The following is a 110,970-nucleotide window of genomic DNA, read 5'->3' on the forward strand; positions in this document are numbered from 1 at the left end:
GACCACAGCGAGCGGCAGCAGGGCCAGTAGCGGCGCGGTCGCCGCCGAGATCAGGGCCGCAAGCGACGAATAGCGGAACAGGAAGGCGGCGAGCAGCCAGACGGCGCCCGCCATCAGGCCCAGCGGCCAGGCGGCGGCGAGCAGCAGGCCATAGAAGGTGGCCACGCCCTTGCCGCCCTTGAAGCCCAGCCAGACGGGGAACAGATGGCCCAGGAAGGCCGCGCCGCCGGCGACGGCGCCCGCGACCTCGCTGTCGAACAGGTGGCGGGCGATCAGCAGGGCCACGGCGCCCTTGCCGGCGTCCAGCAACAGGGTGGCCAGGGCCAGATCCTTGCGGCCGGTGCGCAGCACATTGGTCGCGCCGATATTGCCGGACCCGATGTTGCGCACGTCGCCGGCGCCGGCGGCGCGGGTGATCACCACGCCGAACGGAATCGAGCCGAGCAGATAGCCGCCCAGCGCGACCAGCGCCAAGGTCCCGATCGCGGGGCCCACCAGATCCTGCACGTTGATTCGCTCCCCGCGTGTCGTTGCGGCAAAATGCGTCGGCGCGCGACGCGGAGCAAGCGCGATCCGACCTCTTGACCCGACGATCGGCGCAGCGTCTGGTCCGCCCGCCTTGCCGGAGACTGTCATGACCCGAATCCCCGCCGCCGCCGCCGTGATCCTGCTGCTTTCTACGGCAGGTTGCGTCGGCGCGCCGCCTGTCCGTTCAACGCCTGTCGCAGGGCCGGCTTTGGCCGCCTATTTCGACTGCGTGCGGGACGGCGGCGTGGCGATCTCGGCGCACCGGGCGGTCTCGGCCATGGATCAGCCAGAAAACTCCATCGCCGCCATCGAGGCGACCGGACGGGCCATTCCCAATGCGATCCTGGAGCTGGACGTCGTTCTGACCAAGGACCGGCATCTGGTGCTGATGCATGACGAGACGATGGAGCGGACCACCACCGGGCGCGGGCGGGTCGCGGACCTGACCCTGGCGCAGGTGAAACAGGCGCGGCTGAAGGCGTCGAACGGCGCCCTGACCCGCGCCGCGCCGCCGACCCTGGGCGAGGCGCTGGACGCCGCCGGGCGCGTCGGGGGCATCGCCAGCATCGACCTGAAACCCGCCGACGGCGAGACGACCGTCGATCTGTCGCGGGCGGTGATCGATCAGGTGCGCCAGTCGCGGGCGTCAAACCGGGTGATCCTGATCACCTATAACGAGGCTGATGCGCGGGCGGTGGCGGCCATGGCGCCGGAGATGATGATATCGGCCGGACTGAGCGGCGTGGACGACCTGCAGGGGCTGAACGCCCCGCAGATCCTGGCCTGGACCGGCACGCGCGAGGAACGGCCGGCCCTGTGGCGCGCGCTGCGCGAGGCCGGGGTCGAAGTCCAGTTCGGCACCCTGGGCCGGGAAGGCGTGCGCCGCGACGACCTATACGCCGCCGACGGCGACGTGTCGGAATACCGCGACCTGGCGCGCCAGGGCGTGACCGTGATCGCCACCGACACGCCGCTGGCGGTCAAGTCGGTGCTGGGCGCCGAGCTGGCCAAGGCGGCGACGTGCGAGCGAGTGCGCTGAACAACATATCCGTCACCCTCGGGCTCGTCCCGAGGGCCTACGGTTGGGCTGTCGTCAGCCTCAACCCTGCTGCTCCGGCCCATGCCGCCAGACGGGCGGTGCGTTCCAGATAAGTGAGAGATCGTCCCAGTTCGGATTGTCGCGCTCGATCAGATTGATCTTCCAATCTCGCAGATAGCGTTTGATCGCCTTCTCGCGTCGGATCGCGCTGACAATCAGCTCGTGAGGTTCGAACCAGACCAGGCGTTTGAGGTCGTGATCCTTCGTAAAGCCGGGGATTGCGCCCACCTGATGTTCGCTGACGCGCCGGTACAGATCGCTGGTCACGCCGACATACAGAGTGCCGCGTATGCCGTTCGTCATGATGTAGACGGCGACCAAGCCTCGTTCCATGAGCGGAGTGTTGTCAGGCGTGGGCCCTCGGGACAAGCCCGAGGGTGACGGGGTTTTTTGAGTTCAGTGAACCTTGCGACCGCCGACCCAAGTTCCGATCACCTTGCCCTGGAGCCTGCGGCCGTCGAACGGGGAGTTCTTGGATTTGGAGTGCAGGGCGTCGGCGTCGATGATGACGGGGGCGCCGAGGTCGAACAGGACGAGGTCGGCGGGCGCGCCTTCCGCCAGCACCCCGGCGTCGAGGCCCAGCAGCGCCGCCGGTCCCTGGGTCAGGGGCCGCAGCACGTCCAGCAGGTCCAGCCCGTCCTCGTGGTGCAGGGTCAGGGCGGCGGGCAGCAGGGTTTCCAGGCCGATGGCGCCAGGCGCGGCCTCGGCGAAGGGGCGGCGCTTGTCCTCGGCGGGGGCGGGGGCGTGGGCCGAGGTGATGACGTCGATCAGTCCGTCGCGCACGGCCTCGATCAGGGCCTGGCGGTCGGCTTCGGAGCGCAGCGGCGGGTCCAGGCGGTAGAAGGTGCGATAGTCGCCTATGTCCACCTCGTTGAAGCACAGGTGGTTGATCGAGACGCTGACCGCGACCTCCAGCCCCTTGGCGCGGGCGCGCGCCAGGGTCTCCAGCGCGCCCTCGGTCGAGATCTGATCGACCAGGAACCGGGCGCCGGTCTGTTCGACCAGGGCCAGGTCGCGCTCCAGCCCGATCCGCTCGGCGATGGCCGGGCTGCCGGACAAACCCAGGCGGGTGGCCAGTTCGCCAGAGGCGGCGACGGCCCCCTCGGTCAGCCAGGGATCGGACGGGCGGCAGGCGATCAGGGCGTTGAAGGCGGCGGCGTAGCTCATCACCCTTTGCAGGGTGCGGCTGTTGACGATGACCTTGTCGCCGTCGGTGAAATACAGGGCGCCGGCTTCGTCCATCAGGCCGATCTCGGCCATCCGCTGGCCGTCCAGGGCCTTGGTCGCCGCGCCGGCCGCCCGGACATTGACCAGGTTCAGAGCGGCGCCGCGCCGCTGGATGAAGTCGATCATCGCCGGGTCGTCGACGGCGGGGTCGGTGTCGGGCTGGACGACGATGGTGGTCACACCCCCGGCCGCGGCGGCCAGGCTGGCGGACTTCAGCGTCTCCTTGGGCTCGGCGCCCGGTTCGCCGGTCTTGACCCGAATGTCGATCAGGCCGGGCGCGAGGCACAGGCCGTCCGCGTCGATCACCTGATCGGCGGCGAGATCCGGCACCGCGCCGTGGATGACGCGGACGATGCGGCCGTGCTCGATCAGGACGCCGCCGGGACCGTCATAGTCGGTGGCGGGGTCGAGCAGGCGGGCGTTGACGATTGCGATCGTGCTCATTCCCGTCACCCTCGGGCTTGTCCCGAGGGCCCACGGCGGAGGCGGCTCGGCTGTTGGATGGCGGAGACTGAGCGGCGGGCGCTCGTGTGGCGGACAGGTGGGCCCTCGGGACAAGCCCGAGGGTGACGGATGTTTTTGCGGTCCATCACTTGTCCCCCCAACGGGCGGAGAGGGAGGCCAGCACGGCCATGCGGGCGGCGACGCCCATCTCGACCTGATCCTGGATCAGGGAGACGTCCAGATCGTCGGCCACGTCGGAATCGATCTCGACGCCCCGGTTCATCGGCCCAGGGTGCATGACCCGGGCCCCCGGCTTGGCCCAGGCCAGCTTCTCGCGGTCCAGGCCCCAGAAGCGGAAATATTCGCGGGTCGAGGGCACCAGGGCGCCGGCCATCCGCTCCAGCTGAAGTCGTAGCATCATGACCACGTCGCAGCCGGCCAGCCCCTCGCGCATGTCGTGGAAGACCTCGCAGCCCCAGCGGTCGGCGTCGCCGGGCACCAGGGTCGGCGGGCCGATCAGGCGCACCCGCGCGCCCATCATCTGCAGCAGGGCGACGTTGGAGCGGGCCACGCGGCTGTGGGTGATGTCGCCGCAGATGGCGACGGTCAGGCTGGTCACGTCGCCGAAGGCGCGACGCATCGACAGCAGGTCCAGCAGGGCCTGGGTTGGGTGTTCGTGGCGGCCGTCACCGGCGTTGACGACGGCGCAGCCGACCTTCTGGCTCAGCAATTCCGCCGCGCCCGAGGCCGAGTGGCGGATGACCAGAATGTCCGGCTTCATGGCGTTCAGCGTGACCGCCGTGTCGATCAGGGTCTCGCCCTTCTTCACCGACGACGATCCGACCGGCATGGTCACCACATCGGCGCCCAACCGCTTGGCCGCGATCTCGAACGAGGAACTGGTGCGGGTCGAGTTCTCGAAGAACAGGTTCACGACCGTGCGCCCGTGCAGCAGGTCCAGCGCCTTGGACGACTGACGATTGAAGTCGACGAAGGCGTCGCCGAGATCCAGCAACTGCGGCGTCACGAACGGATTGAGGTCCGACGCGGCCAAGAAGTGGGGTTTCGGGAACGGGACCAGCCGATCGCGGATGGTCTGGTCGGTGACGTCTGAGGGCTGGGTCATCGAGACGCGGCTATAGGCGTGACTCGGCCTGAACGCGAGTCAGACGAAATGGAACAACGCCAGAAGGATGGGGATGACCACGGCGCTGCCCACGGTGGTCAGGGCGATGACACCGGCGATCAGGGGCGCGTCGCCGCCCATCTGACGCGCCAGGATATAGGAGGCGGCCGAGCCGGGCGCGGCCCCGCAGATCAGGGCGATGCCCTGGGCCAGGCTGTCGCCGCCCAACGCCCAGGCGATGAACCACATCAGCGGCGGCATGACGCCCAGCTTGACCAGGGTCACGGCGGCGATGGTGGTGCGGCTTCGCTTGACCTCGGCAAACGAAAGCCCCGCCCCGGCGACGATCAGGCCCAGCGGCAGGGCGGCGGCGCCCAGCAGATCCAGCGCGTCCGACAGGCCTGGGATCAGGGGCACGCCCAAAAGGTTCAGCGCCAGTCCGATCAGGCAGGCCAGCAGGATGGGATTGGCGAGCATCGACTTCGCCAGCCCCAAGGCCGACGGTTCGCGCCGCAACGACCCCCATTTGGCCAGCACAGCGACACAGGCGATATTGGTGACGGGAATGATGAAGGCGATGGCGACGGCGGCAAGCGCGGTGCCCTCTGAGCCATAGACCGACTGGATCACCGGCACGAAGACGAAGCTGTTCCAGCGGATCACCCCCTGGAAGACGCTGGTGTAGGCCGGGCCGTCCAGGGTGATCAGGGGCTTGGCCGCCAGGGTCGCCGCCGCCACGATCAGCGTCGCCCCCACCGCCGCCGCGCCCGCGACCGTCGCCCCGCCGCCGGCCAGGTCCGCGTGCCAGATCGCGGGGATCAGGAAGCTGGGATAGAAGATGTTGATCGACAGCTTCTCGATCGGCCGCCAGGCCTCGTCGGGCAGGAAGCCGGATTTTCGGAGCCCATAACCCAGGGCGATCATCAGAAAGACCGGCAGGACGCCGGCGATCAGGGCCGTCAAACCCAGGTCGCCTGATCCCGCACCCGATCCAGCGCCCCTTGCAGAATCCAGGCGGCGGCGGTGCGGTCCACGACCTGGGCCCGGCGCTTGCGGTTCAGGTCCAGGTCCTCGATCAGAAACCGCTCGACCGCGCTGGTGGATAGCCGCTCGTCCCAGAAGGCGACGTTGATGGGCCGCAGCCGCTCCAGATTGCGGGCGAAGGCGCGGCACGACTGGGCGCGGGGGCCTTCGGTCCCGTCCATATTGGCGGGCAGGCCGATCACCAAGGCCGAGACCTTGCGATGGGCCATCAGCTTGAACAGCTGTTCGGCCTCCAGGGTGAACTTGGACTTGCGGATCAGTTCCAGCGGCGAAGCGATCAGACGCGTGGCGTCCGACACGGCGACGCCGATGGTCTTCTCGCCCAGATCCAGCCCCATCCACGGCGTGTCGGGCGGGCAGGCGGCGGGCAGGTCGAGGAGGTCGAGAACGGGCACGGCCTGCGGTTAGGACCGGCGCGGCCTGAAGTCAAAGGCGATGAGTTGAGGAAGCGGCGTCAGGGCCGACAATCGCGGCTGTAGGCTTCGTCGTAGGGCTTGTCGAAACAGGCCAGGAAGCCGTCGAGGACATCAAGGTTGAGCGGCCAGCTCAGTTCGCGGCCATATCGAGCTTTGAACTCCGCCGCACCCTCTTCGAACCCTTCGGGAGGCGGAATGGCCGAAAGACGGTCGCGGGCGGCTTGCAACGCGGCGCGGTCCTTGAGCAGGAAGGCCACCGTTCCGATCGCATAGTCCGCCTTACCGTCGCCGATGGGATCAGGACTGACCCCCGCCAGCAGCAGCCGCACGGCGTGATCCGTCTGGCCCAAGGCGGCTCGGACTTGGCCCTCGTGCCAATAGTTGGTGTGAAGCTGGTCGCTGGTCATGTCTCTCCAGCGCGCCTTGCGATAGGCGGCCAGAAGCTCAACGGCAGTGTCGCGGCATTCGCGCCTGTTCCCGAGCGGACGCCAGCCTCCCTCCATGTCCTGATCGAAAGCTTGAGGCGACAGGGCCAGCATCGCCTCCCTGTCATAGGTGCAGGGCGTGGGCGCGGGGGCAGACTGCAGGACGGCGGCTGCGATAGCGGCGAGGAACATGGCGTGCCCTGTAGTTGCGCGAAACCAAAGCAAGACGTGTGACTGTGGCGTCAATGCGGCCGGACGTTTGGCGCTCGCCGCCCATGCCGCATCTCGTCCTGCTGAGGCGCAGAACCTGTCGGCGGAGCGACATGGCAGGCCCGGAATTTATTTGTCCATCATGCCGATGTACGGCGCGGCAAGGCTTTAAGGCGCATTTTGCGTGCCCAACCCATCGGCCTTCCTGGCGCAGCTATAGTGTCCGGTCGTAAACGCGGGAGGGTGCGATGAGGTGGATTTGGCAGGTTTGGCGCGTTTGGCGCTTTGTCACCCTGTTTTCACGCCAAGGCGCCCGGCGCGACCTGGGTACAGGCGAACACCGCCTCGTTCTTGTGCATCCGCGCCTGTGCCGCTAATCCCGCCCACTAGACCCCTTTATCGACGTGCATTGGAGGGCCGCATGGCCATCGACGCTGCGACGGTGCGCAAGGTTGCGCATCTCGCCCGCATCAAGACCCCCGAGGATCGGCTGGAGCCGCTGGCCCAGGAGCTGAACGGCATCCTGCAGTGGATCGAACAGCTGAACGAGGTCGATGTCGACGGCGTCGAGCCCATGACCTCGAACGTCGCCCAGCCCCTGCGCCTGCGCGAAGACGTGGTCACCGACGGCGGCAAGATCGACGCCGTCCTGTCCAACGCCCCGAAGTCGGCTGACGGCTTCTTCGTTGTGCCCAAGGTGGTGGAGTGACGCTCTCTCTTTCCCCGTCACCCTCGGACTTGTTCCGAGGGCCCACGGCGGGTTCGAACGGCGGCGTCTGCCGTCAAGGCGCGGCGGATGCGGCGCAATGGACCCTCGGGACAAGCCCGAGGGTGACGGATTTTGGGTTTGGCGCGAATGTCTGATCTTACGAAACTGAGCCTCAAGGCGGCTGTGGACGGCCTGAAGTCGAAGGACTTCTCGTCCCAGGAAATCACCCAGGCCTTCCTGACCAAGATCGAGGCCGCCAATCCGACCCTGAACGCCTATGTTGAGGTGACGGCGGACAAGGCCATGGACATGGCCCGCGCCTCGGACGCCCGCATCGCCGCGGGCGAGGGCGGGGTGCTGGAAGGCGCGCCGCTGGGCATCAAGGACCTGTTCTGCACCGAGGGCGTCCAGACCACGGCCGGCTCCAACATGCTGCGCGGCTTCGTGCCGCCGTATGAATCGACCGTCACCGCCAATCTGTGGCGCGACGGGGCGGTCATGCTGGGCAAGCTGAACATGGACGAATTCGCCATGGGCTCGTCCAACGAGACCTCGGCCTTCGGTCCGGTCAAGAACCCGTGGAAGTCGACCGGCTCCAACGCCGATCTGACGCCGGGCGGGTCTTCGGGCGGTTCGGCATCGGCCGTCGCCGCTGACCTGTGCCTGGCCGCCACCGCGTCCGACACGGGCGGCTCGATCCGCCAGCCCGCCGCCTTCACCGGCACGGTCGGGATCAAGCCCACCTATGGCCGCGCCAGCCGGTTCGGCATGGTGGCCTTCGCCAGTTCGCTGGACCAGGCCGGACCGATCACCAAGACGGTCGAGGATGCGGCCCTGTTGCTGCAATCCATGTGCTCGTTCGACGCCAAGGATTCGACCAGCCTGGACGTCCCGACGCCCGACTGGACCGCTTCTGTCGGCAAGTCGGTCAAGGGCCTGCGCATCGGCGTGCCGCGCGAATATGTCGTGGACGGCATGCCCGCCGAGATCCAGGCCCTGTGGGACCAGGGCGTGGCCTGGCTGAAGGACGCCGGTTGCGAGATCGTCGAGATCAGCCTGCCGCACACCAAATACGCCCTGCCGACCTATTATATCGTGGCCCCAGCTGAGGCCTCGTCCAACCTGGCCCGTTATGACGGAATGCGGTTCGGGCACCGGGCGGATCAGTTCAGCTCGCTGGACGACCTTTACGCCACCTCGCGCGCCGAGGGCTTCGGCAAGGAGGTCCAGCGTCGCCTGACCATCGGCGCCTATGTGCTGTCGGCCGGCTTCTACGACGCCTATTATGTCCGTGCACTGAAAGTCCGTCGCCGCATCGCCGAGGACTTCGACAATGTCTGGGGCCAGGTGGACGCCATCCTGACGCCGTCGACGCCGTCGGCTGCGTTTGCGCTGGGCGACAAGCAGATTGACCCGCTGACCATGTATCTGAACGACGTCTTCACGGTGACGACCAATCTGGCCGGCCTGCCGGGCATCTCGGTGCCGGCAGGCGTGGATGCCGGCGGGTTGCCGCTGGGCCTCCAGATCATCGGCAAGGCGCTGGACGAGGCCACGGTCTTCCAGGTCGGCGCGGCGCTGGAACGCGCTGCGGGCTTCACGGCCAAGCCGGGCAAGTGGTGGTAGTTTAAAGACCCCTCTCCCAGAGGGAGAGGGAGGGGCCCGCGCCGCAGGCGTGGGAGGGTGAGGGGTTACGGTCTGGAAGGGGTGGCGAAGGTGGCTAGGCGTCCAAACCGTAACCCCTCACCCTTTCGCCTTGCCGATCGCTTCGCTCTCGGAGGCTCAAGCCCTCTCCCTCTGGGAGAGGGGTGACGATGCAGGAGCGGGCGGGATTTGCGCGTGGACTTCGGCGACGCGAGACCCATGCTGAGAAGCTGCTGTGGAAGTCGCTGCGGGGCGGACGGCTGGACGGGTTGAAGTTTCGCCGACAGCATTCGGTCGGACGCTATTTCGCTGATTTCGCCTGTGAGTCCGCGCGTCTTATCGTCGAACTGGACGGCGGGGTTCACGATCAGGACGACACCCACCTGAACGACCATGTTCGGCAGCAGGAGATCGAAGCCTTGGGCTGGTTCGTGCTGCGGTTTCGCAATGAGCAGGTCACGGTCGCGCTGGATACTGTTCTGAATGCGATATGCGCCCAGGCGCGAACGGCAGGCGCCGTAGGCCCTCACCCTCCCGTCGCCTGAAAGCCACGGGAGGATGAGGATGGATTTACTCGGCCGGGAGCGCCTTCAGGTCGGTGTCGATGGCGGTGATCTTGGCGTCGGTGATGTTGCCCTGGGAGTAGGGGGCGATCTGGCGCAGTGTCATGGCCTTGAACTGTCCGTAAGCGGGGTGTCTGTCGAGGCCGGGCAGGTGCTTGTCCAGGACCGCCTTGGTCGCGGGGTTTGCGACCAGGGCTTCGATGGTGCTGTCGATGGTCGGATGGGCGGCGTGATTCTCGTGCTCTGGCGCGGGCGAAGTCGTCGGACTCGGGGCAGGCGCGGTCTGGGCCGAGGCGGCGCCGGCCAGCAACAGGGAGGCCGCAGCGGCGGCGGCGAACAGGGTCTTGGTCATCGAAATCTCCGTTGAGAGGCGGAAGTTGATCGCCTTTCGCGACATCATCAAGACAGCCCCCTTTCTCGCCGCCGAGGACGGCGCTAGGACGAAGCCATGACCGACACTGTTTCGAACGCGAAAACGATCAAGGGCCGCACCGGCGATTGGGAAATCGTCATGGGGCTGGAGATACACGCCCAGGTGGCCTCCAAGGCTAAGCTCTTCTCCGGCGCCGCCGTCGGCTTCGGCGCGGGACCGAACGAACAGGTCTCGCTAGTGGACGCCGGCTTCCCCGGCATGCTGCCGACGCTGAACAAGCACTGCGTCGAACAGGCGGTGAAGACCGGCTTGGGCCTGCGCGCCCAGATCAACAAGCGCAGCCAGTTCGACCGCAAGAACTACTTCTATCCCGACCTGCCGACCGGCTATCAAATCAGCCAGCTCTATTATCCGATCGTCGGCGAAGGCGTGGTCGAGGTGGAGGCCGAGGACGGCAGCTTCTTCAACGTCGGCATCGAGCGGCTGCACCTGGAGCAGGATGCGGGCAAGCTGATCCACGACCTGTCGCCGACCGAAAGCTATGTCGATCTGAACCGGGCCGGCACGGCGCTGATGGAGATCGTCTCGCGCCCCGACCTGCGCACGCCGGAAGAGGCGGTCGCCTACGTCAAGAAGATCCGGACCATCCTGATCTATCTGGGCACCTGCGACGGCGACATGGAGAAGGGCAACCTCCGCGCCGACGTCAACGTCTCGGTCTGCCGCGCAGGGAACTACAAGAAGTTCAAGGCGAGCGGCGACTTCAGCTTCCTGGGCACGCGCTGCGAGATCAAGAACGTCAACAGCTTCCGCTTCATTTCTCAGGCGATCCAGTATGAGGCGCGCCGCCAGATCGAGATTCTGGAGGACGGCGGCTCTATCACTCAGGAGACGCGCCTGTACGACCCGACGGCCGGCGAGACGCGCTCGATGCGGTCCAAGGAAGAGGCGCAGGACTATCGCTATTTCCCGGATCCGGACCTGCTGCCGCTGGATCTGGAAGAGGCTTGGATCGCGGAGATCAAGGCGTCCCTGCCTGAGCTCCCGGACGAGAAGCGCAAGCGCCTGATGAGCGAGTATGGCCTGTCCCAGTACGACGCCATCGTGCTGATCTCCGAACAGGCCAAGGCCGATTATTTCGAGGCCGCCGCGAAAGGCCGCGACGCTAAGCTGGTGTCCAACTGGGTCACCAACGAGATCTCGGCGCGTCTGACGGCTGACCACAAGGACTTCAGCGAGAACACGCTGCCGGCGGCGTATGTGGCGCAACTGGTCGAGCTGATCGAGACCAACGTCATCTCGTCCAAGATCGCCAAGGAGGTCTTCGATCACGTCTGGAACGGCGAGGGCTCGCCGGCCGAGGTGGTCGAGAAGCACGGTCTGAAACAGGTCACCGACACCGGCGCCATCGAGAAGGCGGTCGATGAGATCATCGCCGCCAACCCGGACAAGGCGGCGGCCGTGGCCGACAAGCCCCAGGCCATCGGCTGGTTCGTCGGTCAGGTCATGAAGGCCACGGGCGGCAAGGCCAATCCGGCGGCGGTCAACGACATCCTGAAGGCCAAGCTGGGTCTTTGATGCTTGGGGGCTGCGGCCCCCAAACCCCCAGCTGGTCGCTAACGCTCGCGACGCGGTCGCTCGCTGCTTGAGCGACGCGTTCAACTGAAAAGGCCCCGCAGATCGCTCTGCGGGGCCTTTTCAGTTCCGGGCTCAGGCCGACGGCGGCGTGGGCGGGGTCGGCGGTTCGGGGGGAGCCGGCGGTGCGGGCGGGACCGGCGCATCCGGATCGGTGGGCTCCGTGGGCTCGGGGGGCGGCGGCGGCGCAGGTTCCTCGACGGGCGGGGGAGCCGGCGGCGCGGGCGGTGTTGGGGCGTTCGGATCCCACGTCGGCGGGGGAGCGGGATTTTGCGGCGTCTGCTGGTCGACCGGCGGGGGCGGCGGGGGAGGCGCGGTCGGGGCTTGCTGAGCCGTCGCGGCGCCGGCCAGCAACAGCGAGGAGGCCAGGGCGGTCAAGGCGATCTTCATGGGGAAATATCCTTTACGAGAAATGGCGTCTTGAAGGCGTTCGGGCGTCGTCGGGGAGGGCGACGACGAGCAGGCTCGGACCCTAACGAGGCCGTTTTTCGTCCCCGGTTCGTGGAGTAGTTCAGGGGCCTGGATGCTTGAGGACGTCTTTGGAACATCTGGCGAAACACGTGCGCACCGGGTCGTGGATACATGCCGATGCAGTCGTGCATGAGGTCGCGGCGCAGCCTTCCAAGGTCACGGCAGGGCCATGGTTGGGCGTTCGGAGACGCGCGAAAGACCGAAAAAAGCCCGACGGCCGGGGGCCGTCGGGCTGAAGCTTCGAAATCGTCAGGCGGTCACCAGCGCCAAGCGTCACGGATGACGTCGACAATATAGCCGTCGTATTCGTCGATCAGATAGATGGTGTTGTCGACGGAAACCCAGCGCGTGCCCTCGGGCGGATAGCCCAGGCCATAGGTGCGCCAGTCGTTCAACTGATAGCGCCAGAAGGTGTCGGGCAGATACTGGCCGACCGACCAGGTGCGGTTCCAATACGAGCGCGGGACGCTGTAATAGCCCCAGCCCGGCGCGAAATAGAAGCCGGCGCGGACGCCGCTGTAGCCTCTGAAGCGGTTGTCGTTCCTCCACCAATCCGAGCGGTGGTTGCGATAGAATTCACGCCGCCACTGGTCGCCGTTGAAGCGCTGGCGGAACTCGCGGTGCTGGCGATCGCGGTCGCGGCCGTTGTTCCAGCCCGAGCCGGGGCGGTCAGGACGTTGACCGCCGGCGTTGGGACGGTCGGGCCGGTTCCATTCGCTGCCGGGACGATCCGGGCGTTGGCCGCCAGTGCTGGGGCGATCAGGACGGTTCCATCCGCCGTCAGGACGGCCGGGGCGTTGGCCGCCCGTATTGGGGCGGTCAGGCCGGTTCCAGCCACCCTCTGGCCGGTCGGGGCGTTGACCGCCGGTGTTGGGACGGTCGGGGCGGTCAGGCCGGTTCCAGCCACCCTCTGGCCGGTCGGGGCGTTGACCGCCGGTGTTGGGACGGTCGGGGCGGTCGGGACGGTCCGGGCGTTGGCCGCCCGTGTTCGGACGGTCCGGCCTGTTCCAGCCGCCTTCGGGCCGTTCGGGACGTTGGCCGCCAGTGTTCGGACGATCAGGACGGGTCCAGCCGCTGGGGCGGTCGCCGCCGGTCTGGGGCCGATCCGGCCGTGCGCCGGTTGTCGGGCGCTCCGCTTGGCCCGTGCTGGTCTCGGGACGGCTCGGGCGAGACGGACGCGGCCGCTCGGATTGTTCCGGGGCCGAAGCTATAGGACGCGACGGACGGTTCTCGCGTGAAATCTGGGGACGCTGCGGACGGTCGGCGTCGCGGCTCGGACGTTCACGACGGGGCTGGTCTTGCTGTTCCTGGGCCAAGGCCTGGACGGGCGCCGCGAGCGGGCCGAAGACGGCGGCGATGGCGGTGAAAGCCATCAGGAGGCGTTTCATGGTCTTTGGTTCCTGCACGCCGGTTCTCCGGCGGCTTGAGGTGATGATCGACCGTTGGCGATGAACCCAGGCTGAACATCGTTCGCAATCAAGGCTCTGCCTGAAAAACAGAACCCCGCAGACAAGGCCTGCGGGGTCCGAGACGTCGATCTTTCGCGCGGTCTAATAGACGCCAGACAGGACGCTGGCGATCAGGCCGCTGGCGACGGCGATCAACAGGATGTCGTTGCCAGCGTGGACGTAACGATAGCCGCGGGGGGCTTGGCGAAGGCCGTAAACGTAAGGGTCGCGCACATAGTAGCTGCGATACTGGTGGGGCAGGTAGCCGCCCGTGCGCCAGCGATAGCCGCTGTAGCGTGGCTCGACGCGGTAGTAGCCGTAGCTGGGCGCGTACCAGTAGCCCGCTCGCGGACCATTGTAGCCGCGGAAGTCGGAGCGCCCGCGCCACCAGTTGCTGTTGTTGCGGTCCCAGCGGTCGTTGCGGAAGTCGCGGCGGTCGTCACGGCGTTCGTCGCGATAGTCACGACGGTCGTCGCGGCGGTCCTGACGATAGTCCTGGCGATTGTCGTAACGGCCGTTGCGCCAGTCGCGGTTGTCGTCGCGGCGTTCCTGACGGAAATCGCGGCGGTCGTCGCGACGATCCTGGCGATATTCGCGGCGGTCGCGATCCTGCGCCTGGACGAGCATCGGCACGGCCGTGGTCGACAGGGCGATGGCGACGACGGCGGCCTTGGTGAGGCGGTTCATCTTCGTGCTCCATTCTGGGCCGCCGACGGAGATGCCGAACCGACCCGTTAATGACGTTCAAGGTCGGATTGTGCGCCTGAACGCCCGCTGAACGATCGCGTCAGGTTTGCACGGCCGCGTCGCGGCGGGCGTCTGCGCGGTGCGGGTAGTCGTAAACGAAAGATTTCCGAGAGATTTCCGAAGCCTGAATCCCGCCGGAAGTATTCATTCCTGCTTTACTGAAAAGTCCGCACGGCCCATTCGCCCGTTAACTTTAACTTCAAACCACGGGTATTTGATGGCGTCTCAGAGGCGGGCCCAGAATGGCGCCCGATCAGGAGATACGGTGATGACCGCGCAAGAATTGGCGCACGACCTGCAGGCCCCGCAAGACGGTCTGCCGCTGCCGACCCCGGACATGTCCGGCGACGACCTGTTCAAACTGGGCATGATGTATTCGGCCGGATCGGGCGGGTGCCCGATGGACCGTGTGTCCGCCCACATGATCTTCAACCTGGCGGCCATGAAGGGCTCGATCGAGGCGCGCGTTTATCGCCGCGAGATGAGCATGGAGATGGAGCGCGAGGAGATCGCCGAGGCCCAGAAGGCCGCGCGACGCTACATCGACCAGGGCGTGGTTCAGCTGGTCGCCTGAAGCAACCCGTTCAGAACTGCGCGAAACCGCTGCCGTTCGATCCGTTGATCGAATAGCTGAAGCCGATGGGCAGGGCGGCGCGCACCTGGGTGAAGAAGGCCGCCAGTTCGCCCAGGGTCGAACGCGGCACGAAGATGATGTCGCCCCGGCGCAGGGGAACGACCTCGCCGCGACGCGGACGCAGGTCAACGACGCGCATCATGCGCGACCCGCCCGGACCGCGACGGATCAGAGCCACGCTGTCCTGGCGTGACGTGGGCGCGAAGCCGCCGGCCTGGATGACCGCCTGATAGGCGTCCAGATCGCCGATCATTTCGAAGACGCCCGGCGTGCGAACCTCGCCGTCGACCCAGACACGGATCGGGCCGGCCTGGCGCAAGGTCACCTCGACCGTCGGCCGCACCAGTTGCGGCGCATAGGCGGCCGAGACGACCTGCTGCAGCTGGGGCAGGGTGCGATCCGCCGCCATGACCGATCCGATCAGGGGCAGGGCGATCCGGCCGTCGGGGCCGATCCTTACCGTGCGGGTCAGTTCCGAGGCCGTGGGCGTGGCCACCTCGATCTCGTCGCCGGGATAGAGCAGATATTCCGGCTCCTGATCCGTCCAGTCGGCGAAGGGAATATCGGGGAAGTCGCCGTTCATCGGGCGTTCGACGCGCTGCGGGCCGCTGGCGCACGCCGCCAATGAGGCGGCGAGGGAGGCTGAACCCAGGGTCAGCAGGAACAGGCGGCGATCTGACAGCATGAGAATCGGTCGGCCTCGACGAGGAGATTTGAGGCAACCTCGCCGGTTATGGGTAATCATCGGTTAACGCCGGTGGGCGAAGGGTGGCGAGAACAAGCCTTTCAAGGGATTCGGCCCGCTCTATGCGTTCCACGGCACACGTCACGGCAAGACCACGCTACGGCGTGCTGGACGTCATCGGCCTGCTGTTCCGCGAGCTGTTGCTGATGATCGTGGTCTTCGTCGTGATCCTGGCGCTGGGCGTCGCGGCGGCCATGACGCTGAAGAAGAGCTATACCGCCACCGGATCGGTCTTCGCCGGGGTGGGGCAGGAATACGTCTATCAGCCGCGCGTCGGCACGGCCGAGCGGGGCCAGGCGCCGCAGGGCGACGAGGTCGCCAACTCCGAAGCCGCCATCCTGGGATCGGGGGCGGTGCGTCAGAAGGTGGTGGAGGCCCTGGGGCCCGCCGCCATCCTGGGCGAGGCGCCCAAGGGCGGTCCGGAAAAGGCCGAGGCCGCCGCGCGGCGTGTAATCGGAACAAGCCTGGACATCGCCACCGCGCCGGGCAGCGCCGTGATCCGCCTCAGCTACAAGGCCGGCGATCCCGAGCAGGCGGCGCGGGTGCTTAACACCATCATCGAACAGTATCTGGTCTATCGCCGCGAGGTGTTTCAGGACAAGACGCCGGCCATCGCCAGCCAGCGCGTCGCCTTCGAGGACGAGCTGGGCAACGCCGACCGCGCCTATGAAAACTTCCTGATGTCCAACGACATCGGTGATTTCGCGGCGGCCAAGGCGACGCTGGCGGCGACCTATCAGACGATCTTCACCGACCGGATGTCGACGCAGAGCCTGTTGAACCAGACCAGCCAACGGCTGAACACCCTGGTCGCGCAGCAGGCGGGCACGCCGGCGGAAGTGGCCCTGCAGCAGGATCTGAACATTTCGGCCCAGGATCAGGTGCTGCAACTGCGCACAGAGCGCGAGCAACTGCTGTCGCGCTATCAGCCCGACGCCCAGCCGGTGAAGGATATCGAGGCCCGGATCAACCAGCTTCAGGCCTATGTCGCGACCGGTACGGCCGTGGGCGCCAAGGAGGTCCGCACCGGGCCGAACCCCGTCTGGACCGAGCTGGAGACGACGCGGATCAATACGCGGGCCGAGCGGGACTCGCTGGCGGCGCGGCTGGCGGTCCTGGATCGGCAACTGAACGATATTCGCGCCCGCCAGACGCGGCTCACCGCGCTAGAGTCCGAGAACTCGACCCTGGCCGGCAATCGCGAGGTGCTGAGCGCCTCGATCCGCGAGTTCCAGCAGCGCGAGACCCAGAGCCGCGCTGACAACGCCCTGGTCGCCGCCGGCGCCGACAATGTCACCGTGATCGAACGCGCCCAGCCGCCCTCAACAGGCAAGAGCCTGAAGATTCCGCTGCTGGCGGCGGTCTTTTTGTTCGCGGGCTTCACGGCCCTGTGCGTCGGTCTGTTGCGGGTGTTCACGCGGCGGGGCTTCACGACGCCGGCCTCGATGAGCCGGACGCTGGACATGCCGGTTCTGGCCGTCGCGCCCGCCAAGGCGGCGTAGCGAAAGCCGTGCTAGGCTGAGGGCTTAGGGAGCGCCTTGGCGATTCGATGGTCGATCTGACTTCAGAAATGGCGGGCCTTTGGGCGGCGCTGGGACCGGCGCCGGCGCATCGCGCGCGCGTGATCCAATTTGCCGCTGCGGCGACCGGCGAGGGCGTCTCGACCGTGGCGCGCGAGTTTGCGCGTCTGGCGGCCGTGCGGGCGAGAAAGCCCGTCTGGCTGATCGACGGCGACCTGGCCCAGCAGGGACAGCTGGAGACCGTGTCGGCCGAGCCGGATCGGTTCGGGCAGGTCGGCAAGGCGGCGCAGGCCTCGCCTGACGGATCCAGCTTCTACGCCGTGACGCCGCGCGTGACGGGGCGCGACGGCAAGCCGGTGCCGGATTCGCGACTGCTGACGGCGCGGTCGTGCCTGGGCGGCCGGCTGTGGGTCACGCATTTCCATATGGAGGCGCTGCGGTCCGGGCACCGGGTCGAGGCGATCGGAGAGCCCCGCTACTGGGACGCGCTGCGGCCCCATGCGGACACCATCGTCATCGACGCCCCGGCCGCCGACCGCAACGACATGGCGATCATCCTGGCGCCCTTCGTGGACATGACGGTGCTGGTGGTCGCGGCCGAGAGCACGGCGGCCAGCGCCCCGGTCATCCTGCGCGACGAGATCGAGGCCGTGGGGGGGCGGATCGCCGGGGTGGTGATGAACCGCTCGACCTACAAGCCGCCGGGCTTTTTGCAGCGGCTGACGGGCTGACCGTGTACGATTCCGCAAGTTCACGCAGGAAATTAGTGGGTTGAGCTGAAAGCTGACCCACCTGCGGCGCCTTTGCACGCGTCGCGCATTGTGGGGCCATGACCACGTCAATCGCCTTCGTAGGAGCCGGGCCGACAACCCTCTATGCTCTGCACGCCCTCCTCGCGCAGGGCGCCGTTTCAGCGCGCATCACCGTCTTTGAGGCGAACAAGGTCGCCGGGTGCGGCAGCCCCTACAGCCCGGACTGGAACGATCGGGCGATGCTGTCCAACATCGCCAGTATCGAAATCCCTCCTCTGTACGACACTCTGGCGGACTGGCTTGGCGCACGGACGAGCGCCGAGCTTGAGGCGCTGGATATCGACCGTACTTCGCTGGACGAGCGCACCTTTGTGCCCCGCATCGCCCTGGGCCAGTATTTCGAAAGCCAGTTCGCGATCATGGTGGAACAGGCTCGGGCCGCCGGGGTCATGATCGACGTCAAGACTGGCTGTCGCGTCGTCGACGCCGCGAACAGAAAGGCGGGCGTGGAGTTGTCGTTCATGTCCCCGCCCTCGCGGCGAACGACCAAGGCGGTGTTCGATCATGTCGTTCTGGCGACCGGTCATCAGTGGCCATCTCGCCAGCATGCCCAGCCCGGCTATTTTCTCAGCCCTTGGCCGGCCTCGGTCCTCGCGGACCTTCCAGCGACGACCGTCGGCATCCGTGGCTCGTCGCTGACAGCCATCGACACGGCGGTGGCGCTGGCCACGTCGCATGGAGCGTTCGTCCAATGCGACGGACGGCTGGTTTATGAGGCGATGCCGGGGACGGACGGCTTTCACATCACCATGATGTCGCGCAAGGGCCTTCTGCCGGAGGCCGATTTCTTCTTCCCCCTGCCGCATCCGCCCCTAGAGCATTGCACCCCCGAGGCGGTCTCGGCCGCTGTGAGCAGGGGCCCGGCGGGGCTGCTTGATGCGGTCTTCGATCTGTTTCGAAGGGAATTGATCCAGATCGATCCCGGCTACGCCGCCGAGACAGGACTGCACGAGGCCACGCTTGAGACGTTCGCCGAGGCGTATTTCGCCCGGCGCGCAGCGGTCGACCCCTTCGTTTGGGCCGCCGCCAACCTGAAGGAGGCGCGGGCGAACCACGCGGCGCAAGTGACCGTGCCATGGCGCGACGCCATCCTTCGCATGCACGAGATCGTCGCCGTCATTGTCCCTCATCTGGACACGGGCGAGTTCGACCGTTTCAGCCGCGTGTTCAAGCCAATCTTCGTCGACATCTATGCCGGCGTGCCGCATGAATCGATCGAGCGAATGCTGGCCTTGCACGCGGCGGACAAGCTTGAGGTTCTGGCGGTCGGCGACGACTATGCGGTCGATACGCGTTGTCCTGAGGGCGGGGCGCGCGTGACGATCGATGGGGCGAACCGGCACTTCCCCATCTTCATCGAGGCGACGGGACAGCCCGCCCTAAGCGGCATCCAGTTCCCGTTCTTGTCGCTGCTGGAACAGGGAATCGTCCGAGACGAGGTCGCCAACGATGCTCCCGATGTCGTCCGCGGAATCGCCGTCGATGATCTGTTCCGCCCGGTCAATGCGCCGCTGCCCATGGACCGACTGTTCTGTCTCAGCCTGCCCTTCCTGATGGGGCGCCATCCCTTCGCGCAAGGCATCACCAGTTCGCACGAGATGGGCGGGATCGTCGGTCGGCGACTGGCGTTGATCATGAATACCGCAAAGCCTGTGATCGATCTCGCCGAAACGGCGGCCTGAAGCGAGGACTGATGAAACTGTTTGCGATCTACATCGGGGGCGAACATCCGGCCGCGAACATCGAGGTGCACGACATGCGTTTCGTCGCCGCCCCCTCTATCGAGGCGACGTATGAGACCTTGCTCGCCCAGTGGTGGGGTCGTGAGGGCACGCTGCACATCGACTGCTGGTCGGAGATTTCGCAAGCGGACGGCTATGAGATCAGTCTCCTGCCCGAGCGCTACGAGGGCAAGGACAAGCTCTATTACGTGAACCTCGGCGGCTATGACGGCGTGGCCTTCGCCGAGCAGCACCGGAATGTCTTCGTCGTCGCTGACAGCCTGCATGGGGCCAAGGCGCGCGCCATCAAACAGGCGACGGGATGGACCGACGCGCATCGTGACGAAATGTACGAAGCAGAGCAGGCCTTCGCGCTGGACGACGCCGCTCAGGCTGAACGGTTACATATTCACCTGAAGCCGAGCCTGATGACCGGCGATCCAAACTTCACCTGCCATTACACCCCGATACGCTGAATCCCGAGGTCAGGCTTCAGGGCAGCCGAGCATCGCCGCGCCATAGAGTTTCGGCTCGAATCCCTTGGTCCAGAAGACCTTGCCCAGGCCTCTGGCGCAGCGGTCGTAGGTGTGGGCGCGGTCGGGGCGACGCAGGAGGGCGGACGCCAGCGACAAGGCGCCCCAGACTCCGGTCTGGGCCCCGCCGACCAGCATCCATTTGACGACGCCGGGCCAGTCGCGGCGGTCGGCGGCCATCTGGGTCGGGCTCTGGCCGTAGGCGAAGGCGCGGGTGAGGGCGTAGTTCAGGGTGGCGCGGTGGGGCGGGGCGAACTCGTCCGCCCAGGCCTCGGCGGCCCAGCCGAACCGGCCGCCGCGCGCCGACAGGGCGGTGAACAGCCGGTCGTCCTCGCCCCCAGTCTCGTTCATGGCGACATCGAAGGGCGCGTCGCCGGGCAGGGCGGTCGCGCGCACCATCAGACTGTTGCCGCAGCCGTGGATTTCGTCGGTCAGGCCGGTCTCGCGTGGGCCGTCGCGGCCGAAGAACCGTTCCAGATAGGCGGTGGTCCAGCCGGTGTTTTCCGGCACACGACCGCGAATGGGACCGAAGACGACATCGGCGCCGGTCTGGCTTTGCGCGTCCAGCAGGGCGGCGAGCCAGCCGGGCGAGGCGGCCTCGTCGTCGTCGAGGAAGGCGATCAGGGGCGCGTCGGTCGCGGACAGGCCGACGTTGCGTGCGGTCGCCACGCCGGGCATGGGGGCGTGGACGTAGGTCAGGGGAACGGGCGCCTCGCCGCGCAGGCGCGCGATCAGGACGTCGGCGGACCCTTCCGGGTCGTTGTCGGCGATGACGACGGCGGCGACGCGGTCCAGCGATCCGGTCTGCGCGAAGACGGATCGCAGGGCGCGCTCCAGGCTGTCGGGGCGGCGCAGTGTCGGGATGATGACGGCGACGTCGCGCATGGTCAGACGGCGTCCGCATAGACGGCGGCGCGGTAGAGCCTGAGCGCGAAAGCGCGGGCCTTGACCGGCAGGACCGTCGATAGGGCGGCCTGTTTCATCAGGCGGCGCGCCAGGTGCAGGGCGGGCAGGCGTTTCAGGGCGCGCGCGGCCTTGTAGCTGGGATAGGTCTGGATGATGGCGGGGTGCAGGGCGACGACGCGGGCGAAGTTGCCGGCGCCCTGGTCGAACTTGCGCGCCAGGTCCTCGACAGTGTCCAGACCCATATGGGTGGCGGGATTGTCGATGTGGACGACGGGAAACCGGCGCGAGACGCGCATGGCCCACTCCACATCCTCCCAGCCCCAGCCGCTGAAACCGGGATCGAACGATTCGGCGGCGAAGACGTCGCGGCGCACCAGCAGGTTGGAGGTGTAGACGTATTTCTCGGGGGACAGGGCGCGCCGGGACGCCGGCAGACATTCCGAGGCGCCGGACAGGGCGCGGTGGACGGCGAACCGGGCGTCGGTCGGGGCCTGATCGAGAGAGAAGCCGCCGAAGGCCACGGCCGGGGCGTCCTGGGCGAACAGGCGCAGCCAGGTCTGAAGGAAGACCGGAGTGTCGGGCCGCATGTCGCTGTCGAGGAACAGATAGGCCTCGCCTCGGGCGGCGGTGGTCAGGCGGTTTCGACCCCTGGCCCGACCCTCGTTGGCGGCCAGGCTGATCAGGCGCACGGGCAGTTCCAGGGCGTCGAGGGTCGCCTGAAGCCGTGCCGTCAGTTCCGCGTCGGCGGTGCCGTCGTCCAGCAGGATCAGTTCGACCGCACCGGCCAGGGCTGCGGCCTCGGTGTTCAGTTGGCGTAACAGGGCCTGGGGATCGTCGCGCAGGAAGGGGATCAGGACCGAGATCGTCGGTTTGGCCTGCGACCAGGCGGCGTTGTCGTGGATATGGGCGCTCATGCCGGCACGCTCCGACGCGCGCGGATCAGGCGCAGCAGCACGTCGCGGACCCCGGCGGCGTTCAGCGTCAGGGCCACGACGGCATAGACGAGACCGCCCACGCCGGCATCCAGCACCAGCTCCAAGAATCCGCCGATGGGCGGCAGCAGCCAGACGACCCCGGCCATTACAGCGGACGCGATGCCACAGCGGATCAACGCCTCCCAGGGCATGGGCAGGGCGATGGCGCGGCGGCTGAGCAGCAGGCAGGCGATCAGGCCGATGGCGAAGCTGGCGGCGGTGGAGACGGCCGCGCCGAGGACGCCCAGCCGCGGGATCAGAATCAGGTTCAAGCCGACGTTGCACAGCGCCGGAATGGCCATGGTGACCAGCAGCAGGCCGGTCTTCTTGCCCAGGGTGAAGCCGAAGCCGAAATAATAGGCGATCATGCCGGAGAGGAAGGACGAGGCCGCGATCCAGGGCGTGACCAGGGCGGCGGCGGCGCGCAGATCCTGGCCGATCATCAGCTCCGCCATCGGCCGCGCGACCATCGACAGGCCGACGGCGGCGGGCAGGCCGATCAGGATCAGGGTCGATCCCTGCTCCAGCGCCGTGCGGCGCAGGGCGTCGCGCCCGCCGCGCTCCAGCGCCATGACCATCGCCGGCGCCCCGGCTGCGCCCAGCCAGATGAATATGACGTCCAGGGTCCGGTTCGCCAGGCTGTAGCTGGCGTGATAGGCGCCGACCGCGCCTGCATCCATGAAGGCGGCCAGCAGGAACCGATCCGTCGAGGCCAGCACCACGGCCAGCGTCAGCGACGCCGCGATCGGATAGCCGTAGGCGGCATAGGCCTTGAGCCGCGCCCGATCGACCGTTCCGCCGGTGGCCTGACGCAGTTCGCCGGGCAAGATGAAGGGCAGGGCGAACAGGGGGGCGATGGCCAGGCCCAGCAGGGGCGAGGCCGCGCCGGCCCCGGCGACGGCGAACCCTGCGCCGACCAGAAAGCCGAGGATTGAGACGCCGATATCGACGCGGGCGGCTTTCGACACCTCGCCTGCCGCCCGGTACCGCTCCTGCGCCAGCTTGGCCAGATTGCGCACCGGCGCGCCGGCCAGGCCGAAGGCGACGGCGATCTTGAGCGCAGGCGTCAGCGGCGCCAGCCACACGACCAGGGCGGCGATGGGCGTGAAGACGGCGATGATGGCGAAGGAGGTGCGGTACAGGCTGGCGAAATGGGCGGCCAGGCCCTGGGGCGTGCGTTCGGCCGCCCAGAAGCGGGCCATCGACGCCTCCAGCCAGCTGAAGGTCACGGTGTGCGCCAGGGTCGTGACCGAAAAGGCCAGGGCGTAGTGGCCGAAGTCGTCGGGGCTGAGCAGGCGCGTGAAGACGAAGATGGTCAGGAACCCGACCATCCCCTGGACGATCTGGGCCGGCAGATAGCCCCAGACGCCGCGCCAGAACATGCGCTGTTCGCTCAACGCACGGCCGCCCGGTCGCCCAGCAGGACGGGGATGGTGACGGCGATGACCCACAGGTCCAGCCAGAAGGACTGGCGTTCGATATATTCGATGTCCAGCTGGACGCGCTCGCGCACCTGGGCTTCGGTGTCTACCGGCCCGCGTGATCCCTTGATGGCGGCCCAGCCGGTCATGCCGGGCTTGATGCGGTGGCGGTGGGCGTATTCGGCGACCAGCAGGGCGGATTCGGTCTCGCCGGTCTTCATGCCGATGGCGTGGGGGCGGGGACCGACCAGGGACATCTCGCCCGACAGGACGTTGAAGATCTGGGGCAGCTCATCCAGGCTGGTGGCGCGGATGAAACGGCCCACGCGGGTGACGCGGTCGTCGCCGGGGCAGACCTGGCGGCTGGCGGTGGCGTCGGCGGCGTCATGACGCATAGAGCGGAACTTCCACACCACGATGGTCTCGTGATTGAAGCCGTGGCGACGCTGGCGGAAGAGGATCGGACCAGGGCTGTCAAGCCGCACCGCCAGGGCGACCAGGGCCATGACGGGGGCGGCGACCACCAGGGCGACCGCGCCGATCAGCAGGTCCTGCATCCGCTTGTTGAAGGCCCGCCTGTCGGGATCGGCCGGCCCGTCCAGCGACGCCAGAGGCGCATTCGCCAGCCGGTTCAGCACCCCGTCACGACCCAGTTCCGAATCGACCAGCACCGTCAGCGGATTGGGCAGGGCGTTCAGACGTTGCGTCAGGTCTCGCACCCGCTGGCCCGCATTGGGATCGATGGCCAGCACGATCCGGTCCACATAGGGCGTCATGCGGTGGGTCAGCAGGGCGTTGGCGTCGCCCAGAACCGGCACGCCGGCGACGCTGTCGGGCGAACGGGCCAGCCGGTCGTCGAACACGCCCAGCACATTCATGTCGCGCCGCTCCAGCGCCCGCTCGATCAGAATCCGGGCCTTCCGTGTTGCCCCGACGATGACGATATTGGGCGACAGGGCGCCGAGACGTCGCCAGCGGGCGATCACCGTCAGCCACAGCCCATGCAGCACGATCAGGGCCGCCGTCGTCGTCAGGGCCCAGGGCGCGACGATGTCCAGAGCCGGTCGATCCAGCAGCCACCCCAGGATCAAGGCGACGCCGGCCGAGACCACGCCGACCCCCGCAACCCCGGCCAGATGCAGGGTCCAGGGCGTGTCGCGACCGAATCGATAAAGCTGTAGCGCCCGCATCGACACGAGGACCAGCACTGCGCCTCCGATGACGGGCGCGGCGTCGCCGACGGTGATGTCGGCCAAGCCCCTGGGCTGGATCGCCAGGATCGCGCCCAAGGCCAGACCGACGACGACCAGCACATCGACGAGCCTGAAATAGTGGGCCGACAGCCGCACGGTCGACCGCTGGCGCGCATTCAGCCACACCTCAGGGCGGAACGGCCCACGCGAGGCGCGGCCCTTGGGCGGCGCGTCGGCGGCGAGACTGGCGGGGCGGTCGAGCAAAAGGCGATCCACAGGCGAAGAACGGCCGCGATACTGGCGGTATCGCCTCTATGTCGCGTTAACGTGGAAGCTTTCTCCAGAACCGGATTGCGCGACGCATCAGCCTCCGCTATCGACGCCGTCGCAGGAGACGTGGCCGAGTGGCTGAAGGCAACGGTTTGCTAAATCGTCGTACCCCGTAAGGGGTACCGAGGGTTCGAATCCCTCCGTCTCCGCCATCCCCCTAAAAAATCAATATTTTCAATGGCATAATGCGGACGGCGGGCCGTTTGTGTGACGCTTTGTGTGACACGCTCAGTTGATTTCTATCGTTCCGCCGTCGCTATCAAACGCCAGGTGCAGCGAAGAACCTGAAGCGAGCCGTGGGGATATGCACGCCGCTCTCCACAAGCGCGACGTGCGCGCAACGCAAGATTGCCAAAGGCAAGAACCGTGTTAGGTCTAAGCGTTGCTGACCGTTTGCGGTGGGCTGGCGGGGAGAACGCTTTTGCGAGTGTCGCGATATTTTAAGTTGGGGCGGACGCAGCCCACGTTGGATTTTGTGGACGTCGACTACAGCGGCGACACCGGACTATTTATCAGTCCAAAGGCCTTGGCTGGACTTCCGTCTGATTGGGGAGACGCTTGCGTCTCGCTTGTGCAGAGTTTTTTCGGAACCGTGCTGAGCCACATCAAAGCTGGCCGCCACGGAGAAGCCGAACGGCTTTTGAAGGCTCTGCGGGAACCTAACGAAACCCACCTTGGCCTGTCGGTGGGGAAGTCGAAAGGACGAGCTTTGGGGGACAGCTCCGCGCACGATGTGTGGAGAGCGCTGAGTAACAGCCAAGCAGCGACAAGTGGCCTCATCCGGGACTTGGAAGACACTGTCCTCCTCATTCCGGGGATTGGTGTCGATGTCATATCCGACATGACGACCAACATTATTCGTGGTCCGCTGATCGAGTACACGCAGCAGATGGCCGCGCATTACAAGATCAAGCTAAGCCCTGGCATCCCCTCGGGTCCGCAGTGGAACCCGACGAAAAAGGACTGGTATGAGGACTTCGTCGATCTACCGATGACACCGGAGGGTAAGCTCCTCCTAGTCCCAAAAGCGATTGTGCGCCGCCACCTCGCCTACAGCCTGACCGAGTATTACAGGTTCCACGTCCTCACTCACCTTCAAGATGTGGAACTCCGGGCGAACTCGCAACTTGTCCAAATCACGAAAAAAACGAAGGAGCGCTACGTCACAAAGAAGGATGTTGAAGAGAAATACGGCAGATCGAAGAAAATGGTGTCAGACGTGACGATCCAGAATCCTTCGTTGCTGGAAGAATATAAGCGTAAGGCCAACGATCGACCTTATCTGCCACTTGATCATGGCGATATTGCCGCCACCGAGGGGACTGCAAAGCCTGATTGGGATGAGTTGCTCAAAGCGGTTTTGGCTATCCCTACAGGCCAAGCGGACGCCAAGGGTTATGAGACAGCTATCGAGGCGCTTTTTACCGCCTTGTTCTACCCAGACTTGACGAACCCGGTAGCTCAATCTCGCATTCATGATGGTCGGAAGATCATTGATATCGACTACACGAACATGGCGAAGGGCGGGTTCTTCAGCTGGTTGGCTAAGCACTATCCGTCCGGTCGGATCTTCGTTGAGTGCAAGAACTACGGCGGAAAGGTAGCCAATCCTGAAATGGATCAGCTTGCACGGCGGTTCTCTCCAAGCCGCGGGCAAGTTGGATTGTTGGTTTGCCGATCATTTTCCGACAAAGCCCGGTTTGCGGCGGGATGTCGCGACACGGCCAAGGACGGCGGCGGCTACATAATCGCGCTGGATGACGACGACCTGAAAGCACTAGTTCATGACAGGAAGACAAACGAAGAGTTCCAGGCTTGGACGCTGTTAAATCAGCGCTTCCGGGCTTTGACGGATTGATGGAGATACACTCCGATCCATCAAAGCCCTCGCTCCCTGTGATCTGCATAACCGCCCCGGATCGATAGGACAGCAGGACCGCCCTGCATGAAAGTCAGATAGCCGCGCTCAGGATGGCATAGGAACAGAAGGCTTAGCTCGCCTTCCCGGATTTTCTCGATGATCGAGGACTGCTCCATGATCTCGCATGCTTCGTCGAGATCGATCAGTTCGGCGTGATGGTCTTGCATATGTGTCCCCCGACACTGTGGCTCCGACGAATCGGAAGCGTTGTTGAGGGAGAGATATCTAGACCGGGATATTTGACTGTGCGGATGGTCAATCCGATTTCTGGATGATTATTTTCGTCTGGAATGGTGATGTCTTTTGTCTGGAAGGCATGACTTTAAATCCGGCTCGGAGCGTCCCCCTGGCCGGATTTCGATGCTGACGTGCTGCGGGGCCTCTTTCGTTTCTAGGCGGGCGTAGCGGGCTTGGTCGTAGGGGCCGAAGACTGACTTCCTGCTCCCCAGCCTCCGGGCCGGTGTGGTGACCTCCGGAGGGCTGTGCGTGTGATCGTGTAGTGTTGTTGGCGTTTGATCGTGGCGTCTTGTTCTCTTGGCGTCGTGGTGGCTGTCAGGTGATGTTTAGGATCGTTCCCCAATCGTAGGTCATGCCGGTTCGGGCGTAACCCTTGCCGCTGTAGGTCGCCGCGCCGCCCGAGTGGATGGGCTGCAAATCGAAGGTCGGCTCCCAAGCTGGGTTGCGACAGACGGCCTTGGGCGCGCGACGACAGGACGGATATCGCCGGAGGAATGGTGACGTGATCTCCGGCTTATCGTCCTGGCCCCAATAGGTCCGGAGGATCGCGCGAAGATGTTCTTCCTCGTTCCCCTTGAGGCTGATCCATCCGTGGATGTGAGGGTAGGGTGCGCCGGTTCGCGTTGTCGGCTCGTAGAACGCGACGAACAGAGGGAGATCATCCGGTCTCGGGTCTTTGCGACGTGGAAGGCCGCACAGCTCGCGCCCAATCCGGCGAGCGATGCGCGCAAGGTCGGGGCGAAAGCTGGTGTCCGGATCAAAGTGGCGTTCGGGATAGCAGCCAGCCGTCAGGGTGATGAAATGGGTCGCACCCATGTCTTCAGCCCACTCGGCTATCGCTTCGCCCATTTTGCGCAATGCGCCGGCCATCAGTGGACGGTCGCGGCCACCGTGTTGTCGGTGGCGTGGACGCTGGCGGAATCCAGCGCAGCGGCAACGTCCCGAGCGACCATGAGGGCCATCGGGAAGTCGGTGTCGTTGACGATGAGGTGGATGCGACGGCCAGCGGGCTTGAGCCGGATGGTGTGGCCGTGTTCGGCGGTCACGATCTTGAACGTCGAGATAGACCGACCTTCAAGCGACTCGGTGATGGCGTCAGCTAAGGCGACGGCCTCTTTGCCGGTGAGAACGGCGGCGTCGATGAACGGATTGTAGAGGAGGACGGCGTTTCCGACCTTCGCGAAGGTCGGCTTGATGACGAAGGGCGGCGGGGCAGGGCTCCAAGCCGTTTCTTCTTGGTAAACCGTCAGTTCGGCCCGGAGCAGTCGGTAGAGCAGCAAGCCCTTCGGCTCTCCGCGCATCATCGACAGGAAGTCCAGCATCCGGGCGCTGGCATCGTTGACCCGCACGTGGCGGGAGGTTTGGGTGGGGGCGGTAGGCAGGGCCTCGTCAGTTGCGATCATTCCCCATTTTACGCCATCAACTTGGACGAGTCGAGTCCATTGTTAACGCCGGGATGCCGGTTGCTACATTGATAGCAAGATAGCTCTGTCTCGAAAATAGAGACTGAGCGCCGGTAATGGTCTCGAAGGTCGAAGTGACGATATCCTGTCCCGATTACCGGGACAGGACTCGATCAGAGAGGGTGTCTCGGGCATTTTCATCTTGACACGACCCCCTTTCCCCGCGAGTATCTGAATGAGCGAAGCGAGTGAAGATACGAGCCATATAGATTCTTCAAAGACTCTAGATTCTATATAGATTCAAAGATTCTATAAAACTTCGTGGGAGCGGGGTAGCGTGTCAAGAACCGCTCCCGGCGCTCGAACGTAGCCTTCTCAAAACAAATGATCCCGGCGTTGCTTCAATGATCGTCAGGAAGCCCGGTTTCTGGGCCATGGAGGTGGGTCAAAGGCCGATCTGGAGCAGCGGTTGCTTAGCGCGCTCGAATCGGCTCTACGGCCTCCATCTGGAGGCGTGGGAGCAGTGACGCATGACGACGCCTCAAATCACCGAAGAACGCCTTCGCAACTATCTGGACGGCAATCAGCCTGCCCGCGAACGCCTCTGCATCGCCATCCTAAATATGGATCGACGCTTCTCTGACGTTCGTCCTAGGCACCCGAAGGGCGGCCCCGATGGGGGCCGCGACATTGAAGCGAAATATCGGGATACCGAGCTGACATACGGTGCGGCGGGCTTTGTAAATGGGGCCAACGATTCCGAAGCGCAGATCAAGCAGATCAAAGCCAAGTTCAAGGCCGACCTTCAGGCCGCTTTGCGTGAAGAGGTTAAGCCTACCGCGTTCGTTTTCTTCACCAACGTCGCTCTGACGGCGGGCGAGAAGGCGGCACTGGTGAAGGCAGCGACAAAGGCCGGGGTCACAGAATGCGATATCTTCGACCGGGAGCGGCTTAGGGTTGCTCTGGACGGCACGGACGGCTTGGGCGCTCGCGTCCAGTATCTCGACATTCCCATGTCGTCCGCAGAGCAAGCCAGCTTTTTTGCCCGCTGGGGCGACGACATTCAGTCGCTCGTTGCGTCACGTTTTCAGAGCGTGGAAAGCACTCTTTCGCGGCTGCTATTCCTTCAAGAAGCTAGGGCGACTCTTAAGACGATATCCGTCAGGTTCATTCTCGACCGAACTTACACTGGAAAAGAGATTGGGCACTTCCGGGCCTTCGTCAGCTTCTTCTTCCCGAAGATGCGCCATGGCCTGACGGAGGCGCTATTTGGCTCGACAGACAAGAGCCGCAGATTCAGTGCCCATCCCTACAGAGGTCGGCCAGAGCCGAGCGGGATCGCGCACGGCGTGTCAGATATGCGTTGGGAGTCCCGGCTCAAGATCAAGGGTGATCCCGAGGACGATGACGCCGAGGCGGACTACGTGAAATACGTTCCGCATGGGTCCGGAAGCGGCATTGGTGCGAAGGAGGTCAAACAGATAGTCGTTTCCTATCACCACACGGACACCTTCGATTTTCAGTTCCTGCCCCGATTGAGCTTGGAGGACATTCAAGGCGCTTGGGTGATGCCGAACCTCAATGCCACACTAGCAGAGAAGCTAGATGCGATTGAGATTTGGGCGGATGGCTATGTGCTCATGTCCCTCGAACGGAGTGATTTCAGTCTTGATCGCTCTCCGACAGAGTTTCCGGTGCCGGGGCATTTTTCGGACCAAGAGCTGGCTGATCCTTGGGTTCGCATTCGACCTTCCGGCTTCAGCTCCAATCTGACCATCGACTTCACGAGGCAAACCCCAAAGAGGGCCTATGTGACGAAGGAAATGGGGGGGCCGATCAAACGCTAAAGGGGAGCGCCATTCTGATCCGGAGTGGGGGGATCGCCGCCGCCATCGATCCTCAAAAGGAGGTGATGGGTCGATCTATACAGTCTATCCGATCATTCGACTAAGTCAACTGTCGCGCAATACCTTTTCACTGTTGCCGGTGATAGTTTGAAGTGACGGGCGGTGTCTTGAATGCTGGCCTTGTTGCTCTTGCGCCATTTGACCACAGAAGCCGCGTCAGCGGCCTTCGGGCGTCCGAGGCTATCCTTGCCCCGGTGCGTCTTCCCCGTGGCCTGTAGCGCCTTCCTAGCGGCATTCCGGCCCGCTTCGGTCCGTTCGGCTATGCGGTGACGCTCCATGTCTGCGACTTGGGCGAGGACGGCGAGTATCAGCTCGCCAACACCGCGACCGATGGGGCCTAGACCTCGCACGTCCACGGTTACGCCAGCTTCGATCAGGCGGCGCACTGTGGCCTGAACGTCCAAGGCGTCACGGCCTAGGCGGTCAACGGCATACACATACACGGTGTCCCCGGATCGCACCTTCGTCAGCAGCTCCGCAAAGCCGGGACGGGAGGCGGCGAGCATGGCCCCGCTCACCCCCACGTCGCTGAACTCTTGATCGAATGGACCGGGCATGGCGGCGCGTTGCGCTTCGATACTCTGGTCGCCGGTCGAGACCCGGAAGTAGGCTATGCGGTGCATGGCTGGCTCAGAAGATAGGGTGTCTATGCCCCTAGCTCATAACCCCGGCTCATAACCTCGTCAACGTATGTTTTGCGCTATGGCGCAGAACTTACAAGTTTTGAGCCCCTTCGAGGGCTTGCAACTAGCCGGTGCTTTGTTCACGTTGCGGCGAACGGAGGTGGGGCAATGAAGGAGTTTAGCTGGGGAACGGTGCTGGTCGCCGCGCCGGTCGCTCATTTCTTTCTCGCTTCAGTATATTTGTATTCCTACTGCCTGGGATTTGGTGGGAATATCGCTAGCTTTGTGTCAGCAGAAGATGTTTTTTCAACTTCGATTAGGTTTCTTGCGCCGATATACCTGTTGATTGCGGCGGCTTCAGTGCCAACCTTCCGTCAAGAGATCGGCGATTGGCTTTCTGGCACGAAGAAACCTCGACACTACGGCCCTTCTCGCCCCATAAAAGTTCCTCTGTTATTTAAAATAACGGCGTGGATTCTTGCTGTCGCGCCAGTGTGTTCGGCTTTTCTAAGTTACAGCGTGGGTGACCCCATTAACGTATACGAGATGCTGGTAGGCTTGGGTGGCCTCACGATGCTCGGAGCCTCGTTGAGAATAAGAGATGACAGAGCGATAAACGCGGCTTTTGGTTTTCTATTCGTGACCGCGATTGTTTTCATAATCGGCGTGAACACAGGTCAGCAGGGGCGACACGTTGAATATACGTCATACAAAGACAGCAATCCATCCTGCAAAAGCTATGCGGTGCTTCGAAAGATGTCCGATCATTATCTAACTATAGGCAGTGACGGTCGGCATCACATGATCGATGACGAGTGCGCTGTGCGTTTCGACATCCCGCAGGTGAAGCCCGGCATAGACCGCAAGACCCTTCCCAAGTTTGTTCAGGACTTCTTTTTTGCAGGATGAGGCTGGCTTATTAGGCAGAGCCATACGTCGCATTGATCGCGTCCGCGAACGGGTCACCGCCCTTCGATCCACCCTTCGTCACGTCCCGGCTCTTTGCCGCCATGCCGAGCTTGATCAGCACCGCGCCCAGCGCCTGCGTGTTGCGCCGGAAGTTCTCCTCGTCGAACTTTTCTCCAGCGATCAGGCAGGCGGTGTCGCGGTCGCATAGGAAGGCTAGGGTCGCGGCCTGTCGGATCATGACCGCCTCCGAAGGTTTTGGCTGGCGGGCGAGCTGATCCATCAAGTCCCCAGCGATCATACGGAACGACCGTGCTGCGACGGTGCGGCCATCCACCTTCTGTCCGGCGATTTCTAGGTTGAAGACGGCGGATAGGTCCACTGTTTCGATATTTCTATTTGTCTGATTCATCGTGCCGCCTCCTTTCCGGGCGGGTGTTGTGAGGGTCATGGCATCGGGTGGTCGGGCAAGAGCGGCGGGGAAGGGGGGAGCCGGTCCCAGAAGGAATGAAGCGGCTGACCATCCCCGCATCACTCATCAGCATCGGACGGCCTTCTGACGACGACCCGGCAACGACAGTTCACTCCCAAGGGCGGGTTCATGACCGGCCCCAATGGCGTCTGGAAAGCCTGTCCTACGTCTATGCCGTTCGGGTTCATCGCCGTGACCATCCGGTGATCATGGCGGACCCGCTCATCACCTCTGGTCTTCCAGTAGCGACGTGCATCCCTTGGGATCGTTCGGTTCGCTTTTCCCTGTTTGAAGGCCAGGTATTCCCCCACGTGCATGGCTCGTGTCGCTTCTTGGCGGGCGATGATCGATTGCCTGTAGTTGATCAGGGCGCGGTCGTGTCGCCGTTGAACGTCTGTCGTGCCTTCTTCTGTCAAACCCTTGGCGAAAGCGCTTCGCAGTGCTGATCGTTGGGCGGCATTGAGGTGTTTCATATGCCGCTGAACGATGAGCTTGGCGGTCGCCGGGGTGACGTATGTCTTCCCATCCTGAACGCTTCGATCTTTCGCGGTTAGGGCTTCGTGCAGGGCGCGGGCGAAGTGTGCTGCTGATCTGGCTTGATCCGGAGCGAAGGCGATTGACCGAATGATCAGTGCGGCCTTTGCGCGGGCCGTCATGTCGCTCTTCTGAAGCTCACGATGCGCCGTCGTGATGGCCTCGTATGAATACCGGGCCATCGGTTGAAGGATGTTGCGTTCGATATCCTCCCGGAGTTTGGCGATATCGGTGCTGAGGTTCACGCGGGACTTGTGGCGGCTCGCGAAGGCTTTCATTGCGATCACGATGCTGCCTAGCAGGGCGTAGAAAAGCCCGCTGCTGAATGCCACGGCGAGGCCAGAGTGGACCCCTGCGTCGATATTCATCGCGCTGGCTATGGCTTCTTCGTCGCCAGCTTCAATCGCGGAGATCAGGGCGTCTATATCGACGGCATCCATAGCCCCCCCGTAGGCTTGCACCAGAGCTTCAAGGAACTCCCCTTCGAAGATCGCGGCTTGATGGTCGAAATGGTCGAGGGCGATCATGGGCGCACCGCCGCCCATCCAGAACCGGCGTTCATGAAGGGCGTGATCATCTGGCGGATGTGGCGTGGCAGTTCGTCGAGCGAGGGCGCGCGAAAAATCCCGCTCGTCTCGCCGATGGCGTAGCTGACCATCAGTTCCGGGGAGAGCGACATGTCTGCCCGCTTGGAGAGATGGGCGGCGAGCAACGCTGTGGCGCGCTGGATCTCCATAGGGATGCCGATAACCGCCGCGCCTGTATCGATGTGGACGGCGACGCGAGGAAATGCCTGGGCTTGATCCGGGGAGGCTTTGCGCCCCTTCCACGGTTGGGCGGCCATGACGGTGCTGGCGTCGATCAGAGCGGCCTTGTCATCGGCGCGGTCGGGAAGACGTTCCGGATCGTCGGTAGCAGCCTGTTTGTCGGCGGCAACGCGGGCCGTCCATTCGCGGCCATGAAGGCTTGTCGCGAGGATGCTGTCTGCGGCCTGAAGAGTTATCAGGCTGTCGTGGGGGGATAGGTCGTCGTCGTAATATTCCATGCTGTGGGTTCCAGAGTCGGCAAAGGCGGACCGGGCTGCAATCCCGGCCCGCCTGCTTTGTTGGCGTCTCGCGTGTTGGGCGCGGTCGCCGTGTGGGGAAGCCCCCTCGTGCCTTTGCTGAGTTACGAGGGGGCTTCCGTCGTCACCGGGGAGAGAAGGGAGACCCGGTGACGTTTGGGTGCGGGTCAGACGTTCGTCAGGCCCTTAAGGCGAGCGGCGCATCGACCGGATTTCAGAACGATGCCGCTGTAATGCTCGATGCGGGTTCGGAAGGCGGGCTTGTCATCCACCTCGCCAAGGTCGCGGACGCTGATCGGGGCAGTCTGAATCCCATGAAGCGCGTCCAAATCGAAGCGGATGGCATAGGCCGAAGTCGTCTTGTTGTTGGTGCCTTGCGTCTCGTCGCCAGACAGGATTTCATTGCCCTGGGTATCCAGCTCGATCGGTAGCAGCGGGACGCCGTTATGCGCGAGAACGGGACGACCGAAGTTCGGGATCATGATCGACTCGGGCGTGGTGCCGCCAGCGGCGCGAAGCGCGGCCCGATATGCTCGGATCACCGATTTACGGGCGAAGATAGCGGATGGCTGGCCTTGAACGGCGTCAACCAGCTCGTCGAACATGGCGAGCGTGATCGCACCGCCATTGGTGCCGGCGCTGATGATCTGGTTGCCGGTCAGGCGCTTCTTGATGCCGTCGAACTCTTTCGGGTTCGTGGCGGTATCGCCATCGAAGAAGGTCTGAAGCCACTTCAGCGACAGAGCCTTGGCTTTCATGGCGTCGTGTATGGCGCGGGTGTCGTTGTCGCCGGTCTGTTGAGCGATTTGAGCAACGTCAAAGTCGCTATCGCCGCCGATAATCGTCAGGCGTTCGGTTTGCGGGTTAATGACGCCCGTGCTTTCCGAATATCCTTCGTTGTATCCACGGAACTCAACGCCGGGAAGAGTATCCTCAACGTTGTAGGTGTATGCGTTGCCCGCCACGTTGGCGAAGGGCATGAGCGCAATGACGGGGTTTTCTCGGGCGAAGACTTCGACGACGCCGGATTGCAGGGGGTTCGGGTTGAGCTTGCTCCATTCGACTTGGGTCAGCATGTGTATAGACTTGAAAATCCTTTCTGCTGGCGCGGCCAGCGATGGGTGTGGGTGGGGAAAAGCGGATCAGGCGTTGCCGTAGCCGCGAGCCATCCGGGCATGTGCCGGGAGGGCAGAGAGGTCTTCAGGGCCGGGTGTCGTCGGCGGGCGGGTGGTGTCTGTCACTGGCACAGCGGGAGCCTTCGCGGCCTTCAGTGCAGCGGTGACGTGGGCGAAGAGCCGGTTGAACTTCGTCCCATCAGTGGGAAGGGCGGCGCGATCTGCCTCGGGGATCAGAGCCGTCAGATTGGTGATCATGCCGTCGATGTCTTCTTCGGCGCGCATGGCTGCGGTCTCGTCGCGAAGCGACTTGAGGTCGTCTTTCAGACGGGCCAGGTCTTCCGTGAGATCGAGAGGCGGCGTCGTGGTAGTGTCAGTCATCGGGCGTCCTTTCAGAGCGCGAGCAGTAGCTCCTGTGTTTCTTGTTTCCGGGTCATTAGGGCGCGGTAAGCGTCTTCACGGGTGGTGTAGCCGTCAGGGTTCAGCGTCATGAGAGCATCGACCGGGGACGAAATGCCGAGTTCCGCGCGCTCTTTCAGATTCGCGAGAACCTCAGATTCAGTGAGATTGTCCTGAAGCTCGGTGAAGTCCGCGCGAACGCTGGCGGTCTCCGGGATCGTGCCTGGGCGATGCGTGTTGATCACCCGCTTGATCACCTCGAACAGGCGGCGCTCGTAGCCCCGCCATAGGGCGATGTCATCGAGTCGCGCTTCCTTCAGGTCGATACGCTGGGCTTCCCGAGCCGAGCCGGACTCGGCGGTCTTCGAAAGGTCCAGCACATCAGCGGTGCAATCGTTGGTCGCCGCCGTGGACCGCATCAGGAACTCCAAGGCCTCTAGGATGTCCGGGATGGGCGTATTGGGCGCGGCGTAGGAGAACTCGCCGTCCTTGGGGAGCAGGATCACCTTGTCGGGGCCGGTGGCGATGGGATCGCCAATCGGAAGGCCCTTGGCGACCGCCTGCCCGTGGCTCTGAAGTTCAACAGCGCGCCACAGGTTCGTCAAACCGACGTTCAGCGCCTTTTGCGCTCCCATGAGGTCGTCGCCGCCCGGAAGGAAGAAGTCGGCATCGGGGAGGCGGTCGAACAGCGGGACGAAGGGCAGAATGCCGTAAGGGTTCACGCCATTAGCGTTGCCGGGGACCGGGACGGGGTGTCCATTGAAGTTCCTCCGCTGATAGGTGGAAGCCGACCAATCAGCATAGGTCGTCTTGGCGGGGTCGCTCGCGGAATGGGTGACGACGATCCGGGATGGATGCTCGGGATCGATCCATTCAGCGTCGAGGATGTTCGGGGTGTGGACGCGAACCTGAAGGCCTCGGTCTTCGGTCCATACGACCTGTAGCGCGGTTGTCTTGTGGAGTTTCGTCAGCTTCGACGCGCGTTTCATCACGGCGTCGATGTTGGCTTCCTGATAGAGGGCGGCGGCGGCGGCCTGATCCCATCCACCGAACGTGCGAACCGGGGGCGTCTGATAGGCCGTGGCGCGACGGCTCACGATCTTCTTGACGATGTTGACGTTGAAGACCCGGAAGGACTCCGGGTTTGCGAAGCGACGCCGGATCAGAGCCAGAGTTGTTTCGTCCTGTTTGTCGTCGAAAAACGCCAAGGCTTCGGCTGCGCGAAGTTTTCGAGTCTCCGATTTCCGAACCAAATCTAGGAATGACTTCCTTTCATCGCTAAAGCCCAACATGTCACTAGTATAGCACTACATGTTGCTTCTATGCAACAGGCAATCAGCGAGCAATCGTGTGACTTCCGACGTTTTTTAGCTTGTCGATGATGAAGGTTTCGACAGGGAGGTTATTCCGGGGGCTTCGCGCGGCGTATTGGTCGAACAGGTCGAACGCCCGCCGCATGGACCGACAGGACTTGGCGCACATCGGGATAGCCGCGCCGCCGTTCAGCGCGCACATGTGGCGCGTGGGGCCGGTGTCAGTGCAACGGACGCCGGGCAGTTCATAGGGGTTCAGGGTGATCTCCCGCGTGGCGAACATCGCCCATGCCAGCGAATACACCGCGTCATCATGCTTCCCTCGCGGGTGGCCGAACTTGGGAATGGCCTCGTTGCCGACCGTCTCCTTGCCGTCGTCCACGACTTCAAATGTTCGCAGCTCGTCGATCAAGCGGGTGAAGCGAGGATCAATGTGAAGGCGACCTTCAGACGCGGCGTTCGCGAGCAGCGTGAAGGCCTGATACTGCGCCTTCCGGCTCGGGGTGATCAGTTCGGTCCCGTCCGCGAACGGCTCCGCTTGCGCCCAATCATATACGTCCTGTGCGCCGTAGGTTTCGAGGCCGCACCGGGTCATTCCCCAATCGCGATGATAGCGTTTCAGGTTAGCCTTGATGCCAGCGAGCCGGGAGAACATCACCGAGTCCGAGTCCAGAACGAAATAGTGTTCTTCGTCGTCCTGGACGGTCATGACGATGGCTGTCGTGATGGTAGAGTCGCCGTGCTTCGACCCGCCGAACGCCCGGTCCAGCCCGCCGCTGACGACATAGCTGGCCCCAGCCGCGATAGCCTTGGGATCGGGGAGGTAGCTGACCTCTGTGCATTTCGAGAGCGTTTCGCTGTCGATCAGCAGACCAGACGCATCGCCCCATCGGTTCAGGTGCATGAGGTTGAAGGTCTGCGGGAGCATCCGCCTGGACGCCGCGCGTAGCTTCACCGGGTCGATCCACGATGGCCCATTGGCACAGGCGTCGTCGAGGTCAGTGTAGCTGATATGGCTGAAGAACAGGCTGGGATCGTCGCCAGCGACGTGCGCTTGATAGAGGTCGTAAAGCGGCGAGGACATCGGCCCGACCGTGGAGTCGATCAGCATCATCGATCCTTCGCTGTCGATCAGCGAGCCGGTCAGGACTTCAAGGACAGCGGACCCCTTTGAGGCGTGAAGTTCGCTGAGTTGGGCAGCCGTTAGCTTCTTGCCCCACAGTGCGGACGGGTTGGAGCTATAGGCTTGGATCACGGACGAGGTTGCAGGGAAGCGGATCGAGTCCGCGCCGACCTCAACCGTTCCGGCGCTGGCAAGGGCCTTCAGCATCGGCGTGTGGTCAAACGCCTCTCGCAAAGTCTTGAAGGCGGTATCGACAACCTGTTTTTCCGAGTTCGCGACGATGGCGATGGCCTCGGTGCGTTTCGTCAGGAAGCGCCACAGGATGATCATGACGCTGGTGGCGGTCTTTCCATGTCGCCGGGGCCACGAGAACACGACGGTCGAATGATCGCCGTCCAATGCTTGGATGATCTCGGCTCGCTCACGCGGGCCGGGGACGAAGGGGATGAAGCCGCCCTTCGAAGATCGGACGACGGGCTTTACGTCGTCGAGGAAGTTGAAGAAGCCGTTAGAACCGTTTTGCCACCGGGCTACCAAAGCAGATAAAGACATGTGATAATAATATCACATAAACAGCGAGTAGTCACCACGGTTTTAGGTGGGTTAGGTCTAGTCCTTCGAACGAAATATCCTTGATGGAGTCGTAAGTGTTCTTGATGTCCATCCGCCCAAGATAGTGGTCATCCATTCCGGTCTGCGCATGGCCGAGGATTTGATTTTGGTATTGGGCTGGAACCTGATGGGTAGCCATCTGCGTCTTCCATGTATGCCGGAAGCTGTAGAGGGTTGGCTTCGGGCGTCGTGCTGTGATCTTCGGGATGAGCCTGTCGTTCAGATTTCTAATCCATGACGCTGACGAGTAGAGCTTCCGGCCATTCGCCGGAAGTTTCCATGCGGGGAACAGGCGCGCGTCATCAGCCGCCCGGCGCTCATCCACATAGCGAAGAAAGCCAAGGCTGATCAGTTCCGGGTGGAGTGGGATGTCTCGCCGCGCGTTTTCCGTTTTATGTGACACGACGAAATCTCGCACGTCGTCAGGATCTTTCGGATCGTATTCGGTCAGTATGGAAATGTAGGGATGCCTTGCATTCCCCTTGATGTCGCTGACAGCGAGTTGAGCGATCTCGCTAGGCCGCGCGCCGGTGAAGAGCATCAGCAGAGGAGCCCATCGGCGGTGGTCGTCGAAGACATAGTTGCCGGGAATGTTGGGTCGACTCTCTGACAGGCACCCCGTGAAAATAGGAAGACGGAAGAAGGCGTTCAGCTCTTCCACCTTGAATGGATTTCGTGTCCGTCGTCCCTCAGCCTTAGTCGCGCCCCGGATTTTAATGCCGGTGCATGGGTTGAGAGGGACCGCCTCAAGGTCGCAAGCGTGGCCGAAGGCCCACCGAAGCACCGAGAAATAGTTGTCGCGGACCGTGTTGGGGGAGACTGTTGCGTAAGGAGTCTCGCGGGCCTGATTGGCGGCGATGGCGTCTTTCAGTCCCATGTCCTTGAAGCGCATTGTCATGCGATTGGGCATGTGATGGAGGTCGTTCACAAAGCGACGCACCACGCCCTTGTCGATCTTGTGGATAGGGACGGGGCCTAGATAATCCTGGAACAACTCGGCGGCGACCTTAACCTTGTGTTCCCAGTCGTTACCGTTCGGATTCTGACGCATCGCCTCGTCAGCCAGCTTCTTGAAGGTCCAATGCGCTTCGCGCCGCATTTGTGCGTCACCGGATTGGCTGATCGAGAGCGACATGAATGCGGGCGGAGAGGTCTTCCCGGCGGATAGATCGACGCGCGATCTGGTAAGGCTAAGCTCCGTCTCAAAAAGCGCTTTTGCTATTTTCCGTATCGCTGCTGGATCGCTCTCACATCCGAGACGCTTGGCTGTAGCTTGGGCGCTGACCTCAATGACCGGCGAAAGCTCCCGCCAAAGACGTTCACGCGCGGCATCCGCACTGTTGGGATCGTTAAGTGCGCCGACCTCCTGCGCGGCCAGCTCATCCATCATATCGCGGTGATCGGAAGCGTCTTCGAGCCGTTCGGACTGAAGAGAGATCATGCCGCGTTCGTAGCGGCTACGGGCTATGTGCGTGAGTAGGGAGGGCGTGAGGACTGCGCCCTCATCGCTTGTGACTACCGGCGCATGATGCGGCTCAAACAGGTCGTCGAGATTCAGCTCTTGGATGCGGCGTCGTGCATCCTTCAGCGTTCGAACGCCCAGCGACACCTGAAATACGTCGCGGCCTTTGAATGCGGGCTTGGACTGTAGGTCAGTGGGGACGCGACGGCGGTAATTATAGACGCCGTTTCGAACGATGAGGTGGGATGGAATGCCTGTCATGTCGTGCAGGGTGTGTGACAAAAAGTGTCACAGCACAAGCCATATAAATCAGCAAAAGCAATAGTTTCGACGATTCAATGGCTAGTGTGTCACACAGCAGAGAATCCCTCCGTCTCCGCCATCCCTTCATAAGTCTTCCGAACTGGCGACCTGATACGTGGTCCAGGCGGTTGCGCCGTTTACGATTTCTGACGCTGAGGCGAAGGAATCGCTTCTGTCGATCTAGCTGAACAATCGCCACCAGGGCTTCCACGGGGTCAGATGGTGCTCGTGGTGGCGGCCGAAGTGGAAGCAGGTCAGCAGGGACAGGAAGGGGCCGAACGGGCTGCTGCGGGCGTTGTGGTGGTCGGGGAAGGCGTCGTCGGTGTGGCGGTGGGGCAGCCAGGTGCCGAAGGTGAAGAGTTGGAGCGCCGAGAGCAGGGCGGGGGCGGCCCAGAAGACCAGCAGGTTCGGGACGTGCGCGCCCAAGGCGAAGACGGCGATGCAGACCAGCAAGGTCAGCACGGCCAGCTCGCGCCAGCCGAAATAGGTGCGGAAGAAACCGTAGAACCACGGAAGAAAGGCGCGCGGGGCGTCGGCATGGAAGTCGGGATCGTCCGGCGTGCCGGGCGCGGCGTGATGGCCGTGATGGGCGGTCTTCAGTGGCGTGAACCGGAAACCGGCGTAGAGGCCCAGCGCCAGGCTGCCGACCGCGACGTTCAGCCTGGGCCGGCCCGGCGCCAGCGAGCCGTGCATGGCGTCGTGCGCGACGATGAACAGGCCGACGGACAGCCAGGTCTGGATGGCGACGATCAGCGGGGCGATCAGAACGCTCCACGCCGTCCACCGGTGAAAATAGACGCCGTAGATATGCAGAACCAGCCAGGCCGACGCGATCATTCCGGCGAGCGTCAGACCGATCAGGGTCTGGTTCGGGACGATCCGGGGCGCAGGGGAGACGGCGGACATGGCGCGACACTAGCGCACTGTGGGCGGGTAAGCATCCTGTTCGCTTGCCGCATCCGTCGTCGCGTGCCACCTGTCAGGAATGCAGGCCGACGCCTTTGACACCTCCGGGCCCGACCTCCTCCTGATCGGCGGCGGCCTTGCCAACGGTCTGTTGGCGCTGCGCCTGTCGCAGGTTCGGCCCGAGCTGGATGTCCGAATCGTCGAGGCGACCGAGACGCTGGGCGGCGTGCACACCTGGTCCTTCTTCGAAGGTGATCTGACGGCGGCGCAGCACGGCTGGATCGACCCCTTGGTCGTGCATCGCTGGCCCGGCTATGCGGTTCGGTTTCCGCAGTTCGAGCGCAACCTCTCCACCGGCTATCGCAGCGTGACGGCCGAACGGTTCGCGGCGGTGGTCGGCGCGGCCTTGCCCGGCCGCATCATGCTGGGGGCGCCGGTCGTGTCGGTGTCCGAGACCGAGGCTGTGCTGGCCGACGGTCGGCGGCTGAAGGCCAAGGCGGTCATCGACGGGCGAGGGCCGGTCGCCACGCCGGACCTGGCGCTGGGCTTCCAGAAGTTCGTTGGGCTGGAGGTTCGACTGGCGGCGCCGCACGGCCTGACCGCACCCATCGTTATGGACGCCCGCGTCGATCAGGCGGGAGGCTATCGTTTTCTCTACACCCTGCCGTTCGACGACCGGACCTTGTTGATCGAGGATACCCGCTACACCGACGGCGCCGAGCTGGATCGCGACGTATTCAGGCAGGGCGTGCGCGACTATGCCGCACAGCAGGGGTGGGTCATCGAGACGGTGCTGAGGGAGGAGGACGGCGTCCTGCCCGTGGCCCTGGACGGCGACATCGCCGCGCATCTGACACGCATGGGGCCGACGGCGTTGAGCGGTCTTCGCGCGGGCCTGTTTCACCCGACCACCGGCTATTCCCTACCGGACGCGGTTCGCCTGGCCGATCATCTGGCGGATCGTCTGGCGAACGATTTTTCCGGTGCGACCCTGGCCGCCGACATCCGCCGCCATGCGTGTGACGTATGGGCGGGGCGAGGTTTTTATCGGTTGCTGAATCGGATGTTGTTTCGCGCGGCGCGCCCCGAAGAACGATACAGGTTGCTGGAGCGGTTCTATCGTCTGCCCCAGCCATTGATCGAACGCTTCTACGCCGCCGGATCCACCCTCGCCGACAAGGCGCGGATTCTGAGCGGAAAACCCCCGGTGCCCATCGGCGCCGCACTGACCTGTCTGGTCGAAAAAGGACGTGCGTGATGCGGGCTGCAGTGATCGGATCGGGTTTTGGGGGGCTGTCGCTGGCTATACGGCTGCAGTCGGCGGGCATCCAGACCACGGTGTTCGAGGCGCGCGATCTGGCGGGCGGCCGGGCCTATGTCTTCAAGGACAAGGGCTACACCTTCGACGCCGGTCCCACCGTCATCACCGATCCGTCGGCGCTGGAGGAGCTGTTCGAGGCCAGCGGCCGCAAGCTGTCGGACTATGTCGAACTGCTGCCGGTCGCGCCCTTCTATCGGCTGTGCTGGGAAGACGGCGACGTGTTCGACTACGTCAATGACCAGGACGAGCTGGATCGCCAGATCGTGGCGCGCAATCCGGCGGACAAGGAAGGCTATCGCAAGTTCCTGGCCTATTCCGAGGACCTGCTGAAGGAAGGCTATCTGAAGCTGGGGGCCGTGCCGTTCCTGGATTTCGCCAGCATGATCAAGGCGGCGCCCGAGCTGATGCGGCTTCAGGCCTGGCGGTCGGTCTATGACAAGGTGGCCAGCTTCATTCAGGACGAGCACCTGCGCCAGGCGTTCAGCTTCCACTCCCTGCTGGTCGGCGGCAATCCGTTCGCCACCTCGTCGATCTATGCGCTGATCCATGCGCTGGAGCGGCGCTGGGGCGTGTGGTTCCCGCGCGGCGGGACAGGCGCCCTGATCCAGGCCATGGTGCGCCTGCTTGAGGACCTGGGCGGCGAGGTCAGGCTGAACAGTCCGGTCGAACGGATCACGATGGCGAACGGCCGCGCGACCGGCGTGGTCGTGGGCGGCGAGACCTTGGCCTTCGACATGGTCGCGTCGAACGCCGACGTGGTCCACACCTATCAGCGCCTGCTGGGTCAGGAGCCGCGTGGCCAGAAGGAGGGCGCCAAGCTGGCGTCGCGGCGCCACTCCATGTCGCTGTTCGTCATCTATTTCGGCCTGAAGCGGGTCCACCCCGAGGTGCGCCACCACACGGTGCTGTTCGGCCCGCGCTATCGCGAGCTGATCGCCGAAATCTTCAAGGGGCCGAACCTGCCCGACGACTTCTCGCTGTATCTGCACGCGCCGACGCGGACCGATCCGTCCCTGGCGCCCGAAGGCTGCGACGCCTTCTATGTGCTGGCGCCCGTGCCGCATCTGGCCTCGGCGGACATCGACTGGGAGGTCGAGGGGCCGCGCTATCGCGACCGGATACTGGCCTATCTGGAGGAGCGCTACATCCCCGGCCTAACCGCCGATCTGGACACCTGCCGCATCTTCACGCCCGTCGATTTCCGCGACCAGCTGAACGCGCACCAGGGCTCGGCCTTCTCGCTGGAGCCGATCCTGACCCAGAGCGCCTGGTTCCGGGTGCACAATCGCGACGACCAGATCCCGAACCTGTATTTCGTGGGCGCCGGCACCCATCCGGGCGCGGGCGTGCCCGGCGTGGTCGGCTCGGCCAAGGCCACGGCCGCCCTGATGATCGAAGACGCGAGGCTGCCGGCATGACCGACGCCGTCCTGGACCACAGCCGCCAGGCGATGGAGCAGGGCTCCAAGAGCTTCGCCGCGGCGTCGCGTCTGTTTCCGGCGGCGATCCGCGACGACGCCTGGATGCTGTACTCGTGGTGCCGACACTGCGACGACGAGATCGACGGCCAGGTCCTGGGTCACGGCGCGGTCGGCATCGATCCGGTGTTGGCGGGCGAAAAGCTGGCAGAACTGCGCGCCCGCACCGCCGCGGCCCTGGCCGGAGAGCCGCAGACCGATCCGGTCTTCACCGCCTTCCAGCGCGTGGCGGATCGTCATTCCATCCCGGCCGAGGAGGCCATGGACCTGTTGCACGGGTTCGAGATGGATGTGGTCGGACGGCGTTACGACACGCTGGAGGACACGCTGGACTATGCCTATCACGTCGCGGGCGTGGTCGGGGTGATGATGGCCCGGATCATGGGGGTCGAGGACGCCCCCACCCTGCGCCGCGCTCAGGATCTGGGGCTTGCCTTCCAGCTGACGAACATCGCGCGCGACGTGGTCGAGGATGCGAAGGGCGGGCGGGTCTATCTGCCGGGCGCCTGGCTGGACGAGGCCGGGGTGCCGCGCGATGAGGTCGATCAGCCCCAGCACCGCGCCGCCGTCGCCCGCACGGCCCAGCGTCTGGTCGCGGCGGCCGAACCCTTCTACGCCTCGTCCCGGTGGGGCTTGCGCGATCTGAACCCGCGTTCGGCCTGGGCCATCGCCACGGCGCGCGGCGTCTATCGGTCGATCGGTCGCCATGTGTCGCGCGCCGGGCCGGCGGCCTGGGACGGGCGGACCTCGGTCGACAAGGCGGGCAAGCTGATGCTGCTGGGGCGGGGCGGGTTGATCGCCCTGTGGTGCAAGACGCTGGACGCCTGGCGTGAACCGCCACCGCGCCCCGCCCTGTGGACCCACGTCTGAGGGTTCAGCGCGCCGCGCGCCGCCGTTCCAGAACCAGGGATACCCCCAGGCCCGCCGCGCCGAGGGCGGCCAGAACTGCCCAGCCGGCGACGACGGCCGTCGTGAACTCGGCCCGCCAGATCACGGCCTGATAGGCCTCGATGGCCCAGGCGTGCGGCGTGATCCAGCCCAGGGCGCGGAAGGCCTCGGGCATCAGGAAGCGCGGCGCCATCGACCCTCCCAGCGCCGCCAGCAGCAGAACGACGAAGGTGGTCAGGGGCTGGGCCTGTTCGCGCGATCGACAGGCCGCCGTCAGCGCCAGGGCCAGACCCGCCGCCGAAAACCCGACCAGCACCGCCGTCACGGCCGCCGCCGCCGCCTGCCATGGCGCAAGATCAGGCAGTTTCGCCCAGGCCGCGACGAAGACGGCGGCCGACTGCATCACTCCCACGACCGTCAGCCACGCCGCCCGCCCGGCCAGGATCGGCGCCAGGCCGCCCCTCGCCAGCGCCAGTCGCGCCTGAAGCCCAGAACGGCGCTCGTCCAGTCCGCCCATCGCCCCATGCATGGCGGCGAAGAAGACGAACATGACGCCGACCGCCCCGGCGTAATAGGTGGCCTGGACATCGCCGGTCGGCCCGACCTGCACCGTCGCGACGCGCGCGGTGGGCGGCGCGACCTGGCCCGCCAATGCCGCCGCCATCGGCTCCAGCCGCGCCTGAATCGCGGCTGCCGCCACGTCGCGACCGGCGGCGGACACCACGACGACCTGGGGCGGGCGTCCGGCCGAGGGTCGGATCAGTATGCCGGCGTCCGCGCGACCGTCGATCACGGCGCGCTCCAGCTCACCCGCGTCCTCGACCGTGCGCAGCCGGGCGCCCATGTCGCGCGTCAGGGCGTCTTGCATCGCCGCCGTCGCCGGGGTGCGCGCCGCATCGTGCATCACCACGGCCGTGTCGATCTCGCCCCGCGCGCCCGCGCCGAAGATGGCCGCGAACAGCAGATAGACGAGCGGCGGCAGCAGCAGCGTCAGCACCACCCCGGCCCGGTCGCGCCAGAAACCCCTGGCCCAGGCGCCCGCCACGGCCATCATGACGACGCCCCCGACAGATGCGCGACCAGATCGTCCAGCCCGGGCCGGCGAACCGCGACCTCGCCCCCCTCGCCATCGACCACGGCGGCCAGCATCTGGGCGACGGCGAGCGCATCGTCGCAGAGGCGACGCCATTCCAGCCTGTCTTGGCCTTGGGTCAATCCAGCCTGGGCGAACCATTGTGCGGCGGCGTCCGAGGCCGGTCGTGTCAGACGAATGCTGAGCAGTCGCGCCGCGCCGAAGGCTTGGTGCAACAGGGCGTTCGGCGGCCCTTCCGCCAACAGCCGACCCTGCGCCAGCACGCCGATCCGGTCCGCCGTGTCGGACACAAAGACCGCGTCGTGGCTGATCAACAGGCAGCCTGCGCCCGCCTTGACCGTCTCGCGCAGGGCGGCGGACAGGACGCCGCGCGTACCGGCGTCCACCCCTTCCGTCGGCTCGTCAGCGATCAACAATCGGGGCTGTCCGACCAGGGCGGCGCTCAGGTTCGCGCGCCGTCGCCAGCCGCCGGACAGGGTGCGCACCGGCTGATCCGCGCGCGGACCGCAGCCGGTCAGATCGAGGGCGCGGTCCACCGCCGCGCGGCGGGCGTCGCGCGCGACCCCGCAAAGCCGCGCCGTCACCTCGACGTTCTCGCGCGGCGACAGGGCGGGAAACAGGGCGCTGTCCTGAGGCGCCAGGCCGATGCGGGCGCGTGTCTGGGTTCCATCGCCCACCGCCACACGGCCCCGGCGCACGGGCAGAAGGCCGCAGGCGACGCGCGCCACCGTGGACTTGCCCGCGCCGTTCGCGCCCAGCAGGGCGTATACCTCGCCCGCATTCAGGGTCAGGCTGAAATCCCGCAGCACCGGCCGGCCGTCATAGCCGGCCTCTATTCCGTCCAGGACCAGCGCCGGCGCGACGCTAGATCCCAAGATCGGCCTGCTGGAAGAGATCGCGGACATAGAGGGTCAGGGGGCTGTCGTGGCCGACCGCCTCGGCCGCCCTGGACAGGGACTGACGCACCGCCGCGCGGACGCGCCCTTCGCCCCACAGATCGACGAAGGTGGTCGTGTCCTGATCCTGGCCCACATCCTTGCCGACGGCGCTGGTGGTCGAACAGGCGTCCAGCAGATCGTCATAGAGCTGGAAGGCGAAACCCACCGACTCGCCGAAGGCCGAAAGCCGGGCCAGGTCGTCGGCGTCGCCCCCGCCCAGCAGGCCGCCGCCGCGCACCGTCGCCACGAACAGGGCGCCTGTCTTCAGGTCGTTGATCTGACGCAGGGCAACAGCGTCCCGCTCTTGCGCGTCGTCGCGCAGGTCGCGCATCTGCCCCTCGGCCAGACCGTCGAAACCGACGGCCTGCGTCAAAAGGTCCAGGGTGGCCACCCGCGTTTCGGCCGGCAGTCGGCTTTGCAGGATCAGTCGGGTGGACTGGTTGAGCAGGGCCACCGCCGCGAGCACGGCTGCATCTTCGCCGTGGCGGCGATGCAGCGTCGGCTGCCCCCGCCTCATGACCGCGTCGTCCATACAGGGCAGGTCGTCCAGCACCAGCGACGCCGCATGGACCATCTCCAGCGCACAGCCGTAATCCAGCGCATCGTCTGGACGCCCGCCGACATGGGCCGCCGCCAGCATGGCGAGCACCGGCCGAACCCGTTTTCCCTGTCCCAGCAAGGCCTCGCGCGCTGCCAGCGACAGCAGGCTGTCCGGCGACGGCGCCAGTTTGGCCAGGCGTGACTGGACCCGCAGACGCAGGTCGTCGGGCGCGCAAGGTTCGCATGCCACAGGCGGCTGGGGCCTCGCGCCGACGATCGCCATACAGGTCTCCTGGTGTCGTCTGACCGTCGCGTTGCGACGACGATCCGAACCGTTGTGATCGCATACGGCATCACGACCGCGTCGGATGCAAGCCGCCGTCGCCGTGTTTCCCGGTCATGAGATGCTCAGGAAACCGGCCGGCTCAGACGCCGCTGCTGGAAGAGCCGCGCTTCTGGGTCAGTTCGGCCTTCAGCGCCCGCGCCGACCGCACCCACAGAAAGCCGAACGAGACGCAGCCGTCTTTCGTCCGCACCGCGTGGTGCAGGCGGTGGGCCTGGATGCGACGGGTCCAGAAGCCTGACCGACCTTCGACGCCGGTCGGGAATCGCCGATGCACCAGGCCGTCGTGGAAATAGAAATAGATCATCCCATAGGCCGTCACGCCCAGGCCGATCGGCAAGGCCCAGGCCCAGACGTGCAGGCCCAGCGCGATCAAGATGATCGCCGGAGCCGCGAACACCACGGCGAACAGGTCGTTCTTTTCCAGGACATCGTCGTGCGGTTCGTGGTGGCTGCGGTGCCAGTCCCACAGCAGGCCGTGCATGACGTAGCGATGCATGGCCCAGGCGAAGACCTCCATCCCGAAGACGGTCACAAAGAACAGCAGGATCATCACCGGCAGAGACATGAGCGCATCATAGGCGGTTTGAACGGCGCCCGCCACGACTTGACCCGGACATATGTTTGGCCGTCTGTGCGCCCATGCTGATGGACCTGCTCGTCACGACCCTCGCGCTCAGCCTGATCATCGGCGTGCGCTATCTGCTGGTCGGCGTCACGACACACTGGTTGCTGTGGGCCGGGCCGGGGCGGGGGCGCCAGCTGAACCACAAGGCGCCGACCGGAAAACGCATCCGCGCCGAAATCATCGCCTCCCTGATCTCCTGCCCGATCTACGCCTTGCCGGCGGCTTTGGTGCTGGAGGCCTGGAAGCGGGGCGGGACGGCGATCTATGGCGATGTTCACGCCTGGCCGCTGTGGTGGCTGCCGGTCAGCTTCGTCGTCTATATGCTGGCCCACGACGCCTTCTACTATTGGGTTCATCGGGGGCTGCATCATCCGCGCATCTTCCCCTGGGCCCATGCCGAGCATCATCGGTCGCGTGACCCCAGCGCCTTCGCCTCCTTCGCCTTCGATCCGGCCGAGGCCGTCGCCACCGCCTGGTTCCTGCCGGCCCTGGCCTTGTTCGTGCCGATCCATTGGGGCGTGGCCCTGGCGCTGCTGACCCTGATGACCGCCACGGCCGTGTTGAACCACGCCGGCCGCGAAGTCTGGCCGGCGTCCTGGCTGAACCGCGCGCCGCTAAGTTGGTTCATCACCGCCACCCACCACGACGCCCATCACAAGCGTTTCAACGGCAACTACGGTCTCTATTTCCAGATGTGGGACCGCTGGGCCGGAAGCGAGATTGCACAGCGGCGCGACACTTCGTCTGATCGTCCGCGATAGCGCAGCTTCATCGGAAGGCGGCGGGTTTCAATCCATGGCGCTGGAGCTTGTCGTACAGGGTCTTTCTGGGAACCTGCAGTTCATTGAGGACGGCGCCGATGTCGCCGCGATGGGCGTTAAGGGCGTCACGCAGCAGTTCCGCTTCGAAGCGGTTCATCCTTTCCGGCAGGCTAAGGCCCTGCTCGTGAGGACGCGACGCGTCATCGAGCGACAGGGCGACGCGTTCTGCAAAGTGGGCCAGTTCGCGGATGTTCCCGGGCCAGTCGGCCTCGACCAGCAGACGCCGAACATTGTCGCCGACGGCTGGCGGTTCGATCCCGTGGCGATCGGCCGCGCGGCGCAGGAAGTGGGCGAACAGCAGGGGGATGTCCTCGCGCCGTTCGCGCAGCGGCGGCACGCGCAGCCGCACGACGTTCAGCCGGTAATACAGGTCTTCGCGAAAGGCTCCGGTGCGCGCCGCCTCGCCCAGGTCGATCTTCGACGAGGCCAGGATACGCAGGTCCAGGGCGCGGGGTTCGTTGGCGCCGATGGGGTGCACCTCGCGTTCCTCCAGCACCCGCAGCATCTTGACCTGGACGGCAAGAGGCATGCTCTCAACCTCGTCCAGGAACAGAGAGCCGTTATGCGCCCGCTCCACATGGCCGACGCGGCGACGCAGGGCGCCGGCGAAGGCGCCAAGTTCGTGGCCGAAAAGTTCGCTCTCGATCAATCCGTCGGGCAGGGCGCCGCAGTTGACCGCGACGAAGGCGGCCAGCCGGCGTCGGCCGCCGTTGTGAAGGGCGCGGGCGACCGCCTCCTTGCCGGTTCCGGTCTCGCCCTCGATCAGCACGTCCATTCTGGCGTCGGCGATCTGGGCGATGGTGGCGCGAAGGGCGGTGATGGCGCGGGACGACCCGGCCAGCGGCAGCTCCTGGCCGCCATCCGAGGTCATGGCCAGCAGGCGGCGGTTCTCCAGCACCAGGCCGCGTTTCTCCAGCGCCCGGTTCAGGCTGTCCTGAAGGCGTTCGAACGGGAAGGGCTTGGCGACGAAATCATAGGCGCCGTCCTTCATGGCCGCCACAGCGTCGGTGATGTCGCCGTGGCCGGTGATCATGATGACCGGCAGGCCGGGGTCCAGCGCCTGCAGGCGACTGAGCAACTGGCGCCCGTCCAGGCCGGGCATACGCAGGTCGGTGACGACGACGCCAGGGAAGTCGGCGTCGATCCCCCTCAGCGCCGGCTCGGCGCCGGCGAAGGCGCGCACGTCATAGCCTTCCAGCGTCAGGCGTTCAACCAGGGCCTGGCGAAAGTCGGCGTCGTCCTCGATCAGGGCGACGGCGTTGGGGCGAGCGAACTCCATCAGGCGATCCTCAGCGTGGCGACGAAGGTCGCGCCTTCGCCCTCGTCGATCAGGTCAAGCTCACCGCCGAAACCGGCGACCAAGTCGCGGCAGATGACCAGGCCAAGGCCCAGGCCATTGGCGCGGGTGGTGACGAAGGGGGTGAACAGCTGGGCGCGCACGGCGGGCGGCACGCCGGGGCCGTTGTCGGAAACGATCAGGCGGACACGGTCGCCCTCGCGTATGACCTTCAGCATCAGCCGTGGCCGGTCGCGGCCTTCCAGCGCCTCGGCGGCGTTCTTGACCAGGTTGACGATCACCTGTTCCAGCCGGAATTGATCGGCGCGCACCGTGACGTCGGCGTCGCCTTCGCGGATCAGTTCGACGCCGCCCTCGTCCAGCCGACCTCTGATCAGCAGCAGGGCGCCGTGAATGGCCTCTTCCAGCCGGACCACGCCGATCTTGGGGTCCGACTTTCTGGAGAAGACCCGCAGGCCTTCGGTGATGGCGCCGATGCGCTGGGTCAGGTCGCCTATACGCGCCAGGGCGCCGCGCGCCTTTTGCGGCTCGTCGCGGTCCAGCAGGACGCCGGCGGTTTCGGCCTGGGTCTGGATGGCCGCGACCGGCTGGTTGATCTCGTGCGCCACGCTGGCCACGATCTGGCCCAGGGCGGCCAGCTTGCTGGCCTGGACCAGTTCGTCGCGAAGCAATTCGCGAGCGGTCTCGGCGCGGCGGCGCTCCTCGATCTGGCGGTTCAGGGCGGCGTTGGCGTCGCGCAGTTCACGAGTGCTTTCGTCTATCCGCCGTTCCAGTTCCAACCGGGCGAGTTCCTCGGCGCGGCCGCGGACCAAGGCCAGCTGGCGACGGCGCAAAAGAAGCACGATCACGCCGCCTAAAAGGACAAGCACAAGCCCTGCAAACGCGCGGGCGGTCATGACCGCAGTCTCGATGGCGCCACGCGTCGGAGACAGAAGATGCAGGGTCCAGCCGGGGGTCTCGGTAGAGACTGCGGCGTGCATCCAGGTTTGCCGGGGGCCATCGACGGACGTCTGGACCAGACGCGGGTGATCGCCTGACGGAGTGCTGAAGGGGAGGGGGCCGAGAGCCTGGGGCTGAAGCGTCTGGTCCGTCAGCGTCAGGCGTCGGCGATGCGCATCCAGCGCCTTGGTCGTCCGAAATCGCCAGTCCGGCACGCTGGTGATCAGGACGACGCCTCCGGGATCGACGACGAAGGCCGGTTCGCCCGACGCACGCCATTCAGCCTCCAACGCGTTGAACTCGACCTTGACGACCACCACGCCCAAGGGGCGGGCGTCAGGTCCGTCCACACGGCGCGCAAGATAAAGACCGGGGCGACGCGAAACCGTGCCCAGGGCGAAAAACTCAGCCTGGCCATCGCGCATGGCGTTGATGAAATAGGGCCTGAAGCTGTAGTCCGCGCCGACGAAGCTCGTGGGCAGACGCCAGTTGCTGGCGGCTTGCGTTCGGCCATCGACCCCGATGACGTAGATGGCGGCGGCGCGTGTCTGGCTCGCCAGACCTTCCAGTTTTTTGCTGACGACATCGCCTGCAGCATATGGCCCGGCCGCCAGCAGGTCGGCGATGTCGGGATCTCCGGCCAGGGCGACAGGCAAGGAGCGATGTTTTTCCAGCTCGCTGCGCAGGACGGCGGCATGGAGCGCGGCCGCGGCATCGGCCTGGCGGGCCAGTTCTGCAGTGGCGTCGCCGCGGGCGGCCTCGCCTGCGCCGAATGCGATGACGGCGGTGATCAGCATCCACCCGACAGCGAGGGCCAGCCAAGTTCGTCGGGTCTGGTTTGCGCAGGCATCGATAGAAGCGGATGTCGTCATCCCGCCACTGTGCGGATTATCGCACTAACTCGCTAGTCCCTTGCGCGAAAAACCGCACCGAAACCAGGTGCTACGAAGGCGAAGTCAGAAAAAAAATTCGTTAAAACAATGGATTATTAAAGGTCGGGTCTCGGTTTCTGCCTATGGCCGAAATCACGGATTGTGGGTCGAACGGAGCGTGGCGAAGACCGCGCCCATCGAGGAAACCGCGAGATCGCGTTCTCGCCCATCAGGAGCCTATCGTGATCCAGATATCGTCAGAGGCCGCGCCAGTGGTCCGGAAGCCCTTCTATCGGCATCTCTACTTCCAGGTTCTCCTCGCCATTTTCGCCGGCGGCCTCATCGGGCATTTCTTTCCCACGTTCGGCGAGAGTCTGAAGCCGCTGGGCGACGCCTTCATCAAGCTGGTGAAGATGATCATCGCGCCGGTGATCTTCCTCACCATCGTCACCGGCATCGCGGGGATGCGCGACATCGGCCGGGTCGGCCGGGTCGCCGCCAAGGCCTTCGCCTACTTCCTGACCTTCTCGACGCTCGCACTGATCATCGGCATGATCGTGGCCAATCTGGTCCAGCCGGGCAACGGGCTGAACATCGATCCAGCCAGCCTGGATGCGAGCGCGGTCTCCAAATATTCCGAGCAGGCGCATGAGACGACCATCGTCGGCTTCCTGACCAGCATCATCCCCGACACCTTCGTCAGCGCTTTCTCCGAAGGCAATATCCTGCAGGTCCTGTTCGTCTCGGTCCTGTTCGGCTTGGCCTTGGCCATGATCGGCGACGTCGGCAAGCCTGTCCTGAACTTCCTGGAATCGATCAGCACGGCCTTCTTCAAGTTGGTCGCCATCCTGATGAAGGCCGCACCCATCGGCGCATTCGGGGCCTTCGCCTTCACCATCGGCAAATACGGCATCGGCTCGATCGCCAACCTGGCCGCGCTTGTCGCCACCTTCTATGCGACCGCCGCCATCTTCGTGGTCGGGGTGTTGGGCCTCGTCGGCTGGGCCAACGGCTTCAACATCCTGAAGCTGATCCGCTATCTGAAGGAAGAGCTGTTGCTGGTGCTGGGCACCTCCTCGTCCGAGGCCGCCTTGCCCAGCCTGCTGCAGAAGATGGAGCGGGCTGGCGCCTCCAAGTCCGTGGTCGGACTGGTCGTGCCGACGGGTTATTCGTTCAATCTGGACGGCACCAACATCTATATGACGATGGCGGCCCTGTTCATCGCCCAGGCTCTGAACATCGACCTCAGCCTTCAGGACCAGATCGTGCTGCTGCTGGTCGCCATGCTCAGCTCCAAAGGCGCGGCGGGCATCACCGGCGCCGGCTTCATCACCCTGGCCGCCACCCTGTCGGTCGTCCCGGCCGTGCCGGTCGCGGGCATGGCGCTGATCCTCGGCATCGACCGCTTCATGAGCGAGTGCCGCGCCCTGACCAACTTCATCGGCAATGCGGTGGCCACCATCGTCGTGGCCCGGTGGGAAGGCGACCTGGACCGCGACGCGCTGCGAGACGCCCTGAACGGCGCGCCCCGTCCGATCGCGGCTCAGCCCGATCCGGCCGCCGGACCCGGCGACAAGACGCTCATCACCGCCGACTAGGGCGTCTTCAAGAGGGCAGGCGGCGTCAGAGCGCCATCTGCCCTCGGCGCGCAACGCCATGCAGCGCTGACCAATCCCGCAATCGCGAATTTCAGGTAGATCTATGCACATTCACCGCTCTCTCGCGGCGGGTGTCGGCCTTGCCGCGCTCGCCACCTCCGCCTTCGCCCAGTCGGCGCCGTCCGCCGACGAGATCGCCGCTCTGCGCGCTCAGGTGCAGGCCCTGTCCGCCCGCCTCGAACAGCTTGAGGCCCAGTCGCGGACGGCGGTTCCGGTCCCGACCGCCCTCGCCGTCGCAGGATCCCCGGCCGCCGTCGCGCCGCGTCCGGTCCAGACCGCCGCCACGACGGCCGCGCCGGCTCCCGCGCCCGTCGATTGGGCCACGGGCCTGCCTGAACTGCGCAGCCCTGACGGCAGCTTCACCTTCAAGCCGCGCATCCGCGTCACGGCCGACCTGTCGACCACATTCGGCTCGGACTTCGATGGTCGCAATCTGACCACGACCGAGCTGCGCGGCCTGCGCCTTGGCGGCCAGGGCAAGATCGCCGGCGGCTTCACCTACTGGATCGAAGCCGACATCGCCGACAACGCCGTCAGCGTCGCCAACGCCTTCGTCGCCTATAACACCAAGATCGGCGGCCGCGACCTAGAGGTCTCGGCCGGCCAGCGCCTGAACGACCGCGGCGTCGAGGGCGGGACGGCGGAAGACGTGGTTCCCTTCCTGGAACGCAGCCTGATGGTCTCGACCATCGGCCCGGAACGCGGCGCCTATGGGGTCGGCGTGACCTCCAAACTGACCGGCAGCGTCTGGCACGCCTCGCTCTCGGCGACCGGCGACGCCATCAGCACCGGTACGACCAATGACAGCGTCACCCTGATGGGCCGCACCCACTGGTCGCCGTTCAAGACCGACGCCGGCTTCCTGCATCTCGGCGGTTGGGGCTTCGTCGAAGATTTGACGCCGAACGCGTCGATCGCCTCGCGCAGCCTGGTCGTCTCGTCGCGCGGCAATGATAATCTGCGTCTTTCGGGCGGAACCTACGCCGATCCCAAAGGCAGCAAGGGTCTGGGGCTGGAACTGGGCGGCGTGCATCGTTCGGGCTGGCTGATGGCCGAAGGCGGCAAGCGCGTCGTCGAGACCGCCGCCCGTGACTTCGATCAAGACGCCTACAGCCTCTCCGCCGGCTTCTTCATCACGGGCGAAAAGCCGCCCCTCTCGCCCCGCACCGGAACCTGGGGTCGACCCAAGGTGCTGAACCCGCTGGGGACCGACGGCTACGGCGCGGTCGAGATCGTCGGCCGCTACGACACCGCAGACTACAGCGACAACCCGACCGGCGGCGAAGGCGACACCTGGTTGCTGGGCGTCAACTGGTACCCGACGAACAACACCCGCGTCTCCGCCCACTGGAGCGCATGGTCGGTCGATAACCGCACCGGGACCTTCATCGGCGACGACAGCGGAAACACCGCCACCGTCCGCGTCCAGACCGCCTTCTGACGACCTTCTAGATCAGTAGGCGGATCAACCGTCGCCGCATCGTCTCGACCTCGTCGTCAAGGCGATGCGGGGATGTCGTCGCCCCGACATGGGCTCGGCGTAGGCACCTCCCCAGATTAGTCGAATCTGGGGGATCAGATGTCCAAGACCACATTGAAGACGCGCCTGCTGGCGGCCGCGACCCTGACGGGCGCCATGACGGCCGGATCGGCCGCATGGGCGCAGGAGCAGGCGCCGGTCAGCAGCGTCGAAGACGTCATCGTCACCGCGCAGCTGCGCGAGCAAAAGACGATCGACGTGCCGTTCGCCCTGACGGCCTATTCGGGCCAGTTCCTGGAAGACCTGGGCATTCAGGAGTTCGAACAGCTGTCGGCCTTCGTGCCGGGCTTCCTGGTTCAGAACCAGTCGCCGAACAATCCGGGTTTCGTGATGCGCGGCATTACCTCCGATTCCGGCGCTGCGACGTCAGAGGCCCGCGTGTCGGTGTTCCAGGACGGGGTGTCGATCTCCAAGTCGCGCGGCTCCTATGTCGAGCTGTTCGATCTTGAACGTGTCGAGATCGCCAAGGGGCCGCAGTCGACCCTGTACGGGCGCGGCGCCCTGATCGGCGCGGTCAATCTGGTGCAAAACCGCGCGCGTCCCGGCATGACCGAAGCCTATGCCAATATCGAGGCCGGCAACGAGGGCTATCGCATGGTCGAGGGCGCGCTGAACCTGCCGGTCGGCGACACCGCAGGCCTTCGCCTGGCCACGCGCCTGAAGACGCGTGACGGCTCGGTCGAGAACCTGCTGGGCGGCGAGGATTTCAACGCGATCGAGACGCGGGCTTTCCGTCTGTCGGGCGCCTGGACGCCGTCGGACGCGATGCGCTTTGACGTGATCGGCAACTATCAGAAGGACAACGCCTCGGGCACGTCGTTCAAGTCGATCGCCTATGCCCCGGCCGATCCGAACACGGGCGCCGTGCTGGGCGGCAAGGAACCGTGGGAGGGCGCGGCCCTGACACGCGGCGCGGCCTTCGACGGCGGCAAGGCGCTGGGTCTGGACCGCGAGGTCTGGGGCGTGACGGGTCTGGCGCGTATCGACCTGAACGCTGCCTGGAGCTTGAACGCGACCACGGCCTATCGCGAGTTCACCAACTACGAGACCTTCGACGCGGACGGCGTGTCCCTGCCGCTGCTGACCGCAGCCGAGGATACGCACGGCGAACAGTGGAGCCAGGACCTGCGCCTGGGCTTCGACAACGGCGGTCGCCTGACCGGCTTCGTCGGCGCAGGCTGGTTCCATGAAAAGGGCTATCAGCGCACCCCGACGCAGTTCGACGAGCGCCTGATCCTGGCGCAGCTGTCGGGCCTGCTGGACGGTTCGCCCACGACGGTCGGCGACCGGACGCTGCCGCTGGCCGAGTATGCCGGCATAGCTCAACTTGCTTTGGGCGGTCTGCTGCCAGCCAACGCCGCTCCCTTTGTTGGGCCTATCGCCGCCAATCTGAAGTCGGCGCATATCGAGACGCCGATCAACAGCTCGGAACTGACGTCCTATGACGTCTTCGCCGACGCCACATACGCCTTCACCGACCGGTTCGAAGTGTCGGCGGGTGTGCGCTACACGCGTGACGACAAGACGACGGGCTTCGCCAGTTCGGTGCAGAGCCGTTCTGTGCTCGGTGGCCTACTGGCCGTGCAGGCCTTGGGCGCGCGCGCCACAGCCTTGGCTCAGGCCGGGGACCTCGCCGGCGCCGGTGCGCTTCAGACGCAGATTGGTCAGCTTCTGCAGGGCCTAGCCACGCCGGGGGCGGCCAATCTGCCTCTAGCCAGCGGTTTGCCACTGTTCGGCCTGATCGCCCAGCCGACCGCCAACAACGGCGACTTCGCCTACTTCGACTCCGAGGATGACGGCGTGACCTGGCGTCTGACGGTGCGTTACGCCCTGAGCGACGACACGAACGTCTATGCCAACTATGCGCGCGGTCGCCGCCCGGAAGTGATCAGCGCCTCGGCCCCGTCGGCGCCGCAGGGATCGCCCCGGTTCGCGGCCGTGGATGCCGAGACGGTCGACAGCTATGAGGTCGGCGCCAAGTCGTCGCTGCTGGACGGTCGCCTGCGCGTCGATGGCGCGGTGTTCCTGTACGACTATCAGAACTTCCAGACGACGGTTCAGGAAGGCACGACCTTCATCGTCACCAACGCCGGCGAGGCCAAGTCTTATGGCTTCGAGACCCAGGCCAACTTCGCCGTCACGTCGAACTTCGACCTGTTCGCCACCTATGCCTACAACCACTCGCGGTTCGAGAACGGGATCTATGACGGCAACCAGTTCCGCCTGTCGCCGGACAACGCCGCCTCGATCAGCGCGACCTGGCGCCTGCCGGTCAGCGGCGGCGAGATCGCGGTTCAGCCGACCTACACCTGGCAGTCCAAGGTCTTCTTCAGCGACGACAACGACCTGCCGGCGCTGCAGAGCCGCAACATCGTGCCTGACCAGGTTCAGGACGAGTATCAGGACGCCTACGGCCTGCTGAACCTGCGCGTCCGCTACACCCCGGACTCGGGTGGCTGGGGCGTCGAGGCCTTCGGCGAGAACGTCCTGGACGAGGAATACATCAAGGACGCCGGCAATACGGGCGACGGCCTGGGCATGCCGACCTTCATCGCTGGACGGCCTGCGTCGTACGGCCTCGTGTTCAAGCTGAAGCTCTGAGGATCTGACGATGAAAATGGATCGCCGCAGTCTTCTGGGTCTCCTCGGCGCGGGTGCGGCGTCGCCCGCCGTGGCGCAGGCGACGAACACCGGATCGGTCGCCTTCCTGCACGGGGTGGCCAGCGGCGATCCCGACATGCGTTCGGCCGTCTTCTGGACCCGCGTCACCCCGGCCGATCCGTCGGTCGGGGAGGTCGCCGTGGTGCTGGAGGTCGCACATGACGCCGGGTTCGGCGACATCGTGCGCCGCTCGACCGGTCTGCGCGCGCGGGCCGAGCGGGACTTCACCGTCAAGCACGATCTGGATGGCCAGGGCCTGGAGCCGGGGGCTGAGTATTTCTATCGCTTCGTCGCCAATGGGGTGACCTCGCCCGTCGGGCGGGTGCGCACCTTGCCTGAGGGCGCGACGGCCGATCTGGCCTTGGCCGCGGTGTCGTGCCAGCTTTATCCTGGCGGCCTGTTCAACGCCTATGACGCCCTGTCGAAGCTGGATCGGCTGGACGCCGTCGTCCACCTGGGCGACTACATCTATGAATACGGGGCCGAGCCGTCCGACTATGGCATGGCGACGGGTGCAGCGTTGGACCGTGTTCCCCAGCCGCCGCACGAGATCGTCAGCCTAGCCGACTATCGGACGCGCCACGCCCAGTACAAGAGCGATCCCGACCTGCAGGCCGCCCATGCTCGCGCGCCCTTCATCTGCGTGTGGGACGATCACGAGGTGGCCAACGACGCCTGGATGATGGGCGCCGAAAACCACCAGCCGGAAACCGAGGGCGACTTCGCGACCCGCAAGGCGGCGGCGCTTCGGGCCTATTACGAATGGATGCCGATCCGCGAGCCCAAGGCTGGCGCGCTGAACGAAGCGATCAACCGCAGCTTCGACTTCGGCGACTTGGCCAGCCTGGTCATGGTCGAGACGCGGCTGCTGGCGCGGGGCGAGCAGATGACCTTCGCCGACATCCCCAAGACGGCGGAGGGCGCGCCGGATGTCGCGGCGTTCGAGGCCCTGCGCCAGGCGTCGGATCGCGACCTGCTGGGCGAGCGCCAGCGTCAGTGGATCGGCGAGACGTTGAGCCGATCCAAGGCGGCGGGCCGTCCGTGGCAGATCCTCGGCAATCAGGTGGTGATGGCCAAGATCAAGGGACCGGACATCTCGCGCATGATGCCGCCGGAGCAGATCCAGCAGATGCTGGCGAGCCTGGAGGACGATGTCCGACCGCAGATCGAGGCGGCGATCCAGCTGTTCAAGCTGGGCCTGCCGTTCAATCTGGACAGCTGGGACGGTTATCCGGCCGGGCGCGAGCGTCTGTATGAGACCTTTGCGGCGGCGGACGTCGCGCCCATCGTCCTGGCGGGCGACAGCCACGCCTTCTGGGTCAACGAACTGCATGACAGTGCAGGCGCGCGCCGGGCGGTGGAGTTCGGCACGTCCTCGATCTCAAGCCCGTCGCCGGGCGACCATGTCGGCGGCCTGCCGCTGGGCGTGGCGCTGTCGGCGGCCAATCCCGAGGTCAAGTTCTGCGACCAGACGTCCAAGGGTTATGTGCTGCTGACCATCACCCGCGATCAGGTCGTCGGCGAGCTGTGGGCCGTGTCGACCATCATGGCCAAACCCTACGAGCTGAAGAAGGTGAAGACCTTCGCCGTGTCGCCTCAGGGCGACCTGACGGAAGTGTGATCCCGCCATAGACCCAAACGAAACACGGCCCGCAGGCGACTGCGGGCCGTGTCTTTGCGTCGTGAACCGGCGGATCAGATCGCCTTGGCGCGTTCCTTGTCGGAGGAGCTGCGGGCCAGTTCGCGGTTCAGCCACAGGGCCACGAGGGTGCAGATGGCGCCGGACAGCAGATAGGCGCCGGCGGCGATCAGGCCGAACTGGCTGGAGATCCACAGGGCCGCCAGCGGGGCGAAGCCTGCGCCGAACAGCCAGGCCAAGTCCGAGGTCAGGGCCGAGGAGGTGTAGCGATGGGTCAGGCTGAAGCTGGACGCCACCGGACCCGAGGCCTGGCCGAACGACAGGCCCAGCAGGATGAAGCCGGAGATCATGAAGGTCAGCTCGCCCGCCGCCCCGCCGTTCAGCAGCTGCGGCGCAAAGCCCGAGAAGGCGGCGATGCCGGCGGCGGTGATCGCCAGCAGGGTGCGGCGGCCGTAACGGTCGGCCAGAACACCCGACGCCAGGATGGCGATCAGGCCGAACACAGCGCCCACCATCTCGATCATCAGGAAGCGCACAGGCGTCTCGTTGGTGAACAGGAAGACCCACGACAGGGGGAAGACGGTGACCATGTGGAACATGGCGAAGCTGGCCAGGGGGGCGAAGGCGCCGATGGCGATCTTGGGGCCTTCGGCGCGCAGGGCCTGCGACACGGGGGTGGGCTGAAGCTCGCGGGTCTCGAACAGCTTCTGGAAGGCCGGGGTCACCACGATACGCAGGCGGGCGAACAGGGCGACCACGTTGATGGCGAAGGCCACGAAGAATGGATAGCGCCAGCCCCAGTCCAGGAAGTCGGGGGCCGACAGGGTGTTCAGGAAGAAGGCGAACAGGGCCGAGGCGACCAGCAGGCCGATGGGCGCGCCGAGTTGCGGGATCATGGCGTACCAGCCGCGCTTGCCCTCCGGCGCATTCAACGCCAGCAGCGAGGCCAGGCCGTCCCAGGTGCCGCCCAGGGCGACGCCCTGGCCGATGCGGGTGAGGGCCAGCAGCACCGGCGCCCACATGCCGATGCTTTCATAGCTGGGGATGAAGGCGACCGACACGGTCGAGGTGCCCAGCAGCAGCAGGGCGGTCGTCAGCTTGGCGCCACGCCCGAACTTGCGGTCGATGGCGATGAACAGGACCGTGCCCAGCGGGCGGAACAGGAAGGCGAGGGCGAAGATCGCAAACGACAGCAGCGTGCCGCCCACCGCGCCCGCGTAGGGGAAGATCAGTTGCGGGAAAACCACCACCGAGGCGATGGCGTAAACAAAGAAGTCGAAAAACTCGGAAGTTCGGCCGATAATGACGCCGATGGCGATTTCGCCCGCATCCACCTTGCCATGGTGCGAGTTTATCTTGGCGGCGTCGCGTTCCAGCGACTCTGACGAGGGGGTCGTCGAGGCGGACATGGGCTTGGTCGCTCCGTGTGAGACAGGATTATCAGGCGTACGGCCGATTGCCGCATTATGACCGGGCGCCCTTTGCGATGAAAGCGGTCTCAAGAGGATAGGACAGATTGTCCAATGTCGTTCCAGAACGAAGCTGACTATCCCGCAGCCTACGAACGCCAACCGTCGCGGCGCCTCCCCATCGCCCGACGCTTTTCGATTGGATCCGCCTTGCGCCGTCTGCGCCTACTCCTGCTCGCGCCCCTCGTGGCCCTGCTGTCGGCCTGCAATCTGGTCGTGCTGAACCCTGCCGGCGACGTCGCCGCCCAGCAGGGCGACCTGCTGATGATCTCCACGCTGCTGATGTTGATCATCATCGTGCCGGTGATGGCGCTGATCGTCTTCTTCGCCTGGAAGTACCGGGCGTCGAACAAGGAGGCAGAGGCCGAGTATCAGCCCGACTGGGATCACTCCACGTCGCTGGAGCTGGTCATCTGGGCCGCGCCGCTGATGATCATCATCTGCCTGGGCGCCCTGACCTGGGCCGGCACTCACCTGCTGGACCCCTATCGTCCGATCGACCGGATCAAGCCGGGTCAGGCCGTCGACGAGAGCGTCGAGCCGCTGCAGGTCAATGTCGTCGCGCTCGACTGGAAGTGGATGTTCATCTACCCGCAGTACGGCATCGCCACGGTCAATGAACTTGCGGCACCGATCGATCGTCCGATCCGTTTCCACATCACCTCATCGTCGGTGATGAACAGCTTCTACATTCCCGCCTTGGCCGGTCAGATCTACGCCATGCCGGGCATGGAGACGAAGCTGCACGCCGTGATCAACCGTCCGGGCGAATACGAAGGCTTCTCGGCCAACTATTCCGGCGACGGCTTCTCCAACATGCGCTTTGCCTTCCACGGCCTGGACCAAGCCGGTTTCGACCAGTGGGTGTCGGGCGTGCGCCAGGGCGGCCAGACGCTGGATCGCGATCAGTATCTGGAGCTGGAGAAGCCCAGCGAGAAGGTGCCGGTCCTGCACTTCGGCGCCGTCGACGGCGCACTGTGGGACGCCATCCTCAACATGTGCGTCGAGCCGGGCAAGATGTGCATGGGCGAGATGATGGCCATCGACCGCCAAGGCGGCCTGAGCATGGCCTCGGTGCGCAACACCATGCCGCTGGTTTACGACAAATATGCCGGGCGCGGTAAGTCGCCGGCCTATTTCGGGTCGAACGAAAGCTACGTCATGACCATCTGCACGCCGTTGCAGGCCGAGGCCGCCGCCGCCGACCGCATGCGTCGCGCCGAACTGGACACCGTCGTCGGCCCGACCAGCCTGGAGCGTCTGACCGGGCAGGGGTTGTCGCCCAAGCAGACCCCGATGGCCTCGCTGATGACCTTGGCCCGCAATCCCTTCGCTACGGGGCCGGTTCCGACCGACATCCGTTCCGCCCCCAACGCCTGAGCGAACACAGTCGATGAACGCTGACCAACTCATTCCGCTAATCTTCGGGCGCCTCACGTGGGAGGCCCTGCCTCTGCATGAGCCGATCCTGGTCGTGACCATGTCCGTGGTCATACTGGGCGGCCTCACCCTGTTCGGCGCCCTGACCTATTTCAAACTGTGGGGCTATCTCTGGAAGGAGTGGTTCACCACCGTGGACCACAAGAAGATCGGGATCATGTACATGATCCTGGGGCTGATCATGTTCGTGCGCGGCTTCGCCGACGCCATCATGATGCGCATCCAGCAGGCCATGGCCTTCGGTGGGTCCGAGGGCTATCTGAACGCCCACCACTACGACCAGATCTTCACCGCCCACGGCGTGATCATGATCTTCTTCGTGGCCATGCCGCTGGTGACGGGCATCATGAACTATGTCGTGCCGCTGCAGATCGGCGCGCGCGACGTGTCCTTCCCCTTCCTGAACAACTTCAGCTTCTGGATGACCACGGCCGGCGCCCTCATCGTCATGGCCTCGCTGTTCGTGGGCGAGTTCGCGCGCACCGGCTGGCTTGCCTATCCGCCGCTGTCGGGCATCGGCTACAGCCCCGGCGTCGGGGTCGACTATTACATATGGGCGCTGCAGATCGCGGGGGTGGGGACGACCCTATCCGGCATCAACCTGATCGCGACCATCGTGAAGATGCGCGCGCCCGGCATGGGCATGATGAAGATGCCTGTCTTCACCTGGACCTCGCTGTGCACCAACGTGCTGATCGTGGCGTCCTTCCCGGTCCTGACCGCCGTTCTGGCCCTGCTGACGCTGGACCGTTATGTCGGCACCAACTTCTTCACGAACGACTTCGGCGGCAACCCGATGATGTACGTGAACCTGATCTGGATCTGGGGTCACCCGGAGGTCTACATCCTGATCCTGCCGCTGTTCGGCGTCTTCTCGGAGATCGCCTCGACCTTCTCGGGCAAGAAGCTGTTCGGCTATACGTCGATGGTCTACGCCACGGTCGTCATCACGATCCTGTCCTACCTGGTCTGGCTGCACCACTTCTTCACCATGGGCTCGGGCGCCTCGGTGAACAGCTTCTTCGGCATCACCACGATGATCATCTCGATCCCGACCGGGGCCAAGATCTTCAACTGGCTGTTCACGATGTACCGCGGGCGGATTCGCTTCGAACTGCCGATGATGTGGCTGATCGCCTTCATGCTGACATTCGTGATCGGCGGGATGACGGGCGTGCTGCTGGCGGTGCCGCCGGCCGACTTCGTGCTGCACAACTCGCTGTTCCTGGTGGCGCACTTCCACAATGTCATCATCGGCGGCGTCCTGTTCGGTCTGTTCGCGGCCATCAACTTCTGGTGGCCCAAGGCCTTCGGCTTCAAGCTGGACAAGAAGTGGGGCCTGATCAGCTTCTGGTGCTGGGTGCCCGGCTTCTGGCTGGCCTTCCTGCCGCTGTACGTGCTTGGCCTGATGGGCGTGACGCGTCGGATGCGGGTGTTCGACGATCCGTCGCTGCAGATCTGGTTCGTGATCGCCGCCATCGGCGCGGGCGTGATCGCCCTGGGCATCGCGGCCATGTTCATCCAGTTCGCCGTGTCGATCATCAACCGCGACAAGCTGCGCGACACCACGGGCGATCCGTGGGGCGGCCGCACGCTGGAGTGGGCGACGTCCTCGCCGCCGCCGGCCTACAACTTCGCCGCCACGCCGGTCATCCATGACGCCGACGCCTGGTGGGACATGAAGAAGAAGAACTATCAGCGCCCGCTGAGCGGCTACAAGGCGATCCACATGCCGTCGAACACCGGAACGGGCGTCATCATCTCGGGCCTTTGCCTGGTGATGGGTCTGGCGCTGATCTGGTACATCTGGTGGCTGGCGGCGATCAGCTTCATCGGGGTGCTGGCCGTCTCGATCGGGCACACCTTCAACTACAAGCGCGACTACTACATCCCTGCGGATGAGGTGCGCGCGACCGAAGAGGCGCGCACGCGCGCCCTGGCCGGAACGGAGGCCTGATCCATGAGCGCGACCACGATCAAGCTCGACGACCCCACCGTCTTCCATCTGGAAGAGGAGCCGCATCACGAGGAAGGCTCCAGCACCATGCTGGGCTTCTGGCTCTATCTGATGAGCGACTGCCTCATCTTCGCGATGCTGTTCGCCGTGTTCGGTGTCTTGGGCGGCAACTACGCCGCCGGGCCGGGCCCCAAGGAACTGTTCGACCTGGAGCTGGTGGCGATCAACACCGCCATGCTGCTGTTTTCGTCGATCACCTACGGGTTCGCCATGCTGGCGATGGACAGGAACAACCAGCGTCAGACCCTGATCTGGCTGGCGATCACCGGCCTGTTCGGCCTGGCCTTCCTGGGCATCGAACTCTACGAGTTCGCGCACCTGATCCATGAGGGCGCGACGCCGCAACGCAGCGCCTTCCTGTCGGCCTTCTTCACCCTGGTGGGCACCCACGGCCTGCACGTCACCTTCGGCATCATCTGGCTGGTGACGCTGATGGTTCAGGTCAGCATGAAGGGCCTGATCCCCGCCAACAAACGCCGCCTGATGTGCCTGTCGATGTTCTGGCACTTCCTGGACGTCATCTGGATCGGCGTCTTCACCTTCGTCTACCTGCTGGGCATGCTGCGATGAGCGCCGACAAGAACGACCACTCGCCCGAGTCCCACGACGCGGACCATCTGGGCCACGAGGGGCACAATCACGGCTCCTTCAAGAGCTATATGATCGGTTTCGTGCTGTCGGTGATCCTGACGGCGATCCCGTTCGCCCTGGTGATGACCGGTGTCCTGCCGACCCAGGCGACGGCCCTGATCGTCATGGGCTTCGCCGTGGTGCAGATCGTGGTCCACATGATCTACTTCCTGCACATGAACTCGAAGTCCGAGGGCGGCTGGATCATGCTGGCGCTGATCTTCACCATCATCGTCGTCGTCATCGCCCTGTCGGGTTCGCTGTGGGTCATGTACCACCTGAACGCCAACATGATGCCCATGACCCACGACATGACGAACATGGGCAGCTGAGGTCGAGATCACCGACACGTCTTCAGCCCCGGCCTCCGATAAGGCCAAGCGCTCACCACTGATCCGCCTCGTCGTATCGGTCGTGGGGCTGGTCTTGTTCGTCGGCTTTCTGGCCTTGGGCGGCTGGCAGATTCAGCGACTGGCCTGGAAAACGGACCTGATCGCCCAGGTCGACGCCCGCGTCCATGCGCCGGCTGTGCCCGCGTCCGGACCGGGGCAGTGGCAGAGTGTCACGCGACAGGACGACCAGTATCGTCGCGTCGTCGTGCAGGGGACCTTCCTGCACGACAAGGAAACCCTGGTTCAGGCCGTGACCGATGCGGGCGGCGGCTTTTGGGTCATGACGCCGCTGGTCGATGCGCGCGGCTTTACCGTTCTGGTCAATCGCGGCTTCGTGCCTACCGGACGGCGCGATCCGGCCGCTCGCGCCGATGGACAGGTCGTGGGGCCGCAGACCATCGTGGGGCTGCTCAGGATTACCGAGCCCAAGGGCGGCTTCCTGCGCGCCAACGACGCCGTGGGGGACCGCTGGCGGTCGCGCGACGTGGCGGCGATCGCGGCGCGGCGTGGCCTGACGAACGTCGCGCCCTATTTCATCGATGCGGACGCGACGCCCAATCCGGGCGGCTGGCCGTTAGGCGGGCTGACGGTGATCCGGTTCGCCAACAGCCATCTGATCTACGCCCTGACCTGGTTCGGCATGGCCTTGCTGACGCTGGTCGGCCTGTGGCTGTTCCTGCGTGACGGCCGGCGCAACCGGCCATGACCACGGCCCTGCAACGTCTGCTGGGGCTGGGGCTCAGAGGCGGGGTGGCGTCGCACGGCGGGGCCAACCGGCGCAACATGCTGCTGCTGATCCAGCTGCGCTGGCTGGCGGTCGCCGGGCAGATGGCGACGATCCTGCTGGTCCAATATGTGATGCGGATCCCGCTGCCGGTGCTGTGGCTGCTGGCGGCGCCGGCGGGACTGGTTCTGGTCAATCTGATCAGCGCGCCGCTGACCGCGCGTCGCGAGGAGGTCGAGGATCAGGCCCTGATGATCGCCCTGCTGGCGGATGTGGCGGCCCTGACCTGGCTGCTGTTCTTGACGGGGGGCGCCGCCAATCCGTTCGTGGCGCTGTATCTGCTGCAGGTCGTGCTGGGGGCCGTGCTGCTGGCCCCCGTCTATGCCTGGGCCCTGATCGCCATCACCAGCCTGTGTTTCGCCGGGCTGGGCCTGCATTCCCAGCCGCTGAACCTGCCGCCGGCGCGCGAGGATTCGCTGCTCAGCCTGTATCTTCAGGGCAGTCTGATCTGTTTCGTCCTGATGGCGGTGCTGCTGGTGCTGTTCGTCACCCGGATCAGCCAGAACCTGCGCGAGCGCGACGCGTCCGTCGCCGCCATGCGACAGCAGAACGCCGAGCACGACCACATCGTCCGCATGGGCCTGTTGGCGTCGGGCGCCGCGCACGAACTGGGCACGCCGCTGGCGTCCCTGTCGGTGATCCTCAGCGACTGGAAGCGGATGCCGGCCCTGACCCAGGACGCCGATCTGGTTCAGGACATGACGGTGATGCGGGCCGAGGTCGAGCGCTGCAAGGCCATCGTCACCGGCATCCTGATGTCGGCCGGCGAGGCGAGGGGACAGGCGCCCGAGCGCACCACCCTGCGGGCCTTCGTCGCCGATGTCGTCGCCAGCTGGAACGGCGACGGCGTGGCCGTTCAGATCCGCGACGAACTGGCTCAGAACCCGTCGATCATCGCCGACCCGGCCCTGCGTCAGGTGCTGGGCGTGCTGTTCGACAATGCCGTCGAGGCGGGAGCCAGGCGCATCGTCGTCACCACGACGCGGACGGACGACACGCTGGGCATCGCCGTGCGGGACGACGGGCCGGGGTTCCCGGATGTCATCCTTCAGGCCTGGGGCAAGCCCTACAACTCGACCAAGCCGCGCGCAGGGGCCGGCCTGGGGCTGTTCCTGCTGATGAATGTGATCCGGTCGCTGGGCGGTCGGGTCGAGGCTTCCAATCCCCCGGCCGGCGGCGCAGAGGTGCGGCTGACGTTGCCGCTGTCGGCGCTGGCGCCCAAGGACGAGATCGCTCCATGACCGATGAGGCCAGACTGCTGCTGATCGTCGAGGACGACGAATCCTTCTCGACCACCCTGCGACGCTCGTTCGAACGGCGCGGCTATGCCGTCGTCACCGCCGCAAACCCTGATCAGATGACCGAGGTGCTGAAGACGCATCGCCCTGGCTATGCTGTCGTGGACCTGAAGCTGGGCGGTCATTCGGGCCTGACCTGCGTGGAGGCCCTGCACGCCTTCGATCCCGAGATGAACATCGTCGTCCTGACAGGCTTCGCCAGCATCGCCACGGCGGTCGAGGCCATCAAGCTGGGCGCGCGCCACTATCTGGCCAAGCCCGCCAGTTCCGACGACATCGAGACCGCGTTCGGGCGGGCGGACGGCGACGCAGAGACGCCGCTGGGCACGCGCCCGACCTCGATCAAGACCCTGGAATGGGAGCGGATCCACGAGACGCTGGTGGAAACCGACTTCAACATTTCCGAGGCGGCGCGCCGCCTGGGCATGCACCGCCGCACCCTGGCGCGAAAGCTGGAAAAGCGGCGCGTGACCTAATTCAGCGCGGCCGCGATCCGGTCGGCCAGCGCCCGCAAGGTCGCCGTGTCGGCCATGGGCGCATGGCCATGCCCCTTCATCTCGCGGTCGGCCCAGCGCGGCACGATGTGGAAGTGCAGGTGGAACACCGTCTGTCCGCCCGCGTCGCCATTGAACTGCAGGATCGCCAGACCCTCGGGCTGCAGCGCCTTCTCGACGGCCTTGGCCGTTCGTTGCAGGGCGGCGGTCATGCGGGCCAGAATCTCCGGCTCGACCTCCAGTAGATTGCGGGCCTGAGACTGTTTGGCGATGATCAGGACGTGACCTTCCGACTGGGGAAAGACGTCCATGAAGGCCAGGACGTGGTCGTCCTCCCACACCGTCACCGAAGGGATTTCGCCGCGCAGGATCTTGGCGAAGATGTTGTTCGGGTCATAGGCGCCGTGCAGGCTCATGTGCGGTCTCCGTGCGGTGTCTGGGTCGGGAATAGCAGCGGCGGGTGCGAAGGGGGAGCCTTCGCCCACGCCATGCATTATGGTCACGCTTGAACACAACGAGGCACGTCATGATCCGTTTCATCATCCAGGCTCTGGTCACCATGGCGGGCCTGTGGCTGTCCGCCCGGTTCGTGCCGGGCGTCGACTTCACCAGCACGGGATCGCTGATCGCGGCGGCTATCATCCTGGGGCTGGTCAACGCCTTCGTCCGGCCGATCCTGGTGGTTCTGACCTTCCCGATCACCGTGGTGACCCTGGGCCTGTTCCTGCTGGTGGTGAACGCCGCCATGATCGGGCTGACGTCCATCTTCCTGGATGGCTTCCGGGTTGACGGCCTGTGGGCCGGCATCGGCGCCGCCATCGTCACCGGCGTTGTCAGCTGGATCGCCGGCGCCTTCATCGGCGGCGGCGAAGGGGCGCGCCGCTAGGCGTCCACCGCCATGGCGCCCAGGATGACGCTCTGAAGAGCGACGATCTCAATGGGCTTCTTCAGCACCCCGTCGGCGCCGGCCGCGCTGTAGCGCGCGACATCCTCGTCGAAGACATTGGCCGTCAGCATATGGATCGGCGTGCGGGGGCGGCCGGATGCAGCCTGTTCGGCACGGATGGCGATCAGCGCCTCCACGCCATCCATGACGGGCATCATCACGTCCATCAGCACCAGGTCGAAGGTCTGGTCGCGCACGGCGGCGACCGCCTCCTGTCCGTTCTCGACCAGGGTCAGATCGACGCCGAACGGTTCGAGCAGCAGCGTCAGCAGCTTGCGATTGGCGGGATGGTCTTCGGCGGCGAGGATCCGTGGCGCCTGACTTGAAGCGACCGGTGCAGGTGCGGCCGGCGAAGTAGGCATGGATGCCGGCGTCGCCCGGTCGGCGGTGAAGCGGAACCAGAACACGGCGCCTTGCGGGCGCGCCGACCGGACGCCCAAGGCGCCGCCCAGCGCCTCGACACTGGCGCGACACAGGGCCAGGCCCAGGCCCGAACCGCCCGCCGCGCGCCCGGCTGGGAGCTGTTCGAAGGGTTGGAAGATGCGATCGCGCTGGTCCGCCGGCACGCCAGGCCCCTGGTCGTGGACTTCGAAGTCCAGGTCGACGCGCCCGTCAGGGGCGGGGAGGGCGCGGGCCAGGATGCGGATCGTTCCGTTCGGCGTCAGCTTCAGCGCGTTGGACAGATAGTTGATCAGCACCTGTTCCACCCGCGCCTCGTCGGTCATGACGACGAAATGCTCGGGCGCGCCCTGACGTTCGATCTCCAGCGTCAGGCCCAGTTCCTCGACGCGCGAGCGCCAGACGCGGGCGATGGCGTCCAGCCGTTCGGAGAGATCGACGGGCGCGAGCTGGAGGTCGTCCTGGCCCGATTCGATCTTCGATATGTCCAGGGCGCCGTTCAGCAGCCTCAGCAGCATGCCGCCTGCGTCCGCCATGTCCGTGACGACGGCGGCTTCCGCCGCAGGGCGTGGACGGCCGCGCAGCACCTCGGTCAGGCCCAGGATGACGTTCAGAGGCGTACGGACCTCATGGCTGATCATCGCCAGGAAGCGGGATTTGGCCTTGTTCGCCCGTTCGGCGGCGGCGCGGTTCACCTCAGCCTCGGCCAGGGCGGCGCGGAGCTCGCGCGAGCGTTCCGTGACGGTGATCATAAGATCGATGGTCTCGCGGTCGCTGCGCCATTGACGCCAGGCGGCTGCGCTGACGCCCATGACGAACAGGGCCACGGCGCCCAGAAGGCGGGGGTCCGAACCGACCTGATACGAGGCGATCACCATGGCGGCGATGGAAGGTGGCAGAACGGCGGCGGCGAAGCTCGCGCGGCTGATGTGCACCTGATGGGCGCCGACCATCAGATTGCCGGCCAACAGCAGGCGAAGATAATCGAGATGCTCAGGTTCGGCCTGCCATGCGGCGAGGATGAACAGGGCGTTGTGGCCGGCCAGGCAGAGGGTGATGATTTCAGCCGACAGTCGGAATCTGCGCGCCGCACCGGGCGCGTCAGGTCGGGCGAGGGCGGTTTGAACCGCATGCCAGAGCGGGACATAGAGGCCGAATTGGAAGAGCGCGAAATTCGCCGCCCATCCCCATCCCAGCACCCAGAAAGTCAGGAGAAAGATGGCGGCGAGGGTGGCCAGCCGCACCGGGAACATGTCCCGGTACCGCTCGGCATAGGCCTTTAGGTAATCTGTACTGTCGGCCACTTACGCCAGGTCTCCGCTTCAAGCGTAGCCATAAGCGAGGGAGCTTAACGAGGCCTCAACCTTGACGCGATCAGCCGATCTTCACTCGTGTCGCCGCTTCCGGCAGGTCCTCGCCGAAGGCGCGCTGGTAGAACTCGGCGATGGTGGGGCGTTCCAGTTCGTCGCACTTGTTGAGGAAAGTAAGGCGGAAGCTGAGCGCCAGGTCGCCATTGAAGATCAGGGCGTTCTGGGCCCAGGTGATGACGGTGCGGGGGGACATGACGGTTGAGATGTCGCCATTCATGAAGGCGTTGCGGGTCATGTCGGCGACGCGGACCATGGCGGCGATGCGACGACGGCCCTCGGCGTCGGACCATTCGGGGACCTTGGCGGCGACGATCTCGGCCTCGACGTCGTGGTCGAGGTAGTTCAGCGTCGTGACGATGTTCCAGCGGTCCAGCTGGGCCTGATTGATCTGTTGCGCGCCGTGATACAGGCCCGTGGTGTCGCCCAGGCCGATGGTGTTGGTCGTGGCGAACAGGCGGAAATGCTTGTTGGGGCGGATGACGCGGTTTTGGTCCAGCAGGGTCAGGCGGCCCTGGGCCTCCAGCACGCGCTGGATCACGAACATCACGTCAGGACGGCCGGCGTCGTATTCGTCGAACACCAGGGCGATGGGGCGTTGCAGCGACCAGGGCAGAATGCCCTCGCGAAACTCGGTGATCTGCTTGCCGTCCTTCAGGACGATGGCGTCCTTGCCGATCAGGTCGATTCGGCTGACGTGGCTGTCCAGGTTGACGCGCACCAGGGGCCAGTTCAGGCGGGCGGCGACCTGTTCGATATGGGTCGACTTGCCGGTGCCGTGATAGCCCTGGACCATGACGCGGCGGTCGAAGGCGAAGCCGGCGCAGATGGCGATCGTCGTCTGCGGGTCGAAGCGATAGGCCTCGTCGATCTCGGGCACATGGCTGTCGCGCTCGGCGAAACAGGGCACCGTCATGTCGCTGTCCACGCCGAAAGCCTCGCGCAGGGTCACGCGGCGGTGCGGTTCGAGCGTCAGCAGGGGATCGGGGGAGGCGTCGAGCGGGGAGGTCATGGACCTCATCTAGAGGCGCCGCGCGCGCGGCTCAACACGCGCGCGGCCCTTCGTGTCGCTTATTTCGCGCTGAGGCGAACATCCACGTTGCCGCGGGTGGCGTTGGAATAGGGACAGACCTGGTGCGCCTTCTCGATCAGGTCGTCGATGACGGCCTGATCGAGACCGTGATCGGTGACGGTCAGGTCCACGTCGAGGTTGAAGCCCTCGCCCTTGGTGTTCTTGCCGAAGCCGACGCCGGCCGTGATCTTGGTGTCGGGGCCGACTGGCGTTCCGGCCTTGCCGCTGACCAGGCGCAGGGCGCCGAGATAGCAGGCAGCGTAGCCGGTGGCGAAGAGCTGCTCGGGATTGGTGCCGTCGCCGCCCTTGCCGCCCATTTCCTTGGGCGTGGACAGCTTGACGTCGATCTTGCCGTCGTCGGTGGCCGAGCGGCCGTCCTCGCGGCCTCCGCCGGAGGCGGTGGACTGGGCGCGATACAGAACTTCCATGGCAGGCTCCTTGGGTTGGGATGCTTGAGATGGGGTCTTAACGGAAGACGGGAAGGGGACGTTGCACGCCCGCTCTAGCAATCGACCGGCGACGCGGGCTAAAGCACCCTTTCGGGGCGCGTCGTCGGAGTACGCAGTGAAGATTGCCGAACGCTGGTTCGTGTGGGCGGGCATGGTTCTGCTGGGCGGCATCGCCCTGGCGGGGCTTGTGGTCGCCGTCTATGCGGCGTGGCTGTTCCACGACCTGCCCGATGCGTCGGAGCTGGCGGATTATCGCCCGCCGACCGCGACGCGCGTCTATGCCGGCGACGGCACCCTGATCGGCGAGTTCTCGGACGAGCGCCGAATCTATGTCTCGTACGACCAAATCCCGACGCCGGTGATCCATGCCTTCCTGGCGGCCGAGGATCGCAACTTCTTCCAGCACGGCGGTATCGACGTGGGCGGCATCGGCCGCGCCTCGATCAAGAACGTCTTCAACCTAGCGCAGGGCCGCCGGCTGGAGGGCGGTTCGACCATCACCCAGCAGGTGGCCAAGAACGTCCTGCTGACCAACGAATCGAGCCTGAACCGCAAGCTGAAGGAAGCCATCCTGGCCAATCGCCTGGAGGCGACCCTGTCCAAGGAGCAGATTCTCGAACTGTATCTGAACGAGATCTTCCTGGGTTATCGGTCGTTCGGCATCGCCTCGGCCGCCTACAATTATTTCGGCAAGTCGCTGGGTCAGCTGACGCCGGACGAGGCGGCCTTCCTGGCGTCCCTGCCCAAGGGGCCGAACAACTATCACCCCAAACGCCACCCCGGCGCGGCCAAGGGCCGTCGCGACTGGGTGCTGGGCGAGATGGAGCAGAGCGGCTGGCTGACGCCTGCGGAACTGATCGCCGCCCGCGCCAAGCCCTTAGTCACGCGCGATGCGCCCCAGCGTTCGGATTACAAGGACGCGGACTTCTTCGTCGAGGAAGCCCGTCGTCAGGCCGCCGCCAATCCCCAGTTCGGCGAGCAGCTACGCGCCGGCGGTTTCTATATGCGCACCACGCTGGACCCGACGTTGCAGACGGCGGCGCGTCAGGCCCTGATGCAGGGGCTGGAAAACTATGACCGGCGTCACGGCTGGCGCGGCGGGTGGGGCACCACCGACTTCGCCGACGGCTGGCAGGCGGTCGCCCTGAAGGAACAGGCGCCGCCCGAACGTCGCACCTGGCAGCCCGCCGCCATCGAGAGCGTCAGCGGCAACACCGTCCGCATCCGCACGGCCCGCGACGACAAGACCGGCACCCTGCTGGCGGCCGATGCGGCCTGGGCCAACGCCAACCGTCAACTGAAGCGCGGCGAGCTGATCTTCGTGGAGCCCAAGGGCGGTCAGTACGCCCTGAAACAGGTGCCGCGCGTCAACGGCGCCCTGGTGGCCATCGAACCGCAGTCGGGCCGCGTGCTGGCCATGGTCGGCGGCTATTCCTATGCACTGTCCAGCTTCAACCGGGCCACCCAGGCGCGGCGTCAGCCCGGCTCGGCGTTCAAGCCCTTCGTCTATGCGACGGCGCTGGAAGGCGACTTCACCCCGGCATCCATCGTGCTGGACGCGCCGATCAGCTTCGCCGGCGGGGCCAATGGCCAGCGCTGGACGCCGGAAAACTACAGCCGTCAGTACTATGGGCCGCAGACGCTCCGGCGCGGGCTGGAGTTGTCGCGCAACGTCATGACGGTGCGGCTGGCCCAGTCGGTCGGCATGAAGAAGATCGTGGATCAGTCGGCCAGAATGGGCATCCCCGGCCTGACCCCGAACCTGTCGGTGTCGCTGGGCGCCGGTGAAGTGACGCCGCTGGAGATCACGGCCGCCTATTCCGCCTTCGCCAACGGCGGGCGGCGGGTGACGCCCTATCTGATCGACTATGTGCAAGACCGCGACGGCGAGACCATCTTCCGCGCCGACAACCGCAGCTGCCGCGAATGCGGACGCGGCTTCTCGGGCCAGGAATCGCCCCGCCTGCAACAGCGCGGCACCGAGGTCATCGACCCGATCACCGCCTATCAGATGAGCTCCATGCTGGAGGGCGTCGTTCAGCGCGGCACCGCCGCCAGCGCTCGGGGCTTGGGCCCGTGGGTCGCCGGCAAGACGGGCACGACCAACGAGTATCGTTCGGCCTGGTTCGTGGGCTTCACCACCGACATCGTGGTCGGCGTCTTCATCGGCTTCGACGACAACCGGTCGCTGGGTTCCGGCGAAGCGGGGGCCTCGGCCGCCGTGCCGGTCTTTACGGAGTTCATGCAGACGGCGCTGAAGGAAAGGCCTGCCCGGCCCTTCGTGCGGCCTAAGAACGCCATCTTCCGCACCGTCAACGGCATCGAGGAAGCCTTCCGCCCCGGCACCGAGCGTCAGGCCCCGCCGCCTGCGCCGACCGGGCCGGTGCAGCCCACCGGACCGCAGAACTACTACGAGGTCATCCGACGCGAGCAGGAGGCCGCGAGCGGCGCCCCCGCCGCCGCACCGGCGCCCACCGCACCGCCGCCGCCGAAGAAGGCGCCGGCCGAGGACTTGAGCGGACTGTACTGAAGCTCTAGGTAGGGCTTTCGAACGGCGCGTCCTCGTGGCGCGCCGTTTTCCTTTCATCCGCCCTGTTCGAGGGCGTTGTGTCGCTGGAGAATGCGATGAGACCGGATGTCGAGGCCATGAAGGCCGACATCGAGCAGAGCGTCGCTCTGCTCAGGAGGCGTCTTTGACTGGGATGTCGCTCTAAGAAAGCTCGATGAGCTGAACGCGCGGGTCGAGGCCCCGACGCTGTGGGACAAGCCCGAACAGGCCCAGGCCGTCAGCCGCGAACGCTCGCAGCTGGAAGCCAAGATCAACACCGTCAAGGCGATGGAGCAGGATCTCGAAGACGGGGTGATGCTGGCCGAAATGGCGGACGAGGAAGGCGACGAGGGCGCGCTGGAGGACGCACGCGCGTCTCTGCGGGGCATCAAGGACCGCGCCGCGCGCGCCGAGCTGGAAGCCCTGCTGTCCGGCGAGGCTGACGGCAACGATGCCTATCTGGAAGTGAACTCGGGCGCCGGCGGCACCGAGTCGAACGACTGGGCCGGCATGCTGCTGCGGATGTATTCCCGCTGGGCCAAGGCGCACGACTACGAGGTCACGATCGAGGCCTATGAAGAGGGCGAACAGGCGGGGGTCAAGTCGGCCACCATCCTGATCTCTGGCCCGAACGCCTACGGCTGGCTGAAGTCGGAATCGGGCGTTCACCGCCTGGTGCGCATCAGCCCCTATGACGCGGCGGCCAAGCGGCACACCAGCTTCGCTTCCATCGGGGTGTCGCCGGTCGTCGATGACGCCATCGAGATCGACATCAATCCGTCGGACGTGCGCACCGACACCTACCGGGCCTCGGGCGCCGGCGGTCAGCACATCAACAAGACGGACTCGGCCGTGCGTCTGACGCACATCCCGACCAACACCGTGGTGGCCTGCCAGGCCGGCCGGTCGCAGCACCAGAACCGCGAACAGGCGTGGAAGATGCTGCGGGCGCGCCTGTACGAGCTGGAACTGCAGAAGCGCGAGGCCGTGGCCCAGGCCCTGGCCGACGCCAAGACCGACATCGGCTGGGGCCACCAAATCCGGTCCTATGTCCTGCAGCCGTATCAGATGGTGAAGGACCTGCGGACCGAGGTCGAGACCTCTGACACCCACGGGGTTCTAGACGGGGACCTGGACGCCTTCATGGGCGCGGCCCTGGCCCAGCGTGTCGGCGAAACGCGCGGGTCCAGCACGGACTAAAGAAAAAGGGCGGCCCAACAGGCCGCCCTTTTGTATTCAAAGAAGAGCCTTGTCAGGCCGGGGTCTTGGCTTCGGGTTTGTCCGTCTTGGCGGGCTTTTCGGGGGCTTCCAGCATGGCGGCGCCGGGCGTGTCGCGCTTGGCCTGGTTGCAGCGGCCCTGGAACCAGGCGCCCTGGTCGATGGACAGCTGCTCCTGGGTGATGTCGCCCTCGACGCGGGCGGTGGCGTAGAGCTTGACCTGTTTGGCAACGATGGCGCCCGTGATGCGGCCGCGCACGTCCAGCACGTCGGCGTGGACGGTGCCTTCGACCGCGCCGCCTTCGCCGATGACGACGCGGGCCACGCGGACGTCGCCCTTCAGATTGCCTTCGACCTGAAGCTCGCCGGCGCCGGAGATATTGCCTTCGTATTTCACCCCGGCTGCCAGGGTGGACAGGTTGCTGGACCGTGTCGCCGGGCGAGCCGGTTCAGGCGCGCGGGCGGCGGGCGTCGCCGCCGGCAGATTGGGGGTCGGTGACGGCGTCGGTTCAGGGGCGGGGGGAATGCCCAGCCCGGTCGATCCGCTGTCGTAGGATTTGCTCTTGGTGAACATGGTGCGCTCCGCATCTGCCAGCCAAGGCCGGCCAAGCCCCTAGTAGCCCTAAGGCTCACTAGGCCTTGGGCGAGGCCCCAAGGTCAAGCATCGCTTCCGAACCGTGGTCGTCGATCACAGAGCCTTGACGGCCTCCAGGACGGCGCCGGCATGGTCGGCGACCTTCACATTGCGCCAGGCGCGGGCGATCCGGCCCTCGGCATCGATCAGGAAGGTGGCGCGCTCGATTCCCATATATTCACGGCCGTAGAGCTTCTTCTCGACCCAGACGCCCCAGGCCTCGCAGGCAGCGCCGTCCTCGTCCGAGGCCAGGACGACGGAGAGGTCGTATTTGGCTTTGAACTTGTCGTGCTTCTTCACCGTGTCCTTGGACACGCCGATGACGGGCACGCCCAGGGCGGCGAAGTCGGGGGCCAGGGCGGTGAAATCCTGGGCCTCGCGGGTGCAGCCGGTCGTGTCGTCCTTGGGATAGAAATAGACGACGGCGGGCTTGCCGTTGAGGGCGGCGAGGGAGACCCGGCCGCCGTTGTCGGTCGGCAGGTCGAGAGCGGGGGCGGGCTGGCCTTCGGCAGCGGACATTTCAAACTCCGATCATCCCGGCGAAAACCGGGACCCAGTTCTTTCGCGAGACAGTACGTTGGATCAAGCGCTGCGGACGTCGGATGCGGCGGAGCGCCCAAAGCACTGGGTCCCGGCTTTCGCCGGGATGAGCGGAAATCAAATCGGGCGAACCAGCACGATCTTCTTCTTGCCGGCCGCCAGCTTGATCACGCCGTCCTTGAGGTCGGCTTCGGTCAGCAACTGGGCGCCGTCCGAAACAGGGGCGTCGTTCAGGCGCAGACCGCCGCCCTGGGCCAGGCGACGGGCCTCGCCGTTCGAGGCGGTCAGGCCGGCCTTGGTGACGACGGCGGCGATCATGGCGCCGTAAACCTCGGCCGAGGGCAGTTCGATGGTCGGCAGGTCGGCGGAGATCTGACCCTTTTCGAAGTTGCTCTCGGCGGCGGCGCGGGCCGTTGCAGCCGCATCGGCGCCATGAAGCATCGTCGTGGCGGCGTCGGCGAGGGCCTTCTTGGCGTCGTTGATGGCCGCGCCTTCCAGGGCCTCGTATTCCGCGACCTGCTCCAGGCTCAGGTCGGTGAACAGGCGCATGAAGCGGCCGACGTCGGCGTCCTCGGCGTTGCGCCAGAACTGCCAGTAGTCATAGGGGCTCAGCTGTTCGGCGTTCAGCCAGATCGCACCCTGGGCCGTCTTGCCCATCTTGCCGCCCGAGGCTGTGGTCAACAGCGGCGTGGTCAGGCCGAATGCGGCCTTCTGATCCACCCGACGCACCAGATCCACGCCCGAGGTGATGTTGCCCCACTGATCCGAGCCGCCCATCTGCAGGGTGACCTTGTGGCTGCGGTTCAGCTCCAGGAAGTCTACCGACTGCATCAGCATGTAGTTGAATTCGAGGAAGGTCATCGGCTGCTCGCGCTCAAGGCGCAGCTTGACCGAGTCGAACGCCAGCATCCGGTTGACGGTGAAATGGGTGCCGAAGTCGCGCAGGAACTGGATGTAGCCATAGCCCGACAGCCAGTCGTCGTTATTGACCATGACCGCATCGGTCGGGCCATCGCCGAAGGTCAGGAATTTGGCGAAGACCGTCTTGATCGAGTCGATGTTCGACTGGATGGTTTCTTCGGTCAGTTGGGGACGCGACGTGTCCTTGCCGGTCGGGTCGCCGACCTTGGTGGTGCCGCCGCCCATCAGGACGATGGGCTTGCCGCCGGCCTGCTGGAGGCGGCGCAGCATCATGATCTGGATCAAGCTGCCGACGTGTAGTGACGGCGCGGTTGCGTCGAAGCCGATGTAGCCCGGCACCACGCCCGAGGCGGCCGCCTCGTCGAGTTCGACCGGGTGGGTGATCTGATGGATGTAGCCGCGCGCCTGGAGGGTGCGGAGGAAGTCGGACTTGAAGGCGTGTTCGGTCATGGCGGGGCTCCGTTAGCAGGGATGCCGGCGGTCGTCTTCCATTTCCGAAGAGCGCGTCGCCAGCGAAGGCGGCGCGTGTTCGCGGGCCGCTCGCTTACAGCGGGCGGTAATACAGGCCGTCGATGGCGCGGGCGGCGAACATGGGTTCTGGATAAGGCGCAGCGTTGACCCGCGTCAAGCCTCCGCTACGAATGACGGATGCGCCTGCCATTGATCCCACACCCGACCTGTTCCCCCGCCGGGCTGACGCTGGAGGTCGAGGCGCGGCGAGCGGGGCGGGTGTTGAGCCTGGAGTATGTGCTGGCCGGGCCGGTCGAACGGGTGCTTTGGCCCCAGGCGGCGGCGCGGGCGCGGACGGACGAGCTGTGGCGAACGACCTGTTTCGAGGCCTTCGTGCGGACGGCGGACGGCTATGTCGAATATAATCTGTCGCCGTCGGGGGCGTGGGCGGCCTATCGGTTCGACGGCTATCGCGAGGGGATGCGGGCGCTGGAGATTGCGGCGCCCTTCATCGTCACGCGGATGGCGCAGGGGCGGTTCGTACTGACGGTCGATGTCGAACTGCCGGAGGATGCGACGGACGCGGTCGGGCTGACGGCGGTGGTCGAGGGGCTGGATGGGGCGATCGCCTATTGGGCCTTGGCGCATCCATCGGATAAGCCGGACTTCCATCATCCCGACTCTTTCGCGCTGGAACTGACATGAATTTCGGTCTCGACCGCCTGCTGTCCGACGACGCCCTGAAGGCACAGCTGAAGGGGCGGCGCGTGGCGTTGCTGGCGCATCCGGCCTCGGTGACCAAGGATCTGGGTCATGCGGTGGACGCGCTGGCCGCCTGTCCCGAAATCGCGCTGACCGCCGCCTTCGGGCCGCAGCACGGGATGAAGGGCGATCTGCAGGACAATATGATGGAGAGCCCGGATTATCGCGATCCGGTGCACGGCTTCCCGGTCTTCAGCCTGTACGGCGAGGTGCGCCGGCCCAGGGACGAATGGATGGAGACGTTCGACGTCGTCCTGATCGACCTGCAGGACCTGGGCTGCCGCATCTACACCTATGTGACGACGCTTCTCTACGTGCTGGAGGCGGCGGCGAAACATGGCAAGTCGGTATGGGTGCTGGATCGGCCCAATCCGGCGGGGCGGCCGGTCGAGGGTCAGACGCTGAAGCCCGGCTGGGAAAGCTTCGTCGGGGCGGGGCCGATGCCGATGCGGCACGGGCTGACGATGGGCGAACTGGGCCTGTGGTTCATCGACCAGTTCAAGCTGGATGTGGATTACCGGGTCGTGGAGATGCAGGGCTGGGCGCCCGAGGCGGGGCCGGGCTTCGGCTGGCCGCTGGGGGAGCGGGCCTGGGTCAACCCCAGCCCGAATGCGCCGAACCTGTCGATGGCGCGGGCCTATGCCGGGACGGTGATGCTGGAGGGGGCGACCCTGTCGGAAGGCCGCGGCACGACCCGGCCGCTGGAGCTGTTCGGGGCGCCGGACATCGATGCGCGGGCGGTGATCGCCGAGATGCGGGCGCTGGCCCCGGAGTGGCTGGGCGGCTGCGTGCTGCGCGACATGTGGTTCGAGCCGACCTTCCACAAACATGTCGGGAAACTGTGCAGCGGGGTGCAGATCCATGTGGATCACCCCGGCTACGACCATGCGGCGTTCAAGCCGTGGCGGGTTCAGGCCCTGGGGTTCAAGGCGATCCGGCGGCTGTATCCCGACTATGATCTTTGGCGCGATTTTCCGTATGAGTATGCGTTTGGGAAACTGCCCATCGACGTGATCAATGGCGGACCGGGGCTGCGGGAGTGGGTGGACGACGCAAGCGCCACGCCTGCCGATCTGGATGCGGCGACGAACCCGGATGAGGCGGCGTGGGAAGAGGCGCGGCGGCCGTTCCTGCTGTATTAGAGCTATAACTAAAATCTATTGTGCATCTGCAAATAAGTGATTGGGCTTATTTGTTGCAGTGCGGTAGGGAGAGGGCCTCCCAACCACCCTGCATTGGATTTTCCGCATGGCCCTGATCAACACGACCATCAAACCCTTCACGGCCGAGGCCTATAAGAACGGCAAGTTCCTGACGGTCACGGACGCCGATGTCGCGGGCAAGTGGGCGATCTTCTTCTTCTATCCGGCCGACTTCACCTTCGTGTGCCCGACCGAGCTGGAAGACCTGGCCGATCACTATGACGCGTTCCAGAAGCTGGGCGTCGAGATCTATTCGGTGTCGACCGACACCCACTTCTCGCACAAGGCCTGGCACGACTCGTCGCCGGCCATCGGCAAGATCAACTACACCATGCTGGGCGACCCCTCGGGCCAGGTGACCAACAACTTCGACGCCATGCGTCCGGGCGTGGGCCTGGCCGATCGCTCGACCTTCCTGGTCGATCCGGACGGCGTGATCCAGTTCACCGAGACCACGTCGGAAGGCATCGGCCGCAACGCCGCCGAGCTGCTGCGCAAGGTCAAGGCCGCACAATATGTGCGTTCGCATCCGGGCGAAGTCTGCCCGGCCAAGTGGGAAGAAGGCGAAGCCACCCTGGCGCCGTCGCTCGACCTCGTCGGCAAGATCTAAGACTGACGCCTATCGGGCGCCTACCGGGTTCGGCCTTCGGGTCGGACCCACCCGGCGAGGCCGGACACTATCGCGCAGGCCTCGCCGGGGATCGGCTGGAAGGCGGCGCGCCACCCCTGAAAATTCGAGGACTGCCCCATGCTGGACGCCAATCTGAAATCTCAGCTTGAGGGCTACCTCAAGAACATCGTCCATCCGGTCGAACTGGTCGCTTCTCTGGGCGCCGGGCCCAAGTCGATTGAGCTCAAGACCCTGCTGGAGGAGATCGTTTCGGTCTCGCACGGCAAGGTCGAGATGGGTCGCGACTATGACGACGAGCGTCAGCCCAGCTTCCTGATCCGCCGCAAGGGTACGGACATCGGCGTGCGGTTCGCGGGCATTCCGCTGGGCCACGAGTTCACGTCTCTGGTGCTGGCCCTGCTGCACGTCGGCGGCCATCCGTCCAAGGCGGCGCAGGAGCTGATCCAGCAGGTCAAGGACCTGGACGGCGACTATGTGTTCGAAACCTATTTCTCGCTGTCCTGCCAGAACTGCCCCGACGTGGTGCAGGCCCTGAACCTGATGAGCGTGCTGAACCCGCGCATCAAACACGTCGCCATCGAGGGCGGCCTGTTCAAGGACGAGGTGGACGCGCGCAAGATCATGGCCGTGCCGACAGTCTTCCTGAACGGCGAGCTGTTCGGCCAGGGGCGGATGGACCTGGAGCAGATCGTCGCCAAGCTGGATTCGGGCGCCGAGGCGCGCGCGGCCGAGAAGATCAAGTCCAAGGACCCGTTCGACGTGCTGGTGATCGGCGGCGGCCCTGCCGGGGCCGCGGCAGCCATCTATACGGCGCGCAAGGGCATTCGCACCGGCATCGCTGCCGAACGATTCGGCGGCCAGGTGCTGGACACCATGGCGATCGAGAACTTCATTTCGGTGCCCCATACCGAAGGGCCGAAACTGGCCGCCCATCTGGAACAGCATGTCCGCGAATATGAGGTGGACCTGATGAACCTGCAGAAGGCGGCCAAGCTGGTGCCGGCCAAGGTTCCGGGCGGGCTGCACGAGGTGGTGCTGGAGAACGGCGCGTCGTTGAAGTCGCGGACCGTGATCCTGGCCACCGGCGCTCGCTGGCGCCAGATGAATGTGCCGGGCGAGGATCAGTACAAGAATAAGGGCGTGGCCTATTGCCCGCACTGCGACGGGCCGCTGTATAAGGGCAAGCGAGTGGCGGTCATCGGCGGCGGCAACTCCGGCGTAGAGGCGGCCATCGATCTGGCGGGCATCGTGGCCCATGTGACCCTGATCGAATACGATAGCGAACTGCGGGCCGATGCGGTGCTGCAGAGGAAGCTGGCGACCCTGCCGAACGTGCGGATCGTTACCTCGGCCCTGACGACCCAGGTGCATGGTGACGGCGAGAAGGTGACGGGCCTGTCCTACAAGGACCGCAACTCCGACGCCCATCACGACGTCGATCTGGAAGGCATCTTCGTCCAGATCGGCCTGGTGCCGAACACCGAATGGCTGAAAGGCGCCGTGGGTCTGACGGCGCGCGGCGAGATCGAAGTGGATCACCGCGGCGAGACCTCGCAGCCGGGAATCTTCGGCGCAGGCGACGTGACGACCGTGCCCTACAAGCAGATCGTGGTGGCGATGGGCGAGGGCTCCAAGGCGGGGCTGGCGGCCTTCGACTACATGATCCGCACCGTGCCGGCGGAACAGGTCGTCGAGGCGGCGTGATCTATCTGGGCCGTGCGAACGCGTTTCGCACGGCCCGCCCGATTTCGACCAAGATGGCCCAGGCCAAAGTGACCACGAAATAGATCCAGCGCGCGGCGAGCACGATCAGCAACGGAACCGCCCACAGCACGGCCCAAACGTAATAGGGCAGGTCGGAATGGGTGATGGCGCGCAGGATCAGCGCTACAACGAACATCGGCAGGGTCAGCAGCAGGTAAGGCTTGATCGGAAGACGGCGGATAGCCCGCGTCAGCCGGACCATATTGCTGGAGGATGCAGGCGTTTGCGGTGGGGCAGGCGTGGTCATCGAAACAGCGCCCATCCCGCCAGGGCTGACATGGCCAGCACAACGGCCGCGGCGTAACGGCTCTTCCAGAACCACACCGCCGCCAAGGCCGCCGCAAAGATCAAGAGCGCAATGGGGATCGACGGTGCGCGCTGAAGCGTCGTCAGTCCCAACTGGAGACTGGTCGCCGCAATGATGCCGACGACGGCGGCGGCGACCCCGGCCAGCACCCGGTGAAGGCGTTCGTCGGCGACGACCGCCTCCAGCCGCTCATAGAAGATCATCGAAAAGGCGAAGGCGGGCAGGAAGACGCCGGCCGTCATCGCCAGCGCGCCCGCCCACCCGCCCACGACGAAGCCGACGAAGGTGCAGAAGATCACCAGCGGCGCCGGAATGACGCCGGCGAAGGCTAGGCCGTCCAGGAAGGTTCCGTCATCGATCAGGCCGCGTCCGACGGTGTCCGCACGGACATAGGGTATGGCGGTATAGGCGCCCCCGAAGGTCAGAAGACCGGCCTTCAAGCCGGTCCAAAGCATGGCCCACGCGGTCGGATCGGCGGATGACGCGGCGCCGTGCAAGTTCGTGGGGTTCGCCCAGAGGTAAAGCGCCACGGCGGCGGCAAGCGCGATCGCCATGACGATGAGGGCGGAGACGCGCCGTCCGGCCTTGATGAAGGCATAGGCCGCACCGCCGGCGATCAGTACGATCCAGAAGCCGGTCTCCGCCAGGGTGGCGACGAAGCCTATGGCGGCGACGGCCCACAGCCAGCGATCTTCAAGGATATGCGCGCCGATCTTGTGGACCGCGCGCATGACGACCGCCACGACCGCCGACTGGACGCCCAGGAAGGCGCCGGCCAGCAGGCCCATGACCGGGGTCAACGACACATAGGCCCAACCGATCCCAAGCATGATCAGGAAGCCCGGCAGCATGAAGCCGAGACCGGCCAGCAGACCGCCGATCCGGCCCTTGGCGCGCATGCCCAGATGCACGCACAGCTCGTGCGCCTCGGGCCCCGGAAGGACCTGAAGGACCGCCAGCAGCCGATTGAAGTGGGCGCTGGATATCCAGCCTTCCTGATCCACCAGGTCGCGGCGGATCATGGCGATCTGCGCGACCGGCCCGCCGAAGGCCAGAAGGCCGAAGCGAAGGAAACGGAGAAACAGGGCCGCGTAGGACAGGGAGGGCGGGGCGGGCTCTTGATCGCTCAAGGTCACAGGCCGTGCTCCAGTTCACACCCTTTGGCGCGGAAAAAGGAGCGGAGCTTGGACGCCAAGGCGCCTGATCGGGCGTCCGCATGGCCCGGTCAGCCAGCCTAGTGCCGATCCTGATCTGTTCCAAGCGTCGTCTGCATCAGGCCCCCTCCGCGCCGGTCAGGTCGTCTGTGGAATGCGTGCGATCACTTTGATCTCGAAGTCAAAGCCAGCGAGCCAGTTTACGCCGACCGCCGTCCAATTCGGGTAGGGCGCCGAGGGAAAGGCGCGCGCCTTTGCGGCCATGACGGTGTCGAACTGATTTTCAGGATCGGTATGGAAGGTGGTGACATCGACGATGTCGTCCAGGCCCGCCCCGGCCGCCGCCAGTACGGCTGTCAGATTGTCGAAGGCCAACTGGACCTGGGCGGGGAAATCCGGCTCGGGCGAGCCGTCCTCGCGGCTGCCGACCTGGCCGGAAACGAAGAGCAGGTCGCCGGAGCGGATGGCGGCGGAATATCCATTGATGTCGTAGAGGGCCTGACGGCCGGCAGGGAAGACGGCGTCTCGGGTGGTTGCGGCGGTCATGGGGCGGTCCTTGATTTTCATATCCAGGGCGCGGCGTTGATATACGCGGCGTATGTCATTAGATCGGACGATACGATCCGTATGTCAAATTAACATACGGATCGTATGTGAACACGGAGTTGGATTTGGCGACGCGGTCAGAGAAGGTCGAGGAGACAAAGGCGCGGCTTGTCACAGCCGCCCGCCAAGCCTTTGCGACCCAGGGCTATGCCGCGGCGTCGATGGACGATCTGACCGCCGACGCCGGACTGACGCGCGGTGCGCTCTATCATAATTTCGGCGACAAGAAGGGTCTGCTGCAGGCGGTGATCGACCAGATCGACGCGGAGATGCTGGTGCGGATGCGCGCGGCGGGCGAGGGGCTGCCGCCTTGGGACGCCTTCGTCGCCGAGGGCGTCGCCTATATCGAAATGTCGCTGGAGCCGGAAATCCAGCGCATCATGCTGCTGGACGGACCGGCGGTCCTGGGCGATCCCTCGCGGTGGCCCAATCAGACGGCGTGCCTGCGCACGACCACCCAGATGATCCAGGCGCTGATCGACGATGGATTCGTCAAGCCGATGAATGCGGAGGCCGCAGCCCATCTGGTGAACGGCGCCGCCCTGAACGCCGCCCTATGGGTGGCGGCGGCCGACGAGCCGGAGCGTGTATTCGAAAGCGCCGTCGATGCCTTCCGGCATCTGGTCGGCGGCCTGTTGCTGCGCGATTGAGATCAGAAAGGTCGGCGCGAGGCCGGCGCCGATCCAGGTCGGCGCGTCCTTTCGGGCCGGTCGCCGCAAATGTCGCGCTGTATCGAAGACCCATCCTGGGCCAGGGCCGAGCCGCCTGTGGCTGTCGGGGGGGCAAGGCGAACAGCAGCAGACGCATCTATACCTAAGGAAACGGATGTCTCCTATCCCGCCGTTTAGGCCTCCTCAATCGCAGATGATCAGTGCAGCTTCAACCGCCCCGACACGCGGCGGTGCAGCAGGCGGGACAGGGCCAGGATGGCGGTGCGTCGTACGCCCAAAATCGCCCTGTGGTGATCCAGGTGCAGCGCCATATAGGCCCATTTTGCGACCAGGCCCTCGATCAGGAAGTTGGGACCGCCCAGCCCGCCCATCAGCGAGCCGACGCCCTTGTCGCCGCCCAGGGATACCAGCGAACCCTTGTCGCGATAGACATAGGGGCCGGGATCGCGCGATGGGTCCGACAGGGCCTTGGCCAGATAGGCGGCCTGCTGAGCCGCCGCTTGGGCCCGGGCCGGGACGGGGCGGCCTTCGGGGCCGGGCGCCTCGGCGCAATCGCCCATGGCGTAGATGTCCGGCGCTGACGTGAGCAGGTGATCGTCGACCACGAACTGGTTGATGCGGCCGGTGGTCAGACCCAGGTCGCGGTTGTTGTCCGCCGCCTTCACGCCCGCCGCCCAGACGATCAGGTCGGCGGGGACTTCGCCTTTGGAGGTGTCCAGCCGGTCAGCGTGGACGGCGGCGACCTTGGCGTCCGTCAGTAGGCGTACGCCCTTGGCCTCCAACGCCTTGGACGCCTTGGCCGACACGCGCTCAGGCAGGCCGCCCAGGATGCGCGGCGCGGCCTCGACGATGGTGACGACGAGGTCGAAGCGCTGATCCGGCGACAGGCCGGCGGACAGTTCGTCGTGACCCTCGATCAGTTCGGTGGACAGTTCGACGCCCGTCGCGCCCGCGCCGACGATGGCGATGTTCAAGGTGCGTTCGTCAGAATAGGCGGCGGCGAGGAAGGCCGAGGTCAGACGCTTGTTGAAGCTTTCCGCATCGGCGACGTCTTCCAGCAGATGGGCGTGCTCGGCCGCGCCCGGCGTGCCGAACAGGTTGGAACCGCTGCCGATCGCCAGAACCAGAGTGTCGAAGGATAGGGTGCGCGGGGCGACCAGAACGACGCCGTCGGCGTCGCGGATTTCGCCCAGGGTCAGGGTCTTGTTCGCAGGGTCCAGGCCCGTCAGGTCGCCGAAGGCGAAGCTGAAATGATTGCGCCGCGCCAGCACCGGATAGGACAGGCCTTCCTGATGGCTGTCCAGCGACCCTGCCGCGACCTCATGCAGGCTGGGCTTCCATAGGTGGAAGATCGAGCGATCGATCAGCAGGATGCGACGCCGGCCTTCTTGCGGTCCGAAGCGACGCCCCAGGCGGGCGGCGAGCTCAAGCCCGCCGGCGCCGCCGCCGATGATGACGATGTCGTGCTGCATCCGGGTCTCCTGAAGACGACCCGAATCTAGGGTCAGGCCGGCTTTTCTTCCAGACGCTTGTCCAGATAGGCGCCGACGCGGCGGTCGACGGCGCTCATGTGGTCCTGCCAGAAGTGGCTCGCGCCTTCTTCAAGTTCGTAGTCGATGATGATGCCCTTCTGGGTGCGCAGCTTGTTGACCACGCGCTCCACTTCGACCGGCGGGACGACGGTGTCGGCGGTGCCGTGCAGGAACAGGCCCGACGCGGGGCAGGGGGCCAGGAAAGAGAAATCATACATGTTCGACGGGGGCGAGACCGAGATGAAGCCGTCCGTTTCAGGGCGGCGCATCAGAAGCTGCATGCCGATATAGGCGCCGAACTGATAACCGCCGACCCAGGTCTGGCTGGCGCCGGGATTGTTCGTCTGAAGCCAGTCGAGGGCCGTGGCGGCGTCAGCCAGCTCGCCGATGCCCGAATCGAACTCGCCCTGCGACTTGCCGACGCCACGCGAATTGTAGCGCAGGGTGGCGAAACCGCGCTGCTGGAACAGCTGGTGCAGGGTGACCGTCACCGGGTTGTTCATATGCCCTCCCGCCTTGGGGTGCGGGTGCAGGATCAGGGCGATCGGTGCGTTCGGGCGCTTGCCCGGGGAATAGCGGCCTTCGATGCGACCGGAGGCGCCGGGCAGGATGACTTCAGGCATAGGGGCTCTGGAATCCGTTCAACTGTCATTTCGCAGGTGCGTAATACTTGACCAAGGAGGTGGGACTTTCTAAGTCCCTCCGCAAGCACGCCGCCTTCGCGAAGGCGCGGGTTCTAGCACAAGAGCCCCGAAAAGCGCGCAATTTTTGAAGGTGCGAAATGCGTCTGTCGACCAAGGGACGATACGCCGTGATGGCGATGGCCGATCTGGCCAAGAACGGACGCGGCGAGAGCGGCGAAATCCGGGCGGTTTCGCTGGCCGAGATCGCCGCGCGCCAGGAGATTTCGCTCAGCTATCTGGAGCAGCTGTTCGCGCGATTGCGCAAGAGCGAGCTGGTCAAGAGCGTGCGAGGGCCCGGCGGCGGCTATCGCCTGGCCAAGGCGGCGCACGAGACGGTGGTGGCCGAGATCGTGCTGGCGGTGGACGAGCCGATCCGTGCGACGCGCTGCGTGGCGCACGGGTCGCCCAAGGGCTGCATGCTGGCCGGCGAACGCTGCATCACCCACAATCTGTGGGAAGATCTGGGCGACGAGATCCATCGCTATCTGGCCGGGGTGTCGCTGGAGGATGTGGTTATGAACCGCACGGGCCAGCGTCGCCGCAATGTCGAACAGCCGCAAGCTGTCGGGGTGGCGGCATGAGCGGCATCTATCTGGATTACAACGCCTCGGGCCTGGTGCGGCCGGAAGTGCAGGACATCATGGCGCGCGCCCTGGCCGACAACGGCAATCCGTCGGCGGTCCATGCGGCCGGACGACGGGCGCGGGCGCGGGTCGAGACGGCGCGGGCCCAGGTCGGCGACCTGGTCGGGGCTGATCCAACGGCGGTGGTGTTCAACAGCGGGGGGACCGAGGCCAACGCTCAGGGCATCGCCAGCGCCCTGGCGGCCGGATGCGAACGGCTGATCGTCTCGGCGACCGAACATCCGTGCGTGGCCGAGGCTGCGGCGCATGCGGGGGCGCCGGTCGAGGTGGCGCCGGTCGATGCGAACGGCGTCGTCGATCTGGATTGGCTGGCGGAGGCGCTGAGCCGTCCGGGCCGGGCCGTGGTCGCCATCCATCATGCGAACAACGAGAGCGGCGTGATCCAGCCGATCGTCGAGGCGGCGAAGCTGGTGCGCGCGGCGGGCGGCTGGCTGCATGTCGACGCCATCCAGTCGGCGGGCAAGATTGCGGTCGATATGCGGGCGCTGGATGCGGACACCCTGACCCTGTCGGCGCACAAGCTGGGCGGGCCGCAGGGCGTCGGGGCGTTGATCCTCAAGGACGGCGTTTCGGGCGTGCGCATCCTGCATGGAGCGGGACAGGAGCGGGGCCTGCGCGCCGGGACCGAGAATGTGCCCGGCATCGCCGGGTTCGGCGTTGCGGCCGACTGCGCGGCCCGGGATCTGGGGACGATGGGATCGCATGTAGGCTGGCGCGACGCCGCGGAGGCGAAGGTCAAGGCCGCCGGGGCGACCGTGATCGGCGCAGGCGCGCCGCGCTTGCCCAACACCCTGTTCATGACGGTCGAGGGTTGGGACAGTCCGCAACAGCTGATCACCCTGGATCTGGCCGGGGTCATGGTGTCGGCGGGCTCGGCCTGTTCGTCGGGCAAGGTGAAGCCGTCCAAGACCATCAGCGCCATGGGGCTGAATACGCTAGCGACCGGAGGCGTACGCGTGTCCGGCGGCTGGGGAACGACAGAAGGCGACTGGGTGCGGTTCGCCGACGCCTGGGTCGCCGCCTACAACAAGCATAAGACACGCGCCGCCGAGCGCGTGAGAGAGGTCGCCTGATGGCCGCCGTCAAGGAAACCATCGACGCCGTCGCCGCACTGGAAAAGTACGAGCACGGCTTCACCTCGGACATCGAGACGGAATACGCGCCGCGCGGCCTGAACGCCGAGATCGTGCGCTTCATCTCCGAGAAGAAGGGCGAGCCGGAATGGATGCTGGAATGGCGCCTGGCCGCCTATGAGCGCTGGCTGGCGATGGAGGAGCCGACCTGGGCGGCGGTGAAATACGAGCCGGTCGATTACCAGTCGCTGTTCTACTATGCCGCGCCAAAGAAGAAGGACGGGCCAAAGTCGCTGGACGAGGTCGATCCTGAAATCCTGGAAATCTACAAGAAGCTGGGCATCCCGCTGAGCGAGCAGGCGGTGTTGGCGGGCGTCGAGGGCGCGCCGCGTTACGCCGTGGACGCGGTGTTCGACAGTGTGTCGGTGGTCACGACCTTCAAGGCCGAGTTGGCCAAGGTCGGCGTGATTTTCATGCCGATTTCCGAAGCCTTGCGCGAATATCCTGAGCTGGTGCGGCAATATCTGGGATCGGTGGTGCCGGTCTCGGACAACTATTTTGCGGCCCTGAACAGCGCGGTGTTTTCGGACGGGTCGTTTGTCTACATCCCGCCGGGCGTGCGCTGCCCGATGGAGCTGTCGACCTATTTCCGCATCAATGCGAGCCAGACGGGCCAGTTCGAGCGGACCCTGATCATCGCCGACAAGGGGGCGTACTGCTCGTATCTGGAGGGCTGCACGGCGCCGATGCGTGACGAGAACCAGCTGCATGCTGCGGTCGTCGAACTGGTCGTGCTCGACGACGCCGAGATCAAATATTCGACGGTCCAGAACTGGTACCCCGGCGACGCCGAGGGCAAGGGCGGCATCTACAACTTCGTCACCAAGCGGGCGGATTGCCGGGGTGATCGGTCGAAGGTGTCGTGGACCCAGGTCGAGACCGGTTCGGCCGTGACCTGGAAATATCCGTCCTGCATCCTGAAAGGCGACGACAGCTCGGGCGAGTTCTATTCCATCGCCATCACCAATGGACATCAGCAGGCCGACACCGGCACCAAGATGATCCACCTGGGCAAGAACACCAAGTCGCGGATCATCGCCAAGGCGGTGTCGGCGGGCAAGTCGGACTCGACCTATCGCGGCCTGGTTTCGGTGCATCCGAAGGCGACGGGGGTGCGCAACTTCACTCAGTGCGACAGCCTGCTGATCGGGAAAGAGTGCGGCTCGCACACCATCCCCTATATCGAGGCCCGCAACGGCTCGGCCCAGCTGGAGCACGAGGCGACGACGACGCGGTTGAGCGACGACCAGCTGTTCTACGCCCAGCAGCGCGGCCTGAGCCAGGAAGAGGCGGTGGCCCTTTTGGTCAACGGCTTCGTCCGCGACGTGATGCAGAAGTTGCCGATGGAGTTCGCGGTCGAAGCGCAGAAGCTGGTGGCGATCAGCCTTGAAGGGAGCGTGGGGTGAAGCGGCTGTTCTGCGCCTCTTTGTTCATTGCCGGCGCTGTCGCCGCCCTGCCGGTTTCTGCGCAAGAGGTCCGTTGGGGGCTCGCTGCCATCAATGCGACGCCAGTGGACTCCGGCGACCAAGCCTTCGAACTTGTTTTCACGGACAAGGATTCTGGATCATTTAGCTGCGGTTGGTCTTCGGGCGATTTTGCCATCGCGGGAAACCGCATCGTCTTCAGAGAAGTTCTGCGGATAGCCAGCATTAGGCATCCTGCGCAGGCCGCGGCGCATGCTCGTGCGCACCTTGCTCATCGCTGTGACCGTGCGTTTCAACTGACGACGGTCGCCGCGCGAAACGATACGATCGTGCTGACTGGCCAAACCCTTGGCGACGACACAGCAGATACATTCACTTTTTCTCCCGTTTCAACGACTTCCGGCAACGCTCAGTGACCCTCTTCATCTCCAACCTCCACGTCTCCGTCGGTGAAAAGCCGATCCTCAAAGGCCTGACGCTCGAAGTGCCGGCGGGCGAGGTGCACGCCATCATGGGGCCGAACGGGGCCGGGAAGTCGACGCTGGGTTACGCCCTATCGGGACGGCCGGGTTATGAGGCGACCGAAGGCGCGGTCGAATGGGCGGGCGAGGATCTGCTGGCGCTGGACCCGGCCGAACGGGCGGCCAAGGGCGTCTTCCTGTCCTTCCAGTATCCGATCGAAATCCCCGGCGTCCCGGCCCTGACCTTCGTGCGGACGGCGCTGAATGCGCAGAAGCGCGCGCGGGGCGAGGAGGAGGTGGCGGCGCCGGCCTTCCTGAAGCTGGTGCGCGAGGCGTCCAAGGCGTTGAAGATGGACTTCGACATGCTGAAGCGGCCGCTGAACGTCGGCTTCTCCGGCGGTGAGAAGAAGCGGATGGAGATCCTGCAGATGGCGCTGTTCGAGCCGTCGCTGCTGATCCTGGACGAGACCGATTCCGGCCTGGACATCGACGCCCTGCGGATCGTGTCGGAGGGGGTGAACGGCCTGCGCCGCTCGGACCGGGCCATGCTGGTCATCACCCACTATCAGCGCCTGCTGGACTATATCAAACCGGACCGGGTCCATGTGCTGGCTGGCGGCCGGATCGTGGCCTCTGGCGGGCCGGAGCTGGCGCATCAGTTGGAGGCGGAAGGGTACGACAAGTATCTTCTGGAACCGGCATGAGCGCGGTTTTCGCCATTGATCTGACCGACGCCGAAACCTTTCCGTCGCGGCGAACGGAGGCGTGGAAATACAGTGACCTGAAGCGCTGGCTTCGCGCGGCGCCTGAACCTTCGGGCACGGCGGCGGTCGGACCGCCAGGGCCGTTCTACGATCTGGGCGGAGAGGCGATCGTCTTCGCCAACGGGCGTGCCGTCGGCGTGACCGACTTCATCGCCTCGGGCGAGCAGACGCTTCGGCTGCGCTATATCTCCGAGGCGGTCGGGACGGGCCACACAGCCGGGGCGCGGGTTTCGGCGCGCGCGGGCGCCAAGCTTCTGCTGCTGGAGACGCACGAGGGCGCGGGTTCGGCCTATGTGGCGCACAATACGCTGGAGCTGGACGTGGCGGCCGGGGCCGAGGTGACGCGCGTCGTGCTTGTCGAGGAGCCGGAGGACGCCATCTCCATCGCCGAGGCCCATGTGAAGGTCGAGGCGGGCGGCGTCTATCGCCAGACCATCGTCACGACCGGCGCCAAGCTGCAGCGGATCGAGACCCGCATCACGCATTACGCCCAAGGCGCCCAGGTTCAGGCGGACGGCCTGTATCTGCTGAACGGATCGCGTCACACCGACCTGACCAGCGTGGTGCGCCACGTCGAGCATAACGGCGCGACCAGCCAGTTGATCAAGGGCGTGGCGCGCGACACGGCGCGCGGCGTCTTCCAGGGCAAGATCGTGGTCGAGCGCGGGGCCGACGGCACGGATGCGCGCATGGGCCACCACGCCCTGATCGCCAGCGAGCGGGCCGAGATCGACGCCAAGCCTGAACTGATCATCTATGCCGACGACGTGCAGTGCGCGCACGGCAACACCGTAGGAACGCTGGACGAGAGCGCCCTGTTCTACATGCAGCAGCGCGGCATTCCGGCCGAGGAAGCCCGCGCCCTGCTGACCCAGGCCTTCCTGATCGAGGTCATCGACCGGATCGAGCACGAGGGCGCAAGAGAGGTGGCGAGGGAATGGCTGACGGCTCGGTTGTGACCACTTTTGACCCCTATGCCGTGCGGGCGCAGTTCCCGATCCTGTCGCGGCAGGTGAACGGCAAGCCGTTGGTCTATCTGGACAATGCAGCCTCGGCGCAGAAGCCGCGGGCGGTGATCGACGCCCTGGTGGCGACGATGGAGGGCGGTTACGCCAACGTCCACCGCGGCCTGCACACCCTGTCGAACGAGGCGACCGAAGCCTTCGAGAAGGCGCGCGAAATCGTCGCCCGCTTCCTGAACGCCGAGAGTCCCGAACAGGTGGTCTGGACCAAGGGAGGGACCGAGGCGATCAATCTGGTGGCCAACGGGCTGGGGCTGAGCATCAAGCCGGGCGACGAGATCATCGTCTCTGAGATGGAGCACCATTCCAACATCGTGCCGTGGCACCTGTTGCGCGAACGGCGCGGGGCGGTGATCAAATGGATCCCGGTACTGGACGATGGTTCGCTGGACATGGCGGCTTACGCGGACCTGCTGGGGCCGAAGACGGGCATGGTCGCGGTCACCCATATGTCGAACGTGCTGGGGACCATCAATCCGGTCGCCGAGATCACGCGCCTCGCCCATGCGGCGGGCGCTCAGGTCTTGATCGACGGATGCCAGGGCGCGGTCCATGCGACGCCGGATGTTCAGGCTATCGGCTGCGACTTCTATGTCCTGACGGGCCACAAGCTGTTCGCGCCCACCGGCATCGGCGCCCTGTACGGCAAGGCCGAGGCGCTGGAGGCCCTGCCGCCCTATCAGGGCGGGGGAGAGATGATCGAGACGGTCGAGCGGGACCGCGTGACCTACGCCAAGCCGCCGCACCGGTTCGAGGCGGGGACGCCGCCGATCCTGGAGGCCATCGGCCTGGGTGTGGCGCTGGAATGGCTGGCGCAATACGACCGCGCGGCGGTGCAGGCGCACGAACATGCGCTGTATCAGCACGCCGTGGATCGGTTGGACGGCCAGGGGTGGCTTCGCATCCTGGGCCAGGCGCAAGGCAAGGGCGCCATCCTGACCTTCGCCGTCGAGGGTGCCCATGCCCATGACGTGGCCCAGATCATGGACCGTTACGGCGTCGCCGTGCGGGCCGGGCTGCATTGCGCCGAGCCGCTGTCGAAAAGAATGGGGGTGACGTCGAGCACCCGCGCCTCCTTCGCCCTATATAACACCGTGGAGGATGCCGACGCCTTCGTGGATGCGCTGATCAAGGCGCGGAACTTCTTCGTGTAAGCCGATGACAGATCAACCTATTCAAGACAGCGACGCCTTCAAGGACGCCTGGGACGAACCTCAGAAGAGCGCCCTGTCGCAGGCCGAGCTGGATACGCTGACCGATCAGCTGATCGAGGCGTTGAAGTCGGTCTATGACCCCGAAATCCCGGTCGACATCTATGAGCTGGGCCTGATCTATCGCGTGGACGTCAATGACGACCGCGACGTGGTGGTGGACATGACGCTGACGGCGCCGGGCTGTCCGGTCGCCGGCGAAATGCCGGGCTGGGTGGAGACGGCGGTCGAGAAGGTCGAGGGCGTGCGTAGCGCCAAGGCCAATCTGGTGTTCGACCCGCCGTGGGACAGTTCCAAGATGAGCGACGAGGCCAAGCTGGCCCTGAATATGTTCTGATGGATATGTCTGATGACCGATCTTCAAACCACATCCCGTCCGCGTCGTCCGCGCCCCAAGGCCGTCACCCTTACTGACGCCGCCGCCGAGCGCGTGCGCGAAATCCTGGACAATGCCGAGAACGACCACATCGGTCTGCGGATCGGGGTCAAGAACGGCGGCTGCGCGGGACAGGAATACACCTTCGCCTATGCCGACAGCGTCGGGCCGCTGGACGAGGTGGTCGAGGACAAGGGCGTCACCATCCTGATCGAGCCCAAGGCCGTCCTGTTCCTGATCGGCACCGAGATCGACTACGAGACGACGCGACTGGCCTCCAAGTTCGTGTTCAACAATCCGAACCAGACCGACGCCTGCGGGTGCGGCGAGAGCGTCACCATCGTTCCGGTCGCCGCCGACTGACATGGCGTACGACGCCGACTTCGGCGAATGGGTGCGCGAGCATTTCCACGACCTTGGGCGGCTGGAGATCAAGCGGATGTTCGGCGGGGCGGGGGTCTATGCCTCCGGCGTCATGTTCGCCCTGTTGGATGACGGCGTGGTCTGGCTGAAAGGCGACGAAGCGCTGGGCGAGGCGTTCGTGGAGGCCGGGTCGCGTCAGTTCACCTATCCGACCAAGGATGGGCGGACGATGAGCATGGGCTATTGGACCCTGCCCGAGACGGCGCTGGATGATCCCGACGAGGCGGTCGCCTGGGCGCGGCGGTCGTTGGAGGTTGCGGTTTGCAAGGCGTCGAAAAAGACCCGATAGCCTCCCTCTCTATGAGCTTGGCACGATCTGGATGGCATGCCCGGGATGGGCTTCCGCCTCGGCCCTTGCGCATTGGACGGCGCTCTTGGCGTCGGTGAAGACGCCTTCGAACAGACCGTCGCTGGAGGTGACACGCCAGCGGCCGCCGACAGGCTGGATCGTCAGCGTCTCGATGGCCGGCAGCGATGGGGGTGCAGCCGCGATCATTGCGTGCGCCTGTGCTGGTCGCGATTCAGGCGGTCGGCCTCGGCCTGCAATCGTGCAGCCAGGCGTTCGGCAGACACGCGGTCGGGCAGGGGGCGGGTCGTGGCCTGGTTGACCGCGACCGCCCAGCTGCTTGCGCGTGGCACGACCCTATATAGTCGGGGTGAGACGGGGGCTGCGGCCCCGCCTTCGACATGGCCCTGCATCATCGCGACGGCCCCCGAAGAATCGGCGCGCCGAACAGGACGCCGATGAAGGTCATCGCCATCTGGACGGAGGTCGGCTTTGGGGCGGGGCGTTTTAGCGATTCCGCCAGCAGGTGTGAACGGCTCATGGGGCATCTCCTTGGATCCCAAGCAGACGCCCGAACCCGTAAAGCCGCCATGTCGAAAGCGCCGCGCCGCATAATACGGACGTAAAGCGGCGCGATCGCGGGCCTTGCGACCACGCAGATGTGGGCGGTTCATCGGTCACGCTTGAACCGTGGGTCTTTCAAACCACATACTCATCCGAACGCCGTCGGAATCGACGGGCCGTCATGCGCCGGTCGGGCCTCTTGCCCGGCGGACCGTGGCGGCGGGCCGGAGATGATCAATGGCCCAGGAGTACGCATCATGACCGAACCAAAGATCCTGCCCGTCCTGCCGCTGAGAGACATCGTCGTCTTCCCGCACATGGTCGTGCCGCTCTTCGTGGGCCGCGAGAAGTCCGTGAAGGCGCTGGACGAAATCATGAAGGGCGAAAAGCAGATCCTGCTGGCGACCCAGAAGAACAGCGTCGACGACGATCCGTCGCCCGACGCCATCTATCCCATCGGCGTGCTGGCCACTGTGCTGCAACTGCTGAAACTGCCCGACGGCACGGTGAAGGTGCTGGTCGAGGGCAAGGGCCGTGCGCGCCTGACCCGGTTCACCGATCGCGAGGAGTATTTCGAGGCCGAGGCCGTCGAGATCGAGGACGAGCCGGGCGACGCCTCCCAGACCGAGGCCATGCTGCGCGCCGTGGTCGAACAGTTCGAAAACTATGTGAAACTGAACAAGAAGGTCCCGCCCGAGGCCCTCAGCTCCATCCCCCAGATCACCGACGCCTCCAAGCTGGCCGACTCGGTCGCCGCCCATCTGTCGGTCAAGATCGCCGACAAGCAGGGCCTGCTGGAAACCTTCGACGTGCCCAAGCGGCTGGAGAAGGTCTATGGCCTGATGGAGGGTGAAATCTCGGTCCTTCAGGTCGAGAAGAAGATCCGCTCGCGCGTGAAGCGCCAGATGGAGAAGACCCAGCGCGAATATTATCTGAACGAGCAGATGAAGGCGATCCAGCGCGAGCTGGGCGAGACCGACGACGCGCGCGACGAGATCATGGACCTGGAGAAGCGCATCCGTAAGACGCGCCTGTCCAAGGAAGCCCGCACCAAGGCCGAGGCCGAGGTCAAGAAGCTGCGCAACATGAGCCCGATGTCGGCCGAGTCGACCGTGGTTCGGAACTATCTCGACTGGCTGCTGTCCGTGCCGTGGGGCAAGGCCAAGCAGAAGCCGATCGACCTGGTCAAGGCCGAGGAGATCCTTGAGGAGGACCACTTCGGCCTGGAGAAGGTCAAGGAACGGATCGTCGAATATCTGGCCGTCCAGGCCCGCACCGGCAGCCTGAAGGGGCCGATCCTGTGCCTCGTCGGTCCTCCCGGCGTCGGCAAGACCTCGCTGGCCAAGTCCATCGCCAAAGCGACCGGGCGGGAATATGTCCGCATGTCGCTGGGCGGCGTGCGCGACGAGAGCGAGATCCGCGGCCATCGCCGGACCTATATCGGCTCCATGCCCGGCAAGATCATTCAGTCGATGAAGAAGGCCAAGACCACCAACGCCTTCGTCCTGCTGGACGAGATCGACAAACTGGGCTCCGACTGGCGCGGCGACCCGTCCTCGGCCCTGCTTGAGGTGCTGGACCCGGCCCAGAACTCGACCTTCGGCGACCACTATCTGGAGGTGGACTACGACCTGTCTCAGGTGATGTTCGTGACGACGGCGAACAGCCTGAACATGCCCCAGCCGCTGATGGACCGGATGGAGATCATCCGGGTGTCTGGCTACACCGAGGACGAGAAGGTCGAGATCGCCAAGCGCCACGTCCTGCCCAAACAGCTGACGGACCATGGTCTGAAGGCCGACGAGCTGATCGTGCCGGAAAACACGATCCGCGACCTGATCCGATACTACACCCGCGAAGCTGGCGTCCGGTCGTTGGAACGCGCCTTAGGCGGCCTGGCCCGCAAGGCTGTGCGCGAGATGGCCAAGACGGGCGCCAAGTCGATCACGGTGGATGACGCCAAGCTGGCCGAATACGCGGGCGTGAAGAAGTTCCGTTACGGCGAGACGGACGAGGAGGATCAGGTCGGCATCGTTACGGGCTTGGCTTGGACCGAATTCGGCGGCGACATCCTGACCATCGAGGCGATCAAGATGCCGGGCCGCGGCCGCATGACCGTGACCGGAAATCTGAAGGAGGTGATGAAGGAGTCGATCTCCGCCGCCGCCTCCTATGTCCGCTCGCGCGCGCTCGCCTTCGGCGTCAAGCCGCCGGTGTTCGAGAAGACCGACATCCACGTCCACGTGCCGGACGGCGCCACGCCCAAGGACGGTCCGTCCGCCGGCGTCGCCATGACCGTGGCCATGGTCTCGGTCCTGACGGGCATCCCGATCAGGAAGGACATCGCCATGACCGGCGAGATCACCTTGCGCGGCCGGGTCACCGCCATCGGCGGCCTGAAAGAGAAGCTGCTCGCGGCCCTTCGTTCGGGCGTCAAGACGGTGCTGATCCCGCAAGAGAACGAGAAGGACCTCGCGGACGTGCCGGACAATGTGAAGTCGGCGCTGGAGATCGTGCCGATCTCCACGGCGGACGAGGCGCTGAAATGGGCCCTGGTGGGCACGCTGACCCCGGTCGAATGGGACGAGGCGACGGATCCTCTGCCGGCGCAGATGCCACCGCTTGAAGGGCCTGCCGCCGCCGTCAGTCACTAGGCTGAGTTGAACAGGAAGCGCCGCCGGTGAGCATGCCGGCGGTGTTTTCGTTTTTGACGCAACCGTCGATCTGCCCTTTAGTGATTCGTTCGGAGGACAGATGACCAAAGCGGAACTGATCGGCCGAATGGCCAGCGCGGCGAACATCAGCCGCGACCAGGCGAAATCGGCGCTTGAGGCCTTTACCGATGGTGTGGCCGAAGCGCTGTCGGCGGGTCGGGACGTCAAGCTGATCGGCTTCGGCAGCTTCGTCGCGGTCGAGCGCAAGGCCGGCGTCGCCCGCAATCCCCAGACAGGGGCCGCCGTGGCGCGCCCCGCGTCCCGCACCGCGCGCTTTCGCGCCGGGGAAGGTTTGAAAAGCGCCTTGAACGGTTGAAGTCCAACGGGCATAAGCCCGGCTCTGCATTGAGGGCGGCTAGCTCAGCTGGTCAGAGCATCTCGTTTACACCGAGAGGGTCGGCGGTTCGAACCCGTCGCCGCCTACCAAACAAAAAGGCCGCCGGATCGCTCCGGCGGCCTTTCGTGTTTCTGGCTTTCGCTTTCGATCAGAAGCGGAAGCTGGCCCGCAGCAGCAGCGAGTAGCGGACGTAGTCTTCCAGAAGCTCGGCGTCGCCGGTAACCGACAGCATGCCCAGCTCGTTGCCGAAGTTCAGGCGGAAGCCCAGGATCGGCCCGCCGCCTTCGACAGCGTCCGGCGACAGGATGAAGTCGGGGCCGCCGCTGGCGAAGCGGGCGATGGTCTCACCGGCATCCACCGAGATGTTCTGGCGATAGCCGATGCGCAGTTCAGGACGCACCCAGCCGTTGCGACCGAAGCCGTAGCCGATGTTCATGGCGGCCACCGCAGAGAAGATGTGGCTGTCGCGCGAATCGATGTCGAGGTCGAAGCCGTCGCCGCCCCCGGTCTCGCTGCGGGCGCCTTCGGACAGGCTGAAATACTCGCCATAGATTTCGGGGCGAACGTTCAGGCGACCGAAGTTGCGCTCATACGAAGCGCCGCCGGCGACCGCCGCCGTCCAGCCATGCCAGTCGGACTTATTGTTCAGATAGACGCCGCTGGCGACCAGCGAACGATCGGCGGTGAAGGAGGCGTAACCGCCGGCTGCACGAGCCCAGGTCGTCCAGTACTGACCTTGGGCGCGCCAGTAGAGGCCCAGTTCCAGCAGGTTGGCCGACAGCACCTCTTCGGCTTCGGCCTCGGGGTCCTTGATGTCGGACGAGGTGAAGGCGGCCGTGATGCCGAAAGCGCCCAGGCTGGAGCCTTTCTCCACACCGCCCGCGACGCCGAAGCCTTCCGAGCGGAAGCCGTAAGAATGGGTCTTGTCCTTGTCGGCGTAGAAGTTGATCTCCTGCACCCAGGCGCTGGTTTCGCCGGGCGCAGCGACGGCGTTGCGACCCGTGAGGGCGCGGGTGACCGCGTCCACGCCGGCCGACAGCGACATCAGCGGACCGCCGGAATGGTCGGGCAGCATCTGCTCATAGGCGTCAACGAAGCCGTCGCGCGAGGTCTGCGACAGGAAGAGGTTGCGAAGCGTCTCGTTGGACCCCAGCGCGCCGTACACGGCGTCGTAGGCGGAGGCTTCGACCGGGATCAGGCCAGCTTCCGATGCGGTGCGGCGGCGCGCATCGACATAGACAGTGTTGCCCGCAACGCCGCCTTCGACCACGTAAAGATAGGGCGAGTTCTCGGAAAGGAGTGTCTGGTTGATCTGGCCCACATTCAGCGTGCCGGCGGTGATGACGTTGAACCGCTCGGGTCCGTCAATGAGCGACGCGAAGCGAACGCCAAGTGTCGAGCCGGTCGCAAGGGTCGCATTGCCGCTGACGTTAAAGCCGCCTGCCGTGTTGTTCGCCGGGTCCAGGTTGACCAGCAGGGCGCCTTCCGCGCCGATGTTAAGGTTGGAGATCGCCGTGGCGCCCGTCTGGGTGGCGGCCAGCGTGCCCTTGGACACGTTGATGTCGAGGAGACCGTCGCCGTTCCTGATCGCGCCCGACACGAACGCGCCGCCGCTGATATTCAGACTGTCGGCGCCGGCGCCGAAATCGATGTCCCCGTTGACGACGCCGTTCTCGATGTTGAGCGTGTCGGCGCCCGAGCCCAATTTGATTGCACCGACGATGGCTGGCTCGCTGGCGTCCGGCACACCATCCTTATCTGTGTCAACGGCCGTGCTGTCTGCGGCGGCGGGGATGCCGTACTGGCGCAGAGTGACGCCGGTCGTATTGGCCGACAGGTCGATCGCAGTGACCGTTCCGTCCACCGGCGTAGTGTCCGTGGTGCTGGGCGTCAGCGAGCCAACGATCGATCCGGCGTTGTTAAGCTGGGTCAGCGAACCCGATTGGTCGCGGATGACAGTGGCCGAACCGTGGTTGCCGCCGAAGGATGCCACGATGTTGCCGGTGTTGGTCAGCGACCCGACGTTGGAGCCCGCGCCGATCAATACGGCCGTGGCGTTCTCCGTCTTCGTTCCCGAAGCGGTGGCCTGGATGTTGCCGGAGTTGTTGATCGTCGGCGCTGTGACTCCCGATCCTACCCATACTGCGGTGGCGTTGGCATCGACGGCCGTCGAAGAGATGCCGCCTTCGTTGCGGACCCCTCCGACAATGTTGACGGCCTGGCCACCCGTGACGCCAAGTTGAACCGCTCGGGATTCGATGCCGGAATAGAGGCCGGAACCGACAATGCTGCCGCGGTTGATCAGGCCATAGGCCGCGTCGCCCGTGCCGACGGCGCCCAATGTTACGGTATTGGATGTGGAACCGATCAGAAGGGCAGGCGCGCCGCCCAGAGAGGTGATCGAAGCTGCTGTCTCGCTGACGTCAGGAACGCCGTCACCATCACGATCGGTGTCGTCGCGGTTCTTGACGCCGTCGCCGTCATCGTCCTCGTCGCCGTTCTTGACGCCGTCCTTGTCGTCGTCTCCCTCGATGCCCAGAGCGGAATAGACCAAGGCGTTGTCCAGCAACACGCCGCCAGCGACGTTGGCGCCCACGCGCACGGCCGGCCCTCCCTGGAGCAGATCATCCGCGTCCAGTTCGTCGAGGAACAGGGTTGTGGCGTTGTCGAAGGTGCCCGTGGTGGGGCGTACGGACGGAGGGGTCGTGTAGCGGTAGCCCGTAGCGACGACCGAGGAGTGGATCTTGAGCGCGCCGCCGACGTCGCCCTCGATGGAGACGCCGGTCGCATTGGCCCCGAGCGCCGAGATAGAGCCGGAGAGATCGACGTTGCCGGAGACGGGGCCGGCCGTACGAATGGCGGTGCTGTCATTGCCGGTGACGCGCACTGTGCCCAGGCTTTGCAGCTTGCCGTTCACAGCCGATTCGACCGAAAGGCCGTAGGAGTTGTTGCCTTCGACGGCGATCGCCCCAGTGCTTTCGACGAGGATGTTGCCGGTGAAGGGCGATGCGCCCGTGACCCGCACGCCATAGCGGTTAGTTCCGGTGGCAAAGGGACCGTCCAGGTCGCCGTCGCCGTCCGTATCCTTGATGTCCGCCGTTTCCTGCGTGTCGTTGACGGTGATGGTTCCGCCGACGATGACCGAGCCGGTGTTGCCCCCGTTGACCAGGATGCCTGTCGAACCGTCGGCCGACTTGTCCATGGTGATCGAGCTGCCGCTATCCAGATCAACCGTGTTGTTCGAGTTCAATGTCACCGCCGCGCCCGAGGCGACGGCGACGCTGCCGCCGCTGGCGATGCGAATATTATCGGCGGCCGTGCCGGTCGCATTGGAGGTCTGGATGGGCGTCGTGCGGGCGGTCGAGATGACGATCTCGGCCTGAGCTCCGGCGGCGGCCATCAAGGGGGCGATCGCTACGGCGGTCGCGAGCAGAATACGCATTCGGTAGAAACCCCTGGTGGTCACGCATCACGGTACGGCCGATCCCTTAGCAGGGTCCGCGCCAGCCTTCCAAGTTTATCGAATTTGAGGCGAATACAAGGCCGCAGTTGCTGGCGACCCTGCCTATGAACGGACCCGTGTTCTGCGGTTCGCGAGCGTTGCGGGGGATACGGAGCGTTTTGCAGCGCGTCGCTCTTGAGCTTTGCCGCGACGGGGTTTACGGCCGTCGCGAGGTCTAAGGGCGGCGTCCAGGCGACGCATCCAACGAACCCCTTCGGCGTTCGACAGCCCAGACCAGGCGAGAACACCCCATGAGCATGACAGACCTCGACGTTCAGGAAAGCGAACTCCGACTGATTCCGGGGCTGGACGTGGAAGTCGCCGATACCTTGCGGGCCCTGAAGGCGGCGGCGATGGACGAGCGGCCACGCCTGGTGGACACCACCATGCTGTATGCGCCGCGTTCGGGCGGGGTGAAACGCTACATCCTGTCCAAGAAGGCCTGGATCGAATCAAACCGGCCCGGCGTCAGCCATTCGCTGATCGTGCCCGGCGCCCGGCACAAGGCGCGCGCCGACGGCATCGTGCAATTGCGGGCGACCAAGCTGCCGTTCGGCGACGGCTATCGCTGGCCCAGTTCGGTCAAGCGTTGGAGCGCCTGGGTGGCGGCGATGAAGCCGTCGATCATCGAGGCCGGTGATCCCTATACGCCGGGGCAGGGCGCCCTGGAGGCCGGCCAGCGGGTCGGATGCCCGGTCGTCGGTTTCTGCCACTCCGATCCTGCAGGGCTCGCGGCGCTGCACTTCGGCGAATGGGCCAAGAAGCCGGTCGAGAAGCGCTGGGCCAAGCTGTTTTCGCAGTTCGATCGTGTCGTGTCGCCCAGCCGGTTCATCGCGCGGCGGCTTGAGGAGGCCGGAGTCGACAATATCGTCATCCGTCCCTTGGGCGTGGAGATCGACACCTTCCGGCCGGAACGCCGGGACCGTCAATGGCTGTTGAACAAGCTGGGCCTGGGCGAGGACGCCCGATTGCTTTGCTTCGCCGGACGGCCCGCGAAGGAGAAGAACGTCGACGTGCTGATCGAGGCGGTCCAGAAGCTCGGCGCGCCCTATTATCTGGTTCTGGTCGGCGCCGGCGCCGGGATGCCGGAGGAAGATCGCGTGATCTCCATGCCGTATGAAAGCGATCCCAAGGCGGTCGCCAAGATCATCGCCAGCTGCGACGCCTTCGTTCACGCCAACGACAAGGAGCCTTTCGGCCTGATCGTGCTGGAGGCCATGGCGTGCGGGCGGCCCGTGGTGGGGGTCAACGCAGGCGGAGTCGCCGAGACGGTGGACGAGACCGTGGGTCAGTTGGCCGTCAGTGCTGACGCCGACGACTATGCCCAGGCGGTCGAGGCCCTGTTCGCGCGCGACATCGAAGCCATCGGCCGGGCGGCGCGGGAGAAGGCGGTCAGCCAGTTCGCCTGGAACCGCGTGTTCGAGGACCTATGCATGGTCTATGGCGAGCTGACGGGCGAGGCGGCCTTCGTGAACCCGGACACGGCGCTGCCGCTGCATTGATCGGTCGTGCAGACGCACGGCGATCAGCGATTGAATTAAGGCGCGTTCCGAAACGGGGGCGCGCCACTTCTTTTTGCAATGTCTGGAAAAGAAGTGGCGCGAGTGACGGGGCTCGAACCCGCGACCTCCGGCGTGACAGGCCGGCACTCTAACCAACTGAGCTACACCCGCGTATCAGGTCGAAACTTTTGAGCTGTTTCGAAAGCTTTTGGGAAGGCGGTGTGCGCCACTCTATCTATTACTAGAGAGAGTGGCGCGAGTGACGGGGCTCGAACCCGCGACCTCCGGCGTGACAGGCCGGCACTCTAACCAACTGAGCTACACCCGCGTTTCCCGGCCGAAGCGGCTGTGCGCCCCGGCGAGGGGCGTCGTTTAGGCGGGCTGACACATCGCGTCAAGCGACCTTTTCGGAGAAACGCGACCCTCAACGCGACGGGGCTGTGGACGGCGTGACGATCGCCGCCTGGGGCGGGCTGTGCGGGCCCGCCAGGCCGCCGCTCGTGGGCTCCTGAGCGGCCACAGCCGGCGCGGGCGGCTCATAGTGGACGCCGACCCCTGGCCCCAGCGGCAGGTCGAAGGCGACCCAGGCCGCCACCATGGCTAGACCTGCGACCAGGAAGGCCCCGGCATAGGGCAGCATCGTCGCCATTAGTGATCCCAGGCCGAATCGCGGATCCCAACGCTGGGCGAAGGTCAGGATCAGCGGGAAGTAGCTCATCAGGGGCGTGGCGATGTTGGTGACCGAATCGCCCATCCGATAGGCGGCCGTCGTCATCTCGGGCGAAATGCCCAGCAGCATGAACATGGGCACGACGATGGGCGCCAGGGCCGACCATTTGGCCGAGGCCGAGCCGATGAACAGGTCGAAGAAGCAGGAGATGAAGACGACGCAGATCAGCAGCAGCGGGGCGGGCAGGGCCAGGGTCTTCAGCCCGGCCGCCGCGTTCACCGCCAGGATCGGTCCGAGGCCCGACCAGTTGAACATGGCCACGAAATGGGCGGCGAAGAAGGCCAGCACGATATAGGGCGCCAGCTGGGCGATGCCGTCGCGCATCATCGTCACCATGTCGCGGTGCGACTTGATCGTCCCGGACCCGGCGCCATAGGCCCCGCCGGCGACGAAGAAGGTGATGGCGAAGAAGGCGACCAGGGACTTGTAGAGCGGATTGAACTTCTGCTCCGGATCGACCTCGGGATCGACGAACGGCGAGCCGGGCAGGAAGGTCAGCGTGGCCCACAGGGCGATCATGCCCAGAATCGCCAGGCCGGCGAACCGCAGGCCGCGCTTCTCGGCGGCGGTCAGGGGCTGTTTTTCCGAGGCGTTGGGTGCGGCGACGCCCTCGGCCGGCTTCCAGACGCCCAGGCGTGGCTCGATCACGCGATCCGTCAGGAACCAAACGATGGGGGTGAAGACGAACACCACGCCCACGATGAAGAACCAGTTGCCGGCGATGTTCACCGAATAGGACGGGTCGATCAGCTGAGCGGCCGGTTCGGTGATGCCCAGGATCAGCGCATCGCTGGCCCCAGGAAACAGATTGCCGGCGTATCCGCCCGAGACGGCGGCGAAACCTGCCGCCAGACCTGCCAGCGGGTTGCGGCCCGCAGCCGCGAAGATCACGGCCGCCAGAGGAATGACGACCACATAGGACGCGTCCGACGCGTGGTGGGACACCATGCCGGTGACCACGACGATCGGCGTCAGTATGGCGCGCGGCGCGTTCAGCAGGGCGCCGCGAATGGCGGTGGCGAATAGGCCTGTCCGCTCGGCGACCGATGCGCCGTAGATAATGGTGATGACGATCCCCAGCGGCGGAAAATCGGCCAGGGTGCGCGGCATGCCAATGATCAGCTGGCCCAGGTTCTCAGGCGACAGCAGGCTCTTGGCGACCAACTGGTCGCCGGTCACCGGATTGACGGCGGACCATCCCAGGCCCGCGCCGACCATGCTGAGGACGATCAGTCCCCCGATCAGCCATAAGAACAGAAACACGGGATCGGGCAGGCGATTCCCGATCCGCTCCACGGCGTTCAGGGCGCGGCTGGCTGCGCTCATTCGGATGACTTTCGGTTACACGATCAGGCCCGCAATAGGGCTTTGCGGACGCCAGCCGCGCAAGCGTCGGGCCTGCGACATATGGCGCAGAAACTTGCGATCCATTCTCAATGAAAAGCCAATGTCCGCAGGGGTTTGAACGGCGACGTTCTTGGGTCTAAGAAGCGCCGAATCCCGCCTCTCCCCGGCGGACGAGGTTCTTCGAATGAACGCATTCCTTCTCGAATATCTTCCGGTGGTCATCTTCGCGGGCGTCGCCGGCCTGATCAGCATCCTGTTCATCGCGCTGCCGCTTCTGCTGGCGCCGAAGAATCCGGATTCCGAAAAGCTTTCGGCCTATGAGTGCGGGTTCAACGCCTTCGACGATGCGCGCATGAAGTTCGACATCCGCTTCTATCTGGTGTCGATCCTGTTCATCATCTTCGACCTGGAAGTCGCCTTCCTGTTCCCGTGGGCGGTGTCGATGTTCGACCTGTCGCACGGCGGCATGATCTTCGCCTTCTGGTCGATGATGGTCTTCCTGGGCGTGCTGACCATCGGCTTTATCTACGAGTGGAAGAAGGGAGCCCTGGAATGGGAGTAGTCGCCACTTCCACGCCGACGACCCTGGTCACGGCTTCCGGCGCGCCGCTGGTTCCGGCTGGCGCCGCCGCGCGTTCGACCGTCGAGGGCTATGATCCCAAGATCCACGACAAGTTCTTCGAGGCCGTGAACATGGAACTCGGCGAGCGGGGCTATCTGGTCGCCGCCGCCGACGACGTCATCAACTGGGCGCGCACCGGCTCGCTGATGTGGATGACCTTCGGTCTGGCCTGCTGCGCCGTCGAGATGATCCAGATGTCGATGCCGCGCTTCGACGTCGAGCGCTTCGGCATGGCGCCCCGCGCCAGCCCGCGTCAGTCGGACCTGATGATCGTCGCCGGCACCTTGACCAACAAGATGGCTCCAGCCATTCGCAAGGTCTACGACCAGATGCCCGACCCGCGCTACGTCGTGTCGATGGGCAGCTGCGCCAACGGCGGGGGCTACTATCATTACAGTTACAGCGTCGTTCGCGGTTGCGACCGCGTCGTGCCGGTGGACGTCTATGTGCCCGGATGCCCGCCGACGGCGGAGGCGCTGCTTTACGGCCTGCTGCAACTGCAGAAGAAGATCCGTCGCACGGGGACGATCGACCGATGACGTCTCTGGCTGTTCAAGCCCAACAAGAAGTCGCCCTGACGCCGCTGGGCGCGGAGATGGTCGGCGCCTTGGGCGTCGAGGCGCAGATCGCATTCGGCGAGCTGACGCTGGTCGCGCCGCGCGAGCGGATCGTCGAGGTGCTGACCGCGCTGCGCGATCAGTTCGGCTTCCAGCAGCTGCTGGACCTCTGCGGCGTGGACTATCCGGATCGCAAGGAACGGTTCGAGGTCGTCTATCATCTGCTGTCGATGACCCGGAACGCGCGCCTGCGCGTCAAGGTGTCGACCGATGAGACCCAGCCGGTGCCCTCGGTCATTTCGGCCTATCCGGCCGCCAACTGGTTCGAGCGCGAAGCCTACGACATGTACGGCATGCTGTTCTCGGGCCACCCGGATATGCGTCGCCTGCTGACGGACTACGGCTTCGAGGGGCATCCCCTTCGCAAGGACTTCCCGATGACGGGCTATGTCGAGGTCCGCTACGACGAGGAACAGCGCCGCGTGGTCTATGAACCGGTCAAGCTGACGCAAGAGTTCCGCACGTTTGACTTCCTGTCGCCTTGGGAAGGCGCCGAATACCCCGCGCCGGTTCTGCCGGGCGACGAGAAGGCGGGAGGCCAGGCGTAATGGCTGACGGAAACCCCACCCTGCCGCCGCTGGGCGTCGATGTGTTCGAGGACGACCTCGACACGCGCACCGCCCACGCGCGCGAGATGGAAGACCGCAAGTTCACCATCAATTTCGGTCCGCAACACCCGGCCGCGCACGGCGTGCTGCGCCTGGTGCTGGAGCTGGACGGCGAGATCGTCGAACGCGTCGATCCGCACATCGGCCTGCTGCACCGTGGCACCGAAAAGCTGATGGAGGCGCGCACCTACCTCCAGAACGTGCCGTATCTGGATCGTCTCGACTATGTCGCGCCGATGAACCAGGAGCACGCCTTCTGCCTGGCCATCGAGAAGCTGCTGGGCATCGAGGTTCCGTATCGGGCGCAACTGATCCGCGTCCTGTATTCTGAAATCGGCCGCATCCTGTCGCACATGCTGAACGTGACGACCCAGGCCATGGACGTCGGCGCCCTGACGCCGCCGCTCTGGGGCTTCGAGGAACGCGAGAAGCTGATGGTGTTCTACGAGCGCGCCTGCGGCGCTCGTCTGCACGCCAACTACTTCCGTCCCGGCGGCGTCCACCAGGACCTGCCGATGGACCTGATCGACGACATCGGCCGCTGGTGCCACGAGTTCCCGCCGGCGCTGAAGGACATCGAAAGCCTGGTCACCGAAAACCGCATCTTCAAGCAGCGCAACGTCGACATCGGCGTGGTGTCGAAGCAGCAGGCCCTGGAGTGGGGCTTCACCGGCGTGATGCTGCGTGGCTCGAACATCGCCTGGGACCTGCGCAAGTCGCAACCGTACGAGTGCTATGCCGAGCTGGAGTTCGACGTGGTCGTCGGCAAGAACGGCGACTGCTGGGACCGCTATCTGGTGCGCATCGAAGAGATGAAGCAGTCGGTGCGGATCATGGAGCAGTGCATCCACAAGCTGCGCAACTGCCCCGGCGAGCCGGTGATGATCGAGGACAACAAGATCGTTCCGCCGCGTCGTGGCGAGATGAAGCGCTCGATGGAATCCCTGATCCATCACTTCAAGCTGTACACCGAGGGCTTCAAGACGCCTGAGGGCGAGGTCTACGCCTCGGTCGAAGCGCCCAAGGGCGAGTTCGGCATCTATCTGGTGTCGGACGGCACCAACAAACCCTATCGCGTGAAGATTTCGGCGCCGGGCTTCCGCTCGCTGCAGGCAATGGACTGGATGAACCGCGGCCACCAGCTGGCCGACGTGTCCGCCATCCTGGGCTCGCTCGACATCGTTTTCGGAGAAGTGGACCGATGAGCGTTCGTCGTCTCGCCAAGGAACAGCCGGCCTCGTTCGCCTTTACGGCCGACACCACGGCCAAGGCCGAGTGGTGGATCAAGAAATACCCGGAAAGCCGTCGCCAGTCGGCGGTGATCCCAATCCTGTGGCTGGTGCAGAAGCAGGAGGGCTGGGTCTCCGAACCCGCCATCCGCGCCGTCGGCGAACTGCTGGGCATGCCCTTCATCCGGGTGCTGGAGGTCGCGACCTTCTACACCATGTTCATGCTGGAGCCGGTCGGCAAAACGGCGCTGATCCAGGTGTGCGGCACCACGCCGTGCATGCTGCGCGGCGCCAATGAGCTGATGAAGGTCTGCAAGGACAAGATCGGTCCCAAGGATCATCTGTCCGCCGACGGCCGCTTCACCTGGCAGGAAGTCGAATGCCTGGGCGCCTGTTCGAACGCGCCCATGGCCCAGATCAACGACTATTATTTCGAAGACCTGACGCCCGAGACCATCGGCCAGATCATCGACGACTTCGCCGCCGGCAAGACGCCGAAGCCGGGATCGTATGCCGGCCGGGTCACGTCGGAACCGGCCGGCGGCGCCAAGACGCTGCTGGACGCCAAACTCTATGACGGGTCGGCCGCCAAGCCGATCAAGAAGCTGCCCAACAGCGACCCGGCTCCGGTCGAGAAGGCGCCGGCCTGATGGCGCCGCCTGATCTGAGCACCGACGAGGGCCGTGCGGCCTATCGCAAGGAACTGCGCGGCGTCGGACGTCCGTTGCGGGCCGGCGGTCTGGCGATGGTCGTCGGCGCGGCCGTTCTGATCCTGATCTCGCGTCAGGGCGCGGTCGGACCTTGGGCGGTCAATCTCTCCTACTTCATGCTGGCGGCGGGCTGGGTGATGGTCATTGCGGCCATCTGGATGCGCACTCGTCACCACAAGCGCCGTCTGGCGGAAGGACTCTGAGGGCCATGATCGGCATTCTCGAAGACAAGGATCGCATCTTCACCAACCTGTACGGCTTCCAGGACTGGACGCTGGACGGGGCGAAGAATCGCGGCGCCTGGAACGCCACCAAGGACATGCTGGACCTTGGTCGCGACTGGATCATCAACAACGTCAAGGCCTCGGGTCTGCGCGGCCGTGGCGGCGCGGGCTTCTCGACAGGCCTGAAGTGGTCGTTCATGCCCAAGGAAGTGAAGGATCGTCCTCACTACCTGGTCATCAACGCCGACGAATCCGAGCCCGCGACCTGCAAGGACCGCGAGATCATGC

107 protein-coding genes and 4 tRNA genes (2 of these 111 running past the window's edge) are annotated in these 110,970 nt (G+C 65.4%); 58 read left to right on the plus strand and 53 right to left on the minus strand.

Translation table 11 applies throughout. The annotated features are described in order from the left end of the window. Positions 1–507 carry the 5' portion of a glycerol-3-phosphate 1-O-acyltransferase PlsY gene (gene plsY / locus ACK4MH_RS03900; protein WP_409715031.1) on the minus strand. The gene continues 132 nt to the left of window position 1, outside the view, so the window shows 507 of its 639 coding nt (coding positions 1–507); its start codon is at positions 505–507; its stop codon lies beyond the left edge, outside the window. 127 nt (positions 508–634) lie between these two features. Here plsY and ACK4MH_RS03905 point away from each other — a divergent pair, with 127 nt between their 5' ends. Next, complete coding sequence (locus ACK4MH_RS03905; RefSeq protein ID WP_409715034.1) at positions 635–1,567, plus strand: glycerophosphodiester phosphodiesterase family protein; 933 nt, start codon at positions 635–637, stop codon at positions 1,565–1,567. Between the two features lie 60 nt (positions 1,568–1,627). Here ACK4MH_RS03905 and ACK4MH_RS03910 read toward each other — a convergent pair whose 3' ends face one another. The 6 genes from ACK4MH_RS03910 to ACK4MH_RS03935 form a co-directional block, all read right to left on the minus strand. Continuing rightward, positions 1,628–1,948 carry a GIY-YIG nuclease family protein gene (locus ACK4MH_RS03910; protein ID WP_409715037.1) on the minus strand — a complete coding sequence of 107 codons (321 nt, stop codon included), beginning with the start codon at positions 1,946–1,948 and terminating at the stop codon, positions 1,628–1,630. Between the two features lie 75 nt (positions 1,949–2,023). Beyond that, positions 2,024–3,298, minus strand: coding sequence for a dihydroorotase (gene pyrC / locus ACK4MH_RS03915; protein ID WP_409715040.1), 1,275 nt, complete (start codon positions 3,296–3,298; stop codon positions 2,024–2,026). A gap of 145 nt (positions 3,299–3,443) precedes the next feature. Then, complete coding sequence (locus ACK4MH_RS03920; RefSeq protein ID WP_409715043.1) at positions 3,444–4,424, minus strand: aspartate carbamoyltransferase catalytic subunit; 981 nt, start codon at positions 4,422–4,424, stop codon at positions 3,444–3,446. Between the two features lie 39 nt (positions 4,425–4,463). Next, on the minus strand, positions 4,464–5,387 hold the full coding sequence (locus ACK4MH_RS03925; RefSeq protein ID WP_409715046.1) for an AEC family transporter: 924 nt from the start codon (positions 5,385–5,387) through the stop codon (positions 4,464–4,466). Beyond that, a complete protein-coding gene (ruvX, locus tag ACK4MH_RS03930) occupies positions 5,384–5,863 on the minus strand; it encodes a RuvX/YqgF family protein (protein WP_409715049.1) in 480 nt (159 codons plus the stop codon). The genes ACK4MH_RS03925 and ruvX overlap by 4 nt, the downstream gene beginning before the upstream one ends. A 59-nt stretch (positions 5,864–5,922) precedes the next feature. Beyond that, positions 5,923–6,501 (minus strand): hypothetical protein, encoded by a 579-nt coding sequence (locus ACK4MH_RS03935; protein WP_409715052.1) that lies wholly within the window; start codon positions 6,499–6,501, stop codon positions 5,923–5,925. A 439-nt stretch (positions 6,502–6,940) separates the two neighbouring features. Between ACK4MH_RS03935 and gatC the strand changes: the two genes are divergently transcribed. From gatC to ACK4MH_RS03950, 3 genes are all read left to right on the plus strand, one after another. Beyond that, on the plus strand, positions 6,941–7,228 hold the full coding sequence (gene gatC, locus ACK4MH_RS03940; RefSeq protein WP_008261275.1) for an Asp-tRNA(Asn)/Glu-tRNA(Gln) amidotransferase subunit GatC: 288 nt from the start codon (positions 6,941–6,943) through the stop codon (positions 7,226–7,228). 147 nt (positions 7,229–7,375) lie between these two features. Then, a complete protein-coding gene (gatA, locus tag ACK4MH_RS03945; protein ID WP_409715054.1) occupies positions 7,376–8,854 on the plus strand; it encodes an Asp-tRNA(Asn)/Glu-tRNA(Gln) amidotransferase subunit GatA in 1,479 nt (492 codons plus the stop codon). 188 nt (positions 8,855–9,042) lie between these two features. Next, complete coding sequence (locus ACK4MH_RS03950) at positions 9,043–9,417, plus strand: endonuclease domain-containing protein (protein ID WP_409715383.1); 375 nt, start codon at positions 9,043–9,045, stop codon at positions 9,415–9,417. A gap of 25 nt (positions 9,418–9,442) precedes the next feature. Here the strand turns inward: ACK4MH_RS03950 and ACK4MH_RS03955 are convergent, their stop codons facing one another. Next, on the minus strand, positions 9,443–9,787 hold the full coding sequence (locus ACK4MH_RS03955) for a hypothetical protein (RefSeq protein WP_409715057.1): 345 nt from the start codon (positions 9,785–9,787) through the stop codon (positions 9,443–9,445). 96 nt (positions 9,788–9,883) lie between these two features. Between ACK4MH_RS03955 and gatB the strand changes: the two genes are divergently transcribed. Beyond that, positions 9,884–11,386: an Asp-tRNA(Asn)/Glu-tRNA(Gln) amidotransferase subunit GatB gene (gatB, locus tag ACK4MH_RS03960; RefSeq protein WP_409715060.1), complete on the plus strand. Its 1,503-nt coding sequence runs from the start codon at positions 9,884–9,886 to the stop codon at positions 11,384–11,386. 785 nt (positions 11,387–12,171) lie between these two features. On the opposite strand, the gene ACK4MH_RS03965 is transcribed toward gatB, so the two are convergent. Beyond that, complete coding sequence (locus ACK4MH_RS03965; RefSeq protein ID WP_409715063.1) at positions 12,172–13,302, minus strand: RcnB family protein; 1,131 nt, start codon at positions 13,300–13,302, stop codon at positions 12,172–12,174. 162 nt (positions 13,303–13,464) lie between these two features. Continuing rightward, positions 13,465–14,049 (minus strand): RcnB family protein, encoded by a 585-nt coding sequence (locus ACK4MH_RS03970; RefSeq protein ID WP_409715066.1) that lies wholly within the window; start codon positions 14,047–14,049, stop codon positions 13,465–13,467. Between the two features lie 328 nt (positions 14,050–14,377). On the opposite strand from ACK4MH_RS03970, the gene ACK4MH_RS03975 reads away from it, so the two are divergent. Continuing rightward, entirely contained in the window at positions 14,378–14,683 is a 306-nt protein-coding gene (locus ACK4MH_RS03975) for a sel1 repeat family protein (RefSeq protein WP_135195394.1), read from the plus strand. Positions 14,684–14,693: 10 nt separating this feature from the next. Here the strand turns inward: ACK4MH_RS03975 and ACK4MH_RS03980 are convergent, their stop codons facing one another. Beyond that, positions 14,694–15,428 (minus strand): polysaccharide biosynthesis/export family protein, encoded by a 735-nt coding sequence (locus ACK4MH_RS03980; protein ID WP_409715069.1) that lies wholly within the window; start codon positions 15,426–15,428, stop codon positions 14,694–14,696. A gap of 122 nt (positions 15,429–15,550) precedes the next feature. On the opposite strand from ACK4MH_RS03980, the gene ACK4MH_RS03985 reads away from it, so the two are divergent. The 4 genes from ACK4MH_RS03985 to ACK4MH_RS04000 all read left to right on the plus strand — a co-directional run bounded on the left by ACK4MH_RS03985 (position 15,551) and on the right by ACK4MH_RS04000 (position 20,017). After that, positions 15,551–16,990, plus strand: coding sequence for a GumC family protein (locus ACK4MH_RS03985; RefSeq protein ID WP_409715072.1), 1,440 nt, complete (start codon positions 15,551–15,553; stop codon positions 16,988–16,990). A 47-nt stretch (positions 16,991–17,037) separates the two neighbouring features. After that, positions 17,038–17,739, plus strand: coding sequence for a hfsB (locus ACK4MH_RS03990; protein WP_409715075.1), 702 nt, complete (start codon positions 17,038–17,040; stop codon positions 17,737–17,739). Positions 17,740–17,837: 98 nt separating this feature from the next. Then, positions 17,838–19,502: an FAD/NAD(P)-binding protein gene (locus tag ACK4MH_RS03995; RefSeq protein ID WP_409715077.1), complete on the plus strand. Its 1,665-nt coding sequence runs from the start codon at positions 17,838–17,840 to the stop codon at positions 19,500–19,502. An 11-nt stretch (positions 19,503–19,513) separates the two neighbouring features. Further along, on the plus strand, positions 19,514–20,017 hold the full coding sequence (locus tag ACK4MH_RS04000) for a DUF1543 domain-containing protein (RefSeq protein WP_409715080.1): 504 nt from the start codon (positions 19,514–19,516) through the stop codon (positions 20,015–20,017). 9 nt (positions 20,018–20,026) lie between these two features. Here ACK4MH_RS04000 and ACK4MH_RS04005 read toward each other — a convergent pair whose 3' ends face one another. From ACK4MH_RS04005 to ACK4MH_RS04020, 4 genes are read right to left on the minus strand one after another with little or no spacing between them, the layout of a single operon-like run. After that, on the minus strand, positions 20,027–20,959 hold the full coding sequence (locus ACK4MH_RS04005; RefSeq protein WP_409715083.1) for a glycosyltransferase family 2 protein: 933 nt from the start codon (positions 20,957–20,959) through the stop codon (positions 20,027–20,029). A 2-nt stretch (positions 20,960–20,961) separates the two neighbouring features. Next, complete coding sequence (locus ACK4MH_RS04010) at positions 20,962–21,894, minus strand: glycosyltransferase family 2 protein (RefSeq protein ID WP_409715086.1); 933 nt, start codon at positions 21,892–21,894, stop codon at positions 20,962–20,964. Further along, the gene (locus tag ACK4MH_RS04015) at positions 21,891–23,351 is read right to left on the minus strand and encodes a polysaccharide biosynthesis C-terminal domain-containing protein (protein WP_409715089.1); all 1,461 of its coding nucleotides are present in this window, start codon (positions 23,349–23,351) and stop codon (positions 21,891–21,893) included. The genes ACK4MH_RS04010 and ACK4MH_RS04015 overlap by 4 nt, the downstream gene beginning before the upstream one ends. Beyond that, the gene (locus ACK4MH_RS04020; protein WP_409715092.1) at positions 23,348–24,832 is read right to left on the minus strand and encodes an exopolysaccharide biosynthesis polyprenyl glycosylphosphotransferase; all 1,485 of its coding nucleotides are present in this window, start codon (positions 24,830–24,832) and stop codon (positions 23,348–23,350) included. Before ACK4MH_RS04020 ends, ACK4MH_RS04015 begins: the two co-directional genes overlap by 4 nt. Positions 24,833–24,958: 126 nt before the next feature. On the opposite strand from ACK4MH_RS04020, the gene ACK4MH_RS04025 reads away from it, so the two are divergent. Both ACK4MH_RS04025 and ACK4MH_RS04030 read left to right on the plus strand, forming a co-directional pair. Continuing rightward, positions 24,959–25,050, plus strand: a tRNA-Ser gene (locus ACK4MH_RS04025). Between the two features lie 314 nt (positions 25,051–25,364). After that, on the plus strand, positions 25,365–26,756 hold the full coding sequence (locus tag ACK4MH_RS04030) for a hypothetical protein (RefSeq protein ID WP_409715095.1): 1,392 nt from the start codon (positions 25,365–25,367) through the stop codon (positions 26,754–26,756). Between the two features lie 20 nt (positions 26,757–26,776). On the opposite strand, the gene ACK4MH_RS04035 is transcribed toward ACK4MH_RS04030, so the two are convergent. The 3 genes from ACK4MH_RS04035 to ACK4MH_RS04045 all read right to left on the minus strand — a co-directional run bounded on the left by ACK4MH_RS04035 (position 26,777) and on the right by ACK4MH_RS04045 (position 28,459). Further along, a complete protein-coding gene (locus ACK4MH_RS04035) occupies positions 26,777–26,986 on the minus strand; it encodes a hypothetical protein (RefSeq protein WP_409715098.1) in 210 nt (69 codons plus the stop codon). A 385-nt stretch (positions 26,987–27,371) separates the two neighbouring features. Next, entirely contained in the window at positions 27,372–27,926 is a 555-nt protein-coding gene (locus ACK4MH_RS04040; protein ID WP_409715101.1) for a hypothetical protein, read from the minus strand. After that, a complete protein-coding gene (locus ACK4MH_RS04045; protein WP_409715104.1) occupies positions 27,926–28,459 on the minus strand; it encodes a hypothetical protein in 534 nt (177 codons plus the stop codon). The genes ACK4MH_RS04040 and ACK4MH_RS04045 overlap by 1 nt, the downstream gene beginning before the upstream one ends. 530 nt (positions 28,460–28,989) lie before the next feature. Here ACK4MH_RS04045 and ACK4MH_RS04050 point away from each other — a divergent pair. Beyond that, positions 28,990–30,306 carry a hypothetical protein gene (locus tag ACK4MH_RS04050; RefSeq protein WP_409715107.1) on the plus strand — a complete coding sequence of 439 codons (1,317 nt, stop codon included), beginning with the start codon at positions 28,990–28,992 and terminating at the stop codon, positions 30,304–30,306. Between the two features lie 92 nt (positions 30,307–30,398). Here ACK4MH_RS04050 and ACK4MH_RS04055 read toward each other — a convergent pair whose 3' ends face one another. After that, entirely contained in the window at positions 30,399–30,989 is a 591-nt protein-coding gene (locus tag ACK4MH_RS04055) for a recombinase family protein (RefSeq protein ID WP_409715110.1), read from the minus strand. 168 nt (positions 30,990–31,157) lie between these two features. Between ACK4MH_RS04055 and ACK4MH_RS04060 the strand changes: the two genes are divergently transcribed. After that, positions 31,158–31,898 carry a hypothetical protein gene (locus ACK4MH_RS04060; RefSeq protein WP_409715113.1) on the plus strand — a complete coding sequence of 247 codons (741 nt, stop codon included), beginning with the start codon at positions 31,158–31,160 and terminating at the stop codon, positions 31,896–31,898. A gap of 10 nt (positions 31,899–31,908) precedes the next feature. Here the strand turns inward: ACK4MH_RS04060 and ACK4MH_RS04065 are convergent, their stop codons facing one another. The 9 genes from ACK4MH_RS04065 to ACK4MH_RS04105 all read right to left on the minus strand — a co-directional run bounded on the left by ACK4MH_RS04065 (position 31,909) and on the right by ACK4MH_RS04105 (position 41,197). Continuing rightward, on the minus strand, positions 31,909–32,307 hold the full coding sequence (locus tag ACK4MH_RS04065) for a hypothetical protein (RefSeq protein ID WP_409715116.1): 399 nt from the start codon (positions 32,305–32,307) through the stop codon (positions 31,909–31,911). Between the two features lie 119 nt (positions 32,308–32,426). Further along, positions 32,427–33,428, minus strand: coding sequence for a phage minor head protein (locus ACK4MH_RS04070; RefSeq protein WP_409715119.1), 1,002 nt, complete (start codon positions 33,426–33,428; stop codon positions 32,427–32,429). Further along, entirely contained in the window at positions 33,425–33,946 is a 522-nt protein-coding gene (locus tag ACK4MH_RS04075) for a DnaT-like ssDNA-binding protein (protein ID WP_409715122.1), read from the minus strand. The genes ACK4MH_RS04070 and ACK4MH_RS04075 overlap by 4 nt, the downstream gene beginning before the upstream one ends. Positions 33,947–34,131: 185 nt before the next feature. After that, entirely contained in the window at positions 34,132–35,040 is a 909-nt protein-coding gene (locus ACK4MH_RS04080; protein ID WP_409715125.1) for a major capsid protein, read from the minus strand. Between the two features lie 66 nt (positions 35,041–35,106). Continuing rightward, positions 35,107–35,460, minus strand: coding sequence for a hypothetical protein (locus tag ACK4MH_RS04085; RefSeq protein ID WP_409715128.1), 354 nt, complete (start codon positions 35,458–35,460; stop codon positions 35,107–35,109). Positions 35,461–35,471: 11 nt separating this feature from the next. Further along, a complete protein-coding gene (locus tag ACK4MH_RS04090) occupies positions 35,472–36,686 on the minus strand; it encodes a hypothetical protein (RefSeq protein ID WP_409715131.1) in 1,215 nt (404 codons plus the stop codon). Between the two features lie 127 nt (positions 36,687–36,813). Further along, the gene (locus ACK4MH_RS04095; RefSeq protein ID WP_409715134.1) at positions 36,814–38,466 is read right to left on the minus strand and encodes a terminase large subunit domain-containing protein; all 1,653 of its coding nucleotides are present in this window, start codon (positions 38,464–38,466) and stop codon (positions 36,814–36,816) included. A gap of 31 nt (positions 38,467–38,497) precedes the next feature. After that, a complete protein-coding gene (locus ACK4MH_RS04100) occupies positions 38,498–40,270 on the minus strand; it encodes a DUF6538 domain-containing protein (RefSeq protein WP_409715137.1) in 1,773 nt (590 codons plus the stop codon). A gap of 201 nt (positions 40,271–40,471) precedes the next feature. After that, complete coding sequence (locus ACK4MH_RS04105; RefSeq protein ID WP_409715140.1) at positions 40,472–41,197, minus strand: fatty acid desaturase; 726 nt, start codon at positions 41,195–41,197, stop codon at positions 40,472–40,474. A 79-nt stretch (positions 41,198–41,276) separates the two neighbouring features. Between ACK4MH_RS04105 and crtY the strand changes: the two genes are divergently transcribed. The 3 genes from crtY to ACK4MH_RS04120 are packed head-to-tail and all read left to right on the plus strand — an operon-like array spanning position 41,277 to position 44,865. After that, the gene (crtY, locus tag ACK4MH_RS04110; RefSeq protein ID WP_409715143.1) at positions 41,277–42,455 is read left to right on the plus strand and encodes a lycopene beta-cyclase CrtY; all 1,179 of its coding nucleotides are present in this window, start codon (positions 41,277–41,279) and stop codon (positions 42,453–42,455) included. Continuing rightward, on the plus strand, positions 42,455–43,936 hold the full coding sequence (locus ACK4MH_RS04115; protein ID WP_409715146.1) for a phytoene desaturase: 1,482 nt from the start codon (positions 42,455–42,457) through the stop codon (positions 43,934–43,936). The genes crtY and ACK4MH_RS04115 overlap by 1 nt, the downstream gene beginning before the upstream one ends. Continuing rightward, complete coding sequence (locus ACK4MH_RS04120; RefSeq protein WP_409715149.1) at positions 43,933–44,865, plus strand: phytoene/squalene synthase family protein; 933 nt, start codon at positions 43,933–43,935, stop codon at positions 44,863–44,865. Before ACK4MH_RS04115 ends, ACK4MH_RS04120 begins: the two co-directional genes overlap by 4 nt. 4 nt (positions 44,866–44,869) lie before the next feature. Here ACK4MH_RS04120 and ACK4MH_RS04125 read toward each other — a convergent pair whose 3' ends face one another. The 4 genes from ACK4MH_RS04125 to ACK4MH_RS04140 form a co-directional block, all read right to left on the minus strand. Then, entirely contained in the window at positions 44,870–45,937 is a 1,068-nt protein-coding gene (locus ACK4MH_RS04125; protein ID WP_409715152.1) for an ABC transporter permease, read from the minus strand. Then, positions 45,934–46,851 (minus strand): ABC transporter ATP-binding protein, encoded by a 918-nt coding sequence (locus tag ACK4MH_RS04130; protein ID WP_409715155.1) that lies wholly within the window; start codon positions 46,849–46,851, stop codon positions 45,934–45,936. Before ACK4MH_RS04130 ends, ACK4MH_RS04125 begins: the two co-directional genes overlap by 4 nt. Next, a complete protein-coding gene (locus tag ACK4MH_RS04135) occupies positions 46,841–47,737 on the minus strand; it encodes a polyprenyl synthetase family protein (RefSeq protein ID WP_409715158.1) in 897 nt (298 codons plus the stop codon). The genes ACK4MH_RS04130 and ACK4MH_RS04135 overlap by 11 nt, the downstream gene beginning before the upstream one ends. Positions 47,738–47,879: 142 nt before the next feature. Continuing rightward, on the minus strand, positions 47,880–48,365 hold the full coding sequence (locus ACK4MH_RS04140; protein ID WP_409715161.1) for a sterol desaturase family protein: 486 nt from the start codon (positions 48,363–48,365) through the stop codon (positions 47,880–47,882). An 80-nt stretch (positions 48,366–48,445) separates the two neighbouring features. On the opposite strand from ACK4MH_RS04140, the gene ACK4MH_RS04145 reads away from it, so the two are divergent. After that, a complete protein-coding gene (locus ACK4MH_RS04145; RefSeq protein ID WP_409715164.1) occupies positions 48,446–49,186 on the plus strand; it encodes a sterol desaturase family protein in 741 nt (246 codons plus the stop codon). A 7-nt stretch (positions 49,187–49,193) separates the two neighbouring features. Here the strand turns inward: ACK4MH_RS04145 and ACK4MH_RS04150 are convergent, their stop codons facing one another. Both ACK4MH_RS04150 and ACK4MH_RS04155 read right to left on the minus strand, forming a co-directional pair. Further along, positions 49,194–50,525, minus strand: coding sequence for a sigma-54-dependent transcriptional regulator (locus ACK4MH_RS04150; protein WP_409715167.1), 1,332 nt, complete (start codon positions 50,523–50,525; stop codon positions 49,194–49,196). Further along, positions 50,525–52,279: an ATP-binding protein gene (locus tag ACK4MH_RS04155; RefSeq protein WP_409715170.1), complete on the minus strand. Its 1,755-nt coding sequence runs from the start codon at positions 52,277–52,279 to the stop codon at positions 50,525–50,527. The genes ACK4MH_RS04150 and ACK4MH_RS04155 overlap by 1 nt, the downstream gene beginning before the upstream one ends. A gap of 320 nt (positions 52,280–52,599) precedes the next feature. On the opposite strand from ACK4MH_RS04155, the gene ACK4MH_RS04160 reads away from it, so the two are divergent. The 4 genes from ACK4MH_RS04160 to ACK4MH_RS04175 all read left to right on the plus strand — a co-directional run bounded on the left by ACK4MH_RS04160 (position 52,600) and on the right by ACK4MH_RS04175 (position 59,834). Beyond that, the gene (locus tag ACK4MH_RS04160) at positions 52,600–53,952 is read left to right on the plus strand and encodes a dicarboxylate/amino acid:cation symporter (protein ID WP_409715386.1); all 1,353 of its coding nucleotides are present in this window, start codon (positions 52,600–52,602) and stop codon (positions 53,950–53,952) included. A gap of 103 nt (positions 53,953–54,055) precedes the next feature. Beyond that, complete coding sequence (locus ACK4MH_RS04165; protein ID WP_409715173.1) at positions 54,056–55,453, plus strand: OprO/OprP family phosphate-selective porin; 1,398 nt, start codon at positions 54,056–54,058, stop codon at positions 55,451–55,453. A 138-nt stretch (positions 55,454–55,591) separates the two neighbouring features. Further along, the gene (locus ACK4MH_RS04170) at positions 55,592–58,153 is read left to right on the plus strand and encodes a TonB-dependent receptor (protein WP_409715176.1); all 2,562 of its coding nucleotides are present in this window, start codon (positions 55,592–55,594) and stop codon (positions 58,151–58,153) included. Positions 58,154–58,163: 10 nt separating this feature from the next. Next, entirely contained in the window at positions 58,164–59,834 is a 1,671-nt protein-coding gene (locus tag ACK4MH_RS04175; RefSeq protein ID WP_409715179.1) for an alkaline phosphatase D family protein, read from the plus strand. A gap of 74 nt (positions 59,835–59,908) precedes the next feature. On the opposite strand, the gene ACK4MH_RS04180 is transcribed toward ACK4MH_RS04175, so the two are convergent. Continuing rightward, positions 59,909–61,261 carry an MFS transporter gene (locus ACK4MH_RS04180; RefSeq protein ID WP_409715182.1) on the minus strand — a complete coding sequence of 451 codons (1,353 nt, stop codon included), beginning with the start codon at positions 61,259–61,261 and terminating at the stop codon, positions 59,909–59,911. A gap of 210 nt (positions 61,262–61,471) precedes the next feature. Here ACK4MH_RS04180 and cyoA point away from each other — a divergent pair, with 210 nt between their 5' ends. The 7 genes from cyoA to ACK4MH_RS04215 all read left to right on the plus strand — a co-directional run bounded on the left by cyoA (position 61,472) and on the right by ACK4MH_RS04215 (position 68,358). Continuing rightward, a complete protein-coding gene (gene cyoA, locus ACK4MH_RS04185; protein ID WP_409715184.1) occupies positions 61,472–62,701 on the plus strand; it encodes a ubiquinol oxidase subunit II in 1,230 nt (409 codons plus the stop codon). 13 nt (positions 62,702–62,714) lie between these two features. Further along, positions 62,715–64,718 carry a cytochrome o ubiquinol oxidase subunit I gene (gene cyoB / locus ACK4MH_RS04190; RefSeq protein ID WP_409715187.1) on the plus strand — a complete coding sequence of 668 codons (2,004 nt, stop codon included), beginning with the start codon at positions 62,715–62,717 and terminating at the stop codon, positions 64,716–64,718. 3 nt (positions 64,719–64,721) lie between these two features. Then, a complete protein-coding gene (gene cyoC, locus ACK4MH_RS04195; RefSeq protein WP_409715190.1) occupies positions 64,722–65,348 on the plus strand; it encodes a cytochrome o ubiquinol oxidase subunit III in 627 nt (208 codons plus the stop codon). Further along, the gene (cyoD, locus tag ACK4MH_RS04200; protein WP_409715193.1) at positions 65,345–65,740 is read left to right on the plus strand and encodes a cytochrome o ubiquinol oxidase subunit IV; all 396 of its coding nucleotides are present in this window, start codon (positions 65,345–65,347) and stop codon (positions 65,738–65,740) included. The genes cyoC and cyoD overlap by 4 nt, the downstream gene beginning before the upstream one ends. Positions 65,741–65,822: 82 nt before the next feature. Next, positions 65,823–66,506, plus strand: coding sequence for an SURF1 family protein (locus ACK4MH_RS04205; protein WP_409715196.1), 684 nt, complete (start codon positions 65,823–65,825; stop codon positions 66,504–66,506). Next, a complete protein-coding gene (locus ACK4MH_RS04210; protein ID WP_409715199.1) occupies positions 66,503–67,825 on the plus strand; it encodes an ATP-binding protein in 1,323 nt (440 codons plus the stop codon). The genes ACK4MH_RS04205 and ACK4MH_RS04210 overlap by 4 nt, the downstream gene beginning before the upstream one ends. Further along, entirely contained in the window at positions 67,822–68,358 is a 537-nt protein-coding gene (locus tag ACK4MH_RS04215; protein WP_409715202.1) for a response regulator transcription factor, read from the plus strand. Before ACK4MH_RS04210 ends, ACK4MH_RS04215 begins: the two co-directional genes overlap by 4 nt. Here the strand turns inward: ACK4MH_RS04215 and ACK4MH_RS04220 are convergent. After that, on the minus strand, positions 68,355–68,792 hold the full coding sequence (locus ACK4MH_RS04220) for an HIT family protein (protein WP_409715205.1): 438 nt from the start codon (positions 68,790–68,792) through the stop codon (positions 68,355–68,357). The two genes, ACK4MH_RS04215 and ACK4MH_RS04220, sit on opposite strands and share 4 nt — an antisense overlap. Before the next feature lie 110 nt (positions 68,793–68,902). Between ACK4MH_RS04220 and ACK4MH_RS04225 the strand changes: the two genes are divergently transcribed. After that, positions 68,903–69,262: a phage holin family protein gene (locus ACK4MH_RS04225; protein ID WP_409715208.1), complete on the plus strand. Its 360-nt coding sequence runs from the start codon at positions 68,903–68,905 to the stop codon at positions 69,260–69,262. Here the strand turns inward: ACK4MH_RS04225 and ACK4MH_RS04230 are convergent. The 3 genes from ACK4MH_RS04230 to ACK4MH_RS04240 form a co-directional block, all read right to left on the minus strand. Continuing rightward, entirely contained in the window at positions 69,259–71,025 is a 1,767-nt protein-coding gene (locus tag ACK4MH_RS04230; RefSeq protein ID WP_409715211.1) for a response regulator, read from the minus strand. The two genes, ACK4MH_RS04225 and ACK4MH_RS04230, sit on opposite strands and share 4 nt — an antisense overlap. 70 nt (positions 71,026–71,095) lie before the next feature. Next, positions 71,096–72,100 (minus strand): cobaltochelatase subunit CobS, encoded by a 1,005-nt coding sequence (cobS, locus tag ACK4MH_RS04235; RefSeq protein ID WP_409715214.1) that lies wholly within the window; start codon positions 72,098–72,100, stop codon positions 71,096–71,098. 59 nt (positions 72,101–72,159) lie between these two features. Continuing rightward, positions 72,160–72,588 (minus strand): organic hydroperoxide resistance protein, encoded by a 429-nt coding sequence (locus ACK4MH_RS04240; protein ID WP_409715217.1) that lies wholly within the window; start codon positions 72,586–72,588, stop codon positions 72,160–72,162. A 136-nt stretch (positions 72,589–72,724) separates the two neighbouring features. On the opposite strand from ACK4MH_RS04240, the gene ACK4MH_RS04245 reads away from it, so the two are divergent. After that, positions 72,725–75,139 carry a penicillin-binding protein 1A gene (locus tag ACK4MH_RS04245; protein ID WP_409715220.1) on the plus strand — a complete coding sequence of 805 codons (2,415 nt, stop codon included), beginning with the start codon at positions 72,725–72,727 and terminating at the stop codon, positions 75,137–75,139. A gap of 95 nt (positions 75,140–75,234) precedes the next feature. Continuing rightward, a protein-coding gene (gene prfB, locus ACK4MH_RS04250) for a peptide chain release factor 2 (protein ID WP_409715223.1) occupies positions 75,235–76,357 on the plus strand; the annotation gives its coding sequence in 2 pieces (ribosomal slippage) (positions 75,235–75,303 and positions 75,305–76,357; 1,122 coding nt in all). A gap of 52 nt (positions 76,358–76,409) precedes the next feature. Here the strand turns inward: prfB and ACK4MH_RS04255 are convergent. The 3 genes from ACK4MH_RS04255 to tyrS form a co-directional block, all read right to left on the minus strand. Further along, the gene (locus tag ACK4MH_RS04255; RefSeq protein ID WP_346496079.1) at positions 76,410–76,949 is read right to left on the minus strand and encodes a polymer-forming cytoskeletal protein; all 540 of its coding nucleotides are present in this window, start codon (positions 76,947–76,949) and stop codon (positions 76,410–76,412) included. A gap of 114 nt (positions 76,950–77,063) precedes the next feature. Then, positions 77,064–77,528: a peroxiredoxin gene (locus tag ACK4MH_RS04260; protein WP_409715226.1), complete on the minus strand. Its 465-nt coding sequence runs from the start codon at positions 77,526–77,528 to the stop codon at positions 77,064–77,066. Between the two features lie 138 nt (positions 77,529–77,666). After that, complete coding sequence (gene tyrS / locus ACK4MH_RS04265) at positions 77,667–78,920, minus strand: tyrosine--tRNA ligase (protein WP_409715229.1); 1,254 nt, start codon at positions 78,918–78,920, stop codon at positions 77,667–77,669. Between the two features lie 198 nt (positions 78,921–79,118). On the opposite strand from tyrS, the gene ACK4MH_RS04270 reads away from it, so the two are divergent. The 4 genes from ACK4MH_RS04270 (at position 79,119) to ahpF (ending at position 83,219) form a co-directional block, all read left to right on the plus strand. Then, positions 79,119–79,625, plus strand: a complete 507-nt coding sequence (locus tag ACK4MH_RS04270) for a DOMON-like domain-containing protein (protein WP_409715232.1) — start codon at positions 79,119–79,121, stop codon at positions 79,623–79,625. Beyond that, the gene (locus ACK4MH_RS04275; RefSeq protein WP_409715235.1) at positions 79,622–80,824 is read left to right on the plus strand and encodes an exo-beta-N-acetylmuramidase NamZ domain-containing protein; all 1,203 of its coding nucleotides are present in this window, start codon (positions 79,622–79,624) and stop codon (positions 80,822–80,824) included. The genes ACK4MH_RS04270 and ACK4MH_RS04275 overlap by 4 nt, the downstream gene beginning before the upstream one ends. 106 nt (positions 80,825–80,930) lie before the next feature. Further along, positions 80,931–81,494 (plus strand): alkyl hydroperoxide reductase subunit C, encoded by a 564-nt coding sequence (ahpC, locus tag ACK4MH_RS04280; protein WP_135195428.1) that lies wholly within the window; start codon positions 80,931–80,933, stop codon positions 81,492–81,494. Positions 81,495–81,632: 138 nt separating this feature from the next. After that, a complete protein-coding gene (gene ahpF, locus ACK4MH_RS04285; RefSeq protein WP_409715238.1) occupies positions 81,633–83,219 on the plus strand; it encodes an alkyl hydroperoxide reductase subunit F in 1,587 nt (528 codons plus the stop codon). A gap of 1 nt (position 83,220) precedes the next feature. On the opposite strand, the gene ACK4MH_RS04290 is transcribed toward ahpF, so the two are convergent. The 3 genes from ACK4MH_RS04290 to ACK4MH_RS04300 all read right to left on the minus strand — a co-directional run bounded on the left by ACK4MH_RS04290 (position 83,221) and on the right by ACK4MH_RS04300 (position 85,286). Continuing rightward, positions 83,221–83,526, minus strand: a complete 306-nt coding sequence (locus ACK4MH_RS04290) for a hypothetical protein (RefSeq protein ID WP_409715241.1) — start codon at positions 83,524–83,526, stop codon at positions 83,221–83,223. Then, the gene (gene chrA, locus ACK4MH_RS04295; protein WP_409715244.1) at positions 83,523–84,716 is read right to left on the minus strand and encodes a chromate efflux transporter; all 1,194 of its coding nucleotides are present in this window, start codon (positions 84,714–84,716) and stop codon (positions 83,523–83,525) included. Before chrA ends, ACK4MH_RS04290 begins: the two co-directional genes overlap by 4 nt. Positions 84,717–84,878: 162 nt before the next feature. Beyond that, a complete protein-coding gene (locus tag ACK4MH_RS04300; RefSeq protein WP_409715247.1) occupies positions 84,879–85,286 on the minus strand; it encodes a RidA family protein in 408 nt (135 codons plus the stop codon). Positions 85,287–85,411: 125 nt separating this feature from the next. Here ACK4MH_RS04300 and ACK4MH_RS04305 point away from each other — a divergent pair, with 125 nt between their 5' ends. Further along, on the plus strand, positions 85,412–85,996 hold the full coding sequence (locus ACK4MH_RS04305) for a TetR/AcrR family transcriptional regulator (RefSeq protein WP_409715250.1): 585 nt from the start codon (positions 85,412–85,414) through the stop codon (positions 85,994–85,996). A 218-nt stretch (positions 85,997–86,214) separates the two neighbouring features. Here ACK4MH_RS04305 and ACK4MH_RS04310 read toward each other — a convergent pair whose 3' ends face one another. Together ACK4MH_RS04310 and ACK4MH_RS04315 are read right to left on the minus strand one after the other, a co-directional pair. Continuing rightward, complete coding sequence (locus ACK4MH_RS04310; RefSeq protein WP_409715253.1) at positions 86,215–87,489, minus strand: NAD(P)/FAD-dependent oxidoreductase; 1,275 nt, start codon at positions 87,487–87,489, stop codon at positions 86,215–86,217. 32 nt (positions 87,490–87,521) lie between these two features. Continuing rightward, complete coding sequence (locus ACK4MH_RS04315; protein ID WP_135195434.1) at positions 87,522–88,172, minus strand: alpha/beta hydrolase; 651 nt, start codon at positions 88,170–88,172, stop codon at positions 87,522–87,524. Between the two features lie 158 nt (positions 88,173–88,330). On the opposite strand from ACK4MH_RS04315, the gene ACK4MH_RS04320 reads away from it, so the two are divergent. From ACK4MH_RS04320 to ACK4MH_RS04365, 10 genes are read left to right on the plus strand one after another with little or no spacing between them, the layout of a single operon-like run. Next, positions 88,331–88,813 (plus strand): Rrf2 family transcriptional regulator, encoded by a 483-nt coding sequence (locus ACK4MH_RS04320; RefSeq protein WP_409715257.1) that lies wholly within the window; start codon positions 88,331–88,333, stop codon positions 88,811–88,813. Then, positions 88,810–89,949, plus strand: coding sequence for a cysteine desulfurase family protein (locus tag ACK4MH_RS04325; protein WP_409715260.1), 1,140 nt, complete (start codon positions 88,810–88,812; stop codon positions 89,947–89,949). Before ACK4MH_RS04320 ends, ACK4MH_RS04325 begins: the two co-directional genes overlap by 4 nt. After that, positions 89,949–91,415 (plus strand): Fe-S cluster assembly protein SufB, encoded by a 1,467-nt coding sequence (sufB, locus tag ACK4MH_RS04330; RefSeq protein ID WP_409715263.1) that lies wholly within the window; start codon positions 89,949–89,951, stop codon positions 91,413–91,415. Before ACK4MH_RS04325 ends, sufB begins: the two co-directional genes overlap by 1 nt. Next, the gene (locus ACK4MH_RS04335) at positions 91,412–91,849 is read left to right on the plus strand and encodes a hypothetical protein (RefSeq protein WP_409715266.1); all 438 of its coding nucleotides are present in this window, start codon (positions 91,412–91,414) and stop codon (positions 91,847–91,849) included. The genes sufB and ACK4MH_RS04335 overlap by 4 nt, the downstream gene beginning before the upstream one ends. After that, complete coding sequence (sufC, locus tag ACK4MH_RS04340; RefSeq protein WP_409715269.1) at positions 91,846–92,598, plus strand: Fe-S cluster assembly ATPase SufC; 753 nt, start codon at positions 91,846–91,848, stop codon at positions 92,596–92,598. Before ACK4MH_RS04335 ends, sufC begins: the two co-directional genes overlap by 4 nt. Next, positions 92,595–93,617 (plus strand): Fe-S cluster assembly protein SufD, encoded by a 1,023-nt coding sequence (sufD, locus tag ACK4MH_RS04345; protein WP_409715272.1) that lies wholly within the window; start codon positions 92,595–92,597, stop codon positions 93,615–93,617. The genes sufC and sufD overlap by 4 nt, the downstream gene beginning before the upstream one ends. Further along, positions 93,596–94,834, plus strand: coding sequence for an aminotransferase class V-fold PLP-dependent enzyme (locus ACK4MH_RS04350; RefSeq protein ID WP_409715275.1), 1,239 nt, complete (start codon positions 93,596–93,598; stop codon positions 94,832–94,834). The genes sufD and ACK4MH_RS04350 overlap by 22 nt, the downstream gene beginning before the upstream one ends. A 4-nt stretch (positions 94,835–94,838) precedes the next feature. After that, the gene (locus ACK4MH_RS04355) at positions 94,839–95,228 is read left to right on the plus strand and encodes an SUF system Fe-S cluster assembly protein (RefSeq protein WP_159850384.1); all 390 of its coding nucleotides are present in this window, start codon (positions 94,839–94,841) and stop codon (positions 95,226–95,228) included. Positions 95,229–95,240: 12 nt separating this feature from the next. Then, complete coding sequence (locus ACK4MH_RS04360) at positions 95,241–95,630, plus strand: HesB/IscA family protein (RefSeq protein WP_135195444.1); 390 nt, start codon at positions 95,241–95,243, stop codon at positions 95,628–95,630. A 1-nt stretch (position 95,631) separates the two neighbouring features. Beyond that, complete coding sequence (locus ACK4MH_RS04365) at positions 95,632–95,979, plus strand: TfoX/Sxy family protein (RefSeq protein ID WP_409715280.1); 348 nt, start codon at positions 95,632–95,634, stop codon at positions 95,977–95,979. Positions 95,980–95,988: 9 nt separating this feature from the next. Here the strand turns inward: ACK4MH_RS04365 and ACK4MH_RS04370 are convergent, their stop codons facing one another. Further along, entirely contained in the window at positions 95,989–96,186 is a 198-nt protein-coding gene (locus tag ACK4MH_RS04370) for a hypothetical protein (RefSeq protein WP_409715283.1), read from the minus strand. A gap of 202 nt (positions 96,187–96,388) precedes the next feature. Beyond that, the gene (locus tag ACK4MH_RS04375) at positions 96,389–96,517 is read right to left on the minus strand and encodes a hypothetical protein (RefSeq protein ID WP_409715286.1); all 129 of its coding nucleotides are present in this window, start codon (positions 96,515–96,517) and stop codon (positions 96,389–96,391) included. 280 nt (positions 96,518–96,797) lie between these two features. On the opposite strand from ACK4MH_RS04375, the gene lon reads away from it, so the two are divergent. The 3 genes from lon (at position 96,798) to ACK4MH_RS04390 (ending at position 99,680) form a co-directional block, all read left to right on the plus strand. Continuing rightward, positions 96,798–99,194 carry an endopeptidase La gene (lon, locus tag ACK4MH_RS04380; protein WP_409715289.1) on the plus strand — a complete coding sequence of 799 codons (2,397 nt, stop codon included), beginning with the start codon at positions 96,798–96,800 and terminating at the stop codon, positions 99,192–99,194. 100 nt (positions 99,195–99,294) lie between these two features. After that, positions 99,295–99,570, plus strand: coding sequence for an HU family DNA-binding protein (locus ACK4MH_RS04385; protein WP_409715292.1), 276 nt, complete (start codon positions 99,295–99,297; stop codon positions 99,568–99,570). Between the two features lie 33 nt (positions 99,571–99,603). Beyond that, positions 99,604–99,680, plus strand: a tRNA-Val gene (locus ACK4MH_RS04390). Positions 99,681–99,739: 59 nt separating this feature from the next. On the opposite strand, the gene ACK4MH_RS04395 is transcribed toward ACK4MH_RS04390, so the two are convergent. Beyond that, positions 99,740–103,033 (minus strand): autotransporter outer membrane beta-barrel domain-containing protein, encoded by a 3,294-nt coding sequence (locus ACK4MH_RS04395; protein WP_409715295.1) that lies wholly within the window; start codon positions 103,031–103,033, stop codon positions 99,740–99,742. A 311-nt stretch (positions 103,034–103,344) separates the two neighbouring features. Between ACK4MH_RS04395 and ACK4MH_RS04400 the strand changes: the two genes are divergently transcribed. Further along, on the plus strand, positions 103,345–104,595 hold the full coding sequence (locus tag ACK4MH_RS04400) for a glycosyltransferase (protein WP_409715298.1): 1,251 nt from the start codon (positions 103,345–103,347) through the stop codon (positions 104,593–104,595). A 94-nt stretch (positions 104,596–104,689) separates the two neighbouring features. On the opposite strand, the gene ACK4MH_RS04405 is transcribed toward ACK4MH_RS04400, so the two are convergent. From ACK4MH_RS04405 to ACK4MH_RS04415, 3 genes are all read right to left on the minus strand, one after another. Continuing rightward, positions 104,690–104,766: transfer RNA gene (locus ACK4MH_RS04405), tRNA-Asp, on the minus strand. 80 nt (positions 104,767–104,846) lie between these two features. After that, positions 104,847–104,923, minus strand: a tRNA-Asp gene (locus ACK4MH_RS04410). Positions 104,924–105,019: 96 nt separating this feature from the next. Next, a complete protein-coding gene (locus ACK4MH_RS04415; RefSeq protein WP_409715301.1) occupies positions 105,020–106,651 on the minus strand; it encodes an AbgT family transporter in 1,632 nt (543 codons plus the stop codon). 205 nt (positions 106,652–106,856) lie between these two features. Here ACK4MH_RS04415 and ACK4MH_RS04420 point away from each other — a divergent pair, with 205 nt between their 5' ends. From ACK4MH_RS04420 to nuoF, 7 genes are all read left to right on the plus strand, one after another. Next, positions 106,857–107,234 carry an NADH-quinone oxidoreductase subunit A gene (locus tag ACK4MH_RS04420; RefSeq protein ID WP_409715304.1) on the plus strand — a complete coding sequence of 126 codons (378 nt, stop codon included), beginning with the start codon at positions 106,857–106,859 and terminating at the stop codon, positions 107,232–107,234. Continuing rightward, positions 107,204–107,833 carry a NuoB/complex I 20 kDa subunit family protein gene (locus tag ACK4MH_RS04425; RefSeq protein WP_409715307.1) on the plus strand — a complete coding sequence of 210 codons (630 nt, stop codon included), beginning with the start codon at positions 107,204–107,206 and terminating at the stop codon, positions 107,831–107,833. The genes ACK4MH_RS04420 and ACK4MH_RS04425 overlap by 31 nt, the downstream gene beginning before the upstream one ends. Beyond that, positions 107,830–108,459 carry an NADH-quinone oxidoreductase subunit C gene (locus ACK4MH_RS04430; protein WP_409715310.1) on the plus strand — a complete coding sequence of 210 codons (630 nt, stop codon included), beginning with the start codon at positions 107,830–107,832 and terminating at the stop codon, positions 108,457–108,459. Before ACK4MH_RS04425 ends, ACK4MH_RS04430 begins: the two co-directional genes overlap by 4 nt. 86 nt (positions 108,460–108,545) lie before the next feature. Next, the gene (locus tag ACK4MH_RS04435) at positions 108,546–109,724 is read left to right on the plus strand and encodes an NADH-quinone oxidoreductase subunit D (protein WP_346495527.1); all 1,179 of its coding nucleotides are present in this window, start codon (positions 108,546–108,548) and stop codon (positions 109,722–109,724) included. Continuing rightward, complete coding sequence (gene nuoE / locus ACK4MH_RS04440) at positions 109,721–110,398, plus strand: NADH-quinone oxidoreductase subunit NuoE (protein WP_409715313.1); 678 nt, start codon at positions 109,721–109,723, stop codon at positions 110,396–110,398. Before ACK4MH_RS04435 ends, nuoE begins: the two co-directional genes overlap by 4 nt. Beyond that, complete coding sequence (locus ACK4MH_RS04445; protein ID WP_409715316.1) at positions 110,398–110,661, plus strand: hypothetical protein; 264 nt, start codon at positions 110,398–110,400, stop codon at positions 110,659–110,661. The genes nuoE and ACK4MH_RS04445 overlap by 1 nt, the downstream gene beginning before the upstream one ends. Before the next feature lie 5 nt (positions 110,662–110,666). Next, a protein-coding gene (gene nuoF / locus ACK4MH_RS04450) for an NADH-quinone oxidoreductase subunit NuoF (RefSeq protein ID WP_409715319.1) crosses the window boundary here: on the plus strand, positions 110,667–110,970 show its 5' end (the start). It continues 1,010 nt past the right edge of the window; only the first 304 of its 1,314 coding nucleotides appear in the window; its start codon is at positions 110,667–110,669; its stop codon lies beyond the right edge, outside the window.

Origin of the sequence: Brevundimonas sp., assembly GCF_046295075.1 — a bacterium.
GTDB lineage: Bacteria > Pseudomonadota > Alphaproteobacteria > Caulobacterales > Caulobacteraceae > Brevundimonas.

What these genes read in the sequence shown, in the direction of transcription:
- ACK4MH_RS03905 (WP_409715034.1), top strand. Translation starts at nt 635, where the DNA reads ATGACCCGAATCCCCGCCGCCGCCGCCGTGATCCTGCTGCTTTCTACG.
- pyrC (WP_409715040.1), bottom strand. Translation starts at nt 3,298, where the DNA reads ATGAGCACGATCGCAATCGTCAACGCCCGCCTGCTCGACCCCGCCACC.
- ACK4MH_RS03920 (WP_409715043.1), bottom strand. Translation starts at nt 4,424, where the DNA reads ATGACCCAGCCCTCAGACGTCACCGACCAGACCATCCGCGATCGGCTG.
- ACK4MH_RS03935 (WP_409715052.1), bottom strand. Translation starts at nt 6,501, where the DNA reads ATGTTCCTCGCCGCTATCGCAGCCGCCGTCCTGCAGTCTGCCCCCGCG.
- gatC (WP_008261275.1), top strand. Translation starts at nt 6,941, where the DNA reads ATGGCCATCGACGCTGCGACGGTGCGCAAGGTTGCGCATCTCGCCCGC.
- gatA (WP_409715054.1), top strand. Translation starts at nt 7,376, where the DNA reads ATGTCTGATCTTACGAAACTGAGCCTCAAGGCGGCTGTGGACGGCCTG.
- ACK4MH_RS03950 (WP_409715383.1), top strand. Translation starts at nt 9,043, where the DNA reads ATGCAGGAGCGGGCGGGATTTGCGCGTGGACTTCGGCGACGCGAGACC.
- ACK4MH_RS03955 (WP_409715057.1), bottom strand. Translation starts at nt 9,787, where the DNA reads ATGACCAAGACCCTGTTCGCCGCCGCCGCTGCGGCCTCCCTGTTGCTG.
- gatB (WP_409715060.1), top strand. Translation starts at nt 9,884, where the DNA reads ATGACCGACACTGTTTCGAACGCGAAAACGATCAAGGGCCGCACCGGC.
- ACK4MH_RS03965 (WP_409715063.1), bottom strand. Translation starts at nt 13,302, where the DNA reads ATGAAACGCCTCCTGATGGCTTTCACCGCCATCGCCGCCGTCTTCGGC.
- ACK4MH_RS03970 (WP_409715066.1), bottom strand. Translation starts at nt 14,049, where the DNA reads ATGAACCGCCTCACCAAGGCCGCCGTCGTCGCCATCGCCCTGTCGACC.
- ACK4MH_RS03975 (WP_135195394.1), top strand. Translation starts at nt 14,378, where the DNA reads ATGACCGCGCAAGAATTGGCGCACGACCTGCAGGCCCCGCAAGACGGT.
- ACK4MH_RS03980 (WP_409715069.1), bottom strand. Translation starts at nt 15,428, where the DNA reads ATGCTGTCAGATCGCCGCCTGTTCCTGCTGACCCTGGGTTCAGCCTCC.
- ACK4MH_RS03985 (WP_409715072.1), top strand. Translation starts at nt 15,551, where the DNA reads ATGCGTTCCACGGCACACGTCACGGCAAGACCACGCTACGGCGTGCTG.
- ACK4MH_RS03990 (WP_409715075.1), top strand. Translation starts at nt 17,038, where the DNA reads ATGGTCGATCTGACTTCAGAAATGGCGGGCCTTTGGGCGGCGCTGGGA.
- ACK4MH_RS03995 (WP_409715077.1), top strand. Translation starts at nt 17,838, where the DNA reads ATGACCACGTCAATCGCCTTCGTAGGAGCCGGGCCGACAACCCTCTAT.
- ACK4MH_RS04000 (WP_409715080.1), top strand. Translation starts at nt 19,514, where the DNA reads ATGAAACTGTTTGCGATCTACATCGGGGGCGAACATCCGGCCGCGAAC.
- ACK4MH_RS04005 (WP_409715083.1), bottom strand. Translation starts at nt 20,959, where the DNA reads ATGCGCGACGTCGCCGTCATCATCCCGACACTGCGCCGCCCCGACAGC.
- ACK4MH_RS04010 (WP_409715086.1), bottom strand. Translation starts at nt 21,894, where the DNA reads ATGAGCGCCCATATCCACGACAACGCCGCCTGGTCGCAGGCCAAACCG.
- ACK4MH_RS04035 (WP_409715098.1), bottom strand. Translation starts at nt 26,986, where the DNA reads ATGCAAGACCATCACGCCGAACTGATCGATCTCGACGAAGCATGCGAG.
- ACK4MH_RS04040 (WP_409715101.1), bottom strand. Translation starts at nt 27,926, where the DNA reads ATGGCCGGCGCATTGCGCAAAATGGGCGAAGCGATAGCCGAGTGGGCT.
- ACK4MH_RS04045 (WP_409715104.1), bottom strand. Translation starts at nt 28,459, where the DNA reads ATGATCGCAACTGACGAGGCCCTGCCTACCGCCCCCACCCAAACCTCC.
- ACK4MH_RS04050 (WP_409715107.1), top strand. Translation starts at nt 28,990, where the DNA reads ATGACGACGCCTCAAATCACCGAAGAACGCCTTCGCAACTATCTGGAC.
- ACK4MH_RS04055 (WP_409715110.1), bottom strand. Translation starts at nt 30,989, where the DNA reads ATGCACCGCATAGCCTACTTCCGGGTCTCGACCGGCGACCAGAGTATC.
- ACK4MH_RS04060 (WP_409715113.1), top strand. Translation starts at nt 31,158, where the DNA reads ATGAAGGAGTTTAGCTGGGGAACGGTGCTGGTCGCCGCGCCGGTCGCT.
- ACK4MH_RS04065 (WP_409715116.1), bottom strand. Translation starts at nt 32,307, where the DNA reads ATGAATCAGACAAATAGAAATATCGAAACAGTGGACCTATCCGCCGTC.
- ACK4MH_RS04070 (WP_409715119.1), bottom strand. Translation starts at nt 33,428, where the DNA reads ATGATCGCCCTCGACCATTTCGACCATCAAGCCGCGATCTTCGAAGGG.
- ACK4MH_RS04075 (WP_409715122.1), bottom strand. Translation starts at nt 33,946, where the DNA reads ATGGAATATTACGACGACGACCTATCCCCCCACGACAGCCTGATAACT.
- ACK4MH_RS04080 (WP_409715125.1), bottom strand. Translation starts at nt 35,040, where the DNA reads ATGCTGACCCAAGTCGAATGGAGCAAGCTCAACCCGAACCCCCTGCAA.
- ACK4MH_RS04085 (WP_409715128.1), bottom strand. Translation starts at nt 35,460, where the DNA reads ATGACTGACACTACCACGACGCCGCCTCTCGATCTCACGGAAGACCTG.
- ACK4MH_RS04095 (WP_409715134.1), bottom strand. Translation starts at nt 38,466, where the DNA reads ATGTCTTTATCTGCTTTGGTAGCCCGGTGGCAAAACGGTTCTAACGGC.
- ACK4MH_RS04105 (WP_409715140.1), bottom strand. Translation starts at nt 41,197, where the DNA reads ATGTCCGCCGTCTCCCCTGCGCCCCGGATCGTCCCGAACCAGACCCTG.
- crtY (WP_409715143.1), top strand. Translation starts at nt 41,277, where the DNA reads ATGCAGGCCGACGCCTTTGACACCTCCGGGCCCGACCTCCTCCTGATC.
- ACK4MH_RS04115 (WP_409715146.1), top strand. Translation starts at nt 42,455, where the DNA reads ATGCGGGCTGCAGTGATCGGATCGGGTTTTGGGGGGCTGTCGCTGGCT.
- ACK4MH_RS04120 (WP_409715149.1), top strand. Translation starts at nt 43,933, where the DNA reads ATGACCGACGCCGTCCTGGACCACAGCCGCCAGGCGATGGAGCAGGGC.
- ACK4MH_RS04125 (WP_409715152.1), bottom strand. Translation starts at nt 45,937, where the DNA reads ATGATGGCCGTGGCGGGCGCCTGGGCCAGGGGTTTCTGGCGCGACCGG.
- ACK4MH_RS04135 (WP_409715158.1), bottom strand. Translation starts at nt 47,737, where the DNA reads ATGGCGATCGTCGGCGCGAGGCCCCAGCCGCCTGTGGCATGCGAACCT.
- ACK4MH_RS04140 (WP_409715161.1), bottom strand. Translation starts at nt 48,365, where the DNA reads ATGTCTCTGCCGGTGATGATCCTGCTGTTCTTTGTGACCGTCTTCGGG.
- ACK4MH_RS04145 (WP_409715164.1), top strand. Translation starts at nt 48,446, where the DNA reads ATGGACCTGCTCGTCACGACCCTCGCGCTCAGCCTGATCATCGGCGTG.
- ACK4MH_RS04150 (WP_409715167.1), bottom strand. Translation starts at nt 50,525, where the DNA reads ATGGAGTTCGCTCGCCCCAACGCCGTCGCCCTGATCGAGGACGACGCC.
- ACK4MH_RS04155 (WP_409715170.1), bottom strand. Translation starts at nt 52,279, where the DNA reads ATGCTGATCACCGCCGTCATCGCATTCGGCGCAGGCGAGGCCGCCCGC.
- ACK4MH_RS04165 (WP_409715173.1), top strand. Translation starts at nt 54,056, where the DNA reads ATGCACATTCACCGCTCTCTCGCGGCGGGTGTCGGCCTTGCCGCGCTC.
- ACK4MH_RS04170 (WP_409715176.1), top strand. Translation starts at nt 55,592, where the DNA reads ATGTCCAAGACCACATTGAAGACGCGCCTGCTGGCGGCCGCGACCCTG.
- ACK4MH_RS04175 (WP_409715179.1), top strand. Translation starts at nt 58,164, where the DNA reads ATGAAAATGGATCGCCGCAGTCTTCTGGGTCTCCTCGGCGCGGGTGCG.
- ACK4MH_RS04180 (WP_409715182.1), bottom strand. Translation starts at nt 61,261, where the DNA reads ATGTCCGCCTCGACGACCCCCTCGTCAGAGTCGCTGGAACGCGACGCC.
- cyoB (WP_409715187.1), top strand. Translation starts at nt 62,715, where the DNA reads ATGAACGCTGACCAACTCATTCCGCTAATCTTCGGGCGCCTCACGTGG.
- cyoC (WP_409715190.1), top strand. Translation starts at nt 64,722, where the DNA reads ATGAGCGCGACCACGATCAAGCTCGACGACCCCACCGTCTTCCATCTG.
- cyoD (WP_409715193.1), top strand. Translation starts at nt 65,345, where the DNA reads ATGAGCGCCGACAAGAACGACCACTCGCCCGAGTCCCACGACGCGGAC.
- ACK4MH_RS04210 (WP_409715199.1), top strand. Translation starts at nt 66,503, where the DNA reads ATGACCACGGCCCTGCAACGTCTGCTGGGGCTGGGGCTCAGAGGCGGG.
- ACK4MH_RS04215 (WP_409715202.1), top strand. Translation starts at nt 67,822, where the DNA reads ATGACCGATGAGGCCAGACTGCTGCTGATCGTCGAGGACGACGAATCC.
- ACK4MH_RS04220 (WP_409715205.1), bottom strand. Translation starts at nt 68,792, where the DNA reads ATGAGCCTGCACGGCGCCTATGACCCGAACAACATCTTCGCCAAGATC.
- ACK4MH_RS04225 (WP_409715208.1), top strand. Translation starts at nt 68,903, where the DNA reads ATGATCCGTTTCATCATCCAGGCTCTGGTCACCATGGCGGGCCTGTGG.
- cobS (WP_409715214.1), bottom strand. Translation starts at nt 72,100, where the DNA reads ATGACCTCCCCGCTCGACGCCTCCCCCGATCCCCTGCTGACGCTCGAA.
- ACK4MH_RS04240 (WP_409715217.1), bottom strand. Translation starts at nt 72,588, where the DNA reads ATGGAAGTTCTGTATCGCGCCCAGTCCACCGCCTCCGGCGGAGGCCGC.
- ACK4MH_RS04255 (WP_346496079.1), bottom strand. Translation starts at nt 76,949, where the DNA reads ATGTTCACCAAGAGCAAATCCTACGACAGCGGATCGACCGGGCTGGGC.
- ACK4MH_RS04260 (WP_409715226.1), bottom strand. Translation starts at nt 77,528, where the DNA reads ATGTCCGCTGCCGAAGGCCAGCCCGCCCCCGCTCTCGACCTGCCGACC.
- tyrS (WP_409715229.1), bottom strand. Translation starts at nt 78,920, where the DNA reads ATGACCGAACACGCCTTCAAGTCCGACTTCCTCCGCACCCTCCAGGCG.
- ACK4MH_RS04270 (WP_409715232.1), top strand. Translation starts at nt 79,119, where the DNA reads ATGCGCCTGCCATTGATCCCACACCCGACCTGTTCCCCCGCCGGGCTG.
- ACK4MH_RS04275 (WP_409715235.1), top strand. Translation starts at nt 79,622, where the DNA reads ATGAATTTCGGTCTCGACCGCCTGCTGTCCGACGACGCCCTGAAGGCA.
- ahpC (WP_135195428.1), top strand. Translation starts at nt 80,931, where the DNA reads ATGGCCCTGATCAACACGACCATCAAACCCTTCACGGCCGAGGCCTAT.
- ahpF (WP_409715238.1), top strand. Translation starts at nt 81,633, where the DNA reads ATGCTGGACGCCAATCTGAAATCTCAGCTTGAGGGCTACCTCAAGAAC.
- ACK4MH_RS04290 (WP_409715241.1), bottom strand. Translation starts at nt 83,526, where the DNA reads ATGACCACGCCTGCCCCACCGCAAACGCCTGCATCCTCCAGCAATATG.
- ACK4MH_RS04300 (WP_409715247.1), bottom strand. Translation starts at nt 85,286, where the DNA reads ATGACCGCCGCAACCACCCGAGACGCCGTCTTCCCTGCCGGCCGTCAG.
- ACK4MH_RS04310 (WP_409715253.1), bottom strand. Translation starts at nt 87,489, where the DNA reads ATGCAGCACGACATCGTCATCATCGGCGGCGGCGCCGGCGGGCTTGAG.
- ACK4MH_RS04315 (WP_135195434.1), bottom strand. Translation starts at nt 88,172, where the DNA reads ATGCCTGAAGTCATCCTGCCCGGCGCCTCCGGTCGCATCGAAGGCCGC.
- ACK4MH_RS04320 (WP_409715257.1), top strand. Translation starts at nt 88,331, where the DNA reads ATGCGTCTGTCGACCAAGGGACGATACGCCGTGATGGCGATGGCCGAT.
- ACK4MH_RS04325 (WP_409715260.1), top strand. Translation starts at nt 88,810, where the DNA reads ATGAGCGGCATCTATCTGGATTACAACGCCTCGGGCCTGGTGCGGCCG.
- sufB (WP_409715263.1), top strand. Translation starts at nt 89,949, where the DNA reads ATGGCCGCCGTCAAGGAAACCATCGACGCCGTCGCCGCACTGGAAAAG.
- sufD (WP_409715272.1), top strand. Translation starts at nt 92,595, where the DNA reads ATGAGCGCGGTTTTCGCCATTGATCTGACCGACGCCGAAACCTTTCCG.
- ACK4MH_RS04350 (WP_409715275.1), top strand. Translation starts at nt 93,596, where the DNA reads ATGGCTGACGGCTCGGTTGTGACCACTTTTGACCCCTATGCCGTGCGG.
- ACK4MH_RS04355 (WP_159850384.1), top strand. Translation starts at nt 94,839, where the DNA reads ATGACAGATCAACCTATTCAAGACAGCGACGCCTTCAAGGACGCCTGG.
- ACK4MH_RS04360 (WP_135195444.1), top strand. Translation starts at nt 95,241, where the DNA reads ATGACCGATCTTCAAACCACATCCCGTCCGCGTCGTCCGCGCCCCAAG.
- ACK4MH_RS04365 (WP_409715280.1), top strand. Translation starts at nt 95,632, where the DNA reads ATGGCGTACGACGCCGACTTCGGCGAATGGGTGCGCGAGCATTTCCAC.
- ACK4MH_RS04370 (WP_409715283.1), bottom strand. Translation starts at nt 96,186, where the DNA reads ATGATCGCGGCTGCACCCCCATCGCTGCCGGCCATCGAGACGCTGACG.
- ACK4MH_RS04375 (WP_409715286.1), bottom strand. Translation starts at nt 96,517, where the DNA reads ATGAGCCGTTCACACCTGCTGGCGGAATCGCTAAAACGCCCCGCCCCA.
- lon (WP_409715289.1), top strand. Translation starts at nt 96,798, where the DNA reads ATGACCGAACCAAAGATCCTGCCCGTCCTGCCGCTGAGAGACATCGTC.
- ACK4MH_RS04385 (WP_409715292.1), top strand. Translation starts at nt 99,295, where the DNA reads ATGACCAAAGCGGAACTGATCGGCCGAATGGCCAGCGCGGCGAACATC.
- ACK4MH_RS04395 (WP_409715295.1), bottom strand. Translation starts at nt 103,033, where the DNA reads ATGCGTATTCTGCTCGCGACCGCCGTAGCGATCGCCCCCTTGATGGCC.
- ACK4MH_RS04400 (WP_409715298.1), top strand. Translation starts at nt 103,345, where the DNA reads ATGAGCATGACAGACCTCGACGTTCAGGAAAGCGAACTCCGACTGATT.
- ACK4MH_RS04415 (WP_409715301.1), bottom strand. Translation starts at nt 106,651, where the DNA reads ATGAGCGCAGCCAGCCGCGCCCTGAACGCCGTGGAGCGGATCGGGAAT.
- ACK4MH_RS04420 (WP_409715304.1), top strand. Translation starts at nt 106,857, where the DNA reads ATGAACGCATTCCTTCTCGAATATCTTCCGGTGGTCATCTTCGCGGGC.
- ACK4MH_RS04430 (WP_409715310.1), top strand. Translation starts at nt 107,830, where the DNA reads ATGACGTCTCTGGCTGTTCAAGCCCAACAAGAAGTCGCCCTGACGCCG.
- ACK4MH_RS04435 (WP_346495527.1), top strand. Translation starts at nt 108,546, where the DNA reads ATGGAAGACCGCAAGTTCACCATCAATTTCGGTCCGCAACACCCGGCC.
- nuoE (WP_409715313.1), top strand. Translation starts at nt 109,721, where the DNA reads ATGAGCGTTCGTCGTCTCGCCAAGGAACAGCCGGCCTCGTTCGCCTTT.
- ACK4MH_RS04445 (WP_409715316.1), top strand. Translation starts at nt 110,398, where the DNA reads ATGGCGCCGCCTGATCTGAGCACCGACGAGGGCCGTGCGGCCTATCGC.